The sequence below is a fragment of the Pseudomonas sp. BF-RE-22 genome (assembly GCF_019956155.1).
Classification (GTDB): Bacteria; Pseudomonadota; Gammaproteobacteria; order Pseudomonadales; family Pseudomonadaceae; genus Aquipseudomonas; species Aquipseudomonas migulae.
The window spans coordinates 1-114,755 of sequence record NZ_JAHBDD010000002.1 but is presented as its reverse complement, the minus strand read 5'-3'; the positions used below and the strand labels follow the sequence as shown (position 1 = coordinate 114,755).

The window sequence follows — 114,755 nt, the reverse complement described above, 5'->3', positions numbered from 1 at the left end:
GGACGGGCGTTTCAACCGCGATCAGTTCTTTGGCCAGAACGAAGCACTGGCACATCTGGCCCAGGGCCTGACCGATGAACAGATCGACCGCCTCAAACGCGGTGGCCACGACGTGGTGAAGATTTTCGCCGCCTACCAAAGCGCGATGCGCGAGGGCAGAAAACCCACGGTGATTCTGGCGCAGACCAAGAAAGGCTTCGGCATGGGCGATGCCGGGCAGGGCAAGATGACCGTGCACCAGCAGAAGAAGCTCGATAAGGACGCGTTGATCGCCTTCCGTAACCGTTTCAATTTGCCGTTGACCGATGAACAGGCGACCTCGCTGAGCTTCTTCAAACCCGACGACGACAGCGCCGAAATGCGCTACCTGCATGAACGTCGCCGGGCATTGGGCGGCTATATGCCGTCGCGGCCCACCACGTCGACGTCCTTGGCCGTGCCCGACGTCAACAGCTACGCCGGGTTCGCCATTGCTGCCGAAGGCAAGGAAATGTCCACCACCATGGCGTTTGTGCGGATGCTCAGTGGTTTGCTCCGGGATAAACAACTGGGGCCGCGCATCGTGCCGATCGTGGCCGATGAAGCGCGCACGTTCGGCATGGCCAGCCTGTTCAAGCAGATCGGGATTTACTCCAGCGTGGGCCAACGTTATGAGCCGGAGGACATCGGTTCGATCCTGAGTTATCGCGAAGCCCTCGACGGGCAGATTCTCGAAGAGGGCATCAGCGAGGCCGGGGCGATCAGTTCCTGGGTGGCCGCCGCGACCAGCTATTCGGTGCATGGCCTTCCGATGTTGCCGTTCTACATCTACTACTCGATGTTCGGCTTCCAGCGCATCGGCGACCTGATCTGGGCGGCGGCGGACCAGCGGGCGCGCGGGTTTCTGCTCGGCGCCACGGCGGGACGCACGACGCTCGGCGGTGAAGGTTTGCAGCATCAGGACGGCAACAGTCACCTGATGGCGGCGATGGTGCCCAACTGCCGGGCCTACGATCCGGCGTTCGCCGGTGAGTTCGCGGTGATCCTCGATCACGGCATGCGCCGGATGCTGGAACGCCAGGTCGACGAGTTCTACTACGTCACGCTGATGAACGAAAACTACCCGCAGCCCAACCTGCCCGAGGGCGTCGAACAGGCAATTATCAAGGGCATGTACCTGTTCGCCCGGCATGAAGTCGAGGACGCACGCGGCAGTGTTCAGTTGTTGGGTTCCGGCGCGATCCTGCTTGAAGTGATCGCGGCGGCCGAGTTGCTGGCCAGCGACTGGAACATCGACAGCGAGGTCTGGAGTGTCACCAGCTTCACCGAGCTGGCCCGCGAGGCCCGTGAGGTGGAGCGCTGGAATCGCCTGCATCCGGGACAACCGGCGCGGCGCAGCCACGTTCAGGAATCGCTCAACGACAAGGCACCGATCATTGCCAGCACCGATTACGTGCGTGCCTTGCCCCAACTGATCGCCAGCTACGCGCCGGCGCGTTACACAGTGCTCGGCACCGACGGTTTTGGCCGCAGTGATACCCGCAGCAGGTTGCGCGCGTTTTTCGAAGTGGACCGCCATCAGATCGTCTTGAGTGCCCTGACGTCACTGGTTCAGGACGGGCGCCTCGATGCCGGCGTGTGTGCCGAAGCGATTGCGCGCTACGGGATTGATGTTGACGCCATCGCGCCTTGGGACGCTTGAAGCCGGGCTTCAGGTCGAGTCGAATTTTCAGGAAATGGTCATGAAGAATGTGCATGAAGTGCGAATGCCCGACATCGGCGATGCCAAGGATGTCGGTGTCATCGAAATACCGGTCAAGGCGGGCGATGCGGTGGTCGAAGGGCAGACCCTGATCATTGTCGAGACCGACAAGGCGTCCATGGAAATTCCATCGCCGCACACGGGCGTGTTGCAATCGTTGGTGGTCAGTCTGGATGACAAAGTCAGCGAGGGATCGCCGATTGCCTTTATCGAAAGTGAAGGGCTATCGGCGGCGCCGGCACCCCGCATCGAACCCGTTGCAACGGTCATAGAGCCTCAGCCGATTGCCTCGCCGGCGTTGCTCATCGAAGCGGTTGATCCGCCAACGGACTTGCCGCTGGCATCGCCATCGGTTCGCAAGTTCTCTCGAGAACTGGGTGTTTCGCTCAAGGCCATTCAGGGCACGGGCCTGCGTCGCCGCATCACCAAGGACGACGTGTTGGCCCATGTGAAAGGCGCACTGACGGTCACTGAAACCCGTGCCCAGCCGCTGGGCGGATTGCTGCCCTGGCCGGTGGTGGATTTTGCCAAGTACGGGCCGGTGGAAACCCGGCCACTGTCGCGCATCCGCAAAATCAGCGGAGCCAACCTGCATCGCAATTGGCTGATGATTCCCCACGTGACCAATCACGACGACGCGGATATCACGCAACTCGAACAGTTTCGCGTGCAGGTGAACAAGGAAAAGGCCGGCAGCGGGGTCAAGTTGACGTTGCTGGCGTTGTTGATGAAAGCCTGTGCGGGAGCGCTGAAAAAATTCCCGGAGTTCAATGCCAGTCTCAACGGCGACGAATTGGTGTTGAAGGGTTATTGCCACATCGGTTTTGCCGCCGATACACCCGAAGGGTTGGTCGTGCCCGTCATCAAGGACGTCGATCAGAAAGGGGTGCTGGCGATTGCCCGGGAAATGTCGGCGCTGGCTGAAAAGGCGCGGGCGGGCAAGTTGAGCGCTGCCGAGATGAGTGGCGGCTGCTTTTCGATCTCGTCGTTGGGCGGCATTGGCGGGACGTATTTCACGCCGATCATCAATGCGCCGGAAGTCGCGATTCTCGGGGTGGGCAAAAGCACGGAGCGACTCGCACTGGAGGGCGGGCAGGTTGTGACGCGCAACATGCTGCCGTTGAGCCTGAGTTGGGATCATCGCGTGATCGATGGCGCGGCGGCGGGGCGTTTCAACGCCTATCTGAGCAGTGTGCTGGCGGATTACCGCAGGCTGGTTCTGTGAACGGGGGGAAGGTTTGTCGGGTTCGTTCAGCCACTTGAACATACAAATTCCCCGGTCGCGGACACAATGCAGATACATGAGTGCGGTTTGATGAGGTCGTCCAACACCACAAAGAGGCTTTTGCCATGTTCCGCAAACTGCAGCTTGCCGCCAGGTTCCTCAGCCAGAGCACGCGCCTGATGGTGGGCGTTCCGGATTACGACAACTACGTCGCGCAGATGAAGCTGAATCATCCGGACCAGCCGGTCATGAGTTATTCAGCATTCTTTCGCGAGCGTCAGGAAGCACGCTACGGCAAACGCAGCTGCACGACGCGGTGCTGCTGAACGCCGATTGAACGGCGGCTGCCGAAAAGCCTCGTCCTCATTGAGAGGGCGGGGCTTTTTGCGTTTCACAGAGCCGAATTGAGGGGCGGCACACCGAGTGCTAGAACGAGCAGTTCGCGCCCTGAAGCACCACGCGTCCAAACTGCGCATTGTCGTCCAGCGGCGTCACGGCCAGCAGCTGATCCAGACGGATCTCCTGTGGGCCGCCTGCCGTTTCAACGCAGAGAAACTCTTCTTTGTCGCTGGACGTCCGTGTCGTCAGCGCTTTGGCCGTCAGGCTTGCGCCATCCATCAACTCGATATGCAGTCGATAACCGCGCAGGCAGGCAATCTCGAGATAGTCGTGCAGATCGCAATCCAAAGGCTGATACGTGTTCATGGCATGACTCCTGGCAAACTTGACGTTTGATGATGCAGGGTTGGCCTGCAACATAGAATCTCCCACCTATTTTGTGCAAGCCCCCGCAATCCCTGTGGGAGTGAGACCGGCTTGCCGGCGATGAGGCCCTTACAAACGCAAACAATCGCGCCCCGTGCTCAGCTGCCGCGTGACTAGACTAACCAGGGTTATCGAACGGCAGGGGCGACAACCGTGGCGCTACTCTTATGGACTCATTGATCACCGCCGCAGCGCGGGCGCTCGCGGCGGGTGATCCGCTTGGTGCGCTTGACCGGGTGGCGTTGCGTGACGATGCGCCCGCGCTCGCGTTGCGCGGCATCGCCATGGCGCAGCTCGGCGATCTGGTTCGGGCGAAAGCGCTGGTGAAAAGCGCCGCGCGCGCATTCGGGCCGAAAGAGCCGTTGGCACGGGCGCGCTGCGTGGTGGCCGAGGCCGAAATTGCGCTGGCTTCGCGTGACCTGGGCTGGCCAGTGAAGGCGCTCGAAACGGCACGCCTGACGCTTGAGGCCCACGGTGATCGAGTGAACGCCGCTCACGCGCGGTACTTGCAGATTCGGCGATGGGTGCTGATCGGTCGGCTCGACGAGGCGGACGTTCTGTTGGCCGCGCTGGATCCCGCACCGTTGCCGCCGGTGCTGCGCGCCGCCCATGAATTGGTGGTGGCGGGGATTGCCATCCGCCGCCTGCAATCGCAAACAGCCCGGCTTGCCCTGGCGAGGGCCGAACATGTCGCACGCGAGGCGGGTGTCCCGGCGCTTATCGGCGAAGTCGAAAACGCCGTTAACGTCCTGAATTCCCCGGCGGCGCGCCTGATCGCCCATGGCGAAGAGCGGCCGTTGTGGCTGGATGAAGTTGAAGCCGTGCTTGGGTCAACCGCGTTGGTGGTGGACGCCTGCCGTTATGCCGTGCGTGGCGTTGGTATGTCGGTTTCCCTCGCCAGGCGCCCGGTGTTGTTCACCCTCGCTCGGGCGTTGGCCGAAGCGTGGCCGGCGGACGTATCGAGGGAAACCCTGATCCGCCGGGCGTTCCGCCTTAAGCTGTCGGACGAGTCCCATCGAGCGCGCTTGCGTGTCGAAGTCGGGCGCTTGCGTGCGGCGCTGAAACCCTTGGCGGGCGTCATCGCCACTCAACGCGGGTTTGCGCTGGTGGCGCTGGTTTCATCTGACGTAGTGGTGTTGGCGCAACCGGTCGAAGAACGACACGCGGCGCTGTTTGCCTTGCTCGCCGACGGCGAATCCTGGTCGAGTTCGGCGCTGGCGTTGGCGCTCGACACCAGCCAGCGCACGGTGCAGCGCACACTCGACGCGCTGGCGGCGGCCGGCAAAGTGCAGCCATTCGGACGTGGCCGGGCGCGGCGCTGGATGACCCCGCCGGTACCGGGTTTCGCGACGACCTTGTTACTCCCGGCGCCACTGCCGAGTGACTAGGATGAACGCCACGAACCCCTGAAGAGGTAACCGAGATGAAACACTCAACCGCAGAAATCCTCCGCGAATATGGCCCGTTCGCCGGTGTCGACAGCGTGCATGGCGTGACCTGGGACGGTGAGCGCGTCTGGTTTGCCAGTGGCGAAAAACTCATCGCCCTCGACCCGGCCAGCGGCAAGACCCTGCGTTCAATCGACGTCAGCGCCGATGCAGGCACGGCCTTCGACGGCCAGCACCTGTTCCAGATCGCCGCCGACCGCATCCAGAAAATCGACCCGCAGACCGGCAAAGTGCTCAACACCATCCCGGCACCGGGTGGCGGCAATGATTCCGGGCTGACCTGGGCTGAGGGGACGCTGTGGGTCGGCCGCTATCGCGACCGGAAAATCCACCAGATCGACCCCGAGACCGGCGCGATTTTGCGCACGATCGAGTCCAACCGCTTCGTTACCGGCGTGACTTGGGTGGACGGGCAGCTGTGGCATGGAACGTGGGAAGGGGATGAAAGCGAGCTGCGCCGCGTGGATGCCAAAACCGGGGAAGTGCTGCACAGCATCAAGATGCCGATCGGCGTCGGCGTGTCGGGACTTGAGTCCGATGGCGGCGATCAGTTCTTCTGCGGCGGCGGTGGCAGCGGGAAGGTGAGGGCGGTGCGGCGGCCAGCGTGACGCATCACGCTGGCCATGGTGTGACCGGCCTCAAGGCGCTCCAAACAACATCGTCCAGTAAACCCCTTGGTCACTGCGAGCGTCCGTCGCGTAGGCGGCTCCCACTTGGGTGAACAACGGGCTCATCAGGTTGGCGCAATGTCCGGGGCTGGCGAGCCAGCCTGCCATTGCCTTGCTCGGTGAGCCTTGGCCTGCGGCGATGTTTTCGCCGATCTGGCGGCCACGGAATCCGGCAGCCCGCGCCCGGTCGGCAGGCATATCGCCGTCGGGATCGCGGTGTGCGAAGTAATTCCCGTAGGCCATTGCCTTGCTGTGGCCCTGCGCCGCCGCCCCGAGGCTGGCATTCCAGGCCAATGGCCGGGCGGCGGCAAAGCGCTGGCGCCCGCAGAGACGCGGTTTTGCCCGCGCGGCGTTGACCTGGGCGAGCAACGCCTTGCTGACGGCTCGCGCGTCGTTCATTTGACTGTCCAGCACCGGCCGCGCCAGTACCACTTGCCATTCGCTGCGGCTGCGGCTGACGCCGATATCGGCGTATTGGCTATCCAGCAATGCCGAGCAGTAATCGCTCTGCAGCAGGTCGAAGGCCTCTTCGGCATCTTGCGCGCCGACCACGCGCAGGCTACGCACGGTCACTGCCTGATAACCGGACGCTTTCAACCGGTCCCGCAAGCCGCCGCCGTAGCCGACCGGCAAGGCCAGATTCGATTTCAGCGCCAGCGGTGCCAAGCGTTGGGCGGGACGCCGCTCGCAGCGCTGTGGGTGGGCGCGGTAATCGTTGATGGCTTCCACCAGTTGCCGTTCCGCGCCGGCGTGGGCGGGGAGGGTGGTAATAGAAAGCAAGGTAAACAGGCACAGCGAAGTCAAGCGCAAGGCGTGGGCGGTTTGGCGCATGGAGGGACAGCTCTGAAGAGATGGCAGCGGTTAGGGGAGGAATTGGCGCCGCTGTAAGACTGGGGAGTTGAAACAAGGTTCACGGGGCAGGAGTGCATATTTACCGCCGACTTCGTGTGTCCGACAGACGTACCTTCACCGCTACATCTTCAGGTGCAAGGATTGCCGGCGATGGCGATAACACAAATGTCTTCGCGGGCAAGTCGGGTCGCCGCATCGCACGCTCCTACAGGGTTGGTGTCGTTCACAAAATTGTGTTTCAACTCAAACCCGTAGGAGCGAGGCTTGCCCGCGAAGACGGCAGCACAAACACCGACGAAATCAGCTCAGCCCTCACAACCCCCAGCCTTCACGAACAGCCGTGCGAATCCCTTCCAGCAACATGGCAAACGCCGGGTTGTCATTGTTCTCGCGCCAGATCAGATGCAACTCGCTCTGCACGCCTTCCCCCAGGTCGATATCGCGAAACACCACGTTCTTGAACACCACGCTGCTGGCGCACCGTGGCACCAGCGCCAGGCCCATGCCGGCGTTGACCAGCGCCAGAATGGTCAGCGACGAACCCAGCCACTGCACGTATTCCGGGGCGACGCGGGCCGAGCGCAGCATGCCGGTCAGCAGTTCGTTGAACGGTGGGTAGGCGGCGTGGGAGTACATTAGAAACGGTTGTGCATCGAGGTCTTTGACCGACACGGTTTCGGCGCTGGCCAATCGATGATGGCTGGGCACGGCCAGGACAAACGGCTCGCGCACCAGGCACTCGGTGGCATATCCCGGTTCCAGCAACGGCGCGCGGACGATGCCCAGGTCGATGCGGCGGGCGCGCAGGGCTTCGTGCTGTTGGTAGGTATTCATCTCCGACAGGTCGATTTTCACGTGCGGTTGCTTGAGGCGGGCTTCGGCGATGACCTTGGGCAGGAATTCATACACCGCGCTGCCGACAAAACTGATGTTGACCGTGCCGATATCGCCCTCGGCAAAACGCCGGGCGGTGGCGGCGGCTTGCTGGGCACGTTCGAGCAGGTTCTGCGCCTCGATGAAGAAGGCGCGGCCAGCGGCGGTCAGGGCGACGCTGCGGGTGGTGCGGGTGAACAGCTCGACGCCCAGGTGATGCTCCAGCAGCTGAATCTGTCGGCTGAGCGGCGGCTGGGTCATGTTCAACCGTTCGGCGGCGCGCCGGAAGTTCAGTTCGGTGGCCACCGTGGTGAAGCAGCGCAGTTGGGTCAGTTCGAACATTGATCTAATCCAGGTATCAATCGAATGCCAAGTTAGATTAGACGGGATCAATGTCGGCGTCCATGATCGGCGCGTCCCTAAAAAAACAATGAACGGGAGTCGCCCCCTTGAATACCCTCCAGAGTCCGCCCGATCCAACTGTGCTCGCCCGCGCAGCGGCCAAGGTGAAGCGCCATGTGCTGCCGCTGTTCGTGGTGATGTTCATCGTCAATTACATCGACCGGGTCAACATCGGCTTCGTGCGCAGTCACATGGAAACCGACCTCGGCATTGGCGCCGCGGCCTATGGCCTCGGTGCCGGGCTGTTCTTCATCGGTTACGCAATCTTCGAAGTCCCCTCCAACCTGCTGCTGCAACGCTACGGCGCCCGCGCCTGGCTGACGCGCATCATGTTCACCTGGGGCGCAGCGGCCATGGCCATGGCGTTCGTGCGCGGCGAAACCAGTTTCTATGTGCTGCGCTTCATCCTCGGTGCGGCCGAGGCAGGGTTCTTCCCCGGCATCATTTATTACTTCACCCAATGGTTGCCGTCGACCGAACGCGGCAAGGCCATGGCGATCTTCCTCAGCGGCTCGGCCATTGCCTCGGTGATTTCCGGGCCGGTGTCCGGTGCGCTGTTGCACGTCAGCGGTTTCAGCCTGCACGGTTGGCAGTGGATGTTCCTGATCGAAGGCTTCGCCTCGATCGTGCTCTGCGGGTTTGTCTGGTTCTGGTTGCAGTCCCATCCACGCCAGGCGAATTGGCTGAGCGAGGAAGAAAAGGACGCACTGGTGGGCGCCATCGCCCTCGAACAGCAGGCCCGCGAAGCCACGCAGACGGTCAAGCCGTCGATGTTCAAATTGCTCGCCGACAAGCAGATCGCACTGTTCTGTTTCATCTACTTTTCCATTGCCCTGACCATCTACGGCGCGACGTTCTGGCTGCCGAGCATGATCAAGAAAATGGGCAACCTCGGCGACTTCCAGGTCGGCCTGTTCAACTCGATTCCGTGGATCATTTCCATCGTCGCGATGTACGGCTTCGCCGCAATGGCCAGCAAATGGAAATACCAGCAGGCCTGGGTCGCCTTGACCCTGGTGATCGCCGCATTCGGCATGTTCATGTCCACCACTGGCGGGCCGGTTTTCGCCTTCGTCGCCATCTGTTTTGCCGCGATTGGTTTCAAGGCCGCTTCGGCGTTGTTCTGGCCTATTCCGCAAGGCTATCTGGATGCGCGCATCGCCGCGGCGGTGATCGCGTTGATCAACTCCATCGGCAACCTCGGCGGCTTCGTCGCCCCGACAGCATTCGGTTTCCTCGAACAAAAAACCGGCTCCATCGAGGGCGGTCTCTACGGGCTGGCGGCCACCTCGCTGGTGGCGGCGGTGGTGATCTTCTTTGCCCGCACCGCCCCGCGTGGTGATCCCATTCGCGTGTTGAGCGGCCAACCTGCCGACATCGCAGCGTCAGAAAAATCAGTCAGTCATCAAGCCTTGAGCTCAGGTCCAAAGGGAGCAGCCTCTTGAAAATCAAACGAGTCACCGTCACCCCCATCGCTTTCCGTGATCCGCCGCTGCTCAACGCCAGCGGGATTCATGAGCCGTTCGCACTGCGTTCGATCATCGAGATCGAGAGCGACAATGGCTACATCGGTCTCGGTGAAAGTTACGGCGATGCACCGGCGCTGTTGATCCAGCAGCAACTGCAATCGCAATTGATCGGTCTCGACCCGTTCGACCTCAATCAACTGCGGCGCATCGTCCAGGCTACCGTGGCGGCGAACAAACCGGCGAGCATTGCCGGCGCGGAACTGGCACCGGGCTCCCATGCCAGCAAAGCAGTGAGCAATGCGTATTCGGCGTTCGAAGTGGCGTTCCTGGATTTGCAGGCGCATTCGTTGAACGTGCCGTTGGTGGACTTGCTGGGCGGGGCGATTCGCGACGAGATTCCGTTCAGCGCCTACCTGTTTTTCAAGTACGCGCAGCATGTCGATTCACCCTACAAACCGGACAATTGGGGCGAGGCGCTGAACGAAGAGCAGATCGTTGCCCAGGCACGGCGGATGATCGAGGCCTACGGCTTCAAGAGCATCAAACTCAAGGCCGGCACGCTGCCGCCGGAGCACGAAGTGTCGTGCATCAAGGCGCTGAAAAAGGCCTTCCCCGGTTACCCGCTGCGCATTGACCCGAATGGCAACTGGTCATTGGAAACATCGATTCGCATGGCTGAGTTGCTGGGCGATGACCTGCAATATTATGAAGACCCGACGCCGGGCCTCGACGGCATGGCCGAGCTGCACAAACACACCGGGCTGCCGCTGGCGACCAACATGGTGGTCACCGATTTCGACGAGTTCCGGCGTAGCGTGGCGTTGAACAGCGTGCAGATTGTCCTCGCCGATCACCATTACTGGGGCGGGCTGCGCGACACGCAGGCGCTGGCGAAAATGTGCGACACCTTTGGTCTTGGCGTGTCGATGCACTCCAACTCGCACCTGGGCATCAGCCTGATGGCGATGGCGCATGTTGCGGCCGCGGTGCCCAATCTGGATTACGCCTGCGACACGCATTACCCGTGGCAGGAGCCGGATGAAGAAGTGATCAAGGGCGGCAAGCTGCCGATCGTCGATGGCTGCGTGAAAATCACGCGCGCGCCGGGGTTGGGTCTGGAACTGGATCACGATCAACTGGGCAAGCTGCATGACCAATACCTGACCTGTGGCATCCGCCAGCGCGATGACGTGAAGCAGATGCAGCGTTACAAACCGGACTGGAAGGCGGTCAAACCGCGTTTTTGAGCTCGGTCAGCAGGCGTTCTATCTGCGCCAGCTCCCAGGTGCTGAGCAGACTGACCGGGTCGGTGCCGTAACGTTGCCAATTGTCGAACAGGCCCTCGCGGCCGTCCGGGCTCTGGCAGCGTTGGCAGCGGCGCAAGTGGTTGTCGTCGACGTCGAGGGTCAGCTGCCAACCCTCGATGTCGACCTGCACCAGACCGGATGCGGAAGGTTCGCCTATCAGCCGCAGGGGACGAACCTCCAGGGCGGCGTCGCGCAATAGCTGGTAAATCTCGCGGGTGGTCAACGGTGGCACGGGTGTCTCCGGTGGCTCAGATAAAAAATCGGCAACGCCCCCGATCCTGTAGGAGGCGTAAGGCTTATGGGGAAATGATCCCATGGTCGATGGCGTATTTGACCAGCGCCGCCGGTTTGTCGATGTTGAGTTTGCGGCGGATGCTCAGGCGATGGGTTTCAACCGTGCGCACGCTGATGTCGAGGTCGCGGGCCATTTCCTTGTTGTTCATCCCCTGGGCCATTTTGTACAACACCTGGCTTTCACGCGGCGTCAGCTCGTTGTCGGTACTTTTATCAGCAATGAGCCGCTGGGCAATTTCCGCGCTGTAGAACGTGCCGCCGCTGGCAATGGCTTCGATGGCGGCGATGATTTCCCGTGACGGCGCGTTCTTCAGCACATAACCGCTGGCACCCGAACGCACGGACTCGCTCACGTATTCATAATTGTCGTACATGCTCAGCACCAGCACTTTGAGCGACGGGTACTGGCTGCGCAGCAACCGGGTCAGCTCCAGCCCGTTCATGTCCTTGAGGCTGATGTCGACCAGCAACAGGTCAGGCTGGCAGCGTCCGACCATCTCGATGGCGTCCGCGCCATTCTCGGCTTCACCCACCACTTCCAGCGGGGCCATGACGGACAGCAGCGCCTTGATCCCGTCGCGAACCAGAGAGTGATCGTCGACCAGGGCGACGCGGATCGGGGAGGGCAGGTTTATCACGGGCATTCACTCTTATTGTCTGATCAGCGTTTTGTGCCGGGCATTTTCATGGGCAGCAGCACGTCCAGCTCACTTCTTCCCGGCACCGAGATCAGCTCGAACCGGCCGCCAAAGTGCTCGACACGCTCACGGATATTACGCAGGCCGATGCCGGCATGGCCACGTTCGACCTGGGCGACGTTGAAGCCGATACCGTCATCGATCACCGTCAGCCGGATGGATTCTTCAGAACCGTGCAGGTTGATGGAAACGTTTTTTGCCTGTGCGTGGCGTTCAATGTTGGTCAGGCCTTCCTGCACAATGCGAAACAACGAAACCGCCGCGCCATCGACCAGATGGCAGTCGAATTCGTTGTCGTTGTAGGTCACGGTGAGGCCGCTGCGTTGCTCGAATTCCTCGGCAAGTTGACCGATGGCCGCCGACAGCCCCAGGGTGTCGAGCAAGGATGAGCGCAGGTCGTGGGAGAGGCTGCGCACCTCGCCAATCGCCTCGCCGAGACGTTCCGTGGCCTCTCTTAAAATACTCAACCCCTTGTCTTGTCCATTCTCCAGCACATGGCTGGCGAGTTCGAACTGGAACTTGATGGAGACGAGCACCTGACTGATGCCGTCGTGCAGCTCACGGGAAACCCGCGAGCGTTCTTCCTCCTGCAAACTGACGATTCGCTGGGTCAGGCGTTGCAGTTTTTTGTCGGCCAGACGGTGCTCGCTGACGTTCAGTGTCATGCCGCTGGCAAACACGAACAGCACCGCCACGAGCGCCACGGCGGCAATCGCCAGCATGGTTTTGCGGATGCCCTGGGCCACCTCGTCACGCGCCTGTTGGGTCGCGCGTTCGACGTCCTCAAGGTAAATGCCGGTGCCGAGCATCCAGCCCCAGCGATCCAGCATCACCACGTAGGCGAGCTTGTCGGTGACCTGGCCGGAGGACGGCTTGTTCCAGGCGTAGCGTTGAAAGCCTTCGCCCGATTGCGCACTTTTGAGCAACGCCTGAATCACCGGCAGGCCGTGCGGGTCCTTCATGTCCCACAGGTATTGGCCGACCAGTTCCGACTGCCGCGCGTGCATCAGGCTGCGACCTTCGCGGTCGTACACGAAGAAGTAGCCATTGATGCCAAAGCTGAGTTTGCGCAGTTCTTCCAGCACGCGTTGCTGGGCGTGTTCGTCACCGTGGCCGTCGTCGTACAGCGGCGCGATCAGGCTTTGCGCCATTTCCACGTAGTTTTTCAGTTCGGCGCGCTTGCTCGCCAGGATGCTGTCTTCGATCAATTGCGCCTGTTGATCACCCACCTGGCGGTTCAGGGAAATCACCAGCCCGCAGATGACAGCGATCGCCAACACCAGCGGCAAAATCCCGAGCGCGACGATTTTGTGTTTGAGCTGCATCTGGGCTCCTGTCCGGACCGGGGGAAGGCGAAGGCCGGCATCATATGCCAAAGATGCGCACGTCCAGTAGCGCTGCTGGACGGAATGACCGGACAACGCCGAATTGTAGGAGCCGGCTTGCTGGCGATGGCGGCGTGACTGATACACCGCGTCGCCTGGATCGCCAGCAAGCCGGCTCCTACAGGTTTTGCGCGTCTACGTAGAACTACGTAGAGAGCGCGTACGTAGTAACGCGGATTTATTTGTAGACGGCATGCGCGGATATTGGGCCAGCTCCGCACAGCGGACACAATTATAAAAATTACCGCCGCAGTCACAAGCTGTCGGCAGGAGACACGCTATGCCCCGTCTGGCTAAACACCTCGCCTGGTTTGCCGTGGCTGTTCTGGGAGCGTTTGCGCTGAGTGTCGTGGCCCTGCGCCGCGGCGAAGCGATCAACGCCCTCTGGATCGTAGTCGCAGCCGTTGCCATCTACCTCGTCGCATACCGCTACTACAGCCTGTTCATCGCCAACAAGGTGATGCAACTGGACCCCAATCGAGCCACTCCCGCCGTACTCAATAACGATGGTCTGGACTACGTTCCGACCAACAAACACGTACTCTTCGGTCACCACTTCGCAGCCATCGCCGGCGCAGGTCCGCTGGTCGGTCCGGTGTTGGCGGCGCAGATGGGTTACTTGCCCGGCACACTTTGGCTGATCGCCGGTGTGGTGCTGGCCGGTGCGGTTCAGGACTTCATGGTCCTGTTCATGTCCACCCGCCGCAACGGCCGCTCCCTGGGCGACATGGTCCGTGAAGAAATGGGCCGCATCCCCGGCACCATCGCGCTGTTCGGCTGCTTCCTGATCATGATCATCATCCTCGCGGTGCTGGCGCTGATCGTGGTCAAAGCCCTGGCCGAAAGCCCTTGGGGCATGTTCACGGTGATGGCGACCATCCCGATCGCGATGTTCATGGGCATCTACATGCGCTACATCCGTCCGGGTCGCATCGGTGAAATCTCGATCATCGGCGTGTTCCTGCTGCTGGGCTCGATCTGGCTGGGCGGGCAGATTGCCGCTGACCCGGTCTGGGCCAAGGCCTTCACCTTCACCGGCATTCAAATCACCTGGATGCTGATCGGCTACGGTTTCGTTGCCGCGGTACTGCCGGTGTGGCTGATTCTGGCACCGCGTGACTACCTCTCCACGTTCCTGAAAATCGGCACCATTGTGGCATTGGCGATCGGCATTCTGATCACCATGCCCGAGCTGAGAATGCCGGCACTGACCCAGTTCATCGATGGCACCGGTCCGGTGTGGAAGGGCGGTATGTTCCCGTTCCTGTTCATCACCATTGCCTGTGGCGCGGTATCGGGTTTCCACTCGCTGATCGCTTCCGGCACCACGCCGAAGCTGCTCGCCAGTGAAGGTCATGCCCGCTACATCGGTTACGGCGGCATGCTGATGGAATCCTTCGTCGCCATCATGGCCATGGTTGCGGCATCGGTGATCGATCCGGGCGTGTACTTCGCCATGAACAGCCCAGCGGCGATTGTCGGCGCGGATGCTGTTTCGGTTGCGCAGACTGTCAGCAGCTGGGGCTTTGCAATTACCCCGGAAGCGCTGCAAGCAGTGGCCAAGGACATCGGTGAAACCACCATCCTGGCCCGTGCCGGCGGTGCTCCGACCCTGGCGGTCGGTATCGCGCAGATCCTGCACCACGTCCTGCCGGGTGAAAACACCATGGCGTTCTGGTACCACTTTGCGATCCTGTTTGAAGCGCTGTTCATCCTGACCGCAGTCGATGCCGGTACCCGTGCCGGTCGCTTCATGTTGCAGGATTTGCTCGGCTCCTTCGTGCCGGCGCTGAAACGCACCGAATCCTGGACCGCCAACCTGATCGCCACCGCCGGTTGTGTGGCGATGTGGGGTTACTTGCTCTACCAAGGCGTGATCGATCCGCTGGGTGGCATCAACACCTTGTGGCCGCTGTTCGGCATCTCCAACCAGATGCTGGCCGGTATCGCGCTGATGTTGGCGACGGTTGTGCTGATCAAAATGAAGCGCCAGCGCTACGTCTGGGTGACCATGCTGCCTGCGGTCTGGCTGCTGATCTGCACCACCACCGCCGGCTTCATCAAGCTGTTCGACGCCAACCCGGCCATCGGCTTCCTCGCGCTGGCCAAGAAGTACAGCGATGCCTTGGCCAACGGTCAGGTACTCGCCCCGGCCAAGAGCATCGAGCAGATGCAGCACGTGATCTACAACGCCTACACCAATGCGACGTTGACCGCGCTGTTCCTGTTGGTGGTGTTCAGCATCCTGTTCTTTGCCCTCAAGGTCGGCATTGCCGCGTGGGGAACCAAGGAGCGCACGGATAAAGAAGCGCCATTCCAGGCCCTGCCGAATGCGTGATCGAGGAGTGCTGCATGTTCAATGACCTGAGTCGCCTTGGTAAATACCTCGGTCAGGCCGCGCGCCTGATGGTCGGCATGCCCGACTACGATACTTACGTCGAGCATATGCAGACCAAACATCCGGACAAACCGGTGATGAGTTACGAGGTGTTCTTCCGGGAACGCCAGGAAGCCCGTTACGGAAGCAAGGCCGGGCCAAAGTGCTGTTGATCCGGTTGTCGGGTTAACAGCAATCCCTGTGGGAGCTAGCCTGCTGGCGATGGCGGCTGAACATTCAACATCACTGTTGATTGACAGTCCGCCATCGCCAGCAGGCTAGCTCCCACATTGTTTTGCGCAGTAATTTTCAGGGTTTACGTTCGATGAGGGTTCGCCCCGGTTCATTGCGGCATACAAGCTTGTCCCGATAGTTGTCACACAGCGATTTCAGCACATCACTCGCGCAAGCCCCGCTGATCCGCCGATCAATCGCAAAACCCGCCACGTCGCCCTTCAGTTGAATGTCCACCCCCGACACCGTCTCCAATCGCTGCTTGATCGCTGCTTGATCGGTGCTTCTGCTGTTTGCACCGCCTCGCGGAACATTGAACTGTGCAAATGGCCGCACGTCCAAGCCATTAAGCCGGTTTGAGCATTTCAATGTTTCTGGAGGCGGGTGATGTCGAGGCGGGCGCTGATTCGGTTTTTTGCGGTTTATCTGTCCGCTTTCCTGGTGTTCGGATTGGGCGTGGCCGCGGCGTCTCCCTGGATTGCCACTCACATTCTTCTGAAGTGGATGCTATAACCCGGCACTCGCCTCGACGCCAACGGACAGACACATGATTGAAGAGGGACTTTCGCTACTGATCGATTACGGCACTTATCTGCTGCCCGGTTTTAGCCTCTGTGCTCTCTGGTTCTGGCTGACGCCGAAGACGCAACCCGGTTTGCGTATTGCGATCCTGCTGCTGACCTTCGTCCTGCTGCGCGATGTGATGACACCGCTGCGTTTATGGTCCCTGAGTGGCGATGTGCAGATCGGCTTTGTTGCGAATCCGTTTGTCCTGGCCGTGCTGGGTGCGCTGTCGCTGGCGATCGTCGCCGCGCTGGCAAGGATCGCCCCGCAGCTTTGGCAACTCGTCGTCTGGAAGAAGGGCAATCTGGCCGCAGGGCTTGCGCTGGGTGTTGCGGCCGGGTGTGCGATCGGCGTTCCGCTGCGGCTCTATCAAGGCATCGGTGTAGGCGAAATAGCCGGTTACTGGCCCTGGTTGATGGGCATGGTCGTGCTGGCCTACGGCGGGAATGCGTTGGAAGAAGTGCTGTTTCGCGGGTTCCTGCAAGGTCACCTCGAACACCACACCTCTGCGATACGAGCCGCCTTGATCAGCGCTGTCGCGTTCTCGGCCAGCCATTCGTTTCTGGCACTGAGCGTCACCCGGATTGGCTGGCCGATTCTACTGTTCACGTTGCTGGAGGGGTTGGTCTGTGCTTTCGTCCGCATGCGCTACGGCGTGATCGCCGCCACCGCTGCACACGGGACGGCGATATTGCTCATCGCCGTTCCCATGTGATTGATCAGCATTGGGGGTTGCTCAGGGGTTGCAGATTTCGGCTCGGTGCTCAAGCGAGTCTTTTCGGTTGAGCGACAGCAGCCAGATCAGCGGCAACTGCGCAAGGATCGCAGTCACAACACCAGCCCAGGGCGTGAGAGCCATTTGCCCATTGTCGACCAGGGCACTGCCGCTGGTTTCGCCCAAGGCTATACCGAGGTTGAAGGCCGAAATGTTCAGCGCCGAAGCGAACGCCACGGCGTGCGGGGTATAGCGTTCGGCGGTGGCCAGCATGCCGGCCTGGGCGGCGGGAGAGAGACCGAAGGCCAGCGCGCCCCAGAAAAACAGCATCACTACCATCGGCAGTTGATAGGGCAACAGCAGTGCGACCGCCGCCAGCACGAGTGTCAGTAGCACAAAGATCATTCGCAGCGCCGATTGCCAGCCCATCGAGGCCGCGAGTCGGCCCCCGACCAGATTGCCGACCAGGGTCGCAACACCGAATACGACCAACAACAAACTGGCGGTCGCGGTGGAAAAGCCGCTGATGTCGGTGAGGATCGGGGTGATAAAGGTGAAGGCGGCAAAGCTTGAACCAAAACCCAGCACGGTCACGGCCATCATCGCCAGAATGGCCGGGTGCCTGAGTGCCGCCAGCTGAGTGAGAGCTTTGCCCGACGGCGGCGTCGGTACGTTCGGCAACCACCGCGCACAGGCTATCAAGGCCAGGGCAGCCAGCAGCGCGACCGCATAAAACGGCAGCCGCCACCCCATCGCGTTACCCAGGATGCTGCCAATCGGCACACCGATGACCATCGCCAGCGTCAGGCCGGCGAACATCACGGCAATGGCTTTGCTTGCCTGTCCCTTTGGCGCCAGGCTGGCGGCGACGGTGGCACCGATGGCAAAAAAGCTGCCATGGGCAAGCGCGGTGATGATGCGTCCTGCCAGTAACCAAGGGTAATCGGTGGAGAGCGCTGCCAGCAGATTCCCGCCCAGAAACAACGCAATCAACGCCAGCAGCACCGGTTTGCGCGGCAGGCGCGCCAGTGCCAGAACGGTCAGCGGCGTGCCCAGTGCCAGCGCCAATGCGTACAGCCCGACCAGGCTCCCCGCACGCGCCAGTGGGATGTCGAGGTCAGAGGCGATAGCCGGGAGAATGCCGACGACAATGAACTCGGCCATTCCGATAGCGAAAGCGGTCACCGCCAGCGCCACCACGCCAGGGTGAATACGTTGCGTGCTCGGGTTCATGGACGACCCGCTGCCTGCAGGGCAATCACCTGATCCGCCTCGACGGTCGCCCCGGCAACGCCAACGGCGCCGATGACCTTGCCGTGTTCATCACGCAGCACCACGCCACCGCCAAAGCTGATCAGGCCGCCGTTGGTAGCCTCCAGCGAGTAAATGGCTCCGCCCGGTTGCGCTTCCATACCCAGTTCGGCGCTGTCGGTGCGAAACAACGCAGCCGTGCGTGCTTTTTTCAGCGAAACATCGATGGCGCCTGGGACGGCGTCATCCATGCGCACGAAATGGCGCAGAAGTCCGGCATCGTCGACCACGCTGATGCAGACGGCGAAACCCTGATCACGCGCCTGCGCTTGTGCACGGTTAATGACCTGCTGGGACAATTGCTCAAACATTCGGGACTCCATTGAGTAAAACGACAGGACCGCGATGATCCCGACGATTGCTGTTCAAGGGAATATGCCCCAGGCCATTGGCGGCTAAAGTTTGAGCATGTCGAACATTTCGCGCATGGCGTGGTTCGCCAACGTGCACAACGCTGTCTTGGGCAGGCGTGAGGCGGGCGCGGCAACACCGAGCGCCGCCACCACGCGACCTTGCAAACGCAGGGGCAGGGCGACGCAGTTAAGCCCCGGCTCGGCTTCTTCAAGGTCTAACGCATAGCCATGGGTGACGATACCGGCCAACTCGATTTCCAGTTCCGCAGGCAGCAAGTCCGCTCGACGCAGGCTGCGCCGCAGGTCCTCGTCAAAGGCCAGGAATATTTTACCGATGGCCGAGGTGGTCAGCCCGGCGCGACGCCCGCGCGGGCTTGCAACACGCAAGTTGCCGCTGCCTTCCAGGGCATCCATGTAGAGGTATTCGCGGGTGCCACAGGGCGCTGCGAGGAAACAGGTTTCGCCACTGCGTTCGGCCAGCGTGCGCAGCGCAGGGGCAAAGGCTTCACGCAGCAACGCATCGGCGTCGTTCAACGGTTGAGCGATTTCGCGCAGGCGCAAACCCAACGCATAGTGGGTGCCACGGCGGGCAATGTAGCCCATGGCGGCCAGTGTATTGAGCAGGCCGTGCAAGGTGCTCTTGTGCAGTCCGGATTGCGCCGCAAGGTCCACCAAGCGGATTTCGCCCCCTGCCGCTGCGATGGTTTCAAGGATCATCATCGCGCGCTCGACGGACTGTATGCCTTTGTTCTCGTTGATCATGTGAAAGACGTTCGTTGGCCAGTAATGAGTCTGAGGTCCACGAGGCATAGTGCCTCGTGGTTCGGTGAATGCCCATGAGTCGCAGGATTATCCACGCTGACAGGATTGGGCAGCCGTCCTGATCATCCGGGGGGCTTGATGCTGGCGTGAAGGTGGCCGGAGCGATTGGCGGGGAAAGTTTGATGATGTCGGAGTTTAGCGCGGGTGATTGTCTGCGCCGGTCGCAAAACGCCCGCAGCACGCAGAGCAATTGTGGGAGCGAACAGGCTCGCTCCCACAGGAATTGGCGTTCTTCAACGCCTATTGCGATCAGACCTCGCTGATATTGACCCAGCGCTGTTCCCGCGCCGCCAGGCGAATCGCCGTCGCCAGTCGCTCCACTTCAAAGGCTTGCTCGAAATCGGTGCCGGCTTGTCCGTGGCCCGCCAAGGCCATGATCAGCTCATGCACTTCCAGCGTCTTCAACTCGTTGTAGCCCAACTGATGCCCCGGCGCTGGACTGAACGCTGCGTAACCGGGCAAGTCCGGTCCGGCGAGTAAACGCTGGAAACCGTCCTGGCCGGCGCGGCACAGGCGTAACTCATTCAAACGCTCCTGATCGAACGCCAGGGTACCTCGGGTACCGCTGATCTCGAAGCTCAGATGATTCTTGTAGCCGTGCTTGAGCCAACTGCTGCTGAAGGTGCCACGGGCGCCGCTGGCAAAGCGCAGCAAGGCATGGGCTTGATCGTCGACAGCAATGCTGCGTTGATCCTGGCTACCGGCCGTGACCGGGCGCTGGTGGTGCACGGTCTGGGAGTCGGCGCACACCGCTTCGACATTACCCAGCAGATGGCGCGCCATGGCGAGCAAGTGGCTGCCCAGATCCGCCAACGCCCCGCCGGCATGCCCGGCCTCACAGCGCCACGACCAGGGGGACGCTGGATCGGCCATGAAATCTTCGCTGAATTCGCCCTGAAAACTGATGATCTCGCCGAGTTCGCCGCTCAGAATCAATTCACGTGCCAGGCCAATGATCGGGTTGTGCTGGTAGTTGTAGCCGACACGGGTGACCACCCCGGCATCCTTGGCCGCCACGTGCATGGCATTCGCCTGTTCAAGGTTTACCGCCAGCGGTTTTTCGCAGTACACCGCCTTGCCGGCGGCAAGAGCGGCCATGGCCATCGGGTAGTGCAGATGGTTGGGGGTGGTGATGGCGATCAGGTTGACCTTGGGGTCGTCGATCAATTGCTGCCAGTCGCCATGGGCCTGCTCAAAGCCCCAGGCAGTGGCGCATGCTTGCGCACGAACGGGATCGGCGTCGGCCAGGGCGGCGAGGCGAAGCGTGAAGGGCAGTTCGAATGCCGCACTGACGTTGCGAAAGGCCAGGGCATGGGCACGGCCCATGAAACCCGTGCCGATAAGTCCGATTCCGAGTTCGCGCATGACAGGATCCTTTGGATTCTTGTTTTCAGAGATCCAATTTATAGAATAAATATTCTCTTGTTTCAATTTTTAGAATAAATATTTACACGTGATCGCTGAGTCGCCGTATGCGGAACCGTAACACCTGTGTCCGGGTCAGTCGTCGAACCCGACCTGTTCGTGAATCTCATCGACCTTCAACTCCAGTCGATAGGCCACGGCGATAAACAGCGCCTGACACAGGCACAGGGTCGCACTCAATGAACGGAACGCAAACGAACTGCCTTCGTTGACCAGCAGCAGGGTGTTGGCGCGCTTGGCCAGGGGCGAGAGATTGCTGTCGGTGATGATCAGGGTTTTCGCCTGATGATGCTGGGCGATGCGCAGGCAGTGCTGGGTTTCCTTGCCGTATGGCGTGAAGCTGATGGCGATCACCAGGTCATTGGCGCGGACGCTGCGCATCTGCTCGCGGTAGCTGCCGCCGAGCCCAGACACCAAATGAATGCGCTTGTTGGTGTGTTGCAGGTTGTAGACCAGGTAATCGGCTACCGCGAACGAACGACGCACGCCGACCACGTAGATGTTGTCGGCGTTGACCACCAGGTCCACGGCCTTGTCGAAGGCCTGGTCATCGAGTTCCAGCCCCAGTCGCTCGATGCCCGACAGGGTCGCGTCGATGCACTCGCGCGCCAGGTCGCCGCCGCTGGCTTTCTGCGACTTGTTGGCGATCATGCTGCGAATGCGCTGCTGGTAGTTCTGTACCGGCGTGGTTTTGTGGGTATACGCCTCGCGGAACAATGCCTGCATTTCGCTGAAACCGCTGAAGCCGAAACGCTGGGAAAACCGCACGATGGCCGACGGATGCACTTCGCACTCGCGGGCGATGTCGCTGATGCGGTCGACCATGATCCGGTCGCTCTGCTGGCTCATGTAACTGGCAATGCGTTTGAGCTGGCGCGGCAGGCTTTCGTATTCATTGGTGATCAGCTGCAGCAGGCGCTCGGCATTGATCGGGGGGCTGACAAGATCGCTCTCGGGCGTGCTCTCGGTCGTATCCGGCTGATCGGTGCGGGACATAAGGAATCCTTCTGGCTTGTTCTTGGCTTGTACTTACTAGCGACGATGTTTCACCGCGTCCCAGGACAATAGGTTGGCTGTGCGCAGTCTACAGGGTAGGCCCGAACAAAATCATGAGCTTGCGGTAGTGTGAGGCTTGCTGAAACGATGCACCGCGTCTGGAGTGCTTGTAATGAAGCTTATTGGAAAAAATATTCCACGTAAAAATTATTTGGAATAATTATTGATTGTTCGGTCCCGGTCGTTTTAGTCTGCATCCACCAAGAGTGTTCGGCACGGTCATCGTCCTGAACACAGGCTGATAAAAATAACAGGAGCCAGCATGGGCCAGACTCGTTTTGCCAGTGGACGCCAATTGGATCTGATTTGCCTGGGGCGACTGGGTGTCGACCTCTATGCGCAGCAAGTCGGGGCGCGGTTGGAGGATGTGAGCAGCTTCGCCAAGTACCTCGGTGGATCGTCCGCCAACATCGCTTTCGGCACCGCCCGGTTGGGGCTCAAGTCGGCGATGCTGAGCCGGGTAGGGGACGACCACATGGGGCGTTTCCTGGTCGAATCCCTGGCCCGCGAAGGCTGCGACACCAGCGGTATCAACGTTGATCCGGAGCACCTGACGGCGATGGTGTTGCTCGGCCTCAAGGACCGCGAGACCTTTCCTTTGGTGTTCTACCGTGAAAACTGCGCCGACATGGCGCTACGGGCCGAAGACATCAGCGAAGCCTTTATCGCCTCCAGCAAAGCCTTGCTGATCACCGGCACGCACTTCTCCACCGACGGCGTCTACAAGGCGAGCATCCAGGCGCTGGACTATGCCGAAAAACACAACGTCAAACGGGTTCTGGACATCGACTACCGCCCGGTCCTGTGGGGGCTTGCCGGCAAGGCTGATGGCGAAACCCGGTTCATTGCCGACCAGAACGTCAGTCAGCATGTGCAGAAAATCCTCCCGCGTTTCGATCTTATTGTCGGCACCGAAGAAGAGTTTCTGATTGCCGGTGGTTCCGAGGATTTGCTCACCGCGCTGCGCAATGTCCGTCGATTGAGTGATGCGACCCTGGTGGTCAAACTCGGTCCGCAAGGCTGCACGGTGATTCACGGGATGATCCCGGAGCGTCTGGAAGATGGCGCGATTTATCCCGGTGTGCGGGTCGAAGTGCTGAACGTGCTGGGGGCCGGTGATGCCTTTATGGCCGGCTTCCTCAGCGGTTGGCTGGAGGATGCCAGCGACGAGCATTGCTGCCGGTTGGCCAATGCCTGCGGTGGCCTGGTGGTGTCACGCCATGCCTGCGCCCCGGCGATGCCGACCCGTGCCGAGCTCGATTACCTGTTCAACAGTCCGGTGCCGATTACCCGGCCGGATCAGGACGCCACGTTGCAACGCCTGCATCAGGTCAGTGTGTCGCGCAAGCCGTGGAAGCAACTGTTCATCTTTGCCTTCGACCATCGTTGGCAATTGGTGGAACTGGCGCAAAAGGGCGGTCGCGACCTCGGCGTCATCAGCGAACTCAAACAACTCTTTATCAAAGCCGTGGAGCGGGTCGAAAGCGATTTGCGCGAGCAGGGCATCGAGGCCGATGTCGGGCTGCTGGCGGACCAGCGTTTCGGCCAGGACTCGCTGAACGCGGCCACCGGTCGTGGCTGGTGGGTGGCGCGGCCGGTCGAGATACAAAACTCCCGTCCACTGGCCTTCGAACACGGGCGTTCGATCGGCAGCAACCTGATTGCCTGGCCGCAAGAGCAAATCATCAAATGCCTGGTGCAATTTCACCCGGACGACGAGCCAATGCTACGCCTGGAGCAGGAAGCGCAGATCAAGGGTTTGTACCAGGCGTCGCAAGTCAGCGGTCACGAACTGCTGCTGGAAATCATCCCGCCCAAGGATCATCCCTCGACGCACCCGGACGTGTTGTATCGCGCGCTCAAGCGCCTCTACAACCTGGGCATCTACCCGGCGTGGTGGAAGATCGAAGCCCAGAGCGCCGAGGAATGGAAGCAACTCGACGAGCTGATCCAGGAGCGCGATCCGTACTGCCGAGGCGTGGTGTTGCTGGGCTTGAATGCCCCGGCGGCGACATTGGCCGAAGGGTTTCAACAGGCGAGCCAGAGCCGGACATGCCGAGGGTTCGCCGTGGGGCGGACGATTTTTCAGGAACCAAGCCGTGCGTGGCTAGCCGGGGAAATCGACGACGAGGCGCTGATTCGACAGGTGCAGGGCACGTTTGTCGAATTGATCGATGCCTGGCGCACAGCCCGCGCTTGACGCGACACCGCGTTATCGTTTTTCGCGGGCAAGCCTCGCTCCTGCAGATCGCCGTAGCTTCCCGCAGGAGCGAGGCTTGCCCGCGAAGGCGGCCTCAGATTCAACGGAAATTCAGAAAACAATAAAAGGTGCAGCCATGCCCGCTATCCGAATTGGCATCAACCCGATCTCCTGGAGCAACGACGACCTGCCGTCCCTCGGTGGCGAGACGCCGCTGAGCACCGCCCTCGGCGAAGGCAAGGAGATCGGCTACGAAGGCTTCGAACTCAACGGCAAATTCCCCAAGGACGCCAAAGGCGTTGGCGATGTGCTGCGCCCGTATGACCTGGCGCTGGTGTCCGGCTGGTATTCCAGTCGCCTGGCACGCCGCTCCGTGGCCGAGGAAATCGACGCCATTGCCAGCCATGTCGAGCTGCTGGCGAAGAACGGCGCCAAGGTGCTGGTTTACGGTGAAGTCGCCGATTCCATTCAAGGGCAACGTATTCCTCTGGTCGAGCGCCCGCGTTTTCACACCGAACAGGCGTGGCAGGAATACGCTGACAAACTGACCGAGCTGGCGCGCTTCACCCTGTCACAGGGTGTACGCCTGGCGTATCACCACCATATGGGCGCCTACGTCGAATCCCCGTCGGACATCGACACCCTGATGACGTTGACCGGCAGTGAAGTCGGCCTGCTCTTCGATTCGGGCCATTGCTACATGGGGGGCGGTGAACCCTTGCAGGTGCTGCGCAAACACATCTCACGCATTTGCCACGTGCATTTCAAGGACGTGCGCAAACCGGTAGTGCAGTTGGCGCGCAACAATCTGTGGAGCTTCCCGGACTGCATCATCAACGGCACCTTCACCGTGCCGGGAGATGGCGACATCGACTTCGCCGAACTGCTCGACGTGCTGCTGGCGGCCGATTACCAGGGCTGGCTGGTGGTCGAGGCCGAGCAGGACCCGGCGGTGGCCCCGAGCTACGTCTATGCCAAAAAAGGCTTCGACACCTTGCGTGCGCTGCTCGACGAGAGGACGGCACGATGAGCCTGCTGGTCAAAAGCAATGCCCGTGGCCGGACCATGGTCGAGTTGGGCAAAGGTGAACTTGAATACGTCGGTTTCGCCGCTTACCGCTTGAGCCTCGGCGAAACCCTGCCGGTCTCTGCCGGTGACAAGGAGCTGTGCCTGGTGCTGCTCAGCGGCCGGGTCGGCATCAAGGGTGAAACGCCGGGGCAGGGCGTGTTCGACTGGGACAACCTTGGGGATCGCCAGTCGGTGTTTGAAGACAAATCCCCGTTCGCCGCGTACTTGCCGCCCGGCAGTCAGGCCCGGATTGTCGCGTTGAGTGATGTGCAGATCGCCGTTTGCGCGGCGCCCGGTGCGCCAACCGAGAACCTCGGCCCACGGCTGATCAAACCCGAGACCATGAAACGCAGCGTGCGCGGTAAGGGCGCCAATACCCGCTACGTCTGCGACATCCTGCCGGACACCGAGCCGGCCCATTCGCTGCTGGTGGTGGAAGTGCGCACGCCTTCGGGGCACTCGTCGAGCTACCCGCCGCACAAGCACGACACCGACGATCTGCCGCACCAGAGCTTTCTCGAAGAAACCTATTACCACCAGATCAACCCGCCCCAGGGCTTCGTGTTCCAACGGGTCTACACCGACGATCGCAGCATCGATCAGGCCATGGCCGTGGAAAACAACGACCTTGTTGTCGTGCCCAAGGGTTATCACCCGGTCAGTGTGCCGTACGGCTACGAGTCGTATTACCTGAACGTGATGGCGGGCCCGAAACGCGTCTGGCAATTCCATAACGATCCGCAGCACAGCTGGCTGCTGGATCTCTGAATTCCAACCTCTGCACGGAGAACAAGCACAATGAGCGACGCCCAGGTTGTAGGTCATTACATCGATGGTCAGGTGCAAGACAGCGGCAGTGAAAGGTTCAGCAACGTCTTCAACCCGGCCACCGGCAGCGTTCAGGCGCGGGTCGCGCTGGCCAGCCAGAAGACCGTGGAACAGGCTGTCGCCTCGGCCCTGAAAGCCTTCCCGGCCTGGTCCGAGCAATCGTCCCTGCGGCGTTCGCGGGTGATGTTCAAGTTCAAGGAACTGCTCGACCGCCATCACGATGAGCTGGCGGAAATCATCAGCCGCGAACACGGCAAAGTCTTCTCCGACGCCAAGGGTGAAGTCACCCGCGGCATCGAAATCGTCGAATACGCCTGCGGTGCGCCGAACCTGCTGAAAACCGAGTTCAGCGACAACATCGGCGGCGGCATCGACAACTGGAACCTGCGTCAGCCGCTCGGTGTTTGCGCCGGGGTCACGCCGTTCAACTTCCCGGTGATGGTGCCGCTGTGGATGATCCCGCTGGCGCTGGTCACCGGTAACTGCTTCATCCTCAAACCGTCCGAGCGCGATCCGTCCGCCAGTTTGCTGATGGCTCGCCTGCTCACCGAAGCCGGCTTGCCGGACGGTGTGTTCAACGTGGTCCAGGGGGACAAGACGGCGGTCGACGCCTTGCTGCAACACCCGGACATCGAAGCGATTTCGTTTGTCGGTTCAACGCCGATCGCCGAGTACATCCACCAGCAGGCGACCTCGCGTGGCAAGCGTGTACAGGCGCTGGGCGGGGCGAAGAACCACATGATCGTCATGCCCGATGCGGATCTGGATCAAGCGGCGGATGCCCTGATCGGCGCTGCTTATGGTTCGGCCGGTGAGCGCTGCATGGCGATTTCGATTGCCGTGGCAGTCGGTGATGTGGGGGACCGGCTGATTGCCAAACTGCTGCCGCGCATCGATCAGTTGAAAGTCGGCAATGGCCTGCAGGGTGACACCGACATGGGGCCATTGGTCACCGCCGAACACAAGGCCAAGGTTGAAGGCTTCATCGATCAGGGCGTGGCCCAGGGCGCGCAACTGATCGTTGACGGGCGCAACTTCAAGGTGCCGGGTGCCGAGAATGGTTTCTTTGTCGGCGCGACGCTGTTCGACAACGTCACGACCGGGATGAGCATCTACCAGCAGGAAATTTTCGGGCCGGTGCTGGGCATCGTTCGCGTGCCGGATTTCGCCAGTGCCGTGGCCCTGATCAACGCCCATGAGTTCGGCAACGGCGTGTCGTGTTTTACCAGCGACGGCGGGATTGCCCGTGCCTTTGCGCGCAGCATCAAGGTTGGCATGGTCGGCATCAACGTGCCGATTCCGGTACCCATGGCCTGGCATTCGTTCGGCGGCTGGAAGCGCTCGCTGTTCGGCGACCACCATGCCTACGGCGAGGAAGGCATCCGCTTCTACAGCCGCTATAAAAGCGTGATGCAGCGCTGGCCCGACAGCATCGCCAAGGGCCCTGAATTCAGCATGCCGACGGCTAAATAATTCACCTGTGCGGAGAACAACAATAATGAGCAAACCGCTGCGTTTCGCCTTGAACCGTATGGTCGCCCCACGCTTGTCCCTGCCTGCGTTCATCGAGTTGGCGGTGACCCTCAAGGCCGACGCCATTGAGATCCGCAACGACCTCAAGGGCATCGAGATCGAGGACGGGACCACGCCCGGGCACGTCCGGGAGTTGTGTGCGGCCCAAGGCGTCACCGTGCTGTCGATCAACGCGTTGTATCCGTTTGATGTGTGGAATGACGAGCGCCGTGCGCAGGCGTTGAAACTCGCCGCTTACGCACGTGATTGTGGCGCGCAGGGGTTGGTCATGTGCCCGTTGAACGACCGGGCCGATCCGCGCAGCGAGGCCGAACGCGCTTCGGGCCTGCGCACGGCGTTGAGTCAGCTGGCGCCGATCCTGCGCGATCACGGCATCCTCGGTTTCATCGAACCGCTGGGCTTCGAAGAATGTTCGCTGCGGCGCAAACGCACGGCGGTCGATGCAATCAAGGCCATTGGCGGGCTGGATGTGTTCCGTCTGGTGCACGACACCTTTCATCATCACCTGGCCGGTGAACAGGAGTTTTTCCCTGAGTTGACCGGGCTGGTGCACATCTCCGGCGTCGAGGATTCCGAAGCGCCGTTGGCGACCATCCGCGATGGCCATCGGGTGCTGGTGGGCAAGGGCGACATTCTCGGCAACGCGGTGCAGATCGAGACCTTGCTCGGCAGCGGCTACAGCGGCTACCTGTCGTTCGAACCGTTTGCCGACAGCGTGCATGGGCTGGTGGATATCGAGCAGGCGATCGGCGCGAGCATGGATCACCTGCAAAAATCCCTGGGCTGAGGCCAACGCGCTCCCACAAGGGTTTCTTCGTGTATTGAAGGATCAGATATGACCACTACAAGACTGACCATGGCCCAGGCCCTGGTGAAATTCCTCGATAACCAGTACATCGAGGTCGATGGGGTTCAGAGCAAATTCGTCGCCGGGATATTTACCATCTTCGGCCACGGCAACGTGCTGGGTCTGGGGCAAGCCCTAGAGCAGGACAGCGGCGACCTGATCGTCCATCAGGGTCGCAACGAACAAGGCATGGCCCACGCCGCCATCGGGTTCGCCAAGCAGCATCTGCGACGCAAGATCTACGCCTGTACTTCGTCGGTGGGGCCAGGCGCGGCGAACATGCTGACCGCTGCCGCCACCGCGACAGCCAACCGCATTCCCTTGCTGTTGTTGCCGGGTGATGTCTACGCCTGCCGCCAGCCAGACCCGGTGCTGCAACAGATCGAGCAGTTCCACGACCTGAGCATCAGCACCAACGACGCGTTCAAGGCCGTGAGCAAATACTGGGATCGCATCAACCGTCCCGAGCAACTGATGACCGCCGCAATTCACGCCATGCGGGTGCTCACCGACCCCGCTGAAACCGGTGCCGTAACCCTGGCCTTGCCGCAAGACGTGCAAGCCGAGGCCTACGACTACCCCGATTACTTCCTGCAAAAACGCGTGCACCGCATCGAGCGCCGTCCGGCGACCGAAGCGATGCTCGACGATGCCGTGGCGTTGTTCAAAGGCAAGCGCAAACCGCTGATCATCTGCGGCGGCGGAGTTAAATACTCTGGCGCCAACGCGGCGTTACAGGCCTTTGCCGAGCGCTTCGATATTCCCTTTACCGAAACCCAGGCCGGCAAAAGCGCGGTGGTCTCCAGCCATGCCCTGAACGTCGGCGGCATCGGTGAGACCGGCTGTTTGGCGGCGAACCTGCTGGCCAGGGATGCAGATCTGATCATCGGTGTCGGCACTCGTTACAGCGACTTCACTACCGCGTCGAAATCCTTGTTCCAGCACCCTGAAGTGCAATTCCTCAACCTCAATATCAGCCCGTGCGATGCTCTGAAACTCGACGGCGTGCAATTGCTGGCGGACGCCCGGAGCGGTTTGCAGGCGCTGGCCGAAGCGCTGGGCGACTACCGCTCCGGTTGGGGTGATCAACCCCGTCAGGCCAGGGCGCAGCTGGATGAGGAAGTCGATCGCCTTTATCAGATCGAATACCAGACCCAGGGCTTCACCCCGGAAATCAACGATCACCTGGACCCGGCAGTGTTGCGCGAATTCATCGAGTTGACCGGCTCGTGCCTGACCCAGAGCCGCGTACTCGGCGTGCTCAATGAAACCCTCGCGGATGACGCGGTGATCGTTGCCGCCGCCGGCAGCCTGCCGGGTGACTTGCAGCGCAGCTGGCGCAGCAAAGGCGTGAACACCTATCACGTCGAGTACGGATATTCGTGCATGGGCTATGAGATCAATGCCGCATTGGGGGTGAAACTCGCCGAGCCTGAGCGCGAGGTCTATGCGCTGGTGGGCGATGGCTCCTACATGATGTTGCACTCGGAATTGGCGACCTCGATTCAGGAGCGACGCAAGATCAACGTGGTGCTGCTCGACAACATGACCTTCGGCTGCATCAACAACCTGCAGATGGGCAACGGCATGGACAGCTTCGCTACCGAGTTCCGTTTCCGCAACCCGCAAACCGGCAAGCTCGACGGCGGTTTCGTGCCGGTGGATTTCGCCATGAGCGCGGCGGCCTATGGCTGCAAGACCTACAAAGTGAACACCGTTGAAGAGTTGCACGCCGCGTTGGCGGATGCGCGCTTGCAGACCGTGTCGACCCTGATCGATATCAAGGTCCTGCCCAAAACCATGATTCACGGCTACCTGTCCTGGTGGCGGGTCGGCGTGGCGCAAGTCTCCACCAGCGCCCGCACCGATGCGGTGGCCAAGACCCTGAACGAACGACTGGCCAAGGCCCGTCAGTACTGATTGCCCTGAAACGAACAAACAGGAGTGTTTATATGTCTTTGAAGCTTGGCGTCATCGGCACCGGGGCCATCGGCCAGGACCACATCCGTCGTTGCAGCCAGACCTTGCTCAACAGTCAGGTGGTCGCGGTCACCGACATCAATTTGCAGCAAGCGGCCAAGGTCGTTTCCGATCTGAAACTGACTGCCGAGGTCTATCCCGACGGTCATGCGCTGATCAAGGCGCCGGAAGTCGAAGCGATCCTCGTCACCTCCTGGGGGCCGAGCCACGAAGCGTTCGTATTGGCAGCGATTGCCGCGGGCAAACCGGTGTTCTGCGAGAAACCTCTGGCGGTCACCGCCGAAGGCTGCCGCAAGATCGTCGAGGCCGAAGTGGCCCATGGCAAGCGGCTGGTGCAGGTCGGTTTCATGCGTCCGTACGATGAAGGGTATCGCGCGTTGAAATCAGTGATCGACAGTGGCCAGATCGGCGAACCGTTGATGCTGCATTGCGCTCACCGTAACCCCACGGTGGGCGAGAACTACAAAACCGACATGGCAATCACTGACACGCTGATCCATGAGCTGGACGTGCTGCGCTGGTTGCTCGACGACGATTACGTTTCGGTGCAGGTGGTGTTCCCGCGCAAGAGCAGCAAGGCCCTCGCGCATTTGAAAGACCCGCAGATCGTTCTGCTGGAAACCGCCAAGGGCACACGCATCGACGTGGAAGTTTTCGTCAATTGCCAGTACGGCTACGACATCCAGTGCGAAGTGGTGGGGGAGACCGGCATCGCGAAACTGCCGGAGCCGTCCCAGGTTCAATTGCGCAGCGGGGCGAAGTTGTCCAATGCGATTCTGATGGACTGGAAGGATCGCTTCATCGCGGCGTACGACGTCGAGTTGCAGGCGTTCATTGATGGTGTAAGGGCCGGGCAGGTGGGTGGGCCTTCGGCGTGGGATGGCTTTGCTGCCGCTGTCGCCGCTGATGCGTGCATCGAAGCGCAAAACAGCGGGGCGATCGTCAACGTCGCACTCCCTGATCGCCCCCGCTTCTACGGCTAACAATTATCCCCTGTGGGAGCGAGCCTGCTCGCGATAGCGGTGTATCAGGCGACATCAATGTGGAATGTACCGCCGTCATCGCGAGCAGGCTCCCTCCTACAGGGTTTGCGTTCTTTCAGGGGAAATACGTGTATGCGCATCGGACTTGTCGGTTACGGCCATGGCGGCCGGTTTTTCCATGCTCCGCTGATCAGCAGTTTGCCAACGGCGACCTTCGTGGGCGTGGTTACCCGCTCCCCCGAGCGCCGACAATTGCTGGCCGCGGAGCATCCCGGCGTGCCAGCCTTCGACAGCATCGGCCAATTGGTGGAAGCCGGAATCGATGTGTTGGTGGTGTCGACACCACTCAAGGGCCGCCCGGCACTGGTGCTCGACGGCATTGAGTACGGTGTGGCAGTGGTCAGCGACAAGCCGTTTGCTGCCGATGCGCAACAGGCACAAACCCTGATTACCATGGCCGAGCGCCAGGGTGTGCGGCTCAGCGTCTATCAGAATCGGCGCTGGGATTCGGATTTCCTCACCGTACGCAAACTCATCGAGTCCGGCGCGCTGGGCCAGGTCACCCGTTTTGAGTCGCGGATCGAGCGCTACTCGCCGCAGTCGGTGAACAACGGCAGTGGCGGCGGCTTCCTGCGGGATCTGGGCAGCCATCTGGTGGATCAGGCGTTGTTGCTGTTCGGTCCGGTGACACGGGTCTATGCCGAACTGGATTACCTGGAGAAAGGCCAGACGTTCGATAACGGCTTTTTTATGTCCCTGACTCACGCCAGCGGTGTGACCTCGCACCTGGGTGGCAGTTGCCTGCAAAACACCCCCGGCCCGCGCTTTCGGGTGACCGGCACACAAGGCTGTTACAGCGTCGATGGTCTGGACGGGCAGGAGGCGTCGGCGCTTGCCGGGCTCTCGCCTAAAACCGAAGGCGAACGTTGGGGCGTGGAGGAGCACCGACGCTGGGGCTGGTTCGAACAGGGCGAAGAGCGCGAACGGGTTCCCTCCGAGCGGGGCTGTTGGAATCAGTTCTATTTACAGCTACAAACCGCGTTGCAGAGCGGTGGCCCACTGCCTGTGGACGCCCGTGATGCACTGGCGACCACCCGTGTGCTAGACGCCGCGCGGCTGAGTTTCAAGCGCCATCAAGCGGTGGAGTTGAGCCCGTTCGAAAGCCATGGAATAAAATTAGAATAAAATTCTAAAATTGGTTGATATAGAAAATATTTTCCAATAAAGTCATTTCCAGCGAGCTGCCTCGCGTTATGTTTCAACACTTTTCCTGCTTGTCCGCTTACTGAAATCGTCACGCCTCATCCATAAAACCAACAAGAATGTGGAGAAAGACTTTTCATGAAGACCAAGATCCGTTTTGCCTCACTTGCACTGTCCCTGATGGTCGCCAGCGGCGCTGTGCTGGCCGATGTGAAGATCGGCGTCAGCATGTCCCAGTTCGATGACACCTGGCTGACCTACCTGCGTGAATCCATGGACAAGAAAGCCAAGTCCTACCCCGACGGCGTCCAGCTGCAATTCGAAGATGCCCGCAGCGACGTGGTCAAGCAACTGAGCCAGGTCGAAAGCTTTATCAGCCAGAAAGTCGATGCCATCGTGGTCAACCCGGTGGATACGGCCGCAACCAAAAAAATCACTGAAGCCGCCGTGAAGGCCGGTATTCCGCTGGTCTACGTCAACCGCCGCCCCGATGACCTGAACCTGCCCAAAGGTGTGGTGACTGTCGCTTCCAACGACCTGGAGGCCGGTGAAATGCAAATGCAGTACCTGGCCGACAAGATGGGCGGCAAGGGCGATATTGTGATTTTGCTGGGTGACCTCGCGAACAACTCCACCACCAATCGCACCAAGGGCGTCAAGGAAGTACTGGCCAAATACCCGAACATCAAAATCGAGCAAGAGCAGAGCGGTATCTGGCTGCGGGATAAAGGCATGACCCTGGTCAACGACTGGCTGACCCAGGGCCGCAAGTTTGACGCGATCGTCTCCAACAACGACGAAATGGCCATTGGCGCCGCGATGGCCCTGCAACAGGCGGGCGTCGAAAAAGGCAGTGTGTTGATTGCGGGTGTCGATGGTACGCCGGACGGTTTGAATGCCGTGAAGAAAGGCTCGCTGGCGGCTTCGGTGTTTCAGGACGCCAAGGGGCAGGCCGACGGCTCCATCGATACTGCAGTGAGAATGGCGAAAAACGAGCCGGTCGAGTCGGCCGTCTGGGTGCCGTTTCGCCTGATCACGCCGCAAAACGTTGACCAGTTCAAATAGTCCGTCCGTTCAATAACAACAATAAGTACGCAAGGTGGCGAGCGCGACCTTGCTGATGGAGTACCTGATCATGTTCGCTTCAGCGACTGCTTCGAGCACCCCTTTGAAAGGTGCCCAGCCCACTGCAACACCTGTCGATGAGCCGTACCTGCTGGAGATCGTCAACGTCAGCAAGGGTTTTCCCGGTGTAGTGGCGTTGTCCGATGTGCAGCTGCGGGTGCGCCCCGGTTCCGTGCTGGCGCTCATGGGCGAAAATGGCGCCGGCAAGTCCACCCTGATGAAAATCATCGCTGGCATCTACCAGCCAGACGCCGGCGAACTGCGCCTGCGGGGCAAGCCGGTGGTGTTTGAAACGCCGCTGGCGGCGCTTCAGGCCGGGATCGCAATGATCCACCAGGAACTCAACCTGATGCCGCACATGAGCATCGCCGAAAACATCTGGATCGGCCGTGAGCAGCTCAACGGCTTCCACATGATCGACCACCGGGAAATGCACCGCTGTACGGCGAAATTGCTGGAGCGCCTGCGGATCAACCTCGACCCCGAAGAGCTGGTCGGCAACCTGAGCATCGCCGAGCGGCAGATGGTCGAGATCGCCAAAGCCGTGTCCTATGACTCCGATATCCTGATCATGGACGAACCGACTTCGGCCATCACCGACAAGGAGGTCGCCCACCTGTTTTCGATCATTGCCGACCTGAAAAGCCAGGGCAAAGGCATCATCTATATCACCCACAAAATGAACGAAGTGTTCGCTATCGCCGATGAAGTGGCGGTGTTCCGCGATGGCGCCTACATAGGCCTGCAGCGGGCCGACAGCATGGACAGCGACAGCCTGATTTCGATGATGGTCGGTCGTGAGTTGAGCCAGTTGTTTCCGGTGCGCGACGAGCCGATTGGCGATCTGTTGCTGTCGGTGCGCGACCTCAAGCTGGATGGCATCTTCAAAGGCGTCTCTTTCGACCTGCATGCCGGGGAGATCCTTGGCATTGCCGGGTTGATGGGCTCCGGACGGACCAACGTGGCCGAAGCTATTTTCGGCATTACCCCGAGCGACAGTGGCGAGATTCGCCTCGATGGCGAAGTGGTGCGCATCAGCGATCCGCACATGGCGATCGAGAAGGGTTTCGCACTGTTGACCGAGGATCGCAAGCTCAGCGGCCTGTTCCCATGCCTTTCGGTACTGGAGAACATGGAAATGGCGGTGCTGCCGCACTACGCCGGCCACGGCTTCATTCAGCAGAAAGCCTTGCGGGTGTTGTGCGAAGACATGTGCAAGAAGCTGCGGGTGAAAACCCCTTCACTGGAGCAGTGCATCGACACCTTGTCCGGCGGCAATCAGCAGAAGGCCTTGTTGGCGCGCTGGCTGATGACCAACCCGCGAATCCTGATTCTCGACGAGCCGACCCGCGGTATCGATGTCGGCGCCAAGGCCGAGATTTACCGACTCATCTCCTACCTCGCTGGCGAAGGCATGGCGGTGATCATGATTTCCTCGGAACTGCCGGAAGTGCTCGGCATGAGCGACCGGGTGATGGTCATGCACGAGGGCGAACTGATGGGCACCCTCGACCGCAGCGAAGCGACTCAGGAACGAGTGATGCAACTGGCCTCGGGCATGTCCTCGGTTCATTAATGATGCGGGTGGTGGCTACGGCCGCCGTCGATGACGCAATAGAAAGGTGAGTGGCTATGAACGCGATACTGGAAAACAAACCGGCAGCGGCACCGGCCAAAAGTCGCCGGCGCTTTCCGACCGAGCTGAGCATCTTCCTGGTGCTGATCGGGATCGGCCTGGTGTTTGAAATGTTCGGCTGGATCGTGCGCGACCAGAGCTTCCTGATGAACTCCCAGCGGTTGGTGTTGATGATCCTGCAAGTGTCGATCATCGGCCTGCTGGCGATTGGCGTGACCCAGGTGATCATCACCACCGGCATCGACCTGTCGTCGGGCTCGGTGCTGGCCTTGTCGGCGATGATCGCTGCCAGCCTGGCGCAGACCTCGGATTTCACTCGGGCGGTCTTCCCGTCGCTGACCGACTTGCCGGTGTGGATTCCAGTGATTGTCGGGCTCGGCGTCGGGCTGCTGGCGGGGGCAATCAACGGCAGCATCATTGCCATCACCGGGATCCCGCCGTTCATTGCTACCCTGGGCATGATGGTCTCGGCCCGTGGCCTGGCGCGTTACTACACCGAAGGCCAGCCAGTGAGCATGCTGTCGGATTCCTACACGGCGATCGGTCACGGCGCGATGCCGGTGATCATTTTCCTGGTGGTGGCGGTGATCTTCCACATCGCGCTGCGCTACACCAAGTACGGCAAATACACCTACGCCATTGGCGGTAACATGCAGGCGGCGCGTACGTCGGGTATTAACGTCAAACGCCATCTGGTCATCGTCTACAGCATCGCCGGGTTGCTGGCGGGACTGGCGGGCGTGGTGGCTTCGGCCCGTGCCGCCACCGGGCAGGCCGGGATGGGCATGTCCTATGAACTGGATGCGATTGCCGCAGCGGTCATCGGCGGCACCAGCCTGGCGGGCGGGGTGGGGCGCATCACCGGCACGGTCATCGGCGCACTGATCCTTGGGGTGATGGCCAGCGGGTTCACTTTCGTCGGGGTCGATGCCTACATCCAGGACATCATCAAGGGCTTGATCATCGTGGTCGCGGTGGTCATCGACCAATACCGCAACAAGCGCAAACTCAAGCGCTGACATTGACTGCAAGCAGCGGGGGCCAGCTCTGGCTCTCGCTGCCATGTCCGTTGCCGCCTTGTCTCGCAAGCCGCGCATGTGGAGGTCGGTCAGGTAGTGATTCAAGTAGAGATAGTCTGTCGCAAAATTTTACACAGGGGCCCTCTGTCTGCGGCGAGGAGGTTCCAATTTTCTTATTAAGTAATTGTAATTTAAGGATTTTATGTCTTTGGCGTGAAAAGTGCTGGTGATTGATGTCAGGGGGCCAGTACTGCTTGCTGAGCTGACCCGATCCACGTTGCCGTCGGGTTCCGCCGTCAATGCGCGCATCGTCGGACCTCAACCAGTATCTCCGCACAAGGACTGCTTCAATGCCTCTTGACCGACTTTCCATCCAATGGAAGATCACCTTGCTGACCGGCTTCTGTCTGGTGGCTATCGTTGCCATGCTCATCGGCATCTCGCTCTACCGCATGGGGGCCGGGACCACGCTGGTCAAGGCGAGCAGTGCGCAGATGCTCGAAGCGTCGGCCCGCGAACGCATGCAAGGGGAGGGCAAGGTTCAGGCGTTGACCATCCAGCGTTACTTCATGTCGGCCTACCAGGATGGCCTGAACTTATCTCGCGAAGTAATGCGCCAGCGTCGCCAGGCGCAGAAACTGAATCTGGACGGTCAGGCCCTGCGTGATTCGCTCAACCAGCAGATCAAAGAGGCGTTGCAGGCCAACCCGCAACTGCTCAGCCTCTACCTCGTGTTCGAACCGGATGCGCTGGGCGGTGACGATTCCGCCTTTGCCGGCCGTGCCGAAACAGGCAGTAACGAACAAGGCCGCTTCGCCACTTACTGGGCGCAGCGCGGTGCAAGCCTGAACACCCTGGCGGTGACCGAAGACATGATCAGCGACGCCACGCCCATGCTCGACGGCAGCCCTTTCAATACCTGGTTCAACTGCCCCAAGCAAAGCCTTAAGCCCTGCTTGTTGAATCCCTACTTCGATGACGCTTCGGGGCAGAAGACGCTGATCACCACCTTGACCTTTCCGGTGATCGAGAACGGTCGCATGATCGCGGTGGTGGGCATGGACATCAGCCTGAGCAATCTCCAGCAGTTGGCGACGGCGGGCAGTCAGGGCCTTTATCAGGGGCAGGGCGCCATCAGTATCCTCAGCCCGGCCGGCTTGCTGGCCGGTCACAGTGTGGACGCCGGCCTGCTCGGCCAGAGCCTGTCCAAGGCCTACCCGGGCGAAGCGGCCGAGCTGCTGGACTTGCAACGCCAGGGGCAAGGACATGAGCAGCAGACGAACGACCACTTGCAGGTGCTGGCACCGCTGCAACCCATTCCAGATGCCAAGCCCTGGGCCGTGTTGCTGGACGTGCCCATGACGACCCTGCTGGCGCCGGCCATGGCCTTGCAGAACGATCTGGACGTGCGCAACACCCAGGGAACCTGGCTGGAGCTGCTGCTCGGGATAGCCGCCGCCATCGCCGGTCTGCTCCTGGTGTGGCTGACCGCGCGCGGCGTGACCCGACCGATCCTTGGCGTCGCCAGCATGCTCAAGGACATCGCCAGCGGTGAAGGCGACCTGACCCGTCGCCTCGACTACTCGCGCAAGGACGAGCTGGGCGAACTGGCCGGCTGGTTCAACCGCTTCCTCGACAAGCTGCAACCGGTGATTGCCGACGTGAAACGCTCGGTGCAGGACGCCCGCAGCACCGCCGATCAGTCTGCGGCGATCGCCAGCCAGACCAGCTCCGGCATGCAGCAGCAATATCGCGAAGTGGACCAGGTGGCCACGGCCTCCAACGAGATGAGCGCCACCGCCCAGGATGTCGCCCGCAGCGCGGCGCAGGCCGCTGAAGCGGCGCGTGGTGCCGATCTCGCCACCCGCGAAGGCCTCGGCATCATTGGCCACACCACCAGCGCCATCGATGCCCTGGCGCGCGACATGAGCAGTGCCATGGCGCAGGTCGAAGGTCTGGCGGCCAACAGTGAACAGATTGGGTTGGTGCTGGAGGTGATCCGCAGCATCGCCGAGCAGACCAACTTGCTCGCCCTCAATGCCGCCATCGAAGCCGCACGCGCCGGTGAAGCCGGACGTGGCTTTGCGGTGGTTGCCGACGAGGTGCGCAACCTGGCCAAGCGGACCCAGGACTCGGTGGAGGAAATCCGTCAGGTCATCGAAGGCTTGCAGAAGGGGACCCGCGAAGTCGCCAGTTCAATGAACAGCAGCTACCAGCAAGCACAGGGCAGCGTCGTACACGTCGAACAGGCGGTCGCCGCCTTGCGTCGAATCGGCGAGTCGGTATCGGTCATCTCCGATATGAACCTGCAGATTGCCAGCGCCGCCGAGGAGCAGAGCGCCGTGGCCGAAGAGATCAATACCAACGTGGCGACCATCCGCGATGTCACCGAATCCCTTTCGGGGCAGGCCGAGGAATCGGCCCAGGTGAGCCAGGCGCTGAACCGCCTGGCCAACCATCAGCAGGGGCTGATGCAGCAATTTCGGGTCTAGTCTGGTTCAGGGCGTGGGTGAAGGCCATTTATGCGATTCACCCTCGCATTCCTTGCACCAGGCTAACGCAACAGATGCACGGTCAAACCGACGAGCGCGCAGGCCATCAGCACCTGAATGACGCCTCGCTTGAAGCGGAACAAGGCAACCGCCGCCGCAATCGCGATCAGCGCGGAGGGCCAGTCCAGGTTGCCGCTGAAGCCCTTTGGCCAAAGCACGTGATAGCCGAAGAAGCACGCCAGATTGAGGATCACTCCAACCACGGCGGCTGTTATGGCGGTAAGCGGTGCCGTGAACTTGAGTTCGTTGTGGGTCGACTCCACCAGCGGGCCACCCGCGAGGATGAACAGGAACGAGGGCAGGAAGGTGAACCAGGTCACCAGCGAGGCCGCCACGGCCCCGGCCATAAACACCTGATCGGCTCCGAACACTTGCGAGACATAGGCGCCGACAAAGCCGACAAAGGCCACGACCATGATCAGCGGCCCCGGTGTGGTTTCCCCCAGCGCCAGCCCGTCGATCATCTGTGTCGGGGTCAGCCAGCCATAGTGTCCGACCGCGCCCTGGTAGACATACGGAAGCACGGCATACGCACCGCCAAAGGTCAGCAACGCAGCTTTGGTAAAGAACCAGCTCATTTGAGTCAAGGTGCCTTCCCAGCCGAAGAGGAGGGTCAAGATGCCCATTGGCAATGCCCAGAGCGTGGCGCCGATAAGTGCGAGCGACGCCAGTTTCAGCCAGTTAAAACGGGCATGCTCAGGGGTGGGGGTGTCGTCATCGATCAAGGCTGGCCCGAAGGATTTTTTGGCGGAACCATGGCCCCCGGTCCTGAACTTCTCGGGCGCCAGGCGCCCTCCGACATAGCCGATCAAAGCGGCGCTCAGCACGATCAGCGGGAATGGAACGTTGAACGCGAAGATCGCGGTAAATGACGCCGCCGCTATTGCCCACAGCCAATTGTTCTTCAGTGCCCGAGAGCCGATCCTGTGTGCCGCTTGCACCACGATGGCCGTCACGGCGGGCTTTATCCCATAGAAGAGCCCGGCCACCACGGGTATTTCGCCGAACGCGATGTACATCCACGACAACGCAATCAGGATGAACAGCGAGGGCAGCACAAACAGTGCGCCCGCAATGACTCCTCCCCATGTCCGATGCATCAGCCAGCCAATGTAGGTCGCCAACTGCTGAGCCTCAGGCCCGGGCAGCAACATGCAGTAGTTGAGGGCATGCAAAAATCTCCGTTCCGAAATCCAGCGCCGCCGTTCTACCAACTCCTGGTGCATGATCGAGATCTGTCCTGCCGGCCCGCCGAAACTGATGAAGCCGAGCTTCAGCCAGAACCAGAACGCCTCACGCAAACTGACCGGCTGAGGCCTCGACAGATTCTCGTCAACGTCCAATGTGGAAACCTTACTCATCGGGTTGTTCCTCTTTCACAAATTCGCAGAGCAGGCCGTCGAAGATGGCGCTTGCCGCAGCGAGCAAGTAGTCGTCATGGGAAATGGTTTCACGCAGCCCTGCCAGCACCCGTTCGAGAGCTGATGCAGGCAGGGCGAAATCGTCCTCAAGCGGCGCTATCCAGCACCGAGCCTTGTTGTACGAACCGGTCGATCAACCACCTTGCCGCAGGGCCCGGTGGCAGATCCGTACGGTAGATGACGTCGAAGGTATATTGGCCGCTTTTGTATTCCGGTATGTTCAATTGCACGAGCCGGCCGCTCTCCAGATCTTCCTGGACCATCGGCAACGGCATGTTCCCCCAACCGATGCCTTCACGCAGCAGCATGTGCTTGGCACCCAGGTCCGCCAGGCGCCAGGTGCGGTTACTGAGCACGGCGAAATCCTTGCCTTTGGTCAGAAGCGAGCGATCGGACAGCACCAGTTGCGTGAACTCTCGCCCGGCACCGGGCACATTCGAGCCGCTTGAAGCCAGTGGATGATTCGGGGCAGCCACCGGAATCAGCTCCACGCTGCCGACGCCAATTCTTTCGATACCGTCGATGCCTTCGTTCATCGGCCCGCTGACGCCGACGATAGCACCACGGTTGATCACCAGTTCCGTGACGGCGCCGAGCGCTTCCATATGCAAGTGCAGGGCAACCGTAGGGAATTCTTCGCGAAAGGATTTGAGTGCGTCGACCACGCGCTCCGGGGGAAGCATTACATCGAGCACCACGTGGACTTCGGCTTCAAGCCCCTGAAGCAGCCCTTTCACTTTGGCGCGTAAACCGTGAATGCCGTTGGCGATGGTCCGGGCTTCGGCCAGCACGGTGCGGCCGGCGTCGGTGAGCTGCGGCTTGCGTGTGGTCTGACGGTCAAACAGCGACACGCCGAGCTGCATTTCCAGGTTGGCAATCGAGTAGCTGATGACCGAAGTGGCTCGATGCAGCTTTCTGGCAGCCGCTGCAAAACTGCCAACTTCAACGACCGTCAGGAACACGCGCAGTTGGTCCAGTGTCGGTGTTCCGGGATCAGAAATCATGCGTGTTTCCTCGAACGTAATGGTCAATATTATCCCGGTATTGCTAACCGTTTCATCAGCATGGATCGCCTGCCCGGCTTGCGCTTTCAACCCGACCCTCAGGGAAACTGAAACGCCAGACAGATAAGCGCAAAGCCCCGACAGGGTGAGCAAGGCTCCTAAAGAGTGGCGGGTCGCAATCGGCGACAGTTGAGTCGTCGATTGCGACACCCCCATACGTTCAGGCGTATGCGCAGCGGCTGGAATTATTCAGCTGCGCTCTTAACAGGAGAAACAAGATGACTGATTTCATTCCTACCCCCAACGAGATCGCCGGCAAAGTCGTGATTGTGACGGGCGCCGCCAGCGGTATCGGCCGTGCCATCGTCGAGCTGTTTCATGCCCGTGGCGCCAGGATCATAGCCGAAGACATCAACCCCGAAGTGAATGCACTTGAGCGCCCGGGGCTGGTGCCTTTGGTGGCGGATATCACGGTCGATGGCTCGGCTGAACAGGCTGTTGCACTGGCCGTTCAACACTTCGGCACGCTCGATGTGCTGGTCAATAATGCGGGACGGATCATCTACAAGCCTCTGGTCGAGATGACCCGCGAGGACTGGAGCTGGCAGATGGAGACAAACGTGACGGGCGCATTTCTCCATTCCCGCGAAGCGGCGAAAGAAATGATGAAGAAAAAGTCAGGCGCTATCGTCAACATCGCCTCCTATGCCTCTTACTTTGCCTTCCCCGGTATTGCGGCCTACACCGCGTCGAAAGGGGCACTGGCGCAGTTGACCCGGACCCAGGCGCTGGAAGCGATAGAACACGGTATCCGGGTCAACGCGATTGGCGTGGGTGACGTGGTCACCAATCTGCTCAATCACTTCATGGAAGACGGCCCGGGTTTCCTGCAAGAGCACGGGAAATCCGCCCCCATTGGCCGTGCCGCCTCGCCCGGGGAGATCGCCGAAATCGTGGCATTCCTGGCCTCCGAGCGCGCCAGTTTCATTGTCGGCTCGGTGGTCATGGCCGATGGCGGCATGAGCATTCCCGTGGGCAGTTGATGGGTCGGTTTTACCTGCGGCACGGTGCACGCCGTGCCGCGTTTTTCATTTGCGGTAGTGGCTGGGCAGGACGCCGACTTCCCGTTTGAACGCTTGAGAGAAATGGCTGGCGCTGCTGTACCCGACTTCCAGTCCGGCATCGATGATGCTCATGTCGGTTTCAATCAGCAGTTGCCTGGCTTTGGTCATTCTCAACCTGATGAAGTAGCGCGAGGGCGAAAGCCCCGTGGCGCGTTTGAACAGGCGACTGAAGTGGTACTCGCTCATGCCGGCTTCGTCGGCCAGGTCACCCAGACAAAACGCCTCACTCAATGACCTCTCCATCGCGTTCAGCACACGCTTGAGCTTGAAGGCCGGCAGGGCGTTGCGCTGCACGATGTTGTCCGCTTGCGTATCAAGATACCGGCGCGCCAGATGCACGGCGATGCACTGGGCGATGCCTTGCATCAGCAGGGGGCTGGATTCTCCCTGGGTAGTCAGTTCAACTCTGAATTGTTCGAACAGCACTGACAGCGCTTCATCTCGACCGCCGGATATTTCCCGCAGGCAAATCGCACCGGTGACCTCTTTGTGGGTTTCCTGGATTGCACGTTCAAGCAATGGCAGACCGAGGTAAATGTGCATCACCACGAAGGGCTCCGCACTGTTCACGTGCCAGCGCATTTCGTAGGGCACAGCACTGGTGGTCAGGAAAAAATCACCCTTTGTCACCTCACTCGCCAGCCACTCTTTGCCGGGCTCCCGTTCTTCAATGGTGGCGCTCCCGCAAAGCACCCAGACAATCAGCGGTTCAGCCACGGCGGGAACGACAAAGCTCTGTTCGATCCTTTCCCGGGTAAAGATCTGCACCAGCACATCGTTGGAAAAAACATCCTCGGAGGCGGCCAGGCGCTGACCGCGAATGTGCGATTCCAGGCCTGTTGCAGAGGTTCGCTCAACGATTTGCACGATTGAACTTCCTGTTGATGGGGGGATTTACTTGCCTATTTATTCGAATCTAATGATCTAAATTAGTCGGCTATTCAGAGGAGAGGGCAAGACGCAAAATTTCTTCACAGCAGCGATTCATGGCGAGTCGCACAAACTTTGAAGGAAATACCTCATGACTACTTCTGCAAACATCGCTCATTCCACCGGCTCTGAACAGAGCCGCCGCGACGTGACCCAAGCCTCGGCTTCGTTGATCGGCCGCGTACTGCTCAGCGCAATCTTCATTCTCTCCGGTTTTTCGAAACTGGCCGCTCCCGCGATGATGGTCGGCTACATCAGCTCCGTGGGTCTTCCGCTTCCGGAACTGGCGCTGGCGTTGGCGATCATTGTCGAAGTCGGTGGTGGCCTGGCACTGATCGCCGGTTACCGCACTCGCACCGTTGCCGCTGTACTGGCCGTGTTCAGCGTATTTACCGCACTGGCTTTCCATAACGCACTGGGCGATCAAAACCAGTTCATCCACTTCTTCAAGAACATCGCGATGGCCGGTGGCCTGTTGCAGGTCGTGGCCTTCGGTGCCGGTCGCTTCAGCCTCGACGCTCGCCGTCGTTGAACCGGTAAGTCGCAGCCCGTTATCCCGACAGGATCAGGCAAGTTGTCAGAAGGATCTGACTAACTGGCTGCCCACCGTTATCCCTAATCTGGACTGGCAGCGAGACACCGCTCTCGCGTCACCAGCCACTCAAGTGAGGGATTAGGGTCATGTCGAATATCTCGAAAAAAGTCGTTCTGATTACGGGCGCGAGCAGCGGAATAGGTGAGGCGACAGCGCGCCTGTTGGCCAGTAGCGGTGCACATGTCGTGCTCGGGGCACGTCGTACGGAGCGCCTCGAAATACTCTGCGCGCAGATCAATTCCAGCGGGGGAAGTGCCCACTTCCAGGCATTGGATGTCACCCGTCTGACCGACGTACAAGCATTCGTGGATTTTGCGTTGAACCTGCATGGCCGGGTCGACGTATTCGTCAATAACGCCGGGGTCATGCCGCTGTCGAAACTCGAGGCGCTGAAGGTCTCGGAATGGGATCAGATGATCGACGTCAATATTCGCGGCGTCTTGCACGGTATCGCGGCAGGTTTGCCGTTGATGCAAAAACAGAAATCAGGCCAGTTCATCAACATTGCATCGATTGGCGCCTACACCGTCAGCCCAACGGCGTCGGTCTACTGCGCGACGAAGTTTGCAGTGCGCGCCATATCTGAGGGATTGCGTCAGGAGGTCGGCGGGGACATTCGTGTCACGGTGATTTCACCCGGCGTAACCGAGTCCGAGCTGGCCGAGAGCATTTCCGATGAAGGCGGGCGTGCCGAGATGCGCGAGTTCCGCAAGATCGCCATCCCGGCAATGGCCGTCGCTCGCGCTATCGCTTACGCCATCGAACAGCCTGCCGATGTGGATGTCAGTGAGCTGATTGTCCGTCCGACTGCCAGCGCGTACTGAACCGAGGACTTGAACATGACGGTAAAAAAATCCGCTGATCAGGACAAGTACGTCGGTATGTGGGTCACGGCAGACGGGCTCATCCGCCATGAGCTCTTGCCGGGTGGCCGGTACGATGAAGCCCGGGGCCGGAAGGCGAGTGCCTACCAGGGGCGGTATTGGCTGGAAGGTGACCACATGGAGTACGTCGATGACACCGGGTTCACGGCTGATGGCGACTTCCGCGACGGGATTCTGTACCACGCGGGCATGATTCTTTATCGCGAGGTGTAGAGGCCTGGCACTGCCGTGACGGGTTGCCTGCAATGGGTGCCGTTACTGATGCTCAGGCGAAGAGTCGGCCGCATTCATCTTCTGGATGACCAACTCGATGAACGCTGATACCGCCAGCGGCAACTGTCGGCGGCTCGGATACAGCACGTTCAGGCCGTAACCGTTGGGCTGGTATTGAGGCAACACCGGGACCAGTGCGCCGGCCTCCACTTCAAGCTTGGCCATCACCGGCGGCAGCAGCGCGATGCCGAGGCCCGCGACGGCGGCCTTGCGCAGCGCCTGGGCGGTATTGCCGCTGAAGCGTCCGGTCACTTGCACTTCTTCCTCACCGTTCGGGCCGACCAAGCGCCAAGTGGCATGGCCACCTGGATGCGCCGAGATCACACAATCGTGGTTTACCAGGTCTTGCAGCGTGCGGGGTGACCCCCGCGCCGCGAGGTAGGCGGGGCTGGCGACCATCCCTACGCTGCGCGGGTCAAGGATCTGACGACCGACATAGCCTGAATCGCGCAAGGGGCCGCCGCGAAAGGCGACGTCGATCTGCTCGGCGATCAAGTCGGCCTTCGCGTCGCTGAGCACGAAGTCGAGTCGCACGCGCGGATGCGCGGTCAGAAACTCCGTCACCCATTGCATCTGAAAAAAGTCGAAAAAGTCGGCCGGGGCCGCCACGCGCACCCGACCACTGGGCTCGTGACTGCCCGTCATCAACGCCTGTCCCGCTTCGAGCAGGCCCTCGACGGCGCCCACGCAACGCTCATGAAAGCCAAGGCCGGCACTGGTGAGCGTGAGCTTGCGAGTGGAGCGCTGCATCAGCCGAGTGCCGAGCTGCGTTTCGAGCTGCTGGATGCGCCGACTCACGGTATTGGGGGGCATGCCCAGCTGTCGCGCGGCTTCTGCAAAGCTGCCGCAACGTACTACCTGCACAAACATGGCGATGTCATTGAGGTCGAGCATGGCGAGACATTCCTGATGCTGGTGGACGAGTGCAATCCAATTGTACCGGCTTATCAAGTAATCATTCCGGGCCTATTGTCTGGAGCATCGGGCCGAAAGGCTGCCAACTTCGAGTCATCAAGATGTCTTTAAAGCAACAGCCTCAGTTCGCTACACAAGAAACCGTTACCCAGCGGGCCATTCGTTACCGCACCACCGGCAATGGGCATGGCGCGATTGTCCGGTTGATGAGCCCCTCAGACCTCGGCCAACTGCTCAAGCCTTTTGTGTTCCTTGACCTGTTTGAAGGCGAGAGCTCGTTCATCAACGGCATGCAGATGCATCCGCATTCGGGCATCGCCACGGTCACAGTCATTACCGAAGGGAATTTGCGTTTTGAGGAGGCGGATTCGGGTTCGGGGATGATTGACTATGGCGGTGTCGAATGGATGCGCGCGGGTGGCGGGGTCTGGCATGGCAAGGAAATGTCGGTAGGTACATCGAAGCGCATTCAGGGTTTTCAACTGTGGGTCGCACTCCCGCCGACGCTGGAAAACGCCAGTGTCGATAGCCAATACCTGGAGTCAGGCGTAATGCCAGAAGTGGGACCGGCGCGTGTGATTCTAGGTGCATACCAGGGTGTCCAAAGCCCGGTTCGTGCTCCCGCCGGCATGAACTACCTGCTGGTCACGCTACCTGTCGGAGAATCCTGGAGTTATGTGCCGCCCACGGGTCATGAGTCGTTGTGGTTGAGTGTCAGTCGTGGATCGCTTTGCGCTCCGGAGGTGGTCATGGCGGGAGAAATGATCGTCTTCGAACCCGGTAGCGGCACCGTTACGCTAAAGGCCATGCACAAGGAAACGGTCTTCGTGATCGGCTCCGCGCAGCCACATCCTTATGATCTGGCGCTGGGAAGTTACTCGGTGCATACCAACCCGCAAGCCTTGCGGGCGGGGGAGGCGAAAATTGCCGAGATCGGTGCACGGCTGCGTGAATACCTGAAAAAGCCGAGCGGGTCAGCCAGCGTGCCCGTTTTCAAGTAACCCGGCTTTCAGGTGATTAAACCGGTGTTGCCTGACCGCTCGTGCGGGGCGAGCGGGGGCAATGAACAACCTGTATCAGCTGAAGCGAATATCCAGCGAGCGAAGATGCGTCTGCAGCCCCGCGTCCTGAATCGGGATCAGGAACGCTTCCTGATCCGACTCGTTGAAGTGGGCGTGCCAGTAACCAGGTGGCGTTACAAAAGCCAACCCCGGGGCCCAATCCACACGAACCGGGTTACGTATCTGGCCATCGGCATCCAGTTCGGTGCCCACCAGTGAGTAGCAACCTGCCGGGCAGTCGATGATGAAATCCAGCGCAATGGACTGATGCCGGTGAGGCTTCTGGATCGAGCCGGCAGGCAAGATTCCATACATTGCCCAGAGCACATGGGTCACGGTTCGGGTTTGAGGAAAATTGCGATTAGCCAACAAAATGCTGATACGGCTGCGGTCTTGCGCGCGCGGGTCATCGGCCGCTTCACGCAGCTTCGCGTTGGCTGTATGCGCCGGATACAACGTAGGCATGAACCGATCGATGCTGCGGGTCACGCCGAGATAACGCAGCAGTGGTTCGTCATGCACGTAGTAGAGACGGGCATCCTCGGTCGCGCTGAAACGGGCGTCCAGAAGACCCGGCAGCGCAATGAAGCAGCCTTTGGACCATTCAAGGGTGTGCTCGCCCTGGGTGACTTCGCCTGCGCCGGCAATCACATAAAAAACCTGCGAGGTGGCGTTGGGGTGGAGCGTAAGGTTATCGCCCGCATTGAGGCGGATGAAGTTTGCACAAAGCCCGGGCCCGGTTGCCGGCCCTTCACAGCCCAGTGCTTCGCTCAGGTCCAGCGGCACGATCCGCGAGGGGCCAGTGGCACAGAGTGACGCTGGAAAGTTGTGGTAGGGAACGCGCGTAATGAGCTTGGCGCTGATCGGATTCGCCGCTTTGCTGTACTCGAAATATTCGGCTTCCCGCTCGTTTGTCGGCACGGCGTCTACTGCATCGATCCTGAATGTGCTGTTCACGGTGATCACCTCGATCTTTGATCCTTTGACGCAGCTTCTGTTGGATTGCCGTCAGAAGCTGCGAGGGGGGGTACAACGGGAAGTGGTGACTATCGGTTGACCATTTTCGCCGGTACGAACACCAGGATGATCATGGCCGAGACGAACACACAGCCCGCGACAATGACCAACCCTGTGGTCATCGATTGCGTCAGGTCCTTCAGGTAACCGTGCATTGCAGGGCCGGCGAAGCTGGCCAGATTGCCCGTGGAGTTAATCAGCGCAATTCCGGCCGCCGCACCTGCACCGCCCAGAAACGAGGTCGGCAGCGCCCAGAACATGGGCAGTGAGGTGATGATCCCGGCAGTCGCGATGATCAGACCGGTAATGGCCAGCCAGGGTGTCAACGGGAAGAACGCGCAAATCAGAAAACCAGGCACGGCCACCAACAGCGGAATGATTGCATGCCAACGGCGCTCCCGATGGCGATCAGAGCTTTTACCGGCCAGGTACATGCCCAGCAGTGCCGCCAGATAGGGCACCGCCGAAATGATCCCGATCGTTCGCGGGTCGGTAATGCCGGAGTTGCTGATGATGCTTGGCTGCCAGAAGCCAATGGTGCTGGTGCCCATCACCAGCAGGAACAGAATGGCGCACATCAGCCAGACCCGACCGCCGAGCAATCCTTGACGCACCGAGCTGTGGGTTTTGGAGCGGTTGTCCTGGCTGATTTCTTCGGCAACCAAGGCGCGTTGTTCTTTGCTCAGCCAATGAGCGTCGTCGACTTTGTCGGTGAGAAAGAACATCACGACAAAACCCAGTATCAGTGCCGGTGCGGCTTCGATAATGAACAGCCATTGCCAGCCGGCCAGCCCATGGACCGCGTTCATGGTGTGCATGATGTAGCCCGACACCAGGCCGCTGAGGATGCCGGACACCGGATTGCCCGCCATCAGCAGCGCGACCATCTTGCCCCGGCGATGGGCCGGAAACCAAAGGGTGAGATAGAGCACGATGCCGGGGAAAAAGCCTGCTTCGGCGATGCCCAGGAAAAACCGGGCGATGTAGAACTGCATCGGCGTCTGAACCAGTGCAGTCGCTGCCGAGATGAGCGACCAGGTGATCATGATCCGGGCGATCCAGCGTCGCGCGCCGACGCGGTGCAGGATCATGTTGCTGGGCACTTCAGCGAAGAAGTAGCCAATGAAGAAAACACCGGCGCCCAGGCCGTAGACCGCATTGCTGAAGGACAAATCGTTGAGCATGGTCAGCTTGGCAAAGCCGACGTTGATCCTGTCCAGGTAACTGACGACATAGCAAAGGAACAACAGCGGCATGAACCGCCACATGATTTTCTTGAACGTTGATTCGGCGAGGGCAGGGTCCTGTACGCCGATGTGCTGTTCTGCGGTATTGAGGATAGTCATCGCTGACTCCTTGTTATTTTTATGGAGTGCTCGTGATATCAATGCCCTGTGATCGCCAGCGAGCAGTCGAAGCGGCTGTACTCTGGCGATTGTGGCAGCTCTGAAGGTTGTCTGGATAAATCAGGTGCCGCTAAAGCGTGCCGGTCGTCGTTCCATGAAATGCGCCACGCCTTCCTTGAAGTCATCGCTCTGGATGCTCAGGAACATCTCCCGGTTGGCCTGGGCGATGGACTCGGTGAGTGTCTGGAAAGGCGACTCGCCCAACTGCTGTTTGATGACGCGTACAGAGCGGGGCGAGACATTGAGGGCCAGTTCTTCGGCGTATTTCAGGGTCTGATCCAGCAGGGCATCCGCTGCAAACAGGCGTTCGACCAGGCCCATGCTCAGTGCTTCCTGCGCCGATACCTTGCGTGACGAAAGCAACAAATCCGCGGCGTGCCCCGGCCCGACAATGCGCGGCAACAGCCAGGCAATGCCGTGTTCGGCAATCAACCCGCGTTTGGCGAAAGCCGTGGAAAACACCGCGGTTTCGCTGGCGAAACGCATGTCGCTGTACAGCGCCAGTACCAACCCCAAGCCGGCTGCGGCGCCGTTGATTGCGCTGATGACGGGTTTGCGGACGCCGGGGAAATACGAGTAACGGCTTTGGTAGTCGGCGCGACGATTCATGTCATAGGCGCGCATCCAGGCCATTTCACTGATGTCGTCGGGTGGCAGCACCTCAAGTTCATCGATGTCCATGCCGGCGCAGAATGCACGACCGTTGCCGGTCAATACGATGACGCGAACGGTGTCATCGCGATCCAGTTGAGCGAACGCTTCGCGCAGCTCTGCCTCCATCACCTTGGTCAGTGCATTCATTTTCTCGGGGCGCATCAGGGTAACGACGGCAACGTGCTCTTGAGCGCCGAAACGGCTGAGTTCGATCTGATTGAAATTCATGATTTTTCCCTCGTGCTGGCGACGGGCATTTGAATGGCGCGTATTTCCACAAACTCCTCGATTCCGTACGTACCGCCCTCACGACCAAGGCCGGAATCACCAAAGCCACCGAACGGCGCTGCCGGGTTATAGGGCGCGCCATTGACGTCGACCTGACCGGCGCGTAGTTGAAGGGCGAGGCTCAGGGCGTGATCGGTATCGGCCGCCCACACCGCGCCGGCCAGGCCATACGCTGTGCCGTTGGCAATCTCGACGGCCTGCTGTTCGCTTTCATAGGTGGTCACACTGAGTACAGGGCCAAACACTTCCTGCTGTGCCAGTGCCGATTGAGGCGGAACGCGGCCGAAAATAGTCGGCGCAATGTAGTAACCGGTCGCCGGCACTGGCGCTTGGCTGCCGCCGGCAATCAGGTCAAAACCCTGGGATTCGCTATCAGTGATCATGGCGTGAACACGGTCCCGATGCGCCGCAGACACCAGGGGCCCCATGCGTGTGGTCGCCTCCATGGGGTCGCCTAGCGTCAGGCGAGTCACCGCGTCAGCCAGCAAGGCACGGTAGGTGTCATACAACTCGACGGGGACGAGCAAGCGCGTCAGTGAGTTGCACGATTGGCCCGAGTTCAGAAAGCATGACGCGACCACGTGGCGTACGACGTTTTCGGCAGGGGCATCCGCTGTCGCGATGCAGGCTGATTTGCCACCCAACTCCAGTGAAACCCGCTTCAGTGCCTGGCCTGCCGAGGCGGCGATACGTCGGCCCACTGCGGTGGAACCGGTAAACGAGAGCAGCGCGATGTCTGGATGATCGACCAAAGCCTGGCCGGTCGCCGCGTCGCCCAGAACAATGTTCAGCACACCGTTGGGCAGGCCGGCGGCCAGTGCCGCTTCACCCAGTGCACGTGCTGTGCAAGGCGCCAGTTCCGACGGTTTGAGGACCACGGTGCAACCGGCGACCAATGCCGCGGCGACCTTGCCGGTGATCTGGTGCAACGGGTAGTTCCACGGGGTGATAGCACCGACGACGCCGACCGGGACATGGGTGATGGTGGAGTTGCCGACCTGGGCATCCGCCAGGCAATCGACCGCCAGATCAGCCGTCGCCCGCCACGCCAGAATCGGTGCCTGCACCTGTATGCGCTGCGACAGCTTGAGCGGCATGCCGACCTCGGCGGCGATCCCTTGGGCAAGCTGAGCAACGTGTTCTTCCAGTTGATTGGCGATGCCGCGCACGAAGTCAGCCCGTGTGCTGACAGGCAGCGTTGACCACGAGGCAAAGGCATTTTTTGCGGCCTCGACGGCGAGGTCGATTTCCGATGATGTGCCATGGGCGACCTGGCCCAGCCCGGCTTCGCTCGCCGAGTCGTAGACGCGAGTGCTGTCGGCGGATTGTGCGGGCGTCCAGCGTCCGTTGATCAGGTGATGTTGATAGGCAGTCATGGTGTATTTCCTTTGCGTGCACGGGCGTCGAGAAACGCGCTCATCAAGGTCTGTGGCTCACCGCTGGCATAGCATTCGAGTTGGGCGCGGATGCCGGCGGTACAGGCGTCGTCGAAACCGGGTTGAGTGAGCGCCCGGAAGCGTTGTTTGGACAGGCGGATGGCCGTCGCGGGTAGCTGCGCCAGCGAGTGTGCACGGACGATGGCTGCACCCAGGACGTCTGACGCAAGCTCTGTCACCAGCCCGATCTCGTGAGCGCGCTGGCCGTTGATGAGTTCGCCGGACAGGGACAGTTGCGCGTTGTGGGTCAGGCCGACATGCAAAGAGAGCAAGTAGGAGCCGACGATGCTCGCCAGGCCCGCTTTCACTTCAGGCTGACCGATGCGGGCGTCCGGCGTGGCAACCCGCCAGTCGCCACACAGCGCGAGTTGCATGCCTGCGCCAGCGGCGACGCCGTTGATGGCGACCACGCAGGGTTTGTCCAGGTCGCGTACGGCCTGGTACATGGCGCGTTGCGCGTTCAGCCAAGGCGCAATCTGCTTCCAGTCGACCGCGCTGGCTTCTTCCAGATCCTGACCCGCACAAAACGCCCGGTCACCGGCACCCGTCAGAACGACCGCTTTAACAGCCGGGTCGTCATTGAGTTGTGTCAGCGCGGTGATCAACGCGCTGCGCAGGTTTTGATTCACCGCGTTCAGGTTGGCGGGGCGGTTGAGCGTGACCAGTGCCACCTGATCCTCGATTTCAACCAGGACGCTGCGCTGTTGATCGATATGACTGATGCTCATGGTGCCTCCCGGTATTCGATAACGGCGTCGACCGCTACTACGCCTTCGGCCATGACCATGACCGGGTTGACGTCGACGCTCAGCAGGTTTGCCTGGTGTTGCAGGGCGAAATCACCCAGCGTCACCGCTGCCCGGGCCAGGGCCTTGGCGTCGAGTGGCGGTTGACCGCGCGCGCCCTTGAGTACCGGGGCAATGCGCAGTCGATCGATCGCTTCCAGCGCTTGCGCCTCAGTGAACGGGGCGAGCAGCGAAACGGTGTCTTTGCGGATCTCGACCAGGGTTCCCCCTTCACCGATCACGACCAGCGGACCGAACAATGGATCTACGACGACGCCAAGCATGAATTCATGCAGCCCTTTGACCGAGCGCGCGACGATCAGCCTGCCGTGGGGAACACCCAGCGTGTCCAGAGCGCCCAGGCAACGATGCGCCGCGTCCTGAACCGCTTGCGGGTCGGCGAGGTTGAGATGAACCAGACCGTGCTCGCTCTTGTGGGGAACCTGCGCAGCGCAGCCTTTGATGACGATGCGCCCGCCAAAATCAGCGGCGATACGGGCCGCGCTATCCGCGTCATGGCAAACCCGATGCTCGACGACCGGCACCCCGGCGTTTGCCAGGAGGGCCAGGCTGTCTGCCTCATCAAGCAGGCCGGCGCAGGCGTTCACGGTTGTTGCCGTGGGCGCGGGGAGTGGCGAGCCTTGCCATTGGCAATGCCGGGCGTACTGACGAAGCGCCGCTACCGCTTCGCTTTCGTTGCGGAAGGCCGGTACCCCGGCGTGCTGGAATTGCGCCCGGACATCTGCTTGAGGCGCGGTCATCACCACGGGTTTGCCGGTGTGTTGCATGAACCGCGCAGTGGTCTGAGCCAGCCCCGGCACATCGTAGCCGGGGCCTGCCACGGGGATCCCGATGAGAAACATGTCCGCTTCCGGGTCTTGGCCAAGCACATCGAGAACGGCAGGAAACATCCCGCCGTTGCCGAGCAGGGCGGCGGTGAGGTCCAGCGGATTTGCGGCGCTGGCGAAGTCAGGAATCAGACCTTTCAGGCGTTCCAGGGTTGGCGGCGCCAGCTCGGTCAGCGGCAGGCCGACACGTTCGGCGGCATCAGCGCACAGCACACCCACTGCACCGCTGTGACTCATCACGACCGCTCGACCAGCACCCGGAGCAAAACCGCTCAGGTACAGCGGTGCTGCGTTGACCAGTTCGTGGATATCGTGTGCACGCCAGATTCCATGCTTGTCGAGAAACGCATCGAGGGCGCCATCCTGGCCCACCATGGCCCCGGTGTGGGACGCGGCGGCGGCAGCGCCCTTGTTACTCACGCCGCCTTTGAGCAGCACGATGTGGCAGCCGTTTTGACGAGCGATGTGTGCCGCCTCCGCGAGCAGCATCGGGTTCGAAACCGTTTCCACGTACACCAGAATCAGGCGGATCTGCGGGTCGTCCACGAGGACGCGAGTCAGCTCCGACACGCCCAGGTCAGCGTCGTTGCCAGTGGCTGCCAGGTAGCGAACGCCATAACCCTGCTCACGCAACATCGCGTACGGCATGACGCTCGCCGCACCGCTTTGGCTGACAATGGCGATAGGTCCGTCGGCGGGCGCCACTTCCATGAACATGGTGCTGAAATTCAGCACCGCGCCGTTGGCGAAATTGGCAAATCCTTGGGCGTTGGGGCCGATCAGACGCATGCCGTGATGGCATGCGAAATCCACCAGTTCATTCTGCAACTGGCGACCGCTTTCGCCGGTCTCGGCAAACCCGGAAGCCATGACCACTGCCGTCTTCACACCCAAACGGGCGCACGCCTTGATCGCTTCCACCGCCGCAGTGCCCGAGACGGCAATGATTGCTGCCTCGGGAACGGTATCCAGCGCACCCAGATCGGGATAGCAACGCAGGCCTTGAACCGACTCGCGCTTGGGGTTGATCGGCAGGATTGTGCCGGCGTAACCCAACTTGAGCATGTAATGGATGGGCCGTCCGCCGACTTTGTTCGGGTCTTCGGATGCGCCGATGACGGCGACGCTGGACGGGTCGAACAGCGATAACGCTGCCGGGCTGATTTTATTGTTATGGGCCATGGGGGCTCTCGTTGGCTTCAGGTCTGATACGAGTCTAGGGAGCGCCATACTCATCTGGAAGTGTCATAAAGGCGATATCAGATACATCAAATAGTGATGGCTTGATGCAGGGCTGTCGTTTATGTTTCGGGCACTGGAAGAGGGCGCTGAGGGCGAGGTTAATGAATCTGAAACAGCTACAAAGCGTGCTGCTGATGGACGAGCTCGGGTCTATTTCCCGAACCGCAGTGGCGCTGGGCACCGCTCAGTCGCTGGTCAGCCGGCAACTGGCGCAACTGGAGGCCGAGTGGGGCGATCAGCTATTCGTGCGCACCGGGCGTGGCCTGGTCGTCTCGGATTTTGGGCGGCTGGTGCTACCGGAGATTCGTTTGCTGCTCGCTCAGGCCGAGCGTCTGGAAACGTTGGTCAGGGAGTCCTCAGGCGTGCCGGCAGGGACGGTGCACATCGGTGTGCTGCCGTCGATGTCGAGAAGGTTGCTGCCCATGCTGTTCACCAAGCTGCAAACCCATGCCCCCGGCGTACGCCTGCATGTGGTCGAGGGCTTCAGCGGTGATCTTGATGAGCAACTGGCAGCAGGTGCGCTGGACCTGATAGTCGTTAACCGCTACGGCATATCCAACGCGCGTGACGAAGAAACCCTCGGCGTCGTTGATACGTACCTGGTGGGTAAAGCGGGAAGCCTCAATGGGCTCAAGCAATCGATCGAGTTTGCTGCGTTGGCGGATTTTCCGCTGATCCTGCCTTCTCGCCCCAACGGGTTGCGGACCACCCTGGACCAGTTGGCGCGCAAACATCAGCTCTCGTTGAACGTGGCTATCGAAGTCGACACGCTGAACGCAATGAAGGATGTGGCGACGACAGGCGGAGCGTTCACCATCCTGCCTTTTCTGGCGGTGCAGGACGATGTCGAACGCGGGTTGCTCGATGCCGTGCGAATCACCAGGCCGGAGATCAAACGGACGATTGCCTTGGCGTTTACCCACCAGCATCCGCTGTCGAAGGCGGCCAGAGTGGTTGGCGTGCATGTCCGTGAGTTGTCCAAGGCGCTTCTTGAGTAAATCCTGCGCTTTTGAAGAATGGTCATGCCTGGGTTTTGCTCAGTCCCGCAGCGAACCTCCAGCCGATAAACCATCAGCTGCCGCTTATGAAGCGGCAGCTTTTTTATGCCTTGAAGACGCCACAAAATTACCTGGAACCAGCTTTCAAGGCTTCATCCCTGCACTTAGTGACGATCCAGCCACACCGTCTGCGCGTTGCAGAATTCCCGCACGCCGAAGTGTGAAAGCTCGCGACCAAAACCGCTCTTCTTCACGCCGCCGAAGGTGACGCGCGGATCGGAGGCGCAGTAACCGTTGATGAACACACCACCGGTTTCCAGTTCGCCGGCCATCTGTTGGGCACGTTCTACGTTGCCGGTGTAGATAGTCGCAGCGAGGCCGAATTCACTGTCATTTGCCAGTTCCAGCGCGTGGGCGGCATCGCGTGCGGTGATGATCGACGCGACCGGGCCAAACAGTTCCTGCTTGAACGAGGTCATCTGGTCGGTGACATCAGCGAAAACCGTTGGCTCGTAGAAGTTGCCGGGGCCTTCTGCTTTCTTGCCACCCAGCAACAATGTCGCGCCTTCTTCCAGGGTATCTCGCACCTGTTGATCCAGTTCATCACGCAGATCAAAGCGGGCCATCGGGCCAACGTACGTGGTGGCGGCGAGTGGATCACCGACCACCAGTTTGCGCGTGGCTTCGACGAACTTGCGTGTGAACTCCTCGACGATGCCTTGCTCGACAATCAGGCGTTTGGCCGCTGCGCAGACTTGCCCGGTGTTTTGATAACGGCCAATGACGGCGGCTTTTACGGCATCGTCGAGGTCGGCATCGTTGAGCACGATAAAAGGGTCGGAACCACCGAGCTCCAATACACATTTTTTCAACGCTGCACCGGCCTGCGCGCCGATGGCCATGCCGGCCCGCACGCTGCCGGTGAGGGTCACCGCTGCAATGAGTGAATCTTTGATCGCCGTGGAAACGCCGTCGGGCGTGACGTTGATGACTTCGAAAACCCCTTCAGGGAATTCGGCTTGCTTGAAGGCGTCCAGCAACAGGTAAGCGCTGCCCATCACGTTGGGTGCGTGTTTGAGCACGTAGGTGTTGCCGGCGAGCAGTACCGGAACGGCGCCGCGCAGAACCTGCCAGATCGGGAAGTTCCACGGCATTACCGCGAGAATCGGGCCGAGCGGGCGGTATTCAATGCGCGCTTTCCCGCCCTCAACCAGCGTCGGTTCAGCGTTGAGCATGGCCGGGCCGTGCTCGGCGTACCATTCGCAGAGCTGCGCACATTTTTCGATTTCGCCACGGGCCTGACTGATCGGCTTCCCCATCTCCAGGGTGATCATGGTTGCCATTGCTTCTGCGTTGTTGCGCAAGACGTTGGCCAGGGCGATCAGCCGTTGCGCGCGTTGCGCCACCGGTGTGCCGCGCCAGACACGAAACCCGGCCGCAGCGCGTGACAGTGCGGATTGCAGCGCCGCATCGGATTCAAAAGGGTAGTGGCCGATCTGCTCGCCGTTGGCGGGGTTGATCGAAATGGCATGGGTGAGGCTGGAAACATGGGTCATGGCACCGTCCTGCGGGGTGGGGATGGGTTCAGACTACGGTGGCATTTGTTTTCTGGAAACTGAATAATACTGATCGTACCGTTCACGTTTGGAGAATGACTTGGATCTGGTTCAGCTCGAAATTTTCAAAGCTGTCGCCGAGCACGGCAGCATCAGCGTGGCCGCTCAGCATATCCATCGGGTGCCGTCGAACCTGACGACGCGGATCAAGCAACTGGAGCAGGATCTGGGCGTGGACCTGTTTATCCGCGAGAAAAGCCGCCTGCGGCTGTCGCCGGCCGGTTGGAGTTTTCTCGACTATGCCCGACGCATCCTCGACCTGGTCCAGGAGGCCCGCGCGACGGTTGCCGGGGAAGAGCCGCAAGGATCGTTTCCCCTGGGGTCGCTGGAGAGCACGGCGGCGGTGCGTATTCCTGGGCTGTTGGCCGCCTATAACCAGAAGCACGCCAAGGTCGAACTGGCCTTGTCCACCGGTCCTTCCGGAACCATGATCGACGGCGTGCTCTCGGGTCGATTGGCCGCAGCGTTTGTCGACGGGCCGGTGCTGCATCCGGCACTGGAGGGTGTGCCGGCCTTCGAGGAAGAGATGGTGCTGATCGCGCCGCTCAACCATGCCCCGATCCACCGCGCGCAGGATGTGAACGGCGAAAACATCTACGCCTTTCGTTCCAATTGCTCTTATCGCCACCACTTTGAAAGTTGGTTCGCGAAGGACGCCGCAGTGCCCGGCAAGATTTTCGAAATGGAGTCCTATCACGGCATGCTGGCCTGTGTCAGCTCCGGGGCTGGCCTGGCGTTGATGCCGCGCAGCATGCTCGAAAGCATGCCGGGCTGCACCACTGTGAGTGTGTGGCCGTTGTCTGAGTCCTTTCGCTATTTGCGAACCTGGCTGGTGTGGCGCCGGGGCACGGTGTCGCAAAGCCTGACCATGTTCGTGCGTTTGCTCGAAGAGCGATGCGCAGCGGCGGACTTGCTGACTTGAGCGAATCGCGCCGCCATCGATCAGCAGATTCTGCCCGGCCGAAATAGCAGGGCTGCGCAAAAACCGTCAGTGCGAGTGACGCGGCTCGCCGCCACTTCGAGCGATGACCCGCATATGCAAGGTGGCCGGCTCCAGGCATCCGCCCGTCGATAACTGCCCAACCAATTGCCGGTACAGCTCTTGCCACGGCGTTTGGGACGCGGGGATGTTTGGCGTCCACTCGGCGCGACGGCGGGCCATTTCGGCTTCGTCGACCAGCAGGTTTACCGATCTTGCGTTGAGGTCCACACGCAGGCGGTCGTTGGTTTTCAGCAGCGCCAAACCTCCGCCGACAGCGGCTTCCGGAGACATGTTGAGGATCGAAGGGCTGGCCGAGGTGCCGCTCTGGCGACCGTCGCCCAGGCACGGCAGAGAGTCGATGCCTTGCTTGATCAGTGCTGCCGGTGGCGCCATGTTCACCACTTCGGCGCTACCGGGGTAGCCCACGGTGCCAGCACCACGAATCACCAGGATGCAACGCTCGTCGATTTCCAGCGCCGGGTCGTCGATTCGGGCGTGATAGTCCTCCGGTCCTTCGAACACAATTGCCCGTGCTTCAAAGCTGTTTTCTGCGCCTGGCTCGGATAGATAGGTCTTGCGGAACGCCTCGCCGACCACCGACATTTTCATGATTGCGCTATCGAAGAAGTTACCGCTGAGAACGATGAAGCCCGCGCGATGTTTGAGAGGGGTCTCGAAGGGATAGATCACGTCAGCGTTGCTGGTCAGACTGCTGCTGACGATTTCGCCGATCGTCTTGCCGCTGACCGTGGCGCAGTCTTCGTGCAGGCGCCCGGCTTTTTGCAGTTCATGCATGACCGATGGCACGCCGCCCGCGCGATGGAAACCTTCGCCCAGGTATTTGCCGGCCGGCATGCAATTGACCAGCAGCGGCACATCTTCGCCAATCCGTTGCCAGTCATCCAGGCTCAACTCGACGCCCATGTGCCGGGCGATGGCGATCAGGTGTGGAGGGCAGTTGCTTGACGCGCCGAGCGCCGACGCGACGGCGATGGCGTTTTCGAAGGCTTCGCGGGTCATGATCTGTGACGGGCGTACATCCTGCATCACCAGTTCGCAAATGCGCTTGCCGGTGGCGTAGGCCATTTGACCGCGCTCGCGGTAGGGCGCCGGAATACTCGCGCAACCCGGCAACGACATGCCCAGCGCTTCGGCCAGTGCGTTCATCGACAGTGCGGTGCCCATGGTGTTGCAGTGACCCACCGAAGGCGATGCCGCGGTGGTCATTTCCATGAAGCCTTCGTAATCGATTTCACCGGCCGCCATCAGGTTGCGCGCGTGCCAGAGTACGGTGCCGGAGCCGATCAGTTCGCCCTTGTGATGACCGTCGAGCATCGGCCCGCCGGACAGCACAATGGACGGCAGGTCAGTGGTGGCGGCGGCCATCAGGCAGGCCGGGGTGGTCTTGTCGCAACCGGTGGTGAGTACAACACCATCCAGCGGATAACCGTGGAGAATCTCCACCAGTCCCAGATAGGCCAGGTTCCGATCCAGTGCGGCAGTCGGCCGGCGTGACTGTTCGGCGATCGGGTGGACGGGGAATTCCATGGGGATGCCACCGGCATCACGAATGCCGGCCTTGACCCGCTGCGCGAGTTCCAGGTGATGACGGTTGCAAGGTGTCAGGTCGCTGCCGGTCTGGGCGATGCCAATGATCGGGCGACCCGATTGCAGCTCTTCTCGGGTCATGCCGTAGTTCATGTAGCGTTCGACATACAGGGCAGTCATGTCCGCGTGGGCAGGGTCGTTGAACCATTGCTCGCTGCGCAGACGGCGTTTAGGGGTGTCACTCATGATTCATGTCTCTCTTGTAATTGGATGAATCGACAATCTGTTCTGGCTCAGCGTGGCAGCAGTCCTCGGGACGCCAGGTTACGCAGCAAGGCGCTCACGCCAAAGGTCCAAGGCGTCGCCTCGCAGCTGTGGGTCACCTGATTGTGCAGGCTGCCGAGCAACGGGCTGCTGATGCTGACCCGGTCCCCCAGTTTGTGGGTGAAACCACTGCCGACATGATCGCGATCTTCGGTGGGCGCGAACAGGGTACCGAGAAACAGCAGGAAACCATCGGGGTATTGGTGATTGGCGTTGAGGGTCTGGCCGGCGAGGTCCTGCGGGTCACGGCTGATCTGGCTCATGGAGCTCGATCCGTGCATCCGGTAACCGTCCTCACCTTGCACCTCAAGGTCGACCACGCAGGCGCGGACATCGTCCAGGCTGAAGTGCTCGTCGAACAAGCGGATGAACGGCCCGATCGAGCAGGATGCGTTGTTGTCCTTGGCCTTGCTCAGCAGCAGCGCGCTGCGGCCTTCAAAGTCCCGCAGGTTGACGTCGTTGCCCAGGGTCGCACCGTGAATCTGCCCGCGACTGTTCACCGCCAGCACCACTTCCGGTTCCGGGTTGTTCCACTGCGAACCCGGATGAATGCCAATCCGGCTGCCGCTGCCAACAGAGGCCAGAACCGGTGCCTTGGTGAAGATTTCCGCGTCCGGACCGATGCCCACTTCCAGGTATTGCGACCACATGCCTTGTTCGATCAACAAGGCTTTCAGACGCATGGCCTGCTCTGAGCCAGGAACGATCGAACGCAGGTTGTCACCGATCACGCCGTGCACGGTGGCCCGCACGGCTTCGGCTTTGGCGGCGTCGCCACCGGCCTGCTCCTCGATCACACGCTCGATCATGCTGGCGGCGAAGGTCACGCCGGCGGCCTTGATCACCTGCAAGTCCAGAGGGGCCAGCAGGTAAGGTCGGGACGGGTCGGCGTCAGGTCCGGTGTTGGCGAGCAGGGCCTCGATGCTGGCAATGAAGGTGCCCGGCGTCTCGCGCACTGCCGACAGAGGAGCGTCCGATTCCAGCAAGTCACTCAGGGTCGCGAAGCGCTCCGACAGATCGAACACGCCGTCGGCGCGCAGGACGATCGGCGAAGGTCCGGCGATCTGGCCTGGTACCCAGGCGCGGCCGATCAAGGTACCGGCGACGCCATCGACGGGCAGGGTGTTTTCGGGAGTAAGCAATAGCGACATGGGGCATCTTCCTGGTTCGTAAAGACTTCACGCTAGGACGGACAGTCGATAAACTCCAATGAGATAAATTCAGTATTCGATAACTTGTGGTTATTACCTGTGCGAGGCGTGTTCATGTCAGATCTGTCCTTCTCCAGTTTCTGCGGTTGGCTCAAGTTCAGGCATTTGCTGCTGATCGACACGTTGGGGCGCACCCGTAACATGCACCTGGCGGCGCAACAGATGAACCTCAGCCAACCGGCCATCAGCAAGATGCTCAAAGAGATCGAAAGCCTGCTCGGTTTCGCCTTGTTCGAGCGCCAGCCACGGGCCATGCCGCCCACGGCGCTGGGCGAGCACGTGCTGCGCTATGCGCAAATCGCCTTGAACGATGCGCGCTCGTTCGTCGAGCAAATCAGCAGCCTGCGTGAGGGGGGGCACGGTCATCTCAAGGTCGGCGGAATATTTGCCGCTACGGCGGTGGCCCTGCCCGAGGCGATCTTGCAGATCAAACAGCGCTGGCCATTGCTGTCGATCGAGGTGGTGGAGCAAACCAGTAACCACCTGATGGAAATGCTTGAAGAGAAGAAGCTGGACCTGGCCATCGCCCGTTTCACCGATCAAAGCCAGCAACAGCGGTACGACTTTCAACCGCTGGCTCCCGAACCGTTCTGCATTGTGGTCAACGACCGGCACCCGCTGGCAGGTGTCGGCCCCATCTCGTTGGAGCAACTGGTGGACTTGCCATGGATTCTTTACCCGGTGGGTACGCCGATTCGCGGGCGCATGGAACTCGCGTTCGCCGAAGCCGGCGTGGGCATGCCCCGCAACACCGTCGACACCATTTCGATGCAGACCTTCCTCCAGGTGCTGCAGCGTGGGCCGATGATCGGGATGCTGCCCAATGCCATGGTCAACCCACTGCTCGAAAGCGGTCAGCTCAAGACGCTGGATACGCCTTTGCATTTGGTCCCGCAGGACTACGGCATCCTCACCCGCAAGGGCGAGCAACTGGTGGGAGCGGCTCTGGAATTTGCCGAAATACTCAAGGACAACGCCCGTTTGAACAACGATTCGGCGAGTTAAATACGATGGGGTTTATCGGTCATTTCGATAACGGATCGTTATCGGTTAATCCAAAAATGCCATTGGGAAAGAATCGATTCGCGACAGTACAGTAGCGACCAGCTTTCAATCAGGGTCAGGAGACTGTCATGCCCGAACTGTCCGGACACAATTTCATCGCGGGAGGCCGCAGCGCCGCCGGATCGGTGGTGTTGCACAGCGTTGATGCGACGACCGGGCAACCTTTGCCCACGGCCTTCATTCAGGCCACGGTCGAGGAAGTGGACGCCGCGGCAACGGCCGCCGCCCAGGCCTATCCGGTTTATCGCCATCTGCCGGCCGCCCGTCGTGCCGAGTTCCTTGAGGCCATTGCCACAGAGCTGGATGCACTGGGTGATGATTTCGTTGCCCTGGTCTGCCAGGAAACCGCTTTGCCGGCGGCACGCATCCAGGGCGAACGCGCTCGCACCAGCGGCCAGATGCGCCTGTTCGCCCAGACCCTGCGTCGCGGTGACTTCTACGGTGCACGCATCGATCTGCCACTCCCGGCACGCCAACCCTTGCCGCGCGTCGATCTGCGTCAGTGTCGCCTGGGTGTCGGCCCGGTGGCGGTGTTCGGCGCCAGTAACTTTCCGTTGGCATTTTCTACCGCTGGAGGTGACACCGCGGCTGCGCTCGCCGCCGGTTGTCCGGTGGTGTTCAAAGCCCACAGCGGACACATGGCGACCGCCGAACGAGTGGCCGAAGCCATCGTTCGCGCCGCCGAGCAGACCGGCATGCCCGAGGGCGTGTTCAACATGATCTTCGGTGCCGGCGTGGGTGAAACGCTGGTCAAGCATCCGCTGATTCAGGCCGTCGGTTTCACCGGTTCACTCAAGGGCGGCAGGGCGCTGTGCGACATGGCCGCCGCCCGCCCGCAACCGATCCCGGTATTTGCCGAGATGAGCAGCATCAACCCGGTACTGGTCCTGCCCGAGGCACTGCAAGTGCGCGGCGAGCGCATCGCTACCGAACTGGCGGCGTCGGTGGTCATGGGCGCGGGGCAGTTCTGCACCAATCCCGGCCTGGTCATCGGCATTCGCTCACCGGCCTTCAGCCACTTTGTGCAGACGCTCAGTGCCTTGATGGCTGATCAGCCCGCGCAAACCATGCTCAATGCGGGCGGCCTGCGCAGTTACGTTCACGGTTGCGAAACGTTGCTGGCGCATCCGCAGATCATTCATCTGGCAGGGCGGGCACAGCAGGGCAACAAGGCACAGGCGCAATTGTTCCAGGCCGATGCCAGCCTGCTGCTGACGGGCAACGAGTTGCTGCAGGAAGAAATCTTCGGTCCGGCCACCGTGGTGGTCGAGGTGGCCGATCGGGCCGAACTGTTGGCGGCCTTGCACGGTTTACGCGGCCAACTGACCGCGACCTTGCTGGGGGAGACGGCAGAGTTGGAACAGTCCGCCGACCTGGTGGCGCTGCTTGAGCAAAAAGTCGGTCGTGTACTGGTCAATGGTTACCCCACCGGTGTGGAAGTCTGCGATGCCATGGTCCACGGCGGTCCTTGGCCGGCGACATCCGATGCCCGTGGCACCTCGGTTGGCACATTGGCCATCGATCGCTTCCTGCGTCCGGTGTGCTACCAGAACTTCCCGGACGCCTTGCTTCCTGACGCGCTGAAGAACCGCAATCCATTGGGACTGACGCGCCTGGTCAACGGAGAAAAAACCACCGAAGCACTCTAGTCATTGCGCTATGCCGAGTGAACGGTTCACTCGGCCTGACCCATTCGATAAAAACAATCAGGCATGTCCACATGCCCAGGGGTTACCTCATGCAAACGATATCCGAGCAATTGCCCGCGCAGGCGCAGGCCAGCGCCCTCGAATTTGAAGACCGGACCTACCGCAAGGTGATCTGGCGAATTCTTCCTGTCCTGCTTCTGTGTTACATGGCCGCTTACCTGGACCGGGTCAATATCGGCTTTGCCAAACTCGACATGCTCAACGAGCTGCAGTTCAGCAATACCGTCTATGCCTTGGGCGCCAGTATGTTCTTCTGGGGCTACTTCCTGTTTGAAGTGCCAAGCAACCTGTTGCTGCATCGCTACGGCGCGCGCTTCTGGATCGCCCGGATCATGTTGACCTGGGCCGTGATCTCCATGGCCGTGGCGTTCACCGTGCCACTGGCGGGTTTCTTCCACATCGAATCGAGCACGATGTTCTACGTGCTGCGCTTCTTGTTGGGCATCTGTGAAGCCGGCTTTTTCCCGGGTGTGATTCTGTACCTCAACTACTGGTTTCCGACCCATCGGCAAAGCCGGGTGATGTCCGGGTTCCTGATGGCTTTGCCGGTCAGCCTGACCCTGGGCGGGATCCTTTCCGGTTGGTTGATGAGCAGCATGCAAGGCGTGCAGGGCATGTCCGGATGGCAATGGATGCTGATCATCGAAGGCATTCCCTCGATCATCATGGCGTTCGTCGTCATCGTCTGCCTGGCCAACAACATCGACTCCGCCAAATGGCTGTCCGCTGCGGAGAAAGCCTTGCTCAAGGCCAATCTGCAAACCGATAACCAGGGCAAGGCTTCGCGCCTGAGCGAGGTGTTTTTCAATCCGCGGGTGTGGTTGCTGGTCCTGATCCTGCTGACCTTCAACACCGGCTTCTACGGCCTGGCGTTCTGGATGCCCTCGATCATCAAGAGCACCGGCATCACCAACAGCTTGCACATTGGCCTCCTGACCGCCATTCCCTATTCGATTGCCACGGTTGCGATGCTGCTCAACGCACGGCACTCCAACCGGACCGGTGAGCGTCGTATGCACGCGGCGATTCCGGCCTTCATCGGTGGTTTGGGGTTGATCCTGAGCGCGTATTTCGCCGACAACCTGGTGTTGTCCGTGTTGTTCCTCAGCGTATCTGCCTCGGGGATCCTCAGCCTGATGCCGATTTACTGGACCCTGCCGGGGACCGTGCTTTCCGGTGTCGCCGCTGCGGCGGGTATCGGCATGATCAACGCCTTCGGCAACCTCTCCGGTTTCACCGGCTCGATGATCACCGCCGTCGCTGAAAACCTGACCGGCAATATCAACAACGGCACCTATGTACTGGCGCTGTGCTTGTTCGTCAGCGGCGGGCTGATCCTCGCCATCCCCGCGTCGATGCTCGGCAGAACCCCAAAAACAGCACCCCTCACCGCGAAGCTGGAGGCTGCATGAACCTGCAGAACAAACGGGTGCTGATCACGGCGGCGGGGCAGGGTATCGGCATGGCCAGCGCCATTGCCTTTGCCCGGGCCGGTGCCGAAGTGTTTGCCACGGACCTCGATATCAGCAGGCTGGAAGGGCTTGAAGGCATAACGGCGATTACCCTCGACGTGACATCGACCACCGCCATCAGCGAAATCAGTGAGCGCATCGGCGCACTGGACGTGCTGTTCAACTGCGCAGGCTACGTGCACAGTGGCAACATTCTCGAGTGCGATGAAGCAGACTGGGCGCGGTCGATGGACATCAACGTCACCGCCATGTACCGCATGATCCGCGCGTTCCTGCCGGGTATGCTGGAACGCGGAGGTGGATCAGTCATCAACATGTCATCGGTGGTTTCCAGCATCAAAGGCGTGCCCCATCGTTTTGCCTATGCTGCCAGCAAAGCGGCGGTGGTAGGGCTGACCAAGGCGGTTGCCGCCGACTTCATCAGTCAGGGCATTCGCTGCAACGCCATTTGCCCCGGTACCGTGGAATCGCCGTCGCTGCGTCAGCGCATTGCCGCACAGGCTGCGCAACAAGGCGTCGACGAAGCACGGGTCTACCAGCAATTTCTTGACCGCCAACCCATGGGTCGCATCGGCAGTGCCGACGAGATCGCCCAGTTGGCTTTGTACCTGGGCAGCGATGCGTCCGCCTACACCACGGGCGGTGTGCATGTCATCGATGGCGGCATGAGCATCTGAAACCCGCTTCGCACTTTCGGTTTGAGCAGGAGAACTAAATGAAACTGTTGCGTTATGGCGAAAAAGGTTCGGAAAAACCGGGCCTGCTGGATGCCGATAATCAGATCCGCGACCTCTCGGCGCATGTACCGGATATCGCCGGGCTGGCCCTCAGCCCGGAAAGCCTGGCAACGCTTGCCGCCATCGATCCGTCCAGCCTGCCCATCGTTGCCGGTAAGCCACGGATAGGCGCCTGCGTCGGCCAGGTCGGCAAATTCGTCTGCATTGGTCTGAACTACGCCGATCATGCGGCTGAGTCGAACATGGACGTGCCGAAAGAGCCGATCATCTTCAACAAATGGACCAGTGCCATCTGCGGCCCGAACGACAACATCGAGATCCCGCGCGGTTCAAAGAAGACCGATTGGGAAGTCGAACTCGGCGTGGTCATCGGCAAAGGCGGGCGCAACATCGATGAAGCCAACGCTATGGAGCATGTCGCCGGCTATTGCGTGATCAACGATGTCTCTGAGCGCGAATGGCAACTGGAGCGGGGCGGTACCTGGGACAAGGGCAAAGGCTTCGATACCTTCGGTCCGCTCGGCCCGTGGCTGGTAACCCGCGATGAAATCACCGATCCGCATGCGCTGGACCTGTGGCTCGATGTCGACGGACACCGCTACCAGCAAGGGAATACGCGGACGCTGATCTTCAACGTGCCGCAACTGATTGCTTACCTGAGTCGTTGCATGAGCCTGCAACCTGGCGACGTGATTTCGACGGGCACGCCTCCGGGCGTTGGGCTGGGCATCAAGCCACAGCCGGTTTTCCTGCGCCCGGGGCAGACCATACGCCTGGGCATCGCGGGATTGGGCGAACAGCAGCAAGTCACCGTGCAGGCGGATTGAGGCAAGCTTTCCCAAACACCAGAAACGACAAAGCCCCGAGCAATCGGGGCTTTGTCGTTTTTATCGGGTCTTGTTAACTCAAACTCAGCTTAGCGAGGACAAATCACTAACGTCGCACGGGTCCCCCTTGGCGTCCGGTTTTCCAGTTTGATTTCCCCTCCCGTACGATCTGCGATTGCCTTGACGATGGCCAGCCCCAGGCCTGCCCCTTGGCCATTGCCACGGCTGTAAAAACGCTCAAGGAGCCGATTGCGTTCCGACTCTTCGATTCCGGGCCCTTCGTCCTCGACGGATAACTCATAGCGATCTTCTTTTCTTTCCAGGCGCACGCTGATCAAACCGTGAGCCGGTGAAAAGTTTGCTGCATTCGTCACTAGATTGTTCAAGGCAATGTGGATGTCGGCCGAATCAATCCTGACCGGGCCGATGTCATCATCCGCATCGAAAACCAGTTCAAGTCCTTTGCTCAAAAGCCAGGGAGTCAACTGCACCAGGCTTTCTCGAACGGTGGCTGTGAGGTCAATGGGGGGAGGGATTTTGGCTGCCGTCTTCGGTTCGAGACGCGCCATGGTCAGCAATTGGTTGACCAGCCGGCTGGTACGATCGACGCCGGCGATCAGGTGTTCAAGTGATTCGCGTCGATCATTTTCGGTGCCGGCCTCCAGCAGGTTTTGTGCGTGCACCCGCAAGACGGCCAAGGGCGTGCGCATTTCGTGGGCGGCGTCGGCAATGAAGCGCCGCTCACGTCCGAGCACGTCCTGAATTTGCGCAAGCATGCGGTTGAGTGCCGCCTGCATCGGTTCAAGTTCGCTGGGCAGCGGTGTCATTTGCAGCGGCTCCAGCGAGCCGCTATGGCGTGCGCGCAGGGTCGCGGCCATATCGGCTAACGGCTTGAGCCCCCAGCCGATGGCCAGCCAAACCATCGCCGCGAGGATCAGGCTGCCCAGCATGTTCGGCCACAGGGTGTGGCGGACGATGCGATCGACCAGATCCGCCCGCACATCGTCGCGTTCACCGACCCAGATACGCAGGCCATTTTGTTTGTCTTCAAGGACAAAGGCGCGCCAGTGACGATTGTTCAAATCCACCACGTCACTGAAACCGGGTGTGTTCGGTGGCGTGCCGAACGAGGGCGCACTGGCGGTGTGCACCAGCACTTCACCTTTGGGACTCCACACCTGAAAGGCGATTTTCCTTTCGTACGGATGACCATCGCCGCGAGGCACTGCCTCGCCCAGCGCCGTATTGAACGCCTGGTACAGATCCGCATGTTCCTGACTCGCCAAAGGCATGCGCATCACGCCTTGCAACAGGCGGGCATTCTGCGCCAGTTGCGCATCGTAGACCTCGGCGATTTCGTGGTTGCTGTCGTGCACGTTAAACAGGCTGATCACCGCCAGTCCGGCGAGCATCAAGCCGATGATCAGCGTCAGCGTACGGCGACGGATCGACGTCATCGACGTTCCTCCACCAGATAGCCCACACCGCGAACGGTGCGGATCAGGTCGGTGGAGAATTTCTTGCGCAGGTGATGGATGTGCACTTCCAGGGTGTTGCTTTCCGCTTCTTCATTCCAGCCGTACAGCAATTGCATCAAATGATCGCGGGTCATGACGCGACCCGGTGGCGAGAGCAATTCGTGCAACAACTGGTATTCCTTGGGGGTCAGCCCCACGGGCTGGCCAAGATAGCTGACCTGCTGCGTGCCGGGGTTGAGGCTGATGCCAGCGTGCTCGATCAGCATTTGAGCGCGTCCGGCGCTGCGCCGCAGCAGGGCGCGCAACCGGGCTTTGAGTTCGGCCAGGTCGAACGGTTTGATCAAATAGTCATCGGCGCCGGCATCCAGCCCGGCGATGCGGTCTTCGGTGGCATCGCGGGCGGTGAGTATCAGGACCGGCAAGTTGGAACCGCTGTCGCGCAGGCGTCGCAGCACTTCGAGACCGTCCATGCGCGGCAGGCCGAGATCAAGCACGGCCAGGTCGAAGGTTTCACTGAGCAAGGCATGCAGGGCGCTGCTGCCGTCCTTGATCCAGTCGACGGTGTAGCCTTCGCGCCCGAGGGCCTGGTGAATGCCTTCGCCGAGGGCGACGTCATCCTCGATCAGTAATAAACGCACGCGAACTCCTGTCAGTCGAGTTTTCTGTTTACGTCCACCAGCAACGTCTCGATCTCTTTGCGGCGCCCGGCGTCGGCCGTTTCGCGGTTGGGGCGAGGGGCGGCCAGCAGCGCCTTTTGCAACGCTGCCTTGGCCTCAGAGTAGCGCTTTTGACGGTAAAGGTGATCGCCCCAAAAGTACAGGCTGTCGATGCCATTGGGGTTCATCTGCAAGGCAAGCTTGAGCAGTTGTTCGGCCTTGTCTGAATCACCAAAACCGATGGGCCAGCCGGGTACGCGGTCATACAGTGCGCCGAGGCTGGTGTAAGCCGAGCCTTGCAGGGCTTTGGGGTCCAGAGTCAGGGATTTTTCCAGGTCAGCCTTGGCGTCTTTGGCTTTGCCCAATGCCCCGAGCCCGCCTTGGGCGCCGGCCCAGCTGCTGGTGACAATGCCTTTCCAGATCCACGCTTCGGCCACGGCCGGGCGTTCCTGGCTGAAGGCGGAGGCTTGCGCGGCCAGTTGTTCGAAGGCTTGCTCGCGTTGTTTTTCCGGCATTTCGTATTGAATGTGTGCCCAACTCTGCTGGAGGGCAGAGAGGCGCTGCTGGTCGGCGCTGTCGAGGGCCCAGGTGATCTGGCTGAAGGCGCCTATCAAAAGGCAGGCAAAGATTTTTTTCATGGTTTTTGCTCGTTCTCGGGTTTGTGGCTCAGACGGCGGATCAGTGGCAATTGCTTGCGCAGGCCTCGATCCACCAGGTTGGGCAACAGGCTGTTGAGACGCACGAAAAAACGTTCCGGCCAGCCCAGGTAAAGGTCGCGGTGGTCGCCGGCGATAGCGTGGAGGGCGGCCGAGGCCACGGTTTTCGGGTCGTCGACATTGGCCTTGAGGGCATCGTTCAGGGCTTGGGCCGCCGCGCTGTTCATCGATGTGCGGGTGGCGCGAGGTGCCACGTACAGAACACTGACCCGGGTATCCGCCAGTTCCCGGCGCAGGGCTTCGGAAAAACCGCGCAGGGCAAACTTGGTGGCGCAGTAACTGGCATAACCGGGGTAGCCGATCGAACCGTAGGTCGAGCCGACATTCACCACCATGGCACTGTCGGCTTGCTTGAGCTGCGGCAACAGCAGCTTGGTCATGCAAATCGGTGCACTGACGTTGACCGCCAACATGGCGTTGATGTCGCTGTCATCGAGCTGTTCCAGCATGGCGAAATGATTGACGCCGGCGGCATTGATCAACAGGTTGATGCCGCCGATGGCCTCAACGGCGGCCAGTACCTTGTGCCGGTCAAAGGGCAACGTCAGGTCGGCGGCCACCCAGTGCACATTCTGCGGATAGCGCGCGAGCAGCGGCAGCAGTGACTCCTGGTGACGAGCCACGGCCAGGACCCGGGCACCGGCGGCGCACAGTGCGCTGGCGATCTCCATGCCGATACCGCCACTCGCGCCGGTCAGGACCACACGGGCCTCATGCAGCTGCATGTTGGACTTCCAGGCGGCCCGGCAAACCGCGGAACATGTCGGCGTAAAGCCGGTACACCACTTTCGAGGCATGGATCACGGCGGCCTGGTCGGCGCTGTCGTCGAGTTGATTCATGAGCCGGCGATAGGTCTGCATGTGCTCGATGTCCAGCGAACCGTGGGAGCTCAAATAACTGAAGGCGCTTTCCGGCAAGGCCAAGTGCTCACGGATGCTGCCCGCCGCGTGAGTCGCCAGGGCGATGCTGGTGCCTTCCAGCACGTTGACCATGCCGAACAGCCCCACCGGGTTGCCCCGGGCAATCAGGTCATATAGAAAACCGACCATCAGTTCAATCGGCAGCGAGGGCTGGCCGTTGCGCACCGCTTCGCGATCACCGCCACAGGCGGCTATGTCGTCGAGCACCCATTCTTCGTGGCCGTATTCATCCTCGATGTATTCACACACCGCCTTGCGCAGCCATTCCAGGCGTGTGGGCAGGCGTGCGCCGCACGCCATCATCAGCGGCACGGTATGGCGCACGTGGTAGTACGCCTGAGCGAGAAACGCCCGATAGCTTTCAAGACTGACCTGGCCTTGCAGCGCATCGAGGATTATCGGCAGGTTGAACAGTTCGTGGCGCTCTTGTTGAGTGGCTTCTTGCAGAGTGTCGAAAAACGTCATGATGCGGGCTCCTCGGAATGGGGAAATTCGGTCAGTTGTGCGCGGTATAACGCGACGATGGCGTCCCGGCGCGGGCGGCCATTGGCGGTCAGCAAGCCATTGGCGGCAGTGAAGGGTTCATTCAGGCGTGTCCAGTGATGCACCTGGGCATAATCGGGCAACGCGTCGTTGGCTTCGGCGACGGCAGCAGCCAGTTGTTCGTCCGTGCAGTCCGGGCGGTTGGGCCACAGCAATGCATGATTTCGCGGCAGGGCCTCGCCATACACAAAAGCCTGGGCGATGTGTTGGCGTTGGGTGAGTTCCGCTTCGACCCATTCCGGGTTGACGTTGCGCCCGTAGCTGGTGATGAATTGATGCTTTTTGCGACCGTTGAGGAAGAGGAAACCCTGCGCGTCGAACTCCCCGAGATCGCCGCTGTGCCACCACTCGCCGGTGTAGGCCGGCTCACCCAGGTAACCGAGCAAGAGCGAGCCCTTGATCAGGACCTCACCGTCTTCGGCCAGTTTCAATTCGACGTGGGGCAGGGGCCGGCCGACGCTACCTGCACGGTACGCTGCGGGGCGATTGAGGCAGACGACCGAAGCGCATTCGGACAGGCCGTAACCTTCATAGACCGGCAGGCCGACATGTCGGGCGCGTTGCAATAAGTCCTTAGAGACCCGTGCGCCACCGACGGCGGCAAAGCGCAGTGTTTGCGGATTGAACGCGTTCTGTTCGGTTGCGCTGACCAGCATCAGCAGCAGTTGCGGCACCAGAATCAGGCTCTCGGGCGAACGGCTGGCCAGGCAACCGAGCAAGCGCGGTACATCGACGCCGCTGGCGCCCCGGATGCCCAGGGTTTTCTGGCTCGGCAGGCTCAGGGTGGCACCGGCGTAGAGCGCGGCGTAGCAGCCCAGGTTTTCCAGCAGGATCGCCAGCGGCAACAGCGCCAGGTGATGCTGTGGTTCAGTGGGTTTGCTGGCCTGATCCAGTTCCCGCGCTACCCGCAACAAGCTGTCGGCGCTCAGGCACACGCCTTTGGGAGTACCGGTGGTGCCGGAGGTGAAGGTCAGTTTGGCCGTGCCGGGGTGCATCGGGCTCGGGCCGGCGAACGTGCGTCGCCAGAACTCGGCGCTTTTCTCATAGCCGGCAACGAGCAGTTCGGCTTCGAATTCCGGTTCGGCAATCACTCGTTCTGCCTGGCTCTGTTCCAGGCAGTGGGCACGCTGTGCGGGGCTGAAGAAGGGGGGCAAGGTCACGCAAGCAAGGCCTTCGAACAGCGCGGCCAAGTCCCAGAGTATGGCCTCGACGCCATTGTCCAGAGCCAGGGCGATGACGCTTGCCTGTTCATCGCGCAGACGTTGCTGGCGGTACTTCACTTCAGCGTACAGCGTGGCGTAATCGATTTTCAGGGTGTCGCCCCACAGGGCAATGACGTTGCTCTTGTGCTCGGCATGGCTGCGCAAGGCCTGCTCGAATCGTTGGCATTCAGGCGACATGGCAGGCTCCGTCAAGGGACGATGGCAAGCCCAGCCGGCTGAACAGGCCGATGTTGCGCAAATGAATGAAGCCGGCGCGGATGTTGCCGACGTGAACCCAGGGTTTGCTTTCGTAGTAGCTGCCCCAACTGTGCCGGTCGTCGCCCAGTCGCTGCGGGTCGGCGGCGCAGAGAGTCACCGGTTTCAGGCCCAGTCGGTGAAAGCTGTTGACCAGGCCCATGTTGCCGGTGAATGCCACCCATTCCAGCCCGCCCATGGCCAGCAGATAGGTAATGGCAATGATGCTCATCCGGGCATTGCCGGTGTCGGTGGCGGCCAGATTGCCGACCTCGACAATGCCGGCAGGATCCACCGGACGCTCCACCACGGCGCTGATCAATGTCTGGATCGGTTTGTCCAGATAACGCTCCAGAAACAACGGCTCGTCACGGCCCAGGCGTACCCCGGCGACCGCGCACAGTTCGCCGTCGGTGCTGCTTATGCCGAACAACTGCGGCATGAAATGACGAATGTCTGCACCGTGAACCTTGCGAAAGCGTTGCTGGATAAAGTTCTCGAATACCAGTCTCTGTTCATCGCCCGGCAAGGCGCGGGACAGGACGATCTGTGGCGTTTCTGCCTGGCCGAAGTGCAGCGGCAGTGCAATGTTCCAGTCGAAATCGGGCATGGGCGGAACGCCTCCCTCAATAAGTTTGGGGGGAGTATCCGAGGCATTTCTTAATGAAGTCTGAAGGTGAAAAAGGTTCGTTGAGCGCTGTTCTTCAGACTGTCTTAAGTTTTGACCGACAGGCTGCGCTCCGCCGGTTCAAAGCAACCGCTCAGAGGCTGTCGCAAGGCAGTCGTCCCAAAATTTGATGAGGCGTGTTTATGACCCGCGAGATAGTCACAGATCGTTATGCAAAGCTGTCGATCACCCTGCACTGGCTGATGTTGGCGCTGTTCGTCGGCGTGTATGCGTGCATTGAGATCAAAGGGCTGCTGCCACGCGGCAGCAACGCGCGAGCTCTGTTCCTGGGGTTGCATGGGCTGTTCGGGATAAGCATTTTCGCTCTGGTCTGGATTCGCCTGCTCGGGCGTCTGACGCCGCGTCCACCGATCACTCCAACCCCGCCGGCCTGGCAGACCGGCCTGTCACACCTGATGCACCTGGCGCTGTATGGCTTGATGATTGTGACGCCACTGATGGCCTGGTTGATGCTGGCTGCGGGAGGCAAGCCCTTGCCGTATTTCGACTTCTATCTGTCGGCACCGGTGTCGGTGGATCCGGATCTGGCCAAGCGATTCAAGTACTGGCACGAATGGCTTGGCACCAGCGGCTATTGGCTGATCGGCCTGCATGCGCTCGCTGGCCTGTTCCATCATTACTGGGTCGGTGATAACACCCTTGCCCGGATGTTGTCTGGACGAAGCAGGTCATGAATTCAGTGCGCTCTTGACCCTGACGGCGATTGCTCACGATTCTCAGGGGCATGGCGAGGGTCGCCTAATACTGCTCTGAATATGGAATAGTCAGGTTCATTGTTGAGCTATCAGCAAATTTTCGCGGCTTTGGGGCTTACAACCGTAAGGTGATTGAAGCTTCAATCGGACTTTGGAGGCAGGGCAATAACGGATGCATCGTTGATCAGGTGGATCAACTCACTTAGTTGCGCCTCGGCAATGGTCAATGATGCAGCGCTTCTACTCAACTCTTCCTCCCGTTGATCCAACATGGCTTCACGGGCATTCAAGTCGCGGTCAAGACGCTCCTGTTTAAGTCGAACGTTATAGAACTCCTCATGTTTGTTCTGCAGCGCCTCTTTATGGTTGCTCAGGTTCGTCATGAGTGTCTGCAAGCTTTGTTCAATGCGCGATACGGTATTTTGGGTCATTGGCGCGGTTTCCTCGGATGCTGTCAGGGCGGTAGTTGACGCTACGTGGGTCATAATGGATTTCGGAGAAGCAGCGGGGGCATCTCGGGAGATCTTGTTCAAGGGCGGAGGGGGAACCTGACGATGGTCGTCTTCATGTTGGTTAAAGCGTGTAAGTTTCGAGTAGTAGTCGGTGCACTCCAGTTCGATATGTAAATCCTGCGTCGAAGTTTTCATGGTTGTTTGTACAAAGGGTCCTGGCGAGGGTTGAAAATTCAACAGCTTTTCCACCCATGTTTCGTTGACTTTCAACGTACGGTGGGTGTGTACATCCCCGGGAATGATCCGAGTCTCCAGCAGGTCAAGTATCCGATAGCTCCCATCGGTCATGTGGGGTGCCGGCGCCAGGGCATCGTTTATGATGTTTTTGAGGGTTTGCGCAGCAATCTTGAAGTCGTTCGGGGACATGCAGGTCATCAGTAACGCTTCCCCGTCGTCACACAGAGACGCCACATAGATCCGTATCAGGCCCCCACCAAGATTTTCATTCAGGCTGTAAATCACAAACCGCCTGTCAATCACAACCGCCGTAAACACGCACAGTACTGCAGCGTTCAGCGGTTCCCCTTCGGTGTTCAATACGGTGATTGTTCTAAAGTTCATTTGGCTTCGCGGCTCCGAGGCTGGGCAAAAAACGGGACTATCGGCCGATTAAAGAATAGCGAGTGTCGGTGCCGTGTTTTGTAGGAGTAAGCGCATAAGGCCTCGGATAAATCCTCACGGCCTACAGACCGATCTGGTATTCACTTGCCCCCGTTCAATCGGATCAATCAGCGGTTTATGTTTCCTCGCTTCAACAAACGTATCTGCAAATGTGAAGCGGAAAAATCGCTTAGCGAGCTGGAAGCCATGATTGATATTTCGACACTGACAAAACGTTTCTCAGGAAATGTCGCCGTAAACAATATTTCGTTCCGGGTTGTCACGGGAGAAGTGCTAGGGGTTCTCGGCACCAACGGTGCAGGCAAATCCACGACCCTGCGCATGCTCACCGGCCTGATCAAACCTACTTCTGGAACTATTACCGTCTGCGGTTTCGATATCAGCCGACACACTCGTCAGGCACAGCGTTTGTTGGGCTATTTGCCGGAAGGTAACGCGTGTTATGGCGATATGAGCGTGCAGGGTTTTCTCGGGTTTATTGCCAGGGTGCGCGGTTATCGCGGCGCTGAAAGGAAGTTGCGGGTAGCGCAGATGCTCGACCGGTTCGAGCTTGGTTACGTGCGCGCCGACACCATTGATTCCATGTCCAAGGGGTTCAAGCGGCGCCTGGGTCTGGCGCAAGCAATGTTGCACGACCCTAAAGTGCTGATCCTGGATGAGCCTACCGATGGCCTTGATCCGAATCAGAAGCACCATGTGCGCGAGCTCATCTCGGAGCTGGCCAAGGACAAGATTGTGGTGATTTCGACGCACATTCTGGAAGAGGTCACCTCTCTGTGCAGTCGTGCCCTGATCATCGACAACGGTCATTTGTTGGCGGACGAGACACTGAAACAACTGCAAAGCCGATCCCGTTATCACCAGGCCGTGACAGTGTTCGGCCGCCATCCGCTGGATCTGCTGGCGTTGGCGGTACTGCCCGGCGTTGCCGGTATCGAGGCAGGTCTCGAGGCGCACAGCGTAAAAGTGCTGGCCCAGGACGGCGCAGTCATTCTTCCGGCGATCAACGCCTTGATCGTCAGCAAAGGCTGGCAAGTACGGCGCCTGGAGGAGGAGCGGGGCGGGCTTGAGGAAGTGTTCCGGACCCTGACCCGGGAGCGCGCCGCATGAGGCTGTTGTCGCCAATCGTCCAGCGCGAATTCTGCAGCTACTTCGCCACGCCAACTGCGTACCTGCTGCTGATGACGTTCCTGGTGCTGTGTGGCGTATGCACGTTTTATCCCGGCGGGTTTTTTGAACGAAACCAGGCGGACCTGGCGCCGTTTTTTGCCTGGCACCCATGGATATATCTACTGCTGATGCCAGCCTTGGCGATGCGCCAATGGGCTGAAGAGCGCAAGTCCGGCACCATTGAAATGCTGATGACGTTGCCGTTGACCCGTTTCGAAGTGGTGGTCGGCAAATACCTCGCGGCCTGGTTGATTGCCGCACTGATGTTGCTGCTGACGTTTCCCATTGTGCTCACCGTCAATTACCTGGGCGAAGCGGACAATGGCGCCATTTTGTGCGGTTATCTGGGAAGTTGGTTGCTGGCCGGCGTTTACCTGGCGATCAGCGGCTGTATGTCCGCACTCAGCAAGAATCAGGTGGTCGCTTACTTGATGGCGGCCATGGTTGGCCTGCTGTTTATTGCCAGCGGTTCGGCTCCGGTACTGGACCTGCTCAAACAATGGGCGCCGATGGCGTGGCTTGATGTGAGCGCGTCCATGAGTTTTCTCGCACGGTTCGGTTCGATCAGCCAAGGCGTCATAGCGCCTCGGGACCTGCTTTATTTCTTTGGTCAGATCGTCGCTTGGCTGGCGGCGACGGCGTTGGTTGTCGATCTGAAGAAGGCTTCGTAAGCCATGGACTTGAGACGCTTGCGTTACGTCACGCTGTGCCTGAGCGGCGCAGCCTTGACGGTTCTGGCCGGCAGTCCCGGTGTCGGTACTTTACTGGACGAGCCACGGCTGGATCTGACCGAGCAGCAACTGTTTACCTTGAGCCAAGGTAGCCGGCAGATTATCGAGCAACTTCCCGGTCAGACGGATCTCTACCTGTTTTTCTCCAGCAGGGCCGCCAAAGACCTGCCTGTTCTGCGCAGCTACGCCCGGCGCGTCGAGGCGCTGCTCAGGGAGTATGAGCGGCAGGGCCACGGCAAACTCAAATTGCACGTAATCGATCCGCAGGCGTTCTCTGTCGAGGAAGATCGAGCGCGTGAATTCGGGTTGGATGCCATTCCTTTGGGGCCGGTCGAAGGGCAGGTGTTCTTCGGGTTGGCGGCGGTCGATCAACAACAGCATACGCAACGCATTCCTTTGTTCTCTCTGGATGAACAGGCGTTTCTGGAGTACGAGATCAGTCGTCTTTTACAGTCTCTGGACAAGCCGGAGCGGGCGCCCATCGGTTTGCTGTCATCGCTGCCTTTGGCGGGTGGTTTCGATGAGCAGAGTCGACGCACGTTAACGCCATGGTTCGTGCTCGAGGAGATTCGCAAGGCATTCGATGTGCAGGAATTGACCGGCGAGATCGAGCAGATTCCCGAGGGGCTCAACGTGCTGATGCTGGTACACCCCAAGCGAGTCAGCCGCAACACCCAGTTGGCCATTGATCAGTTCGTGCTGCGGGGCGGTCGGTTGCTGCTGTTTGTAGATCCGTACAGCGAGCAGGATCGCGGCGAGCAATATTTCGGCATTCCCAGCAAAGACAAATCATCTGACCTGGCGCCATTGTTGGGGGCATGGGGTGTGCGTCAGGTGCCAGGCAAGGTGCTGGGCGACGGTCACTATGGGCAGTTCGTCAACCTCAAGGACAGCGCCGATCCGGTGTGGCAACCGACTGCACTCGCACTGCCTGCATCGGCAATGAATCAACAGGACGTCGCCACCGCTGGACTGCAAAGCATCAACCTGACCACGGCGGGGATTCTTGAACCGCTGGAGGGCTCGCGTACTACATTCAGCCCTTTGTTGCGCGGCTCCGAGTACTCGATGCCGTTCAGCACGGCGCGCTTTGACCAGATGAAAGACTCGGGCGAACTGGCGCGGGAAATGAAACCTTCCGGCGAGCGCTTCACCCTCGCGGCCCGGCTGCAAGGTCCGGCGCAGTCAGCGTTTCTGACGGAGGTACAGGGCAAGCCTGGAGCAATCACCTCGACTGAAAACATTAATGTGATTGTGGTGGCCGACACCGATCTGCTCAGCGACAACCTGTGGGTTGACGCTCGGGGCCGCATCGGTGAACCCACGGCCTGGGCTGACAACGGCGTGTTTGTGCTCAACGCGCTGGACAGCCTGACCGGCACCGATGCCTTGATCAATTTACGCTCTCGGGGGCACTTCAGTCGCACGTTTACCACTGTGGACGTTCTCCTGCGACAAACTCGGCAGCGCTTTCGGGACATGAGCGACACGTTGCAAGGCAAGCTCGATGAAACCGAACGACAGCTGGCGTTTTTGCAATCTGAACATCACGACGGTACGGGTCTGAGCCCCGAACAACAAAAGGAAATCGATCGCTTCATTCAGGAGAAAACCGCCCTTGCAAGTGAGATGCGCGCGGTGGCCAGGCAATCGAATCTGGAGGTTGAGAAGCTGGGCGCGCTGCTCAAAGCCATCAATATCGGTCTTGTGCCCGGTGTGCTGACGTTGCTTGTTCTCGGTCTGTGGAGTGCTCGCAGGTTGTTGCGCCGTGGACGATGGCAAACGTTTTAAGGTTGCTCGCGCAACGCCGCTTGATCCGTAAGGTTCAGGCGGTTTTTTTTGCAAACCTCCCAGGCAAGTAGGATTAATCCTACACGCCGGACAGATTTATCTATTGGGGTAGGACGAATCCTGCAATTGTTGCTTTAGCTGCACTCGGTAAAGATTGCCCGACTCTTTTAAAGAGTTCTAGAAGCGCTCACTTTACGCAGTAAAAGGAATACGCAATGTTTGTTTCCCTGAGAAGTATTCTGGCTGCCACCACAGTCGGGCTCATTACAACTTCGGCGATTGCTGCTGACGGTAAAATTGAATTCACCGGCGAAATCACCGCGGCTTCCTGCAGTGTCACCGCCGGTGCCGGTACGGGCATTACCGGTAATAAAGGCAATACAGTTATTGCCGTTGGTCTTGGCAAGGTCAGTATTGACTCGCTGAAAAATACCGGTGCCACGCCTATTGTTTCCGGCACGCCAATCAACATTAATCTGGATTGCGGCAATACAGCCACCGGGTTGACCACCGTGAAAATGAAGTTTGACCCGTACTCGGGCAGCGGTGTGGATGACAAGAATAATGCACTACTGAAAATTGCCCCGGGCGGCGCTGCGGGAGTCGGTATCGGTATCTTTGCTGCTAACAACACCATGTTGAACCTGGCGGCTGGCGACAGTTTTGACTCGGCGTTGATTGCAACGGGCGCAGGTGCTGCAGCCCAGTACACGGCCAATCTGAACATTCGCGCCGCGTATGTTGCCAACGGCGAACCGACCATTACTCCGGGCGCTGCCAACGGTACTTTGCCTTACACGCTGACTTACCAGTAAGTCTTCAAGACAGAGAGACATCAATTGCCTCTCTGTCTCATCTCTTCAAGGTCCAAACGATGATAGTGAAATCCAGATATGTGCTGGCTGGTATCGCTTTGCTTTACAGCAGCGTCGCCGCCGCAGGAATTACATTAGGCGGCACGCGCATTATTTATCCTCAAAAGAGCAAGGAAACATCCATTCTGGTTAAAAACGACGGCAATCAGGACATCATGATCCAGTCCTGGATCGAGCCGGACGTCGCCTTCAAAGGCAAGGATGTACCGTTTGCGCTAACCCCGGCCCTGAGCCGTCTCGCCACTGGCAAACAGCAGACTCTGCGGGTTTTCTATTACGGGCAAGGGCTGCCGGGCGACAAGGAATCGGTGTTCTGGCTCAATGTCCAGGAAATTCCGCAGAAGGCCGAAGGTGACAATACCTTGCAGTTGGCGATACGCCAACGGATCAAGGTGTTCTATCGCCCCGACGCTATGACGGGTAGTTCGGCGGAAGCCGCCAGTGGTCTCAAATGGCGTGTTCAGGATGAAAGTGGCAAGCGCTATCTTCGCGTCACTAACGATTCGCTCTATCACGTGTCCTTCGGCACGACTCAATACAAAAGCGATGGAAAAACATACCCGGTAGACACCGATATGGTCGCACCACTTTCTACCGGAAAGTTTCCGGTCAAGGGCGCACCTGCAGGCAGCATCGATAAACGGTCTGTAGTCGAGTATTACAACATCAACGATTACGGTGCGCCGATTAAGCATACGGTGAATGTTTTCGAATAATAGTTGGGTGCATGTCCGTGGGTTGACTTTCTGTAGTGGAGGGGAGCCACAAGTTGACTAAGAAGTTGCAAGAGGAAATAGCCTGTGTATGTTTTCAGGAAGAAAGCGAATCCAAGCCTCGTTAATTACGTAAGTGGTTCTTGCGTCTTTCTCCTGGGGATGACCGTTCCTGTCGCGGCGTTTCCGGTCGAATTCAACGTTGACTTCCTGAGTAAGGGCGGGGCCAAGGCTGAACTAAAATACTTTGAGCAGGGTAACTCACTGCCGCCGGGTCGCTATGCGGTAGATATTTATCTCAACCAGATTCTGATTGTCCGCGAGAACATCGAGTTTGCAGTGTCTGGCGACACTGGAGAGGTGCGCCCGATCATTCAGTTAGGCGTACTGCAAAACCTCGGCGTTAACGTCAACCGCTTGCGTCGGGAAAATGTTATAGCCCAGGACAGTGATGATCAGTCCGTCATTGATGTCGCGACGCTGGCGCCCGGTGCGGCAGTCGAGTTTGATGTAAACGCATTGGCGCTGCAGATCAGCATTCCCCAGGCTTATGTCCAGCGTCAGTCTCGGGGCTACGTTGACCCCTCGCTGTGGGATCAGGGAATTACTGCGTTCTACACCAATTATCAGACCAACTTCAGCCGCAATATCAATCAGGGCAATCGCAACGACTACCGCTACATCGGTTTGCGCAACGGCTTCAACATCGGGGCTTGGCGCCTGCGCAATGAGTCGTCGATTACCGGCTCTACCGGCACTCGGAACCAATTCAGCAGCAACCGCAGTTACGTGGAGCGCGATCTCATCGGCCTCAAAGCCAAACTGGCGGCGGGGGAGTTGTACACGCAGGGAGATATCTTCGACAGCGTTCGCTTTCGCGGCGCGCAAATCAGTTCCGAGTTGGGCATGTTGCCGGACAACGAGATCGGTTTTGCCCCGGTGGTGCGTGGTATCGCCGAGACCAACGCGACTGTCGAGATCAGCCAGAACGACTACGTCATCTATTCGACGACGGTGTCGCCCGGTGCGTTCGAGATCAGCGACATCTATCCCAGCGGCTCGAACGGCGACCTCAAGGTCAAGATCATCGAAGCCGATGGCCGCGAACGCCAGTATTCCCAAGCCTATTCGTATCTGCCGGTGATGACTCGCCGTGGCAGTGCCCGGTACAGTTTTGCCGGTGGTCAATACCAGAGCCAGGGCCCCGTTGCGCCGAAATTCGGCCAGGGCACTCTGGTGTACGGTGTCAGCGATAACGTTACCGGTTACGGCGGCGTGCTGACTTCAAAGCAGTACCGGGCGCTCAACCTCGGGCTGGGCTTGAATACTTCGGTGGGCGGCTTGTCGTTTGACGTCACCAGCAGCACCTCCGAAGATGCGGCCGGACGCAAGAACACCGGGAAAAGCGCGCGTTTCCTGTATTCCAAGACCCTCAGTGCCACCGACACCACCTTCACAATGGTCGGTTATCGCTACTCCACCGAAGGTTATCGGACGTTCAGCCAGCACGTCGATGAACAAGGCTACCTCAGTGGCTCGAACTACGGACGGCAGAAAAGCCGGTTCGACATGAACATCAACCAGTCGTTTGCCGACCGCGGTTCATTGTTCCTGAGCCTCGGTGAAACCAGCTACTGGAATCGTCAAGGCAGCACTCGCCGCTGGCAGTTCGGCTACAGCGGCAGCTACTCGGATACCAGCTACAGCTTCGCCATTTCACGTACCGATGGCGAAGCCATGACGCAAGGCGCCGACACTCAGGTCACGGCGTCGATCAGTCTGCCATTCGGTGGCAGCAAGCGTTCGCAAAGGGCTTACACCAGCGTAACGTCTTCGTCCCAGGGCGATTCGTCGATCCAGTCCGGCATCGCCGGCAACCTGACCGAAGACAGCAGCCTGATGTATTCGGCCCAGGCGGGTCACAGCAAAAATGGTGGTACCAACGGCGACCTCGGCCTGAGTTGGGATACCCCGAAAGCCAAGATCAACGGCAACTATGGCCAGGGTCCGGGCAGCACCCATATGAACACCGGCGCGTCCGGCTCTATGGTCGTACACGGTGGCGGCGTGACGTTTGGTCAGCCGGTCGGCGAGACCTTCGCTCTGGTGGAGGTCCCGGGTGTGGCCGATGTCGGTGTCGCTTCAGCCGGCGCCGCACGCACGGACGGCAAGGGCTACGCAGTGGTGCCGTATGCGCAACCGTATCGCTTTAACTGGATCAACCTCGATACCAGCACCTTGGGTAGCGACATGGAAGTCACCGACACTTCGCGCATGGTCGTACCGACCCGTGGTGCCATCGTCAAAGGTCGGTTCGAAGCGGAATCGGGACGTCGCATGCAACTGACGTTGAGCCTGGACAACGGCGAGAAAATTCCGTTTGGCGCCCAGGCCTTTGACGAAAAAGGCAACGTCAGTGGAGTGGTCGACAACCTGTCGCGCCTGCTGGTATTCGGTGCGAAGGATAAAGGTGTACTGGATGTTCGTTGGAGCCAGGGCAGTTGCCGGGCGAACTACGACGTGCCGCCAGCGAAAAAAGACATGATGTACGAGAAGTTTGATGTGGTTTGCACGTTCGTAACCACTTAGCGAGCGCTGATGACATCGTTAAACTCTCCTTTCACTGAACACTACAGGCCCGGGCGCGCAAGCATTGCACTCTCGGGCCTGTGCTATGTTGGCCGCCATTCAATGCGTGCCACTCGATCGTCTTCACTTCAGGAGCAGTAAACACCATGGGCAATATAGTCATCGTCGATGATCACCCGCTGATGCGTATGGCGGTGAGGGTGATGCTTGAAGGTGAAGGGCACACGATCATGGCGGAGGTCGATAACGGTGTGGACGCACTGGAAGCGATCCGCAAGTTGCTCCCGGATTTGATCGTGCTGGATTTGAGCATTCCGAAGATGGATGGTTTGTCGGTGATCGCGCATCTCAAGGCGATTGGTATTTCCACCAAGGTGTTGATTCTGACTTCCGGCGACACCAGTAACTTTGCCGTGCGCTCATTGCAGGCCGGCGCATCTGGCTTCGTCTGCAAGGACGACAGTCTGGATGAACTGGTGGGGGCCGTGAAAGCGGTGCTGTCGGGATACAGTTACTTCCCCGCCGATACCATTCAGATGTTGCGGGACAACTCCCAGGCTGCCAGCCAGGAAAGCCAGAAGATTTCCCAGCTGTCGGATCGCGAGATCACCGTGCTCAAGTTGCTGGCCCGAGGCATGGGTAATCAGGAAATTGCTGAAGAGTTGCTGATCAGCCACAAAACTGTCAGCACGTATAAAGTGCGACTGCAGCGCAAGTTGAGTGCGGAAAACCTGATTGCCCTGGTCGAACTGGCCAAGCGTAACGATCTGGTTTGAACCCGGGCTCAAGCGCAAAAAAGAAAAGGGCTGGAGAGCATCTCTCCAGCCCTTTTTTGTCACTGGGATTTGGTGAAGGCCTTTTCTATCAGCAGCAGTTCTTTGTCCACTTCGGCCGTTTTGCCGGTCAGTTCCTCGAAGCTGCTTTCGACACAGGCCAGGTCCATGGCTTTGCATAACTCGATCAGGCGGGTGTTGCGCATGATCGCTGCGCTTCCGCGAATGCGATGGGACAGTTGCATCAGTGCATTGATGTCCATGTGTTCGTTAAGTTGGCGCAGTTCCTCAAGATCCCGGCGGTTGCTTTTCAGCAGTTCCCCGAGCAGTTGCTCGACGACGGCGGGGTTGCCCATGCTGATTTTGCTCAACGTGTCGATCGCTTCGGCGTAACCCTCGGGCATGTCGGCGAGGGCGTCGCAGGCAGGCACAAACACCTCGATTGAGGGCGCCGTCGCGACCGCTGGAATCAAGGCGTTCAATCGCTCTTCCAGCACGCCGAGGCTGGCGGGTTTGATCAGGCAGTCACGCATGCCGGCGCTGATGCAACGATCGATTTCCTCCTGCTGTGCGTCAGCGGTAAGACCGAGGATGGTGAGGCGAGGGCGCTGCCGCTCGTGTTCTTCCTTGCGAATCGCCAGGGTCAACTCGACGCCGTTCATGACCGGCATGTGGTAATCAGTGATCAGCAGATCGAACGATTGCTGTCGCCAGAATTGCAGCGCTTCGAGGCCATTTTCTGCCTCTACCGCCGTGCAGCCGAGGAACTCCAGTTGCGCACGCAGCATCTGCCGGTTGAGGGTGTTGTCATCGACGATCAGCACGTGGGCGATTTTTCTCGTCGCCTGTCGGGGCTTGGTTACAAGCACGTCGTCCATCAAAGGAAGCGGTTCAAGGGTTTTCAGTTTGAGTGTGACATTGACCGTACTGCCGTGCCCCAGCGCGCTGTGCATTTCCAGGCGTCCGCCCATCATTTCGCACAGTGAGCGCGAGACGACCAGACCCAGCCCGCTTCCGCCTTGGGCGTTGAGAGTCGATTGCGCCACCTGAGCGAAAGGGCGGAACAACAACTGCAGATTCTCATCGGAGACACCCGTTCCGGTGTCGGTGACCTGCAATTGCACATGCAACATGCGCGAGGCATCGATATGGGTGGTGATACGGATGGCCACGCTGCCTTCGTCAGTAAACTTGATCGCGTTGCTCACCAGGTTCGACAGGATCTGCTTGAAGCGCAGAGGGTCCACCAACACGTCCCGAGTAGTGCCGGCGTCGATTTCCAGTAGCAGTTTGAGGTTTTTCTGCCGTGCCAGACCCTCAAAGACCCGCGCCACAGGCTCGACCAATTCCTTGAGGCTGCAACGCCTTGGCGAAAAGCTCAGGCGACCGGATTCGATCCTCACGATGTCCAGGGTGTTGCCCAACAGCTCGAGCAGGTTTTTAGCCGAGTCGTAAGCCACGTCAATATTGTCACGATCAAGCACGCCTTGATCGGCACGCTTGAGTGCAAGCTCCAGTGTGCCGATCACCGCGCTCATTGGCGTTCTGATTTCATGGCTCATGGTCGCCAGAAACTGGGTCTTTGCCAGGCTGGCTTCGTCGGCGTGCTCTTTTGCCTGTTGCAGATCCTGGATCAGTCGGCGGTGCTCGGACACGTCCTGCCACCCGCAGATCACACCTTTGATGCTTCCCGAAGAATCACGGAACGGCTGTATCCAATGCTCGATACTTCGGCTGTTGCCGGCAATTGAGATTTCGTACTGCTGCTCAAGGGGAGTGCCGGTTTCCATTGCGAGCAGGTAGCTGTTGTGCAGCGCCAGGGCCATTTCAAAATGCTCGATTGGCATTTCCAGTGCAGTCTTGCCCAACACGTCGGCCTGACGCAGATTCATGACCTCTTCATAACTGCGACTGCACGACAGCAAGCGACCTTCCAGGTCGCGGACATAGATGGGAATCGGCATTGAGTCGTTCAGGGTTTGCAGAAACTCCAATTGATCGTTGAGCGCTTTTTCGGCCGCCACACGACGTCGAATCTGCCGGCGCAACTGGAAAATTCTCAGCATCGAGATCGCCAGCACAAACAGCGCGCAACCGACGATTTCCAGAATCACCCGCGAATAGTCGCGCCAGCTCTGTCCGCTCATTGCGGCGTTGGATCGCCAGCGCGCCGTCAGTGCGTTCAGCTCATCCGGTGGAATACTCAGGATCGCCTTGTCCATGATCGATTGCAGTTCGGTGTCGCCGCGGCGCATGGCAAAGCTCGCTGTTGCGTCTTCGCCGTCGAGGATCGCCGAGATACGCAGTTTTTGTTCGTACAGGCGAGCGGTGTAATAGCGGGCCATGGACAGGGCCATCACCGCGGCATCGGCCTCGCCGCTGACCACCATGTTCATTGCTTCCAGATTATTGGCTGGTTGCAGCAGGACCACTTCCGGGTACTCCCGGCGCAGGCTGTTGATCAGCACGTGGCCCTTGGCAATCGCCAGGCGTTTGCCAGTCATGGCGTCCAGACCGAAAATGTCCCGGTGATCGACTGAAGTCACGAGGCTGAACGAGCTGGTAGCAAAAGGATGGCTGAATCGCAGTGTTTCCTGGCGTTCGGCGCTGGGGGTCAGGAGCGCCAGATCCGCTTCGTTTTCACGCAGCGCATCCTGAACGCCCTGGAAGCTTGATGTGCGCAATATCTCGAAGCGCAGTCCGGTGCGCTGGGTGATGGTTTCGAAGAGGTCCGAGACCACGCCATTAAATCGACCCTTGGCATCGAAGTAGGCCGAAGGCGCCATGTCATCATTGATCATCAGGCGTGCAACAGGATGCCTGGCAAGCCAGCGTTTCTCCTGGTCCGACAGCGTCACCCGGTCTTCCGGTATCACCGTGCCGCCACCGGTCCAGCGTTTGACCAGATAGCTCATTTTCAACGTGCCGAAAGATGACAGGGTGGAGTTGAGTATGTTCAAGAGCCGACCCTCATCGCCCCTGAGCAAAAAGCCGTATCCGCCGGCGTCGAGCTTGATGAATTGCGAAAACTTCAGGAAGTTGAAAAAACTGTGATTGATCATGTAATGGGCGGAAAGGGAATCACCGATGTATCCGTCGAGCCCCTGAAACGCCACGGCGGCCATCGCCTGGATATTATTGTTGAAGGTGATGATCCGAGCCTCGGGATAGCGGCTGCGGAACAGCTCCGATGGGATGTAGTTTTTCGCCACGGCGATGGTCATGCCGCGCAGATCGTCCGGGACTGGTCGGTTATCCCCGGGGCGTCGATACAACGAAGGCGCGTTCACCGCGTACGGGATGCTCAGGGCGGTTTCCGGGTGATGATGTTCGTAGACACTGGAGCGGCTGATCAGGTCAATTTCCCCGGCCTGTAATGCCGTCAGTGCTTCCTGGCGCGTAGCGAACCCCAGGACCTTGATTTCGATACCCAGTTGTTGCTTCAGCAGCGTGACGACATCGGCGCTGATACCTTCGTAATCGCCATTGCTATAGATGACGTCGAGGGGCAGGGCGGACGTCCCCGGTACACCCAGCGTCAGACTGCGCCGTTCACGAAGCCAGGCCCAATCCTCGGGGGCCAGTTGTAACTTTTGCGGCTCGCTGGCCAATTGACTGGTCAGATGGAGATAGCCTCCGGCCGGGTCGGCGAGGGTTCGACTGCTCGCAATCAGCGAGCTCAGGCACACGAGAAGAAAAGTTAAAACGGATTTGGTGCTGAACATTGAATGTCTTCTTGGCAGGCAGGTGCCCGTGGTGGTGGAACTGCGAGATGCCGGGCAAGGCGTAGTGAGCATCACGCGCAGAGCGAGGTGTTTCGGGGCTGGGCGATGTATTGCAGGCAATAGTCGATGAACTGCTGCTCCGGCATCGGTCGGGCAATCGCAAAGCCTTGAACCATCGGGCAGCCCAGCGCTTCCAGTTCTTTCATTTGCGCTACGGTTTCCACGCCTTCGATAACCAGCGACAGGCCGAGGGTGTTTGCCAGTTGAATGGTGTTTTCCACCACGATCCGGCAGGAGGGATGAGAGTGCAGGCGTTGCACGAAAGAACCTTCCAGCTTCAACTCATTGAAGGGCAGGTCGCACAAGTGTTCGAGGGAGGAAAACGCGGTGCCGAAGTCGTTCATTGACAGGTTGCAACCGAGGATTCGCAGCTGCAACAGGTTCTTCAGGCAAGCCGGCGACAAGTGCATCGAGCCGGTTTCGGTGACTTCAAACGTGATTCGGCTGGCGGGGCATTGATACTGTTCGAGCCAATGACGGATCGTGTTGGAAAATGACTTGCAGCCCAGTTGCGAAGGTTGCAGGTTAAAGGCGAGTTCCATGGGAAAACCGAACGCCGACAAGGTCCTTCGCAACAACACGCCCTGCTCGAGCATTTCAAAAAACAGCTCGTCGATCAGGTCGTGGTGCTGTATCGCCGGTAAAAACTGTGACGGGCTCAATACTCCGCGCTGCGGGTGATTCCAGCGCGCGAGTACTTCGGCGCCAGTAATGGTGCCATCTTTCAGTGATAACTTCGGTTGGTAATAAGAGGCGAACTCATGATTACGCAGCCCCCGGCATATTTCGTATGAAGTGATACCAGGCGGCGCCGTAACAAGTGGATTTGAAGATGGATTGCGATCTTTTTCTGCTGTCGACAATCGAGCGCGGTCGAGCAAATCCAGATTTTTCACACTCGAATTTTTCATGGACGCTCCAAGGTCAGAAACAGGTAAGAGAAACTGTTTGTGAACCTTGGCGCAGCTCAGGCAGACTGTCGGTCGGCGGTTTCTACAGCGCTTGTAGGATTAATCTTACAGGCTTCAATGACTCTGCTTTCATGGCTTGTCAGCACGCAAAGGGAGCGAAAACGCTTCTGTGGCGGGGGATTTTTTGATGGTTTACGGACGTGGCTTGATGCCGTCTGATTTGAATTTTTATGCGTTATAGGCAATCAAGAGTAGGGCGGCTGGAAAAAATCTCCCTGCGTCTGGGTTTTGGTTTGATCGTTTCTTTTTTGTTGCTGCTGTTTTTTGTAGTTGTCGGCTATTGGGCAACTTACAAAGTAGTCAGGGGCGAACTTGTCAAAGTCAACTATCACTTTTTGAGACTGGTAGCGCGCGCCAACGATCACGAAACGTTTTTGTTGCGAGCAATAAAAGCCAGTGGTTCGGTTGATTACAAACCGGAGAAAAGCGTCGGCTATGTCTTTGATGAGCGTCCAATGGGCGACTTGCGCCTCTATGAGGGCAGGGCCTCACAGTTTTCGACCACGGTATCGGTTCTCGGGCCTGATCGCCTCGACTTGCTGGTCAGTGGCGCGGTTGCTCGGGAACTGGATCAAGCTCGTGGCATGGCCAATGTCTACAGTGATTTCTGGGGTGGATCATCGTTTACCGCGCCTCAGATGTTTTTGTTCGATCTGGAAGATGGTTTTGATGTAGCGGTGCCCTCGATTGACGCGGAGCCTGCGGATTCAGAGCCCGCGTTGTTGCCGGTCATCGAAAAGGTCAAGGCAACTATTGCCAGGAATCCGCCCAAAAAAAGCGATTTGATTGTGCACTGGACACCCGGTAGACGCTTTCTGGCGGATGGCCGACGGGAACTGCTGGCCTATATCTCCGACCAATCCCATGAATACAGTGCAGATGGCCACAACCCCCCGGAAATAATCGTGGCGACCCTGCTGGAACTCAATGAGTTCAATGCCTTCGGCATCAGTATCGACAAGCAGTTTTACAATTTGCCCGCGTTTGAATCGATTGATTTGATAGCACCTGACGGTAGCGTGCTGGTCGGTTCACAGAACACTGATATTCGTGAATACGAAAACGGCCTGCACCTGACCACCTCCGGTCTGCTGATCAAGCGTAGTGCCGGCACTATTGGAACCTGGCAGGCGCTGTATTACATCAGTTATGAGCGACTTATTCACGACGCGAGATGGCCGCTACTGGGGCTGACGGGTTTGTTGATGGTGTGTGTGTTCGGTGGCTGGTGGCTGATTAACTGGTATCGGCGTCGTGTCCTGGTACCTGCAAGTACGGACTATCGGGAGTTGTTGGTTAATCACGACTTTAATCATTCGCTGCTGCAAACGGTGCCGCTGGCCTTGTGCGTTATAAGAGCGGAGGGTTTGGAGCAGGTCACCCAAAACGAGCTGTTTGCCGAGTGGCTTGGTGATGCCGGAGATCTTCACGACTTGATGCGCGACTGGCCTATGTTCGACCAGGATCAGGCGCTCTCGGGTGAAGGTTGCCTGATGACGGTTGAACGATCGCTGCATGTTCGTTTTGCCCCGACAGATTATCAGGGCGAGCGGGTTTTGCTGTGCACCTTCACAGACATCACTTCCCATCGCGAGGCGGCGGCAACTCTGGTGTTTGCGCGCAAGGCCGCGGACGCGGCCAACGAAGCAAAAAGCAACTTCGTGGCAACGATCAGCCACGAAATTCGCACGCCGCTTTACGGTGTACTTGGAACGCTCGAATTACTGGGCATGACAGAACTGGAAGAGCGACAACGAGCCTACCTCGCGACGATAAACAGTTCCTCCGACGTTCTGCTGCATTTGATCAGCGATGTCCTGGATCTGTCGAAAATCGAAGCAGGACAACTGGTGCTTGAGCCGATCAAATTCAATCCGCTGGATCTTATTGAAGACATCATTCGCCTCTTCGCAGGTACCGCTGCGAGTAAGGGCTTATCACTTTTTTGTTGCATCGATCCGGCCCTGCCTCAAGAGGTATCAGGGGACAGTCTTCGTATTCGGCAAATCATCAGTAATCTGCTGAGCAATGCAATCAAGTTCACCGACAGTGGGCAGGTAGCGGTTTTTGTGGCTGTGACCCACAACCCTAATGGTCAAGCCGGATTGGAGTGGCGAGTCGTCGATTCCGGGCCGGGTATTTCGCCAGCTCACCAGGAGCGCTTGTTCGAGCGTTTTTTCCAGGCCAACAGCAAGCAACACACGGTCAAGGGCACAGGATTGGGCCTTCCCATATGTTCCATGCTCAGCCAGATGATGGGCGGCAGCCTCAGGGTCAGCAGTCAAGCGGGAGAGGGCAGCGAGTTCACTTTCGCGTTAACGGTGGATGTCCTGAAACCGGCGATGATCCCTGTGTCCGATCAACTGTTATCCGGTAAGAACGTATTGGTGCGCACGCCGTACCCGGCATTGACGCAGAGTCTGACTGCATGGCTGGAGCGTCTGGGCGTGATTGTTTCGACTCAAGTCCAGGCATTCCACGATGCGCTATTGGAAGTCATGCCTGAACAATTGCCAGTGCTTGATTGGGGCGGCGTCAAAGTCTTTGCCCAGCATGACTTCAGTGAAGTGCCGCAAATCATTGGCAAAGATATTCTGGTCAGTCAGCACAGCCTCTCGGGCATGCGCCAGGCTCTCACCATGGCCGTCACCGGTGCCATGCCCGAGCCCATTGCCAATGCAATCGCCCCCGATAAACGTCATTTGGGCCTGAGCGTGCTACTGGCTGAAGACAGCCCGGTCAATCAGCGGTTGATGAAAGAGCAACTGCAAGCCATCGGTTGTACGGTCGAGGTGGCATCGAATGGTATTCAAGCGCTGGAAGCCCTTGAACACGGACGCTATGACCTGATCCTCACTGACGTCAACATGCCCGTCATGGACGGTTATGACTTTACAGAGTCCGTCAGACAGCGGGATCTGGAGATTCCAATAATCGGCGTTACTGCCAATGCATTGCGAGAGGAAGGCGAGCGCTGCATACATGCTGGCATGAACAATTGGTTGACCAAACCCATCGACATTCAGGGCCTTTACTTGAGCCTGAAAAGTACGATGAACCAACCAGTGCTCGACCACGTAGAAGTGATCGAGGCTACGGGCCCTCAAGACCGGATTCAGATTCCAGAGCGCATGGTTGAACTCTTTATGCTCACCATTCGTGAAGATTTGAGTGGATTGAAATCCGCGATGAAGGAAGCCGACGCTGCAAAAACCGTTAGATTGTTACACCGGATTCGTGGCGCTCTTGCGGTCGGCAAAGCCAAAAGCCTCATTGTTCTTTGTCGAGAGGTGGAGAGATTGGTCGAGAGCTCTGGCCACGATTGTGCAGTCGAAGTCGATCAGTTTGTTCGGCGCGTGGAACAAGCTATCCGCGCGAACTGAGACGTGCTCAACGGCCCATATTGCATTGGGGCCTCGCCAGAGAAATTCATCGACGTAAGATTAATCCGCGCGAATGTCAGATATTTCCTAATTAGATTTGTTTCAGCTTTAGGCAGGATGGTTCGCCCCCCATCACCGAGCTGATTTCCATGAAGCGTCTTCCTCTACGTGTACTGGTGCTTGAAGATCATGATTTTCAGCGTTCAGTCGCGGTCAGCATGCTGCGCCAGCTTGGCTGTCAGGAAGTTTTCGAGGCTGTAGATGGCGTCCAGGCACTCGATGTTTTACACAAAGTGGGCAAGGTAGACATTGCCCTCTGTGACTTGTGTATGGACGGCATGGATGGTCTGGAGTTTCTTCAGCGAGTCGGACGCTCGGGGCTCGTAGGCTCTGTGATCATCAGCAGCTCGCTGTCCGCCGACCTGCGTCGGGCGGTGCAGCAGATCGTATCGTTGTTGGGGCTGGAAATGCTCGGTGATGTCGGTAAGCCGCTGCAGGCGCCTGTTCTGGATGTCTTGCTGAAAAAGCACTTGCGTGGTTCGGATGTTGTGCCGCCAGTTCGCGCCCCTGTTGAGTTGGCCAGTGAAGATGAGGTTCGTCGAGCACTACGCGAGCAACAGCTGAAAGCCTGGTATCAGCCCAAGGTGAATCTGAGTACCGGGGAGGTGAAAGGCGTGGAAGTGCTGACGCGATGGCAGCATCCTGCTTCAGGCGTTCTGTCCCCAGCGGTGTTCATGCCAGTGCTGGAACGTTGCGGATTACTTGATGAGTTGTTATTCGCGCAAATGGATACTTCGCTGCGCCTGCAACAACAAGCGCGCAGCGATGGCTTTGTATTAAACCTGGCGTTCAACCTGCACGTAACGCAACTGACCAATAGCGACCTCACATCAATCGTCAAACGCATTCTGCAATTTCACAATGCGGCGGGTTCCAGCCTGACTTTTGAACTCACGGAAAGCGGGTTGCTGGAAAGTCCAGTCACTAGTCTGGAAACCCTGGTGCGGTTACGAATGATGGGCTGCCAGTTGTCGATCGATGACTTTGGGGCGGGATTCTCGTCGTTGCAGCGGTTATGTCAGTTGCCGTTCAACGAGATCAAACTCGATGGCGAGTTTATCCGCACTCTCAAACATGAGCCACGCTGCCGGGCAGCCATCTCCAGTACTTTGGCGCTAGGTAAAAGCCTGGGAATGTCGGTGGTGATCGAGGGCATTGAGAATAAAGAAGAACATGACCTGTTACTGGAGTTGGGTTGCACTTCTGGGCAAGGCTATTTCTACGCCCGCCCGATGAGCGGCGAGGATCTATTGCGCTGGTTGTCGGCGCGCGCAGGGTCTGGAACGAAAGCCGAAATGAAGTAGATTTATGGAGGCCGGAGCAAATCAAGAAAGACATACGGTCCGCTTCGACTGGACAATGGGCAGTAACGGTATTAGAACTTTATGAGAGCATTATTTATAGCATGTGCATTGTTTAGCGGTAATTTACTTGCTGCAACAAGCTGTACATTCGACGACGGCACAATTTCTATTCCTGCCCTTTCGCTGGAGGCTAGGGACGTCGCCTTGCCAACAGTAATTTCAAACTCTTGGCACGAGGCTGCAGGAACAATAATGGGGTTGTGTAAAGACATTCCAGCAAAATCCGATTTCTTCTCGTACGCAAATAATGTAGTTGCTAGAACGGCACAAACGTTAGTCTTTGAAGGAAGCTCATATATAATTCACAATTCAGGTGTCAAGGGTGTTGGCATAATTATGGCCGCTGGCGATGTGAATGACTCTTATGTGCCTTTCATGTCATCAGCTGAAATTAGAATGTGGGCTTCTAATGTTGGAATCGTTGCTGCGGCTGCGAGAGGTAAATATCGAATTCGCTTTGTTGCCACAGAACGCCTGCAGCCGGGAACAATAAACGTTCCATCAATCACAGTTATGCGGCACGGTATATATGTTTCCGCGGATAACTACTATTATGGTTTCGGGTTCATAAGGACTCAGGGAGCGACTCTTAATGTGAAATCCCCTGCCTGTAAGCTCAGCGTGCCAGGGGCAATAAAACTGCCGACGGTAGATATCGGATCTTTGAGGAATGCACAAACGACGGCCGGAGAAACCCCCTTTTTTATCGATTTGGATTGCGGGGCAGTAGCATCAAACTTAAACGTGAAATATACCCTCACCGATATCTCATCCCCCACAAATACCTCATCGACGCTTGGATTGGCGAACGTACCGGACTCCGCGTCAGGTTTTGCTATTCAAGTTCTGGAAAACGGTTTGCCCGTAAGTTTCGGTCCTGATTCATCAGCGATAGGCACTACTAATCAACGAGACTTTGGCAAGCTCACAAGTGTCGGCGGTCATCTAGGAAAATCATTTACCGTTCGCTATCTCAGGACTACCGCCCCCGTTGTTGCAGGCAAAGTAAAAGCGGGAATGACCATCACAATGTCTTATCAATAAACGCTCGGTACCCGATTTCACGACGGAGCCGTTGTGGTGGCAGTGAGGTTGGCGTACAGCTATGGCCCCGGCAAGGCTTGAAGCCTGGCCACTGATTTGGCGGCACTCGCTGAAGGTGCGGTGGCAGCTTGGCGTTCTGCTTTTCCAGCAGGCGCCGTTGATTCTTATCCGTGTCGGCGTTAACCGGCAGGCTGTATGTGAATTTGTGGGTTACGCTGGAAAGCAGGCAACGTGAGAACGCAAACGGTCTCTCATCATGGATGGATCAAGATGAAACTGATTTTGGTTGTGCTTGTTGTTGGTCTGTTGGCTTGGAAGCTTTCTCCTGAATTACAGTCCTGGGCTGAGGCTCGGCTATCGACGCCCCCGATCATCTCTACGGTCGTGGCTGTGCCGAAGCCTGTTTCGGCTCCAGTCAAATGCGATGGGCGCAAATACTGCTCGCAGATGACCTCATGCGCAGAGGCGAAAAACTTTCTGCAAAATTGTCCAGGAATGAAAATGGATGGCGACAATGACGGAGTACCCTGTGAGATGCAGTGGTGCCGGTGACATTCGCCGTTCAGCAGCAGGCTGGGTAGGTGGAAGAGGGCTTAGGCTGTTGCTTTGGATACCAGCTCGCACTTGGCGGCCAGCTTCAGCAGGTTTTGAGTCGTCGGCTTGAAGCCTTCCGTGTTCGGGTAGTGAGCAAGGTCATGCCCATGCGGGTATTCCTCGAACGGACCATGGAAAGGCCAATTCATCTTCCAGTCCGCTCAGGTGGTGTAAGCATCCATCCCGTCACCCCAATAATCGGTTCCACCTCCCACGCTCAGGCAATGCCTGACATTCGATTTCTGGTCGTACGCTAGTTCGGAGTGCTCATCGTCACGCCAGGCCTTTCGATACAGCGCCGGGTGCGATTGAATGAGGCGATCATGGGTTCACCTGCACGCCGAGATCTTCGAGTGCAAACACGATGCCCCGGCAGTAACCGTCCTCGCCATCCATTGATGTAATGGCGATAGTCGTGATGCTTGAGCACTGTCTTGAACAGGTGGGCTATGTAACCGCGTCCGCCATCTGGCGTGTTCAGGTCAAAGCCAGGCTCGACCGGTTTGTTTTCTATGGGCATGGAGGAGCCTTGGCCGGTGTTCGGCTACAGTGAGTTGGTCATCGAAATGGAGATCGGACATGCAATGCTTAATTTGCCAAGCTGTTTCTAAAATTGTTCACACGACAGGATGCTGGTCCGAGGTCAAATGCTCGGCCGGATGTGGACACTTCAGGGTCTCAGCAAACCTTGTTGCGAAGATGAAGTTCAAGAACGAATGCTTTGACGTTGAACGAACAAGGCAATGGCTCGGGATGGCTCGGAACGAGGGGCCAGTGCCGTTGATATCGACCTATGATTACAACGTTTCCTTATTGCACCGCACCACTAAAGAGCGATCTGGCAGCTCGGCGAGTCGTTCTAGGACATCGATCGCTTCGGAATAGATTGATTTTTTACATCGGTCCACCGCTGCGTGGGCATGGGGCGCCCTATGCCGGGTCATGCCCGGGCGGTGGAGTGGTGAGATTGGGGGCGGCCTGGGGTAAACTCCCGGGCTTTAACCAAAGGGAGTTGACCCATGTTTTTAAGCATTGTCGTCGGTTTGTTAATAGGAGTTGCCTTAGCGCTTGTCCTGAATGGAATGCGGTTGCTTGATCCAAAGGCGTTGCTAATCCTTAAATGGTTTGTAGGGGTGATTGCGACAGGTTTTATATTTTTATCTTTTATGTTTGGCTTCGTAATTGGGGTGATGGCAGTCGCAGAGATCAATATTGGCTATTACGCTTACTCCATGCTGTTTCAACGCAGCTCAGCGAAATCTTGAAACAAGTGGGTCAGGCTGCGAGGCGCTGGTAAAACATCAATGATGTCGGCGGCGTTGGCGCCGACCAAGGCTTCCGCCTCATCCGGATAAACGCTGTTTCCGATCAAGCGGACCTGGTCTGTTTTAGTGTTGAAGCACCCATGGCGCGAGCCGGAACTTCGCGCTGTGGTAGCGGATGACCGGTGCAGTGATGGTCATGATCTTTTTCCAGGTGCAAGCCCGCCGTTCACCGGTAGGCCTTGTGGTTTAATGGGAGAAATAAAGGAGAGGTTGCTATGGAGAAGGCGTTTCGAAATCCGTTGTTTTTGACAGGGATAACACTGGCCGTTTGTGGTTTTGCTATCACCGCGCCTGGCTTGTGGATCGCAGGCTTGGTTTTAATGGTGTGCGGATGGGGCAAGGGTAAGAAAAAAGCCTGAGGTCATCACCGCGGCCCCTTGTAGCAGTACACGTAGGCGAGCCAGGCGAGGGCGATCATGGCGTCACCTCGCGCCGAGCCCACTGCACATATGGGCCGTCTTCAGTGTCGAAAATGCCGAGCAGGAACCACTCGTACGCAGGCGGCTTTTCTGGCTGCCAGCCGAGACAATGGGCCTCGCCATCTTCCTAGTAAGGGTGGGCTTCCATATCGGAGTCCATGTGCCAGCCGACTACTTTCAAGCCCTGGGCATCGAGCCACGCCTTCTAAGCTTCGGCGTCTTCATCGAAGCCCGGGATGTCAAGGTGGTACCAGTACCCATGCTCGTCGCGCACAACTTCAACGGGGCCAATCAACTTTTCTTCAGGCATGACTGTTCCTTTGCCGCTATAGCGGCTGACTTTGAAGGGGGAAGGGGAGTTAGCTGATTTTTTCGCGAATCTGGTATTTTGTTAGCTCGTTGCTTCAGGGAAGGAATTGATGTGAGACTTTTTAAATATGTCGACATGGCTGGATTGCAGCGAGTACTGACCGGCGGGGTTAGGTTTACTCAGCCGGGTGCGTTTAATGATCCGTTTGAACTGTTGCCCGAAATTTTTGTGCCAAACGGAACCGCTGAGCAGCCAATAAGTATAAGTTTCGACTTGATTGGTCCACGCCGTCCAAGTGACTTGGCTAGTCTGTCATATGATTTTGAAGATGATTACTGTAACGATGTCCAGTCACGAGATATTGTTAGATCGCTGAACGAAAATGTTGGGATTTTTTGCCTAAGCAAGAATAATGACTCTTTGCTGATGTGGTCGCATTATGCTGAGCAATACGCAGGTGCCGTTGTTGAATTTGAAACCGATCACAAGTTTTTCGAGGGATTGATTGAAGTCGAGTATGCGAGTGCTCGGCCTAAAAAGGATATTAGTTATTATCTCTCCGCCGGAGGGCATATTCCCATAGCAGAGCTTTGCGTAAAGTCTGATGCTTGGGCATATGAGTCAGAGTATCGGATTGCTCGAAGTCTAAAAGCATGCGAGCGCGCAGGAGAGAACAAAGGGTTTGGAGTCTATATCCAGAAAGTCCCTATGGAGTGCATTAAATCAGTGTGTTTGGGGGAAAGGTCTGACTTGCTTGAACAAAGGAAAATATGGGAGCTGCTTAAGGATACTAGTATAGCTATGTCCATAGCAGCTATCTCTAATAATGGCTTTGGTTTTAGATGGGAATACGTCAAATACGACAGCCCTGTTGGTAACGGTAGTCCGATATTTACTCCGCGCACCGCACATATTTTCAAAAACGATGTAGGGCAATGGGGGGATGTTGCTCGTTGGACTATTGAGCATCATAAACTATCAAAAATCGCTCAGATGCTTGCCTGATTTTTGGGCTACAGCTCTTGCTACAAGTTTATGGGTACCCATTGCTGGCGGCGGGTTGTCGTGGCCGCGGCAGCCGTTGCTGGCAAAATCTTAACCCTCGCAAGGTGGCCCGAACGGCAGTACCTCCTTGCCTTGGGCCAGCGCTTCGAGCAGATGGTCCTTCGCCTCGTCGGCGGTGCATTCGCGGCCACACTCTAAGCGGAACATGCCTTTGAGTTGGCGGTTGCTAAAATCACGCAGTGCGCCGCGCACGCTTAGATCAATATGGAAGGTGCGACCGTTTGGGCCGAATGGCTCGGCCGGTTTGTTTTCTGTGGGCATGGGGCGTCCTTAGCCGGGCATGCCCGGCGTCGGTCAAATGGGGGAAGGCCGATCTAGATCGGCCACTTGAATTGTTGCGTTAGGCACTGCAACCACCGAAGAGGGTGATAAAAATCATCAACGCGAACAAAACGATCAGTCCGAAAGGCATCATTAGCTCCAGAGTTTTGGATGAAGAACATTCCTCACCTAAACCTAAGAGTGGTTAGGTAGTGCCCCAAAAAACGGCCAAAAAGTTTGCGCATTGAAAATAAAAAAGTTTGCGCATGGAGTCAGTCGCCGCAGAAGCAGGCAATGGCCTCTGTGGCGTCGGCAAACATGTCGAATTGGATATCGGAGTAGTCGAGCATCTGCTGGTAGCTGGGACGGTCGAATCTGAACAGGGCGCCATTACCGGTGATGCCGCTGCTGGAAACAGCGGTACGCTCCATGCGAGCCCGCCAGTCAGCTTTTCGAACTGGTTCCCCACGGTCGCTGGCGATTATTGAATAAACCTGATTCGCGCCCTTGAGGAAGCACAGGTCACAATTGCCTTCAAGAGTCCGACCGTTGATGGTCGGAAGCATCAGATCGAAAGGCTGGACGGCCCAGATGTCAGTCACGTCCTGTACACCGATTCCAGCATCAGCCAGCGGCATGACCATCGTAGCCCACTTACTTTCGCTGGTGCTTTTCCGGCTACGGATCTTCGCTACCCTGCGTGGCTCGTCGGCTCCAATGCCCGTCATCATGTCCACGGGATTGTCTTCGGTCGACAATCTCAAGCTGCGCAGCTACTTGTGGAGACAGGACCCCGGAGGAGGGGCAAAGCTGGGAAGTTTGTAACGACTACCAAATAGTTTTCTGGCGCCTCGAAAAATCGCCGCCGATTCTCAAACCCCAGAAACGAAAAAGCCCTGACTAATCAGGGCTTTGTCGTATAAAGATGGCGGAGGCGATGGGATTCGAACTCATGGACCTGTTACAGTCGACGGTTTTCAAGACCGTTGCCTTAAACCACTCGGCCACACCTCCGTTTGCGTTGCGGGCGCCATAATACCTGAATGAAACACACTGTCAAACTCTGTGCATGGCTTGTTACAGAGCGTCTGTTATGATCTTTGCGACTGAACGTTTCAAACCAACAGGAGTGTCGCCATGCGCGAACAGGATTACGCAGTTAATAACAGCGTGCAGGCTGAGCAGCTAGAGGTTAGCCGCGTCCTGCGCAACACATACGGCTTGCTCGCTCTCACCCTCGCATTCAGCGGCGTGATGGCGTTCGTCGCCCAGCAGATGCGCGTCGGCTACCCGAATATCTTCGTGGTGCTGATCGGTTTCTACGGCCTTTTCTTCCTAACCAACAAACTCCGTGATTCCGCGTGGGGCCTGGTGTCGGCGTTTGCCTTGACCGGTTTCATGGGTTTCCTGCTCGGCCCGATCCTCAACCGTTACCTGGGCATGCAGGGCGGCGCAGAAGTAGTGAGCTCAGCGTTCGCGATGACGGCGCTGGTGTTCGGCGGTCTGTCGGCTTACGTGCTGATCACCCGTAAGGACATGAGCTTCCTCGGTGGCTTCATCACCGCAGGTTTCTTCGTGCTGCTGGGTGCGACGCTGGCGAGCTTCTTCTTCCAGGTCAGCGGTCTGCAACTGGCGATCAGCGCAGGTTTTGTGCTGTTCTCCTCGGTCTGCATTCTGTTCCAGACCAGCGCCATCATTCACGGCGGTGAGCGCAACTACATCATGGCGACCATCAGCCTGTATGTGTCGATCTACAACCTGTTCATCAGCTTGTTGCAGATCTTCGGCATCATGAGCCGCGATGATTAATCGTCGTCCATGAGTAAAAAACCCGCTTCGGCGGGTTTTTTCTTGCCTGCGATTTGGCTGAAGGCTTACGCCATGGGCGGTAATCGGCGTTTGACCGGGGTTTTCTTGACGATGGCGGTGTTGGTTTCTGCATGGGTGTTGAGGCGGTCGAGGAGGGTGTCCAGCTGTTCCATCGAGCGCACGTGCAGGCGGGCGATGAAGCAGTCGTCGCCAGTGACTTTGTCGCACTCGGTGAATTCGGGAATCGCCTGGACTTGCCGCTCCACCTCTTGCAGCTGGCCCGGCAACGGGCGGATACGCACGATTGCCTGGAGTTGATAGCCGAAACACTTGGGATCAATCTCGACGGTGTAGCCCTTGAGCACGCCGCGTTCTTCGAGGCGGCGCAAACGCTCGGCGACGCTCGGTGAGGACAGGCCGCTGAGGTTTGCCAGCGCCTTGAGCGAACGCCGTGAGTCTTCCATCAACGCCGTAATCAGCACCTGGTCGATATCGTCAGTCATGGCGCAACCCCTGTAAGGCAATTAATCGAAACCGCCTTGATAAAAAAGGCAGATGTCGAGTTTAGCCTGCTTTTTGCGCTGGAGAAGCCCCCGGTTGGATGGGCATACTTTGGGCTCAATCACAGGAGTCTGATGATGGACAAAACACTTCGTCGCGGGTCATTCGAGATGACCGCCGCCATGCTGATTTCCGGGACCATCGGCTGGTTCGTGCTGGTGTCCGGGCAACCGGTGCTGGACGTGGTGTTCTGGCGTTGCGTGTTCGGCGCCGGCACCTTGTTGCTGATTTGCGCGGCTTTCGGCTTCCTGCGCCCCGGCATTCTGACCCGCACCACGTTCCTGCTGGCCGTGCTCAGCGGCGTGGCGATTGTCGGCAACTGGGTGCTGTTGTTTGCCTCTTACTCCCGCGCTTCGATTGCCATTGGCACCGCGGTGTATAACGTTCAGCCGTTTATGCTGGTCGGCTTGGCCGCGCTGTTCCTCAACGAAAAAATCACCCTGCAGAAACTGTTCTGGTTGGGTGTTTCGTTTCTGGGGATGCTGGCGATTGTCAGCGCACACGGGCAACAGGGCGAGGGCGGCAATGATTACCTGATGGGCATCGCGCTGGCGCTCGGGGCCGCTTTCCTTTACGCGATTGCGGCGTTGATCATCAAACGTCTGACCGGCACGCCACCGCACCTGATCGCGCTGATTCAAGTCAGCACCGGCGTGTTGTTGCTCGCGCCATTCGCGCACTTCTCGGCGTTGCCGCAAGCACCGAGCGCCTGGGCCAGCCTGGTGACTCTCGGCATTGTTCACACCGGCGTGATGTACGTGTTGCTGTACGGTGCGATCCAGAAATTGCCGACGGCACTGACCGGTGCGTTGTCATTTACTTACCCGATTGCGGCGATTTTCGTCGACTGGTTTGCCTTCGGCCATCGTCTGGAAGTGCTGCAATGGATCGGTGTCGCTGCGATTCTGCTGGCCGCCGCCGGCATGCAACAAGGCTGGAGCCTGAAGTTTCGGCGGACAGTTACACAATAATCAGATGTTCCAGCGCGGCGCGGTCTTGGCCAGGCGCTGGCGCATTTCGCCAATGTTGCTGGCCAGCTGCCGGATCAATAGCCGGTAGCCGTCCAGCGGGTTGTAGACCGGTGCGTCCAGGCTCGAATCCGCCGGCAGTTCGACGGGGCGATTCAGCCGCTGGGACGCGCCGGATTTCAGCGCCCGCGCCATCCCCACCAGTTGTACGCGAATCAGCCGATGCTCCGCTTTCAACGCCGATTGCAGATTCGCCATGGCGTCGGGGTCATTGGCATCGGGTCGGGTGTTGCCGAGGATTTCCAGAGTGCTGACGCACATGCGCAAATGGCGCTGGATGGCATCGAGCTCGGTCATGGAAATCTTCACTTCCTTGGACACCGACGGCATCAGCGAGCGCTGTTGCACCATCACCGTGTTCAGGCGATTCATCAACTTCACGTGCTCGTCATCGGTCACGGGTTGGCCATTGATGATGCGCCCGTAAATCGTCGCGCAATCGCGCAGCGCATCGGCCAGGTTGTAGCGCCAGGAGTAAACCGCGTACAGCGGCAGCGCAAAGGAAAACGCCAGGGCCAGGGCAATGCCGATCAGGATATCCACCCCGCGCCACAGCCCGTCGGTCACCGGATTATCGCCATGCCCGGCGACGATAAACACGGTGATCGCCGACAGCAGCGCCGTGTAACCGCCTTTGCCGATGGCATGGTATGAGAAAAATCCGCAGACCACCGACATCGCAAAATAGGTCAGCCACGGCATCCCGAGCCAGGCTTGTTGCGCCACCAATAACAGGCCGACACCAGCGCCGATCAAGGTGCCGATGGCGCGCTCGGCGGCTTTTTTGCCGATGTTGCCGTGGTGCTGCAAACCGCCGATCACCACCAGCATCGTCACCGATGCCCACTCCCCGTGGGGCAGGTGGATGCCGGTGGTCAGCAGGATCGTCGCCAGCAACCCCAGCGATACACGCACGGCGTGAATCAATCTGGCGTGGCGATAGCGCCGGTACGGGTCCAGTAACGGACGCAGTACCCGGCGCAGTAACGGTGGCAGTCGGTTGGCTCTGAATGTACTCAGACTCATGGTCCTCAGAAGATGTAGTCGGTGGTCAGGAAACTCGAACTGCGCCCGCTGATGATCTCGCTGATGAGGTCCTTGTTGGTCTCCTGGAACTTGGTCGCGACCAGCGTGCGAATAGAGAACACCCGCAACGCATCATGCACCGACAGCGTGCCTTCGGCCGAGTTCTTGCGACCATTGAACGGATAGGTGTCCGGGCCGCGCTGGCACTGGGCGTTGAGGTTGATCCGCCCGACCTGGTTGGCGAAAGTGTCGACCAGACGGCCAACCGCCACCGGGTTGGTGCCGAAGATACTCAGTTGCTGGCCGAAGTCCGATTCCAGGACGTAATCGATCACTGTGTCCAGATGCCGGTAAGGCACGATTGGCACCACCGGGCCGAACTGTTCTTCCTGATAGACACGCATCTGCGGCGTCACCGGGAACAACACCGCCGGATAGAAGAAGGACGCGCGGGCTTCACCGCCATTCGGGTTGACCACACGGGCACCTTTGCTCACGGCATCCGCAACCAGCCCGTGCAGATAATCGACCTTGCCCGACTCCGGCAGCGGCGTCAGGGCTACGCCGCTTTCCCACGGCATGCCGGGTTTGAGGCTGGCGAGTTTGGCGTTGAATTTGTCGATGAACGCCTCGACCACGTCTTCGTGGACGAAGAGGATTTTCAGCGCGGTGCAGCGCTGGCCATTGAACGACAGCGAACCGGTGACCGCTTCGTTCACGGCGTTGTCCAGGTCCACCTCAGGCAAAACGATGCCGGGGTTTTTCGCGTCCAGACCCAGCGCTGCGCGCAAACGGTGCGGTTTCGGGTGGAGTTTTTTCAGGTCGCTGGCAGCCTTGTTGGTGCCGATGAACGCGAAGATATCGATCTTGCCGCTGGCCATCAGCGCGCTGACCGTCTCGCGGCCGCTGCCGTAAATGACGTTGATCACACCGGTCGGGAAGCTGTCGCGAAACGCTTCCAGCAGCGGACGAATCAGCAGCACGCCGAGCTTGGCCGGTTTGAACACCACGGTGTTGCCCATGATCAACGCCGGAATCAGCGTGGTGAAGGTTTCGTTCAGTGGGTAGTTGTAAGGTCCCATGCACAGCGCCACACCCAACGGTACGCGGCGGATCTGCCCGAGCGTGTCCTGTTCCAGCTCGAAACGACTGGAGCGGCGGTCGAGTTCCTTGAGGGCGTTGATGGTGTCGACGATGTAGTCGCAGGTGCGGTCGAACTCTTTTTCCGAGTCCTTGAGGTTTTTGCCGATCTCCCACATCAGCAACTTGACCACGGCTTCGCGCTGTTCGCGCATACGCCCGAGAAACGCTTCGACGTGCTGGATGCGTTCGGCCACGCGCATGGTCGGCCACAAACCCTGGCCCCGGTCATAGGCGCGGACGGCGGCGTCGAGCGCGGTCAGCGCGGTGTCGGCATCGAGCAGCGGCGTGCTGCCGAGGATCACTTGTTCGTCGCCATTTTCGCCGGTCAGGTACACCGGACTGCGGACTTGGGCGAGGGGGCCGGACCAGGTTTTCAGTTCGCCATCGACCAGGTATTCACGTTGCTCGGTCTGGCCGTCGAGGCGGTACTTTTCCGGAATGTCGCTGGCGTCGGGAAACAGGTTGCCGAGGATGTGTGCTGTGGTCATGTCGCTACTCCATGTGATGTAAGCCATGCGCTGGCGGCTTGCAGTTCAGAATTCACTTCAAAGGTTATACGCCTTATTGCCTCGACTTTTTAAGTGCCGGGGTCAAGATCCGGCGATCTTTTGACCTGAGAACACACAACGGCCGACGCTGCGGGTAAACTTCATGCTCTTTATTAAGGAGTTCATATGAGTTACTACCAGCCGGGCATCCTCGCCACCCCCGTTCCACCTCAAGCCCGTCATATGTTCTTCGCGCTGGAATCCGTCGATGCTCTGCCGGCCGCGCTCGACAAATTGATGCTGCTGGTGGACGGGAAGTCGGCGGTGGCCGGTTTCGGTGAATCTCTGGTCAAGGCGCTGCACGTGCAGATCGACGGGCTGCGGCCGTTTCCGGCACTGACCGGCGTTGGCGTCGACAACCCGTCGACCCAGCACGCGCTGTGGTGCTGGTTGCATGGTGTCGACCGTGGCGAGTTGCTCAATCGCGCCACCGCCATCGAAGCCGCGCTGGCACCGGCCCTGCGCCTGGTGCAGATGAACGAAACGTTCCGCCACCTCACCGGCCACGACCTGACCGGTTATGAAGATGGCACCGAAAACCCACACGACGAAGCCGCCGTGGCTGCCGCGTTGATCGGTGAGGGCGCTGACGGTGTGGTCGGTGGCAGCTTCGCCGCGATCCAGCAGTGGCAGCACGACCTGAAGGGCTTCCACGCGATGCCGTCCGAAGAAAAGGACAACATCATGGGCCGTCGCCTGAGCGACAACGAAGAAATCGATGACGCGCCGATCTCTGCCCACGTCAAACGCACCGCCCAGGAAAGCTTCGCCCCTGAGGCGTTCGTGGTCCGCCGGTCGATGCCGTGGATCGAAGGGGATCGCGCGGGTCTGATGTTCCTCGCGTTCGGTTTCTCCCTCGACGCCTTCGAAGCCCAACTGCGGCGCATGAGCGGTCTGGAAGACGGCATCACCGACGGCTTGTACCGCATCAGTCGCCCGATCACCGGCGGCTACTACTGGTGCCCGCCGCTGAAGGACGGTCGACTGGATTTGCGCGCACTGCGCGTCGGTTGATCTGTAGGAGCCAGGCTTGCCGGCGAAGGCGATTTCATGGACGCCATCGCCAGCAAGCCGGCTCCTACAAGTGCGTATGTGTGCCGGGAATATTCGGTTGACGCCAATCCTGTAGGAGCCCGGCTTGCCGGCGAAGGCGATTTCACGGGCGCCATCGCCGGCAAGCCGGCTCCTACAAGTGCGTATGCGTGCCGGGAGTGTTCGGTTGACGCCAATCCTGTAGGAGCCGGCTTGCCGGCGATCCATGCAGCGCGGTGCGTCAGGTGCCGCGCCATCCCGCGAATCTAACCTTATTCTCAAACAGTATTTCTCAACCCCAGTACTAGAACTCTAAGATCACGTCATAACTCGTTATAACAAGTGATCTGCCATGACCGATAACGTTCTCTCCCTCAGCAGTGTTCCTTTGCACACTCAACTGCGCGACGTCTTGCGTGCCCGCATTCTCGACGGCGAATACCCGCAAGACAGCCAGATGCCTTCGGAAAGCGAGCTTGGCGCGTTGTTCAAAGTCAGCCGCATCACCGTGCGCCAGGCCCTCGGCGATCTGCAAAAGGAAGGGCTGATCTTCAAGATTCACGGCAAGGGCACCTTCGTCGCCAAGCCGAAAACCTTCCAGAACGTCAGCACCCTGCAAGGCCTCGCCGAGTCCATGACCGGGCGCGGCTACGAGGTGATCAACCGCCTGCGCAGTTTCAAATTCATCCCCGCCGACAAACTCGTCGCCGAGCGTTTGCAGGTGGCCGAAGGCGAGATCGTGGCGCAGATCAAGCGGGTGCGCCTGATCAACCGTGAGCCGATCTCACTGGAAATCACCTACCTGCCCAAAGCCATCGGCGAACGGCTGGAAAAGGCCGATCTGGTCACCCGCGACATCTTCCTGATCCTCGAAAACGACTGCGGCCTGGCCCTCGGTCATGCCGATCTGGCCATCGACGCCGTACTCGCCGACAGCGACCTGACCCAGGCGCTCAACATCGAACCCGGCTCGCCGATCATGCGCATCGAGCGTCTGACTCACGATGCCAGCGGCCAACCCGTGGACTTCGAACACCTTTACTACCGTGGCGATGCCTTCCAGTACCGCCTGCGGATCGACCGGCACAAAGGGGCGCAGGCATGACAAGAAGTACCCTCGAACAGGAATACGACATCGTCGTGATCGGCGGTGGCACGGCGGGTCCCATGGCGGCAATCAAGGCCAAGGAGCGCAACCGCGACCTGCGCGTGTTGCTGATCGACAAGGCCAACGTCAAGCGCAGCGGCGCGATCAGTATGGGCATGGACGGCCTGAACAACGCGATCATTCCCGGCCATTCCACGCCGGAGCAGTACACCAAGGAAATCACCATCGCCAACGACGGCATCGTCAATCAGGCAGCGGTCTACGCCTACGCCACCCACAGCTTCGAAACCATCGAGCAACTGGACCGCTGGGGCGTGAAGTTCGAGAAGGACGAAACCGGCGACTACGCGGTGAAAAAGGTCCACCACATGGGCGCTTACGTTCTGCCGATGCCGGAAGGGCACGACATCAAGAAAGTCCTGTACCGCCAGTTGAAACGCGCCCGGGTCAGCATCACCAACCGTGTCGTTTGCACGCGCTTGCTGACGGACGAAGAGGGTGCGGTCAACGGCCTGATGGGTTTCGACTGTCGCACCGCCGATTTTCACGTGATCAAAGCCAAGGCGGTGATCCTCGCGTGCGGTGCTGCCGGGCGCCTCGGTTTGCCGTCCTCGGGTTACCTGATGGGCACTTACGAAAACCCGACCAATGCCGGCGACGGTTACGCCATGGCTTATCACGCCGGGGCCGAACTGGCGAACCTCGAATGCTTCCAGATCAACCCGCTGATCAAGGACTACAACGGCCCGGCCTGCGCCTACGTTACGGGTCCGTTGGGCGGCTACACCGCCAACAACAAGGGCGAGCGCTTCATCGAGTGCGACTACTGGAGCGGCCAGATGATGTGGGAGTTCCACCAGGAACTCGAAAGCGGCAACGGCCCGGTGTTCCTCAAACTCGATCACCTGGCCGAGGAAACCATCCAGAACATCGAAGAAATCCTGCACAGCAACGAACGCCCGAGTCGCGGTCAGTTTCACGCCAATCGCGGCACCGATTACCGCACGCAGATGGTCGAGATGCACATCTCCGAAATCGGTTTTTGCAGCGGGCATTCGGCGTCGGGTGTGTGGGTCAACGAGAAGGCCGAAACCTCGGTCAAGGGTTTGTACTCGGCGGGTGACATGGCCGCCGTGCCGCACAACTACATGCTTGGCGCGTTCACCTACGGCTGGTTTGCCGGCACCAATGCGGCGGATTTTGTCGCCGGTCGCGAATTTTCAGCGGTCGATGCCAAGCAGATCGAGACAGAGAAAGCGCGGGTCTACGCACCACTGGACCGCGAGCACGGACTGCCGCCGGCCCAGGTCGAGTACAAGCTGCGACGCTTCGTGAACGATTACCTGCAACCGCCGAAAGTGACCAAGAAGATGCAGATCGGCCTGCAGCGTTTCAGCGATATCCAGCGCGATCTCGATCAGATCAAGGCCCACAACGCCCACGAACTGATGCGCGCCATGGAAGTCAGCATGATCCGCGACTGCGCCGAAATGGCCGCCCGCGCTTCGTTGTTCCGCGCCGAAAGTCGTTGGGGGCTTTACCACTATCGGGTCGATCACCCGCAGCGCAACGACAGCGACTGGTTCTGCCATTGCCATTTGAAGAAGGATGAACACGGCCAGATGAGCAGTTTCAAGAAAGCCGTCGAGCCCTACATCATCCCGCTGGATGCCGAAGAAATGCAGGCCTACGACCGGCTGCGCGTCGGTGCCTTTGCGGCCTGAGCCTGACTATAAGAGAGACCGACCAATGGCCTATCAACCCCAGGAAATTTTCTTCCGCTCCAACGCGCCCGTCACGGTCGACGAGGACCTGTGCATCGCCCACAAAGGCTGCACCGTGTGCGTCGACGTCTGCCCGATGGACTTGCTGGCGATCAACCCGGCCACGCAAAAGGCCTACATGGCCTTCGACGAATGCTGGTACTGCATGCCGTGCGAAAAGGACTGCCCGACCGGGGCCGTGAAAGTCGAAATCCCTTATTTGCTGCGTTGACTGACAGGACGCCATCGCTGGCAGGCCAGCTCCCACAGGGATTTTCAGTGGGACACGGATTTCGCTGGCAACAGAGAACCTTGTGGGAGCTGGCCTGCCAGCGATGAGGCCCGCCCAGACAACCCAAAGCCATCCGGAAACACCGGACGCTGGATTCACCCAACACCCCTCGTTTCCCACCACGCCCTGATCGTGGCGGAGACGAACATCCTATAAATGATTCGAGGGGACACACCCATGTTATTGCGTGCAGCATTGGCCGGTCTGGTACTGGCTTCTTTCACCTTGTCGGCTTCCGCCGAAACCATCCGCATTGCCATCGGCACCCAGGACACCACGATCAACTGCGCCGCCGGCGGCCTGTTGATTCGCGAGCTCGGCCTGTTGGACAAATACTTGCCCGACGATGGCCAATACAAGGACGCGAAATACGAGGTGGAGTGGAAGAACTTCACCAGCGGCGCGCCCCTGACCAACGAGATGGTCGCCGGCAAACTCGACTTCGGCGCCATGGCTGATTTCCCCGGTTCGTTCAACGGCGTTGCGTTCGAAACCGCCGGCAAGCACAGCCTGTTTATCAGCGTGCTGTCGGGCAGTATCAAGGGCAGCGGCAACGGCATCGTCGTGCCGAGTGCTTCGGGCGTGCAATCACTGGCCGAGTTGAAGGGCAAGACCATTTCCGTGCCGTTCGCCTCGACCGCCCATGGCATGTTGCTGCGCGCCGTGGCGGCTCAGGGTTGGGACCCGCTCAAAGACGTGAACATCATCGCCCAGCCGCCGGAAGTCGCCGGTTCGGCGTTGCAGGCCGGGAAGATCGACGCCCACGCCGACTTTGTGCCGTTCGCCGAACTGTTCCCGAGCCGAGGTTTTGCTCGCAAGATCTATGACGGTTCACAGGCGAATACGCCGACGTTCCACGGCGCGCTGGTCGATCAGGCCTACGCGAAAAAGTACCCGGAAATCGTCGTCGCGTACCTGCGCGCCAGCCTCGAAGCCAACCAGTTATTGGCGGCAGAACCCGAGAAGTACAGCGAGTTGATCGCCAAGGTCACCGGCGTCGATGCCGAGGTCAATTACCTGTTCCACGGCCCGCTCGGCGTGCAGACCCGCGACCTGAGCTGGAAGCCGGAATATCGCCAGGCGGTCGGCACCGCCATCGACACCCTCAAGCTGCTGAAGAAGGCTGATCGCGGTCTCGACCTCAACACCTTCATCGACGACCAGTACATCCGCGCCGCGTTCAAGGCCTCGAAGCTGGACTACACCGCGCAACTGGCCAACTACGGTCAGACCCCGCTCAAAGCAGTGGATGCGTTGAGTGGCAAAGCCATCACCGACTTCAGTCATGTGGCCGAGATCTGGGTGCGCGGCGAGCCGAAAGTGCGGCAGTACGCCTCGGCGGAATCGGCGTTCACCGCATTGGCCGGTTTGAAGTCCGAAGGCAAAAACATCCGCGCGGTGTATGCCCAGGCGAGTGACAGCGGGATCAAGTTGCTGGCGGATCAGGCGTGGTTTGCCAGTGATGCGAAAGGGCGCCTCAGCGCGTTTCTGCTCAAGGGCCAGGCCCAGCAATTCGCCACGGCCCAGGGCGGCAAAGTCCTCGACTTCACCGACGCCACCACCCAGGCCGTAGCTGCCCGCTAACCGCCAGAACCCCGCAATCCCCTGTAGGAGCGAAGCTTGCTCGCGAAGGAGTGTCAGCTAAGTCAATGTCGACTGACACACCTTCGCGAGCAAGCTTCGCTCCTACAGGGGGCTCGGTTGAGAGGAAGAATTGTGTACCGATCATTTATCCGCTGGATTCCAAGAGCAGCCTCGATTCTGCTCTGCCTTTTATTCTGGCAACTCGCCGCCAGCCACCACTGGAACCTCGGCCTGGTCACCTTCGCCAATGTCCCGACACCGTTGGCGGTGATCGAAGCCGCCCTGGGCCTGGGCGACTCCGGCAAACTCGCCCAACACTTGAGCAGCAGCCTCAGCCGGGTCTTCGCCGGTTACCTCGCGGCGCTGATCATCGGCATCGCGTTGGGCCTGGCCATCGGTCGTTCGAAATGGGCCGAAGATTTGCTGCTGCCGCCGCTGGAAGTCCTGCGCCCGATCCCCGCCGTCGCCTGGATTCCCCTGGCGATCCTGATGTTCCCATCATCAGAACTGTCGATGGTCTTCATCACCTTCACTGGCGCGCTGTTCCCGATCCTGCTCAACACCGTGCACGGCGTCGAAGGCGTCGACCCGCGCCTGATTGCCTCGGCGAAAAGCCTCGGGGCAGGGCGTCGGGCGATTCTGCTGGAGGTGATTCTGCCGGGCGCCGCGCCGAGCATCATCACCGGCCTCGCCATCGGCATGGGCACCTCGTGGTTTTGCCTGGTGACTGCCGAAATGATCTCCGGCCAATACGGCATCGGCTATTACACCTGGGAGTCCTACACCATCCAGAACTACGCCGACATCGTCGTCGGCATGTTGCTGATCGGCGTGCTCGGCATGGGCAGCAGCCTGCTGATCAAACGGTTGGGCGGGTTGTTGACGCCCTGGCATCGACCACGAGGAAAAGCCTGATGAGCGTATTTCAACACCTTGAAGGGCGCATCGACATTCGCGGATTGTCGATCAGCCTCGGGGAGGGCCGTGCCGCGTTCGAAGCCGTGCAAGGCCTCGATTGCCAGATCGAACCGGGGCAGTTCGTGTGCATTCTCGGCCCCTCCGGTTGCGGCAAATCGACCTTGCTTGGCGCACTGGCCGGACACCTGCAACCTCGCGCCGGCAGCCTCAAAGTCGATGGCGAAGACGTGTCGAGTCCTTCGCCCCAGCGCGGCATGGTGTTCCAGCAGCACACGCTGTTCCCTTGGCGTACGGTGCGCGACAACGTCGCGTTCGGCCTGAAAATGCGCGGCATCGGCAAGGCCGAACGGCACGAAGCCGCCGACGAAATCCTCGCGCTGGTCGGCCTCGAAGGGTTCGCCGAGCGCTGGCCGGATCAGTTGTCCGGTGGCATGCAGCAGCGGGTGGAAATCGCCCGCGTGCTGATCAACCGTCCGCGCCTGTTGCTGATGGACGAACCTTTCGGTGCCCTCGACGCGCTGACCCGGTTGAACATGCAAGAGCTGCTGCTGGACATCTGGACGCGGATTCGCACCACCGTGGTGTTCGTCACCCACGACATCGACGAAGCACTGTTCCTCGCCGACCGGCTGCTGGTCATGAGCACACGTCCCGGGCGGATCATCGAAGACCTGCGCCTCGACTTCCCCCGGCCACGCACCAGCGAACTGGTGACAAGCCATGAGTTCTCCCGCTTGAAGCGCCATTGCCTCGAATTACTGCGTCACGAAGACGGTCGGCAGCTACCGCGCCTGAACCCTCTCGGACTTCCCCCTGAAAACAAACTGCCGCGATTTGCCCTATGACCTCTCTATTCGATGTAACCGATAACGATGACATTCTCGCCCTGCAACCGCGCCTGACCGATGCCGACGCCGGCGTGCGCCGGATCGCCCTGATCGAGCTGGCAGACCTGGAAGAGCCGGACGGTTTGCTGTGGCTGGTCGATCGACTGGCCGAAGACCCGACCGCAGAGGTCCGCGCCGAAGCCGCGCGCCTGCTTGAAGCCTGGGAGGATGCGCCGGTCGTTGAAGCGCTGTGCCAGGCGTTGACCGATCCGTCGCCGGCCGTGCAGGCCGCCGCCGCGCAGAGCCTGAGCCTGCTCAAGAGTGAAGCCGCGGGCAGGGTGATTCTGCCGTGGACCGGGCATGCCGATATCAACGTGCGTATCGCCGCGTTCCGGGCGTTGCGCGAATTGCGTTTCCCCGATGCCGCGACCGCTGCCTTGGCGGCGCTGGGCGATGCAGACGCCAGCGTTCGCCGCGAAGCTGTGGGCGTGCTCGGCTGGCTCAAACAGCTTGATGCCTTGCCGGCCCTGGCAACGTTGGCCAGCCACGATCCGGACACCGAAGTCCGTCGCGCCGCCACGGGAGCCCTTGGCCTGGCCTCCGATGCGCACGTCCTGCCGGCCCTGCGCCAGGCGTTACAGGACGGCGCCTGGCAAGTGCGCGAAGAAGCCGCGACCACCCTCGGCAAGGTCGGTCATACCGACGCGGGCCCGGCATTGGTCGAAGCGTTGAGCGATGATTATTGGCAAGTGCGCCTGCGCGCCACCCGCAGTCTCGGTCGCTTGCGTTATGCCCCGGCGCTGGACGCATTGATCGAAACCCTCGGTCATCGCATCAGCAACCTGCGCAAGGAAGCCGCATTGGCCCTCGGCGAATTGAACGATAAAGGCGCAGTCGCGCCGTTGCAGGCCGCGCAGAACGACGGCGACCCGGAAGTGCGCAAAGCCGTGCGCATTGCCTTGAGTCAGTTGCAATGAACCCGCTGGCGATCGGCAATTCCCGGAGCAAACAGCAGCTGCGACTGAACTGGCCGGATGGTCGTGAGCAGTTGCTGGATCATGCCGAGTTGCGCCGGCAATGCCCGTGTTCGCAGTGCCGGGCGTTTCGCTTGAAAGGGTTGACGCCGAGGGTCGATGACCGAGTGCAAGTCATCGAATTGAACGCGCAGGGCTATGGCCTGCAACTGATTTTCAGCGATGGTCACGAACGCGGCATCTACCCGTGGCCGTATCTTTCGAGCCTGGCCTGATGACGCGCTTCACCGGTGAGTGTGCCCGCCGATGAAGCGCTGCGCAGTGGTCAGGCTTTGCTGGCGGCCAGGAAAGCGCCCAGTCGGCGCCCCATCTCTTCACCCAAGGCTTGCAAGCCACTCAGGGGGCGGACCATCACCTCGAATTCAACGATTTTTCCTTGTTCGTTGAAGCGGATCATATCGATGCCCTTGAGCTGTTTTTCACCGACCCTGGCGCTGAACTCGAGGATGACGTTCAAGCCGTCCGCAGTCGACAGTTCGCGGTGGTACTGGAAATCCTCGAACACGCCGGACACCGTGTTGAGAATCATGTTGACCACCGGCGCCCCTGGATAAGGCGTGTGCGCCATCGGCGAGCGGAAAACCACTTGCGGGTCCAATAATTCGGGCAAGGCCTTCAAGTCAGCCTTTTTGATCATCGCGTGCCATTGGTTCAAGGATTGTGCGGCGTTTGGATGCAGTTTCAGTTCCGACATTTTCAACTCCTGTATTTTTTGTTGTTCTGCAAACGTCGGCGAAGACTGTACATCAAAGGGCTTGAAGGGAAACCCTCCGGCGGCAAAACCCTCGAATGCTGGTTAGTATTTTTCCGTTCTGACGTCTGTCGCCATGGGCAAAATCGTTCTAAAAATTCAAGGGCGCGGCTCGGGAGGGTGTACTAGTCTAGAACTTGTAGGTGAAGACGCAGACTGATGCGCAAGCGGATGGCAAGGACACGTGGGGCGCGTTCCGAAGGGTACACGGTTAGAAAGATCTCCGCGCTGAGATCCAGCCCTTATGCCGTGTGAAGCAGAAGAGCACAAAACTCTTCTGTGAGAGTCCTGATAAACCTTGTAAGCCGGAGACCAGCGCCGGCCACCTACTCGAATCCCGAAGCCCGCCTTGTGCGGGCTTTTTTTGTGGCCTTTGCCTTCACCCAAATGCGCGTATTTCACTCATTTCCAGATTGACGCCAAACCTGTAGGAGCCGGCTTGCTGGCGATAGCGGTGTGTCAGTCACCCATGATGTTGCCTGGCCAACCGC

At 59.4% G+C, this 114,755-nt stretch carries 101 protein-coding genes, 1 tRNA gene and 3 pseudogenes (1 of these 105 running past the window's edge); 61 read left to right on the top strand and 44 right to left on the bottom strand.

Annotated features, from left to right (window positions below):
- The 3 genes from mdeB to KGA82_RS01495 all read left to right on the top strand — a co-directional run.
- Nucleotides 1-1,681, top strand: the 3' portion of a protein-coding gene (mdeB, locus tag KGA82_RS01505) for an alpha-ketoglutarate dehydrogenase (protein ID WP_223449436.1). 1,019 nt of this gene lie to the left of the window's left edge; 1,681 of the gene's 2,700 nt are visible here — the last part of the coding sequence; the start codon falls outside the window, past its left edge; the stop codon is at nt 1,679-1,681.
- 40 nt (nt 1,682-1,721) lie between these two features.
- A complete protein-coding gene (locus KGA82_RS01500) occupies nt 1,722-2,966 on the top strand; it encodes a dihydrolipoyllysine-residue acetyltransferase (protein ID WP_192228372.1) in 1,245 nt (414 codons plus the stop codon).
- Nucleotides 2,967-3,091: 125 nt separating this feature from the next.
- Complete coding sequence (locus KGA82_RS01495) at nt 3,092-3,292, top strand: YbdD/YjiX family protein (RefSeq protein WP_008033844.1); 201 nt, start codon at nt 3,092-3,094, stop codon at nt 3,290-3,292.
- 100 nt (nt 3,293-3,392) lie between these two features.
- On the opposite strand, the gene KGA82_RS01490 is transcribed toward KGA82_RS01495, so the two are convergent.
- Nucleotides 3,393-3,671: a Rho-binding antiterminator gene (locus tag KGA82_RS01490; protein ID WP_223449435.1), complete on the bottom strand. Its 279-nt coding sequence runs from the start codon at nt 3,669-3,671 to the stop codon at nt 3,393-3,395.
- A 227-nt stretch (nt 3,672-3,898) separates the two neighbouring features.
- On the opposite strand from KGA82_RS01490, the gene KGA82_RS01485 reads away from it, so the two are divergent.
- Nucleotides 3,899-5,119 (top strand): helix-turn-helix domain-containing protein, encoded by a 1,221-nt coding sequence (locus tag KGA82_RS01485; RefSeq protein WP_192228371.1) that lies wholly within the window; start codon nt 3,899-3,901, stop codon nt 5,117-5,119.
- Between the two features lie 35 nt (nt 5,120-5,154).
- The gene (locus tag KGA82_RS01480; RefSeq protein ID WP_223449434.1) at nt 5,155-5,787 is read left to right on the top strand and encodes a glutaminyl-peptide cyclotransferase; all 633 of its coding nucleotides are present in this window, start codon (nt 5,155-5,157) and stop codon (nt 5,785-5,787) included.
- Between the two features lie 30 nt (nt 5,788-5,817).
- Here KGA82_RS01480 and KGA82_RS01475 read toward each other — a convergent pair whose 3' ends face one another.
- Nucleotides 5,818-6,678 carry a CAP domain-containing protein gene (locus tag KGA82_RS01475; RefSeq protein ID WP_008033859.1) on the bottom strand — a complete coding sequence of 287 codons (861 nt, stop codon included), beginning with the start codon at nt 6,676-6,678 and terminating at the stop codon, nt 5,818-5,820.
- Between the two features lie 333 nt (nt 6,679-7,011).
- On the bottom strand, nt 7,012-7,914 hold the full coding sequence (locus KGA82_RS01470; protein WP_008033861.1) for a LysR substrate-binding domain-containing protein: 903 nt from the start codon (nt 7,912-7,914) through the stop codon (nt 7,012-7,014).
- A gap of 107 nt (nt 7,915-8,021) precedes the next feature.
- On the opposite strand from KGA82_RS01470, the gene KGA82_RS01465 reads away from it, so the two are divergent.
- Nucleotides 8,022-9,419: an MFS transporter gene (locus KGA82_RS01465; RefSeq protein WP_223449433.1), complete on the top strand. Its 1,398-nt coding sequence runs from the start codon at nt 8,022-8,024 to the stop codon at nt 9,417-9,419.
- Nucleotides 9,416-10,690, top strand: coding sequence for a glucarate dehydratase family protein (locus KGA82_RS01460; protein ID WP_223449432.1), 1,275 nt, complete (start codon nt 9,416-9,418; stop codon nt 10,688-10,690). The genes KGA82_RS01465 and KGA82_RS01460 overlap by 4 nt, the downstream gene beginning before the upstream one ends.
- Here the strand turns inward: KGA82_RS01460 and KGA82_RS01455 are convergent.
- The 3 genes from KGA82_RS01455 to KGA82_RS01445 form a co-directional block, all read right to left on the bottom strand.
- Nucleotides 10,674-10,982 carry a hypothetical protein gene (locus KGA82_RS01455; protein WP_223413714.1) on the bottom strand — a complete coding sequence of 103 codons (309 nt, stop codon included), beginning with the start codon at nt 10,980-10,982 and terminating at the stop codon, nt 10,674-10,676. The two genes, KGA82_RS01460 and KGA82_RS01455, sit on opposite strands and share 17 nt — an antisense overlap.
- Before the next feature lie 64 nt (nt 10,983-11,046).
- Entirely contained in the window at nt 11,047-11,679 is a 633-nt protein-coding gene (locus tag KGA82_RS01450; RefSeq protein ID WP_017339266.1) for a response regulator, read from the bottom strand.
- 26 nt (nt 11,680-11,705) lie between these two features.
- A complete protein-coding gene (locus tag KGA82_RS01445; RefSeq protein ID WP_192228366.1) occupies nt 11,706-13,067 on the bottom strand; it encodes a cache domain-containing protein in 1,362 nt (453 codons plus the stop codon).
- A 340-nt stretch (nt 13,068-13,407) separates the two neighbouring features.
- Between KGA82_RS01445 and KGA82_RS01440 the strand changes: the two genes are divergently transcribed.
- Entirely contained in the window at nt 13,408-15,465 is a 2,058-nt protein-coding gene (locus KGA82_RS01440; protein WP_008024713.1) for a carbon starvation CstA family protein, read from the top strand.
- 14 nt (nt 15,466-15,479) lie between these two features.
- A complete protein-coding gene (locus KGA82_RS01435; protein ID WP_007900300.1) occupies nt 15,480-15,677 on the top strand; it encodes a YbdD/YjiX family protein in 198 nt (65 codons plus the stop codon).
- 136 nt (nt 15,678-15,813) lie between these two features.
- On the opposite strand, the gene KGA82_RS01430 is transcribed toward KGA82_RS01435, so the two are convergent.
- A complete protein-coding gene (locus tag KGA82_RS01430) occupies nt 15,814-15,975 on the bottom strand; it encodes a hypothetical protein (RefSeq protein ID WP_223449431.1) in 162 nt (53 codons plus the stop codon).
- Nucleotides 15,976-16,285: 310 nt separating this feature from the next.
- Here KGA82_RS01430 and KGA82_RS01425 point away from each other — a divergent pair, with 310 nt between their 5' ends.
- Nucleotides 16,286-17,017: a CPBP family intramembrane glutamic endopeptidase gene (locus KGA82_RS01425; protein WP_223449430.1), complete on the top strand. Its 732-nt coding sequence runs from the start codon at nt 16,286-16,288 to the stop codon at nt 17,015-17,017.
- Nucleotides 17,018-17,038: 21 nt separating this feature from the next.
- On the opposite strand, the gene KGA82_RS01420 is transcribed toward KGA82_RS01425, so the two are convergent.
- From KGA82_RS01420 to KGA82_RS01400, 5 genes are all read right to left on the bottom strand, one after another.
- Nucleotides 17,039-18,250 (bottom strand): MFS transporter, encoded by a 1,212-nt coding sequence (locus KGA82_RS01420; protein WP_223449429.1) that lies wholly within the window; start codon nt 18,248-18,250, stop codon nt 17,039-17,041.
- A complete protein-coding gene (locus tag KGA82_RS01415) occupies nt 18,247-18,639 on the bottom strand; it encodes a GlcG/HbpS family heme-binding protein (protein ID WP_008039127.1) in 393 nt (130 codons plus the stop codon). Before KGA82_RS01415 ends, KGA82_RS01420 begins: the two co-directional genes overlap by 4 nt.
- An 84-nt stretch (nt 18,640-18,723) precedes the next feature.
- Nucleotides 18,724-19,443 (bottom strand): IclR family transcriptional regulator, encoded by a 720-nt coding sequence (locus KGA82_RS01410; protein ID WP_223449428.1) that lies wholly within the window; start codon nt 19,441-19,443, stop codon nt 18,724-18,726.
- Nucleotides 19,444-19,752: 309 nt separating this feature from the next.
- On the bottom strand, nt 19,753-20,868 hold the full coding sequence (locus KGA82_RS01405; RefSeq protein ID WP_223449427.1) for a Gfo/Idh/MocA family protein: 1,116 nt from the start codon (nt 20,866-20,868) through the stop codon (nt 19,753-19,755).
- A gap of 135 nt (nt 20,869-21,003) precedes the next feature.
- Complete coding sequence (locus KGA82_RS01400; RefSeq protein WP_008039123.1) at nt 21,004-21,924, bottom strand: MurR/RpiR family transcriptional regulator; 921 nt, start codon at nt 21,922-21,924, stop codon at nt 21,004-21,006.
- Nucleotides 21,925-22,246: 322 nt separating this feature from the next.
- On the opposite strand from KGA82_RS01400, the gene KGA82_RS01395 reads away from it, so the two are divergent.
- From KGA82_RS01395 to KGA82_RS29405, 13 genes and pseudogenes are all read left to right on the top strand, one after another.
- On the top strand, nt 22,247-24,184 hold the full coding sequence (locus tag KGA82_RS01395) for a bifunctional 5-dehydro-2-deoxygluconokinase/5-dehydro-2-deoxyphosphogluconate aldolase (RefSeq protein WP_192228362.1): 1,938 nt from the start codon (nt 22,247-22,249) through the stop codon (nt 24,182-24,184).
- 136 nt (nt 24,185-24,320) lie between these two features.
- Complete coding sequence (gene iolE / locus KGA82_RS01390) at nt 24,321-25,214, top strand: myo-inosose-2 dehydratase (RefSeq protein ID WP_008039119.1); 894 nt, start codon at nt 24,321-24,323, stop codon at nt 25,212-25,214.
- Nucleotides 25,211-26,020, top strand: a complete 810-nt coding sequence (iolB, locus tag KGA82_RS01385; RefSeq protein WP_008039118.1) for a 5-deoxy-glucuronate isomerase — start codon at nt 25,211-25,213, stop codon at nt 26,018-26,020. Before iolE ends, iolB begins: the two co-directional genes overlap by 4 nt.
- Before the next feature lie 30 nt (nt 26,021-26,050).
- Entirely contained in the window at nt 26,051-27,553 is a 1,503-nt protein-coding gene (locus KGA82_RS01380) for a CoA-acylating methylmalonate-semialdehyde dehydrogenase (protein ID WP_223449426.1), read from the top strand.
- 25 nt (nt 27,554-27,578) lie between these two features.
- A complete protein-coding gene (locus KGA82_RS01375; protein WP_223449425.1) occupies nt 27,579-28,400 on the top strand; it encodes a TIM barrel protein in 822 nt (273 codons plus the stop codon).
- A 48-nt stretch (nt 28,401-28,448) separates the two neighbouring features.
- On the top strand, nt 28,449-30,380 hold the full coding sequence (iolD, locus tag KGA82_RS01370) for a 3D-(3,5/4)-trihydroxycyclohexane-1,2-dione acylhydrolase (decyclizing) (protein WP_223449424.1): 1,932 nt from the start codon (nt 28,449-28,451) through the stop codon (nt 30,378-30,380).
- Between the two features lie 32 nt (nt 30,381-30,412).
- Nucleotides 30,413-31,423, top strand: coding sequence for a Gfo/Idh/MocA family protein (locus KGA82_RS01365; RefSeq protein WP_223449423.1), 1,011 nt, complete (start codon nt 30,413-30,415; stop codon nt 31,421-31,423).
- Nucleotides 31,424-31,555: 132 nt separating this feature from the next.
- Complete coding sequence (locus KGA82_RS01360) at nt 31,556-32,608, top strand: Gfo/Idh/MocA family protein (protein WP_223449422.1); 1,053 nt, start codon at nt 31,556-31,558, stop codon at nt 32,606-32,608.
- A gap of 156 nt (nt 32,609-32,764) precedes the next feature.
- Nucleotides 32,765-33,691, top strand: a complete 927-nt coding sequence (locus KGA82_RS01355; protein ID WP_008039109.1) for a sugar ABC transporter substrate-binding protein — start codon at nt 32,765-32,767, stop codon at nt 33,689-33,691.
- A 70-nt stretch (nt 33,692-33,761) separates the two neighbouring features.
- On the top strand, nt 33,762-35,327 hold the full coding sequence (locus tag KGA82_RS01350; RefSeq protein ID WP_008039108.1) for a sugar ABC transporter ATP-binding protein: 1,566 nt from the start codon (nt 33,762-33,764) through the stop codon (nt 35,325-35,327).
- 56 nt (nt 35,328-35,383) lie between these two features.
- Nucleotides 35,384-36,406: an ABC transporter permease gene (locus KGA82_RS01345; protein WP_008039101.1), complete on the top strand. Its 1,023-nt coding sequence runs from the start codon at nt 35,384-35,386 to the stop codon at nt 36,404-36,406.
- Nucleotides 36,407-36,705: 299 nt separating this feature from the next.
- A pseudogene (locus KGA82_RS29410) lies at nt 36,706-38,040 on the top strand (HAMP domain-containing protein); the annotation flags it as partial.
- A 102-nt stretch (nt 38,041-38,142) separates the two neighbouring features.
- Complete coding sequence (locus KGA82_RS29405) at nt 38,143-38,898, top strand: methyl-accepting chemotaxis protein (RefSeq protein ID WP_411736698.1); 756 nt, start codon at nt 38,143-38,145, stop codon at nt 38,896-38,898.
- 62 nt (nt 38,899-38,960) lie between these two features.
- Here KGA82_RS29405 and chrA read toward each other — a convergent pair whose 3' ends face one another.
- The 3 genes and pseudogenes from chrA to KGA82_RS01325 all read right to left on the bottom strand — a co-directional run bounded on the left by chrA (nt 38,961) and on the right by KGA82_RS01325 (nt 41,383).
- The gene (gene chrA / locus KGA82_RS01335; protein WP_223449420.1) at nt 38,961-40,319 is read right to left on the bottom strand and encodes a chromate efflux transporter; all 1,359 of its coding nucleotides are present in this window, start codon (nt 40,317-40,319) and stop codon (nt 38,961-38,963) included.
- Nucleotides 40,312-40,446 (bottom strand): annotated as a pseudogene (locus KGA82_RS01330) (chromate resistance protein); the annotation flags it as partial. The gene chrA and the pseudogene KGA82_RS01330, both read right to left, overlap by 8 nt.
- Nucleotides 40,447-40,465: 19 nt before the next feature.
- A complete protein-coding gene (locus KGA82_RS01325) occupies nt 40,466-41,383 on the bottom strand; it encodes a LysR family transcriptional regulator (protein ID WP_223449419.1) in 918 nt (305 codons plus the stop codon).
- Nucleotides 41,384-41,661: 278 nt separating this feature from the next.
- Between KGA82_RS01325 and KGA82_RS01320 the strand changes: the two genes are divergently transcribed.
- Complete coding sequence (locus KGA82_RS01320) at nt 41,662-42,426, top strand: SDR family NAD(P)-dependent oxidoreductase (RefSeq protein WP_008039092.1); 765 nt, start codon at nt 41,662-41,664, stop codon at nt 42,424-42,426.
- Nucleotides 42,427-42,471: 45 nt separating this feature from the next.
- On the opposite strand, the gene KGA82_RS01315 is transcribed toward KGA82_RS01320, so the two are convergent.
- Complete coding sequence (locus KGA82_RS01315; RefSeq protein WP_008024731.1) at nt 42,472-43,374, bottom strand: helix-turn-helix domain-containing protein; 903 nt, start codon at nt 43,372-43,374, stop codon at nt 42,472-42,474.
- A 154-nt stretch (nt 43,375-43,528) separates the two neighbouring features.
- Here KGA82_RS01315 and KGA82_RS01310 point away from each other — a divergent pair, with 154 nt between their 5' ends.
- The 3 genes from KGA82_RS01310 (at nt 43,529) to KGA82_RS01300 (ending at nt 45,129) form a co-directional block, all read left to right on the top strand.
- Nucleotides 43,529-43,969: a DoxX family protein gene (locus KGA82_RS01310; RefSeq protein WP_008024732.1), complete on the top strand. Its 441-nt coding sequence runs from the start codon at nt 43,529-43,531 to the stop codon at nt 43,967-43,969.
- A 149-nt stretch (nt 43,970-44,118) separates the two neighbouring features.
- Nucleotides 44,119-44,856 (top strand): SDR family oxidoreductase, encoded by a 738-nt coding sequence (locus tag KGA82_RS01305; protein ID WP_192228354.1) that lies wholly within the window; start codon nt 44,119-44,121, stop codon nt 44,854-44,856.
- A 15-nt stretch (nt 44,857-44,871) separates the two neighbouring features.
- Nucleotides 44,872-45,129: an Atu4866 domain-containing protein gene (locus KGA82_RS01300; RefSeq protein WP_223449418.1), complete on the top strand. Its 258-nt coding sequence runs from the start codon at nt 44,872-44,874 to the stop codon at nt 45,127-45,129.
- A 42-nt stretch (nt 45,130-45,171) separates the two neighbouring features.
- Here KGA82_RS01300 and KGA82_RS01295 read toward each other — a convergent pair whose 3' ends face one another.
- Complete coding sequence (locus KGA82_RS01295; RefSeq protein WP_223449417.1) at nt 45,172-46,083, bottom strand: LysR family transcriptional regulator; 912 nt, start codon at nt 46,081-46,083, stop codon at nt 45,172-45,174.
- 122 nt (nt 46,084-46,205) lie between these two features.
- Between KGA82_RS01295 and KGA82_RS01290 the strand changes: the two genes are divergently transcribed.
- The gene (locus KGA82_RS01290; protein WP_223449416.1) at nt 46,206-47,105 is read left to right on the top strand and encodes a pirin family protein; all 900 of its coding nucleotides are present in this window, start codon (nt 46,206-46,208) and stop codon (nt 47,103-47,105) included.
- A gap of 75 nt (nt 47,106-47,180) precedes the next feature.
- Here the strand turns inward: KGA82_RS01290 and KGA82_RS01285 are convergent, their stop codons facing one another.
- From KGA82_RS01285 to KGA82_RS01260, 6 genes are all read right to left on the bottom strand, one after another.
- Nucleotides 47,181-48,122, bottom strand: coding sequence for a cupin (locus tag KGA82_RS01285; RefSeq protein ID WP_223449415.1), 942 nt, complete (start codon nt 48,120-48,122; stop codon nt 47,181-47,183).
- A gap of 89 nt (nt 48,123-48,211) precedes the next feature.
- Nucleotides 48,212-49,528 (bottom strand): MFS transporter, encoded by a 1,317-nt coding sequence (locus KGA82_RS01280; protein ID WP_192228350.1) that lies wholly within the window; start codon nt 49,526-49,528, stop codon nt 48,212-48,214.
- Between the two features lie 120 nt (nt 49,529-49,648).
- Nucleotides 49,649-50,470 carry an enoyl-CoA hydratase gene (locus KGA82_RS01275; RefSeq protein WP_192228349.1) on the bottom strand — a complete coding sequence of 274 codons (822 nt, stop codon included), beginning with the start codon at nt 50,468-50,470 and terminating at the stop codon, nt 49,649-49,651.
- The gene (locus tag KGA82_RS01270) at nt 50,467-51,906 is read right to left on the bottom strand and encodes an aldehyde dehydrogenase family protein (RefSeq protein WP_223435198.1); all 1,440 of its coding nucleotides are present in this window, start codon (nt 51,904-51,906) and stop codon (nt 50,467-50,469) included. The genes KGA82_RS01275 and KGA82_RS01270 overlap by 4 nt, the downstream gene beginning before the upstream one ends.
- A complete protein-coding gene (locus tag KGA82_RS01265) occupies nt 51,903-52,694 on the bottom strand; it encodes an enoyl-CoA hydratase/isomerase family protein (RefSeq protein ID WP_223435199.1) in 792 nt (263 codons plus the stop codon). The genes KGA82_RS01270 and KGA82_RS01265 overlap by 4 nt, the downstream gene beginning before the upstream one ends.
- Complete coding sequence (locus KGA82_RS01260) at nt 52,691-54,781, bottom strand: acetate--CoA ligase family protein (RefSeq protein WP_223449414.1); 2,091 nt, start codon at nt 54,779-54,781, stop codon at nt 52,691-52,693. Before KGA82_RS01260 ends, KGA82_RS01265 begins: the two co-directional genes overlap by 4 nt.
- 161 nt (nt 54,782-54,942) lie before the next feature.
- Here KGA82_RS01260 and KGA82_RS01255 point away from each other — a divergent pair, with 161 nt between their 5' ends.
- A complete protein-coding gene (locus KGA82_RS01255) occupies nt 54,943-55,839 on the top strand; it encodes a LysR family transcriptional regulator (RefSeq protein WP_223449413.1) in 897 nt (298 codons plus the stop codon).
- 164 nt (nt 55,840-56,003) lie between these two features.
- On the opposite strand, the gene KGA82_RS01250 is transcribed toward KGA82_RS01255, so the two are convergent.
- Entirely contained in the window at nt 56,004-57,395 is a 1,392-nt protein-coding gene (locus KGA82_RS01250; protein WP_223449412.1) for an aldehyde dehydrogenase family protein, read from the bottom strand.
- 100 nt (nt 57,396-57,495) lie between these two features.
- Between KGA82_RS01250 and ptrR the strand changes: the two genes are divergently transcribed.
- Nucleotides 57,496-58,377: a putrescine utilization regulator PtrR gene (gene ptrR, locus KGA82_RS01245; RefSeq protein ID WP_192415615.1), complete on the top strand. Its 882-nt coding sequence runs from the start codon at nt 57,496-57,498 to the stop codon at nt 58,375-58,377.
- Between the two features lie 66 nt (nt 58,378-58,443).
- Here ptrR and KGA82_RS01240 read toward each other — a convergent pair whose 3' ends face one another.
- Both KGA82_RS01240 and KGA82_RS01235 read right to left on the bottom strand, forming a co-directional pair.
- On the bottom strand, nt 58,444-60,231 hold the full coding sequence (locus tag KGA82_RS01240; protein WP_223449411.1) for an IlvD/Edd family dehydratase: 1,788 nt from the start codon (nt 60,229-60,231) through the stop codon (nt 58,444-58,446).
- Between the two features lie 47 nt (nt 60,232-60,278).
- Nucleotides 60,279-61,460, bottom strand: coding sequence for a fumarylacetoacetate hydrolase family protein (locus tag KGA82_RS01235; protein ID WP_008024778.1), 1,182 nt, complete (start codon nt 61,458-61,460; stop codon nt 60,279-60,281).
- A 114-nt stretch (nt 61,461-61,574) separates the two neighbouring features.
- Between KGA82_RS01235 and KGA82_RS01230 the strand changes: the two genes are divergently transcribed.
- The 5 genes from KGA82_RS01230 (at nt 61,575) to KGA82_RS01210 (ending at nt 67,330) form a co-directional block, all read left to right on the top strand.
- Nucleotides 61,575-62,525 (top strand): LysR family transcriptional regulator, encoded by a 951-nt coding sequence (locus KGA82_RS01230; protein WP_008024779.1) that lies wholly within the window; start codon nt 61,575-61,577, stop codon nt 62,523-62,525.
- 128 nt (nt 62,526-62,653) lie between these two features.
- Nucleotides 62,654-64,234 carry an aldehyde dehydrogenase (NADP(+)) gene (locus KGA82_RS01225; protein ID WP_223449410.1) on the top strand — a complete coding sequence of 527 codons (1,581 nt, stop codon included), beginning with the start codon at nt 62,654-62,656 and terminating at the stop codon, nt 64,232-64,234.
- An 89-nt stretch (nt 64,235-64,323) separates the two neighbouring features.
- A complete protein-coding gene (locus tag KGA82_RS01220; RefSeq protein WP_032832480.1) occupies nt 64,324-65,706 on the top strand; it encodes an MFS transporter in 1,383 nt (460 codons plus the stop codon).
- Nucleotides 65,703-66,443, top strand: coding sequence for an SDR family oxidoreductase (locus KGA82_RS01215; protein WP_223449409.1), 741 nt, complete (start codon nt 65,703-65,705; stop codon nt 66,441-66,443). The genes KGA82_RS01220 and KGA82_RS01215 overlap by 4 nt, the downstream gene beginning before the upstream one ends.
- A 38-nt stretch (nt 66,444-66,481) precedes the next feature.
- On the top strand, nt 66,482-67,330 hold the full coding sequence (locus KGA82_RS01210; protein ID WP_223449408.1) for an ureidoglycolate lyase: 849 nt from the start codon (nt 66,482-66,484) through the stop codon (nt 67,328-67,330).
- A gap of 89 nt (nt 67,331-67,419) precedes the next feature.
- Here the strand turns inward: KGA82_RS01210 and KGA82_RS01205 are convergent, their stop codons facing one another.
- The 7 genes from KGA82_RS01205 to KGA82_RS01175 are packed head-to-tail and all read right to left on the bottom strand — an operon-like array spanning nt 67,420 to nt 73,711.
- The gene (locus tag KGA82_RS01205; protein WP_223449407.1) at nt 67,420-68,787 is read right to left on the bottom strand and encodes a sensor histidine kinase; all 1,368 of its coding nucleotides are present in this window, start codon (nt 68,785-68,787) and stop codon (nt 67,420-67,422) included.
- Nucleotides 68,784-69,446 carry a response regulator gene (locus KGA82_RS01200; RefSeq protein ID WP_008028051.1) on the bottom strand — a complete coding sequence of 221 codons (663 nt, stop codon included), beginning with the start codon at nt 69,444-69,446 and terminating at the stop codon, nt 68,784-68,786. The genes KGA82_RS01205 and KGA82_RS01200 overlap by 4 nt, the downstream gene beginning before the upstream one ends.
- Nucleotides 69,447-69,457: 11 nt before the next feature.
- Nucleotides 69,458-70,102 (bottom strand): tetratricopeptide repeat protein, encoded by a 645-nt coding sequence (locus KGA82_RS01195; RefSeq protein ID WP_223414807.1) that lies wholly within the window; start codon nt 70,100-70,102, stop codon nt 69,458-69,460.
- Nucleotides 70,099-70,905, bottom strand: coding sequence for an SDR family oxidoreductase (locus KGA82_RS01190; protein ID WP_223449406.1), 807 nt, complete (start codon nt 70,903-70,905; stop codon nt 70,099-70,101). The genes KGA82_RS01195 and KGA82_RS01190 overlap by 4 nt, the downstream gene beginning before the upstream one ends.
- A complete protein-coding gene (locus KGA82_RS01185) occupies nt 70,892-71,566 on the bottom strand; it encodes a TenA family transcriptional regulator (protein ID WP_223449405.1) in 675 nt (224 codons plus the stop codon). The genes KGA82_RS01190 and KGA82_RS01185 overlap by 14 nt, the downstream gene beginning before the upstream one ends.
- Complete coding sequence (locus KGA82_RS01180; protein WP_223449404.1) at nt 71,563-73,044, bottom strand: AMP-binding protein; 1,482 nt, start codon at nt 73,042-73,044, stop codon at nt 71,563-71,565. Before KGA82_RS01180 ends, KGA82_RS01185 begins: the two co-directional genes overlap by 4 nt.
- The gene (locus tag KGA82_RS01175; protein ID WP_223449403.1) at nt 73,034-73,711 is read right to left on the bottom strand and encodes a thermostable hemolysin; all 678 of its coding nucleotides are present in this window, start codon (nt 73,709-73,711) and stop codon (nt 73,034-73,036) included. Before KGA82_RS01175 ends, KGA82_RS01180 begins: the two co-directional genes overlap by 11 nt.
- 200 nt (nt 73,712-73,911) lie before the next feature.
- Here KGA82_RS01175 and KGA82_RS01170 point away from each other — a divergent pair, with 200 nt between their 5' ends.
- Entirely contained in the window at nt 73,912-74,463 is a 552-nt protein-coding gene (locus tag KGA82_RS01170; RefSeq protein ID WP_223449402.1) for a cytochrome b, read from the top strand.
- Between the two features lie 161 nt (nt 74,464-74,624).
- Here the strand turns inward: KGA82_RS01170 and KGA82_RS01165 are convergent, their stop codons facing one another.
- On the bottom strand, nt 74,625-75,557 hold the full coding sequence (locus KGA82_RS01165; protein WP_223449401.1) for a hypothetical protein: 933 nt from the start codon (nt 75,555-75,557) through the stop codon (nt 74,625-74,627).
- 246 nt (nt 75,558-75,803) lie between these two features.
- Between KGA82_RS01165 and KGA82_RS01160 the strand changes: the two genes are divergently transcribed.
- From KGA82_RS01160 to KGA82_RS01130, 7 genes are all read left to right on the top strand, one after another.
- Entirely contained in the window at nt 75,804-76,727 is a 924-nt protein-coding gene (locus KGA82_RS01160) for an ABC transporter ATP-binding protein (protein WP_223449400.1), read from the top strand.
- Nucleotides 76,724-77,458, top strand: coding sequence for an ABC transporter permease subunit (locus tag KGA82_RS01155; protein WP_223449399.1), 735 nt, complete (start codon nt 76,724-76,726; stop codon nt 77,456-77,458). The genes KGA82_RS01160 and KGA82_RS01155 overlap by 4 nt, the downstream gene beginning before the upstream one ends.
- Nucleotides 77,459-77,461: 3 nt before the next feature.
- Nucleotides 77,462-79,309, top strand: a complete 1,848-nt coding sequence (locus KGA82_RS01150; protein WP_223449398.1) for a GldG family protein — start codon at nt 77,462-77,464, stop codon at nt 79,307-79,309.
- A gap of 215 nt (nt 79,310-79,524) precedes the next feature.
- Nucleotides 79,525-80,124, top strand: a complete 600-nt coding sequence (locus KGA82_RS01145; protein ID WP_223449397.1) for a fimbrial protein — start codon at nt 79,525-79,527, stop codon at nt 80,122-80,124.
- 59 nt (nt 80,125-80,183) lie between these two features.
- Nucleotides 80,184-80,900, top strand: coding sequence for a molecular chaperone (locus KGA82_RS01140; protein ID WP_223449396.1), 717 nt, complete (start codon nt 80,184-80,186; stop codon nt 80,898-80,900).
- 84 nt (nt 80,901-80,984) lie between these two features.
- The gene (locus KGA82_RS01135) at nt 80,985-83,486 is read left to right on the top strand and encodes a fimbria/pilus outer membrane usher protein (RefSeq protein WP_223449395.1); all 2,502 of its coding nucleotides are present in this window, start codon (nt 80,985-80,987) and stop codon (nt 83,484-83,486) included.
- 146 nt (nt 83,487-83,632) lie between these two features.
- Nucleotides 83,633-84,262, top strand: coding sequence for a response regulator transcription factor (locus KGA82_RS01130; protein ID WP_192415655.1), 630 nt, complete (start codon nt 83,633-83,635; stop codon nt 84,260-84,262).
- A gap of 59 nt (nt 84,263-84,321) precedes the next feature.
- Here KGA82_RS01130 and KGA82_RS01125 read toward each other — a convergent pair whose 3' ends face one another.
- Entirely contained in the window at nt 84,322-87,984 is a 3,663-nt protein-coding gene (locus tag KGA82_RS01125) for a transporter substrate-binding domain-containing protein (protein ID WP_223449394.1), read from the bottom strand.
- 71 nt (nt 87,985-88,055) lie between these two features.
- A complete protein-coding gene (locus KGA82_RS01120; RefSeq protein ID WP_223449393.1) occupies nt 88,056-88,955 on the bottom strand; it encodes an EAL domain-containing protein in 900 nt (299 codons plus the stop codon).
- A gap of 230 nt (nt 88,956-89,185) precedes the next feature.
- On the opposite strand from KGA82_RS01120, the gene KGA82_RS01115 reads away from it, so the two are divergent.
- From KGA82_RS01115 to KGA82_RS01100, 4 genes are all read left to right on the top strand, one after another.
- Nucleotides 89,186-92,398: a hybrid sensor histidine kinase/response regulator gene (locus tag KGA82_RS01115; RefSeq protein WP_223449392.1), complete on the top strand. Its 3,213-nt coding sequence runs from the start codon at nt 89,186-89,188 to the stop codon at nt 92,396-92,398.
- 149 nt (nt 92,399-92,547) lie between these two features.
- Nucleotides 92,548-93,762, top strand: a complete 1,215-nt coding sequence (locus tag KGA82_RS01110) for an EAL domain-containing protein (RefSeq protein ID WP_223449391.1) — start codon at nt 92,548-92,550, stop codon at nt 93,760-93,762.
- Nucleotides 93,763-93,843: 81 nt separating this feature from the next.
- Nucleotides 93,844-94,866, top strand: a complete 1,023-nt coding sequence (locus tag KGA82_RS01105; RefSeq protein ID WP_223449390.1) for a fimbrial protein — start codon at nt 93,844-93,846, stop codon at nt 94,864-94,866.
- A gap of 270 nt (nt 94,867-95,136) precedes the next feature.
- A complete protein-coding gene (locus KGA82_RS01100; protein ID WP_223449389.1) occupies nt 95,137-95,418 on the top strand; it encodes an excalibur calcium-binding domain-containing protein in 282 nt (93 codons plus the stop codon).
- A gap of 41 nt (nt 95,419-95,459) precedes the next feature.
- Here KGA82_RS01100 and KGA82_RS29370 read toward each other — a convergent pair whose 3' ends face one another.
- Nucleotides 95,460-95,609 carry a hypothetical protein gene (locus tag KGA82_RS29370; protein WP_317851266.1) on the bottom strand — a complete coding sequence of 50 codons (150 nt, stop codon included), beginning with the start codon at nt 95,607-95,609 and terminating at the stop codon, nt 95,460-95,462.
- Nucleotides 95,610-96,479: 870 nt separating this feature from the next.
- On the opposite strand from KGA82_RS29370, the gene KGA82_RS01090 reads away from it, so the two are divergent.
- The 3 genes from KGA82_RS01090 to KGA82_RS29365 all read left to right on the top strand — a co-directional run bounded on the left by KGA82_RS01090 (nt 96,480) and on the right by KGA82_RS29365 (nt 98,519).
- Nucleotides 96,480-96,725, top strand: coding sequence for a hypothetical protein (locus KGA82_RS01090; RefSeq protein ID WP_223449388.1), 246 nt, complete (start codon nt 96,480-96,482; stop codon nt 96,723-96,725).
- A gap of 275 nt (nt 96,726-97,000) precedes the next feature.
- Nucleotides 97,001-97,144 carry a hypothetical protein gene (locus tag KGA82_RS01085; RefSeq protein ID WP_223449387.1) on the top strand — a complete coding sequence of 48 codons (144 nt, stop codon included), beginning with the start codon at nt 97,001-97,003 and terminating at the stop codon, nt 97,142-97,144.
- A 481-nt stretch (nt 97,145-97,625) separates the two neighbouring features.
- The gene (locus KGA82_RS29365) at nt 97,626-98,519 is read left to right on the top strand and encodes a DUF2971 domain-containing protein (RefSeq protein ID WP_223449386.1); all 894 of its coding nucleotides are present in this window, start codon (nt 97,626-97,628) and stop codon (nt 98,517-98,519) included.
- Nucleotides 98,520-98,609: 90 nt separating this feature from the next.
- On the opposite strand, the gene KGA82_RS01070 is transcribed toward KGA82_RS29365, so the two are convergent.
- From KGA82_RS01070 to KGA82_RS01060, 3 genes and pseudogenes are all read right to left on the bottom strand, one after another.
- Nucleotides 98,610-98,840 (bottom strand): hypothetical protein, encoded by a 231-nt coding sequence (locus KGA82_RS01070; RefSeq protein ID WP_223449385.1) that lies wholly within the window; start codon nt 98,838-98,840, stop codon nt 98,610-98,612.
- 272 nt (nt 98,841-99,112) lie between these two features.
- Nucleotides 99,113-99,613: pseudogene (locus KGA82_RS01065) on the bottom strand (Nin-like protein); the annotation flags it as partial.
- A 153-nt stretch (nt 99,614-99,766) separates the two neighbouring features.
- Nucleotides 99,767-99,854, bottom strand: a tRNA-Ser gene (locus KGA82_RS01060).
- Between the two features lie 123 nt (nt 99,855-99,977).
- Here KGA82_RS01060 and KGA82_RS01055 point away from each other — a divergent pair.
- Complete coding sequence (locus tag KGA82_RS01055) at nt 99,978-100,649, top strand: Bax inhibitor-1/YccA family protein (protein WP_007915443.1); 672 nt, start codon at nt 99,978-99,980, stop codon at nt 100,647-100,649.
- 65 nt (nt 100,650-100,714) lie between these two features.
- Here KGA82_RS01055 and KGA82_RS01050 read toward each other — a convergent pair whose 3' ends face one another.
- Nucleotides 100,715-101,152, bottom strand: a complete 438-nt coding sequence (locus tag KGA82_RS01050) for an Lrp/AsnC family transcriptional regulator (protein ID WP_223449383.1) — start codon at nt 101,150-101,152, stop codon at nt 100,715-100,717.
- A 135-nt stretch (nt 101,153-101,287) separates the two neighbouring features.
- On the opposite strand from KGA82_RS01050, the gene KGA82_RS01045 reads away from it, so the two are divergent.
- Nucleotides 101,288-102,181: a DMT family transporter gene (locus tag KGA82_RS01045; protein WP_223449382.1), complete on the top strand. Its 894-nt coding sequence runs from the start codon at nt 101,288-101,290 to the stop codon at nt 102,179-102,181.
- On the opposite strand, the gene KGA82_RS01040 is transcribed toward KGA82_RS01045, so the two are convergent.
- Both KGA82_RS01040 and KGA82_RS01035 read right to left on the bottom strand, forming a co-directional pair.
- Nucleotides 102,182-103,264, bottom strand: coding sequence for an FUSC family protein (locus KGA82_RS01040; protein ID WP_223449381.1), 1,083 nt, complete (start codon nt 103,262-103,264; stop codon nt 102,182-102,184).
- A 5-nt stretch (nt 103,265-103,269) separates the two neighbouring features.
- Nucleotides 103,270-104,895 carry an NADP-dependent glyceraldehyde-3-phosphate dehydrogenase gene (locus tag KGA82_RS01035; RefSeq protein WP_223449380.1) on the bottom strand — a complete coding sequence of 542 codons (1,626 nt, stop codon included), beginning with the start codon at nt 104,893-104,895 and terminating at the stop codon, nt 103,270-103,272.
- Between the two features lie 186 nt (nt 104,896-105,081).
- Here KGA82_RS01035 and KGA82_RS01030 point away from each other — a divergent pair, with 186 nt between their 5' ends.
- The 9 genes from KGA82_RS01030 (at nt 105,082) to KGA82_RS00990 (ending at nt 113,728) form a co-directional block, all read left to right on the top strand.
- A complete protein-coding gene (locus KGA82_RS01030) occupies nt 105,082-105,969 on the top strand; it encodes a Dyp-type peroxidase (RefSeq protein WP_223449379.1) in 888 nt (295 codons plus the stop codon).
- 370 nt (nt 105,970-106,339) lie between these two features.
- Nucleotides 106,340-107,092, top strand: coding sequence for a GntR family transcriptional regulator (locus tag KGA82_RS01025; protein ID WP_008039052.1), 753 nt, complete (start codon nt 106,340-106,342; stop codon nt 107,090-107,092).
- Nucleotides 107,089-108,819 (top strand): fumarate reductase/succinate dehydrogenase flavoprotein subunit, encoded by a 1,731-nt coding sequence (locus KGA82_RS01020; RefSeq protein WP_207284539.1) that lies wholly within the window; start codon nt 107,089-107,091, stop codon nt 108,817-108,819. Before KGA82_RS01025 ends, KGA82_RS01020 begins: the two co-directional genes overlap by 4 nt.
- 25 nt (nt 108,820-108,844) lie before the next feature.
- The gene (locus KGA82_RS01015; RefSeq protein WP_007946457.1) at nt 108,845-109,090 is read left to right on the top strand and encodes a ferredoxin family protein; all 246 of its coding nucleotides are present in this window, start codon (nt 108,845-108,847) and stop codon (nt 109,088-109,090) included.
- Between the two features lie 237 nt (nt 109,091-109,327).
- The gene (locus tag KGA82_RS01010) at nt 109,328-110,734 is read left to right on the top strand and encodes an ABC transporter substrate-binding protein (protein WP_223449378.1); all 1,407 of its coding nucleotides are present in this window, start codon (nt 109,328-109,330) and stop codon (nt 110,732-110,734) included.
- A gap of 132 nt (nt 110,735-110,866) precedes the next feature.
- Nucleotides 110,867-111,649, top strand: coding sequence for an ABC transporter permease (locus tag KGA82_RS01005; RefSeq protein WP_207284537.1), 783 nt, complete (start codon nt 110,867-110,869; stop codon nt 111,647-111,649).
- The gene (locus KGA82_RS01000) at nt 111,649-112,497 is read left to right on the top strand and encodes an ABC transporter ATP-binding protein (RefSeq protein WP_223449377.1); all 849 of its coding nucleotides are present in this window, start codon (nt 111,649-111,651) and stop codon (nt 112,495-112,497) included. Before KGA82_RS01005 ends, KGA82_RS01000 begins: the two co-directional genes overlap by 1 nt.
- Complete coding sequence (locus KGA82_RS00995) at nt 112,494-113,456, top strand: HEAT repeat domain-containing protein (protein WP_223449376.1); 963 nt, start codon at nt 112,494-112,496, stop codon at nt 113,454-113,456. The genes KGA82_RS01000 and KGA82_RS00995 overlap by 4 nt, the downstream gene beginning before the upstream one ends.
- Nucleotides 113,453-113,728: a DUF971 domain-containing protein gene (locus KGA82_RS00990; RefSeq protein ID WP_008027252.1), complete on the top strand. Its 276-nt coding sequence runs from the start codon at nt 113,453-113,455 to the stop codon at nt 113,726-113,728. The genes KGA82_RS00995 and KGA82_RS00990 overlap by 4 nt, the downstream gene beginning before the upstream one ends.
- A gap of 50 nt (nt 113,729-113,778) precedes the next feature.
- Here KGA82_RS00990 and KGA82_RS00985 read toward each other — a convergent pair whose 3' ends face one another.
- Nucleotides 113,779-114,207, bottom strand: a complete 429-nt coding sequence (locus KGA82_RS00985; protein ID WP_008027251.1) for a nuclear transport factor 2 family protein — start codon at nt 114,205-114,207, stop codon at nt 113,779-113,781.
- Nucleotides 114,208-114,755 lie beyond the last annotated feature (548 nt).

What these genes read in the sequence shown, in the direction of transcription:
- KGA82_RS01500 (WP_192228372.1), top strand. Translation starts at nt 1,722, where the DNA reads ATGAAGAATGTGCATGAAGTGCGAATGCCCGACATCGGCGATGCCAAG.
- KGA82_RS01495 (WP_008033844.1), top strand. Translation starts at nt 3,092, where the DNA reads ATGTTCCGCAAACTGCAGCTTGCCGCCAGGTTCCTCAGCCAGAGCACG.
- KGA82_RS01490 (WP_223449435.1), bottom strand. Translation starts at nt 3,671, where the DNA reads ATGAACACGTATCAGCCTTTGGATTGCGATCTGCACGACTATCTCGAG.
- KGA82_RS01485 (WP_192228371.1), top strand. Translation starts at nt 3,899, where the DNA reads ATGGACTCATTGATCACCGCCGCAGCGCGGGCGCTCGCGGCGGGTGAT.
- KGA82_RS01480 (WP_223449434.1), top strand. Translation starts at nt 5,155, where the DNA reads ATGAAACACTCAACCGCAGAAATCCTCCGCGAATATGGCCCGTTCGCC.
- KGA82_RS01475 (WP_008033859.1), bottom strand. Translation starts at nt 6,678, where the DNA reads ATGCGCCAAACCGCCCACGCCTTGCGCTTGACTTCGCTGTGCCTGTTT.
- KGA82_RS01470 (WP_008033861.1), bottom strand. Translation starts at nt 7,914, where the DNA reads ATGTTCGAACTGACCCAACTGCGCTGCTTCACCACGGTGGCCACCGAA.
- KGA82_RS01445 (WP_192228366.1), bottom strand. Translation starts at nt 13,067, where the DNA reads ATGCAGCTCAAACACAAAATCGTCGCGCTCGGGATTTTGCCGCTGGTG.
- KGA82_RS01440 (WP_008024713.1), top strand. Translation starts at nt 13,408, where the DNA reads ATGCCCCGTCTGGCTAAACACCTCGCCTGGTTTGCCGTGGCTGTTCTG.
- KGA82_RS01435 (WP_007900300.1), top strand. Translation starts at nt 15,480, where the DNA reads ATGTTCAATGACCTGAGTCGCCTTGGTAAATACCTCGGTCAGGCCGCG.
- KGA82_RS01425 (WP_223449430.1), top strand. Translation starts at nt 16,286, where the DNA reads ATGATTGAAGAGGGACTTTCGCTACTGATCGATTACGGCACTTATCTG.
- KGA82_RS01420 (WP_223449429.1), bottom strand. Translation starts at nt 18,250, where the DNA reads ATGAACCCGAGCACGCAACGTATTCACCCTGGCGTGGTGGCGCTGGCG.
- KGA82_RS01415 (WP_008039127.1), bottom strand. Translation starts at nt 18,639, where the DNA reads ATGTTTGAGCAATTGTCCCAGCAGGTCATTAACCGTGCACAAGCGCAG.
- KGA82_RS01410 (WP_223449428.1), bottom strand. Translation starts at nt 19,443, where the DNA reads ATGATCAACGAGAACAAAGGCATACAGTCCGTCGAGCGCGCGATGATG.
- KGA82_RS01405 (WP_223449427.1), bottom strand. Translation starts at nt 20,868, where the DNA reads ATGCGCGAACTCGGAATCGGACTTATCGGCACGGGTTTCATGGGCCGT.
- KGA82_RS01400 (WP_008039123.1), bottom strand. Translation starts at nt 21,924, where the DNA reads ATGTCCCGCACCGATCAGCCGGATACGACCGAGAGCACGCCCGAGAGC.
- KGA82_RS01395 (WP_192228362.1), top strand. Translation starts at nt 22,247, where the DNA reads ATGGGCCAGACTCGTTTTGCCAGTGGACGCCAATTGGATCTGATTTGC.
- iolE (WP_008039119.1), top strand. Translation starts at nt 24,321, where the DNA reads ATGCCCGCTATCCGAATTGGCATCAACCCGATCTCCTGGAGCAACGAC.
- iolB (WP_008039118.1), top strand. Translation starts at nt 25,211, where the DNA reads ATGAGCCTGCTGGTCAAAAGCAATGCCCGTGGCCGGACCATGGTCGAG.
- KGA82_RS01380 (WP_223449426.1), top strand. Translation starts at nt 26,051, where the DNA reads ATGAGCGACGCCCAGGTTGTAGGTCATTACATCGATGGTCAGGTGCAA.
- KGA82_RS01375 (WP_223449425.1), top strand. Translation starts at nt 27,579, where the DNA reads ATGAGCAAACCGCTGCGTTTCGCCTTGAACCGTATGGTCGCCCCACGC.
- iolD (WP_223449424.1), top strand. Translation starts at nt 28,449, where the DNA reads ATGACCACTACAAGACTGACCATGGCCCAGGCCCTGGTGAAATTCCTC.
- KGA82_RS01365 (WP_223449423.1), top strand. Translation starts at nt 30,413, where the DNA reads ATGTCTTTGAAGCTTGGCGTCATCGGCACCGGGGCCATCGGCCAGGAC.
- KGA82_RS01360 (WP_223449422.1), top strand. Translation starts at nt 31,556, where the DNA reads ATGCGCATCGGACTTGTCGGTTACGGCCATGGCGGCCGGTTTTTCCAT.
- KGA82_RS01355 (WP_008039109.1), top strand. Translation starts at nt 32,765, where the DNA reads ATGAAGACCAAGATCCGTTTTGCCTCACTTGCACTGTCCCTGATGGTC.
- KGA82_RS01350 (WP_008039108.1), top strand. Translation starts at nt 33,762, where the DNA reads ATGTTCGCTTCAGCGACTGCTTCGAGCACCCCTTTGAAAGGTGCCCAG.
- KGA82_RS01345 (WP_008039101.1), top strand. Translation starts at nt 35,384, where the DNA reads ATGAACGCGATACTGGAAAACAAACCGGCAGCGGCACCGGCCAAAAGT.
- KGA82_RS29405 (WP_411736698.1), top strand. Translation starts at nt 38,143, where the DNA reads ATGCAGCAGCAATATCGCGAAGTGGACCAGGTGGCCACGGCCTCCAAC.
- chrA (WP_223449420.1), bottom strand. Translation starts at nt 40,319, where the DNA reads ATGAGTAAGGTTTCCACATTGGACGTTGACGAGAATCTGTCGAGGCCT.
- KGA82_RS01325 (WP_223449419.1), bottom strand. Translation starts at nt 41,383, where the DNA reads ATGATTTCTGATCCCGGAACACCGACACTGGACCAACTGCGCGTGTTC.
- KGA82_RS01320 (WP_008039092.1), top strand. Translation starts at nt 41,662, where the DNA reads ATGACTGATTTCATTCCTACCCCCAACGAGATCGCCGGCAAAGTCGTG.
- KGA82_RS01310 (WP_008024732.1), top strand. Translation starts at nt 43,529, where the DNA reads ATGACTACTTCTGCAAACATCGCTCATTCCACCGGCTCTGAACAGAGC.
- KGA82_RS01305 (WP_192228354.1), top strand. Translation starts at nt 44,119, where the DNA reads ATGTCGAATATCTCGAAAAAAGTCGTTCTGATTACGGGCGCGAGCAGC.
- KGA82_RS01300 (WP_223449418.1), top strand. Translation starts at nt 44,872, where the DNA reads ATGACGGTAAAAAAATCCGCTGATCAGGACAAGTACGTCGGTATGTGG.
- KGA82_RS01295 (WP_223449417.1), bottom strand. Translation starts at nt 46,083, where the DNA reads ATGCTCGACCTCAATGACATCGCCATGTTTGTGCAGGTAGTACGTTGC.
- KGA82_RS01290 (WP_223449416.1), top strand. Translation starts at nt 46,206, where the DNA reads ATGTCTTTAAAGCAACAGCCTCAGTTCGCTACACAAGAAACCGTTACC.
- KGA82_RS01280 (WP_192228350.1), bottom strand. Translation starts at nt 49,528, where the DNA reads ATGACTATCCTCAATACCGCAGAACAGCACATCGGCGTACAGGACCCT.
- KGA82_RS01275 (WP_192228349.1), bottom strand. Translation starts at nt 50,470, where the DNA reads ATGAATTTCAATCAGATCGAACTCAGCCGTTTCGGCGCTCAAGAGCAC.
- KGA82_RS01270 (WP_223435198.1), bottom strand. Translation starts at nt 51,906, where the DNA reads ATGACTGCCTATCAACATCACCTGATCAACGGACGCTGGACGCCCGCA.
- KGA82_RS01265 (WP_223435199.1), bottom strand. Translation starts at nt 52,694, where the DNA reads ATGAGCATCAGTCATATCGATCAACAGCGCAGCGTCCTGGTTGAAATC.
- KGA82_RS01260 (WP_223449414.1), bottom strand. Translation starts at nt 54,781, where the DNA reads ATGGCCCATAACAATAAAATCAGCCCGGCAGCGTTATCGCTGTTCGAC.
- KGA82_RS01255 (WP_223449413.1), top strand. Translation starts at nt 54,943, where the DNA reads ATGAATCTGAAACAGCTACAAAGCGTGCTGCTGATGGACGAGCTCGGG.
- KGA82_RS01250 (WP_223449412.1), bottom strand. Translation starts at nt 57,395, where the DNA reads ATGACCCATGTTTCCAGCCTCACCCATGCCATTTCGATCAACCCCGCC.
- KGA82_RS01240 (WP_223449411.1), bottom strand. Translation starts at nt 60,231, where the DNA reads ATGAGTGACACCCCTAAACGCCGTCTGCGCAGCGAGCAATGGTTCAAC.
- KGA82_RS01235 (WP_008024778.1), bottom strand. Translation starts at nt 61,460, where the DNA reads ATGTCGCTATTGCTTACTCCCGAAAACACCCTGCCCGTCGATGGCGTC.
- KGA82_RS01230 (WP_008024779.1), top strand. Translation starts at nt 61,575, where the DNA reads ATGTCAGATCTGTCCTTCTCCAGTTTCTGCGGTTGGCTCAAGTTCAGG.
- KGA82_RS01225 (WP_223449410.1), top strand. Translation starts at nt 62,654, where the DNA reads ATGCCCGAACTGTCCGGACACAATTTCATCGCGGGAGGCCGCAGCGCC.
- KGA82_RS01220 (WP_032832480.1), top strand. Translation starts at nt 64,324, where the DNA reads ATGCAAACGATATCCGAGCAATTGCCCGCGCAGGCGCAGGCCAGCGCC.
- KGA82_RS01215 (WP_223449409.1), top strand. Translation starts at nt 65,703, where the DNA reads ATGAACCTGCAGAACAAACGGGTGCTGATCACGGCGGCGGGGCAGGGT.
- KGA82_RS01210 (WP_223449408.1), top strand. Translation starts at nt 66,482, where the DNA reads ATGAAACTGTTGCGTTATGGCGAAAAAGGTTCGGAAAAACCGGGCCTG.
- KGA82_RS01205 (WP_223449407.1), bottom strand. Translation starts at nt 68,787, where the DNA reads ATGACGTCGATCCGTCGCCGTACGCTGACGCTGATCATCGGCTTGATG.
- KGA82_RS01195 (WP_223414807.1), bottom strand. Translation starts at nt 70,102, where the DNA reads ATGAAAAAAATCTTTGCCTGCCTTTTGATAGGCGCCTTCAGCCAGATC.
- KGA82_RS01190 (WP_223449406.1), bottom strand. Translation starts at nt 70,905, where the DNA reads ATGCAGCTGCATGAGGCCCGTGTGGTCCTGACCGGCGCGAGTGGCGGT.
- KGA82_RS01185 (WP_223449405.1), bottom strand. Translation starts at nt 71,566, where the DNA reads ATGACGTTTTTCGACACTCTGCAAGAAGCCACTCAACAAGAGCGCCAC.
- KGA82_RS01180 (WP_223449404.1), bottom strand. Translation starts at nt 73,044, where the DNA reads ATGTCGCCTGAATGCCAACGATTCGAGCAGGCCTTGCGCAGCCATGCC.
- KGA82_RS01175 (WP_223449403.1), bottom strand. Translation starts at nt 73,711, where the DNA reads ATGCCCGATTTCGACTGGAACATTGCACTGCCGCTGCACTTCGGCCAG.
- KGA82_RS01170 (WP_223449402.1), top strand. Translation starts at nt 73,912, where the DNA reads ATGACCCGCGAGATAGTCACAGATCGTTATGCAAAGCTGTCGATCACC.
- KGA82_RS01165 (WP_223449401.1), bottom strand. Translation starts at nt 75,557, where the DNA reads ATGAACTTTAGAACAATCACCGTATTGAACACCGAAGGGGAACCGCTG.
- KGA82_RS01160 (WP_223449400.1), top strand. Translation starts at nt 75,804, where the DNA reads ATGATTGATATTTCGACACTGACAAAACGTTTCTCAGGAAATGTCGCC.
- KGA82_RS01155 (WP_223449399.1), top strand. Translation starts at nt 76,724, where the DNA reads ATGAGGCTGTTGTCGCCAATCGTCCAGCGCGAATTCTGCAGCTACTTC.
- KGA82_RS01150 (WP_223449398.1), top strand. Translation starts at nt 77,462, where the DNA reads ATGGACTTGAGACGCTTGCGTTACGTCACGCTGTGCCTGAGCGGCGCA.
- KGA82_RS01145 (WP_223449397.1), top strand. Translation starts at nt 79,525, where the DNA reads ATGTTTGTTTCCCTGAGAAGTATTCTGGCTGCCACCACAGTCGGGCTC.
- KGA82_RS01140 (WP_223449396.1), top strand. Translation starts at nt 80,184, where the DNA reads ATGATAGTGAAATCCAGATATGTGCTGGCTGGTATCGCTTTGCTTTAC.
- KGA82_RS01130 (WP_192415655.1), top strand. Translation starts at nt 83,633, where the DNA reads ATGGGCAATATAGTCATCGTCGATGATCACCCGCTGATGCGTATGGCG.
- KGA82_RS01125 (WP_223449394.1), bottom strand. Translation starts at nt 87,984, where the DNA reads ATGTTCAGCACCAAATCCGTTTTAACTTTTCTTCTCGTGTGCCTGAGC.
- KGA82_RS01120 (WP_223449393.1), bottom strand. Translation starts at nt 88,955, where the DNA reads ATGAAAAATTCGAGTGTGAAAAATCTGGATTTGCTCGACCGCGCTCGA.
- KGA82_RS01115 (WP_223449392.1), top strand. Translation starts at nt 89,186, where the DNA reads ATGCGTTATAGGCAATCAAGAGTAGGGCGGCTGGAAAAAATCTCCCTG.
- KGA82_RS01110 (WP_223449391.1), top strand. Translation starts at nt 92,548, where the DNA reads ATGAAGCGTCTTCCTCTACGTGTACTGGTGCTTGAAGATCATGATTTT.
- KGA82_RS01105 (WP_223449390.1), top strand. Translation starts at nt 93,844, where the DNA reads ATGAGAGCATTATTTATAGCATGTGCATTGTTTAGCGGTAATTTACTT.
- KGA82_RS01100 (WP_223449389.1), top strand. Translation starts at nt 95,137, where the DNA reads ATGAAACTGATTTTGGTTGTGCTTGTTGTTGGTCTGTTGGCTTGGAAG.
- KGA82_RS29370 (WP_317851266.1), bottom strand. Translation starts at nt 95,609, where the DNA reads ATGAATTGGCCTTTCCATGGTCCGTTCGAGGAATACCCGCATGGGCAT.
- KGA82_RS01090 (WP_223449388.1), top strand. Translation starts at nt 96,480, where the DNA reads ATGTTTTTAAGCATTGTCGTCGGTTTGTTAATAGGAGTTGCCTTAGCG.
- KGA82_RS01085 (WP_223449387.1), top strand. Translation starts at nt 97,001, where the DNA reads ATGGAGAAGGCGTTTCGAAATCCGTTGTTTTTGACAGGGATAACACTG.
- KGA82_RS01070 (WP_223449385.1), bottom strand. Translation starts at nt 98,840, where the DNA reads ATGCCCACAGAAAACAAACCGGCCGAGCCATTCGGCCCAAACGGTCGC.
- KGA82_RS01055 (WP_007915443.1), top strand. Translation starts at nt 99,978, where the DNA reads ATGCGCGAACAGGATTACGCAGTTAATAACAGCGTGCAGGCTGAGCAG.
- KGA82_RS01050 (WP_223449383.1), bottom strand. Translation starts at nt 101,152, where the DNA reads ATGACTGACGATATCGACCAGGTGCTGATTACGGCGTTGATGGAAGAC.
- KGA82_RS01045 (WP_223449382.1), top strand. Translation starts at nt 101,288, where the DNA reads ATGGACAAAACACTTCGTCGCGGGTCATTCGAGATGACCGCCGCCATG.
- KGA82_RS01040 (WP_223449381.1), bottom strand. Translation starts at nt 103,264, where the DNA reads ATGAGTCTGAGTACATTCAGAGCCAACCGACTGCCACCGTTACTGCGC.
- KGA82_RS01035 (WP_223449380.1), bottom strand. Translation starts at nt 104,895, where the DNA reads ATGACCACAGCACACATCCTCGGCAACCTGTTTCCCGACGCCAGCGAC.
- KGA82_RS01030 (WP_223449379.1), top strand. Translation starts at nt 105,082, where the DNA reads ATGAGTTACTACCAGCCGGGCATCCTCGCCACCCCCGTTCCACCTCAA.
- KGA82_RS01025 (WP_008039052.1), top strand. Translation starts at nt 106,340, where the DNA reads ATGACCGATAACGTTCTCTCCCTCAGCAGTGTTCCTTTGCACACTCAA.
- KGA82_RS01020 (WP_207284539.1), top strand. Translation starts at nt 107,089, where the DNA reads ATGACAAGAAGTACCCTCGAACAGGAATACGACATCGTCGTGATCGGC.
- KGA82_RS01015 (WP_007946457.1), top strand. Translation starts at nt 108,845, where the DNA reads ATGGCCTATCAACCCCAGGAAATTTTCTTCCGCTCCAACGCGCCCGTC.
- KGA82_RS01010 (WP_223449378.1), top strand. Translation starts at nt 109,328, where the DNA reads ATGTTATTGCGTGCAGCATTGGCCGGTCTGGTACTGGCTTCTTTCACC.
- KGA82_RS01000 (WP_223449377.1), top strand. Translation starts at nt 111,649, where the DNA reads ATGAGCGTATTTCAACACCTTGAAGGGCGCATCGACATTCGCGGATTG.
- KGA82_RS00995 (WP_223449376.1), top strand. Translation starts at nt 112,494, where the DNA reads ATGACCTCTCTATTCGATGTAACCGATAACGATGACATTCTCGCCCTG.
- KGA82_RS00990 (WP_008027252.1), top strand. Translation starts at nt 113,453, where the DNA reads ATGAACCCGCTGGCGATCGGCAATTCCCGGAGCAAACAGCAGCTGCGA.
- KGA82_RS00985 (WP_008027251.1), bottom strand. Translation starts at nt 114,207, where the DNA reads ATGTCGGAACTGAAACTGCATCCAAACGCCGCACAATCCTTGAACCAA.